Genomic DNA, 115,343 nt, shown 5'->3' with positions numbered 1-115,343 from the left:
TTTACAACAACAAACAACATACAGTATAACGAATGAAATTAATATTACTATTCTTATGGAGAACTTAAAGAAAAAGAATTATAAGTTATATCCTGCGTTTATTTTTATGGTTACAAAAATAGTTAATTCCCACAGAGAATTTAGAACTAGTTTTAACTCAGAAGGTAATTTAGGTTATTGGACAGAGATTTGCCCTTCTTATACAATTTTTGATAAGAAGACGCACACATTTTCTGGCATCTGGTCACCAAATTTAGCTAATTTTTCTGAGTTTCATTCTCAATATGAAAAGGATGTAGAAAAATACAATGGTACTGGTAGTTTATTTCCAAAAATACCTATACCAGATAATAATATTCCGATATCTATGATTCCTTGGAGTTCTTTTACAGCATTTAATTTAAATATTAATAATGGTGGAGATTTTCTCTTACCAATAATAACTGGAGGGAAATATTCACAAGTAAATAATGAATTATTCCTACCTGTCTCTTTACAAATTCATCATGCTGTTTGTGATGGTTATCATGCAAGTGTTTTTATGAATGACTTACAAAGACTCGCTGATGAAAGTGCAGACTGGGTTTAACTGGCCATTGGAGGATAATACCAAGGGAACTGTGTGCAACAGTTCCTTTTTTTATAGAAATACTAAAGTTTGTGAATAAATGCACTTATGTAGATTTGAAAGAAAGTTTAATTAAAACCTAGTTAAAAAATTTGATTTCATCATAAAAGAATCCCAATTATTTTGAAGAAAGATTAATCAAAATAATTGGGATTAGTTATTCTATACTACAAAATTTTATAAAAAAGTTTGATTGTTTCAATGATTCATATGTCTCTTAAGCACTCTTCAACGTTTGAGAATTATTCATAATCACAACCCGTGATTCAATTAGCCCAAGTTGTTTTCCTTTAGGAATTGTATAATTTGTCTTTTGTGGTGGTTATCGTGATCTGTAAATTCCTTAACAATATATATAAGTGAATAAGGTGTTCCAGTATTCGGACAATGAGTTACACCGTTTGCAGTTAATGGATTTTTTAACTTTTCGGTTGGTAATTCATTAAGCTCTTTTACAAGTAATTCCCTTGTACCTTTTGCTTCTTCAAGAATTTTTGATTGTGATATGCCTGATTTTGCGTAGTTCGATGCTTTTTTATTATATGTATCAAAATCTGGAAACTCCATTCCCTGTTCATTTTGAACAGATGGGAAGATTTCTGTTAATAGATAATCATCCCAATTCATAATATGAGCTATTATCTCACTTACAGACCATTTACTCTCGGCTATCGGTTTAGACCATAATGTTTCATTGATTTCTTCTAAAGTGCTTAACCAAGATGAATAATGCCTAAAATTACTAATAATGTTTTTTACCTCACTCAATTTTCTCCCTCTTTTCTAAGCCTAATCAATATAATTATAACAGAAAATCCCAAATAAACAAACGTATGTTCTCAGTGTTGTTTTTAGTTATAAAACAACAATCTTTAAACTCCCATTATAAATAATCAAACTATTTTCAAAATCAATATCAAATCCCGTTAGTGCAATAAGAAAAACCGAAATCTCATCTTTAATAAGATATTTCGGTTCATCTTTTTTATAAACGGTTAAACTTTCTTCAAAACGGTACGACTTTTTTATAAACAGTACAACTTTATTTCAAGTCTACAACTTAAACTAACGGGTGCGTTAGTTTAATAAGAAAGGACATAACATATTAGTCATATAAAATATGTTATGTCCTTTAATTTATCTAACTTTTTTCAATTTAGATCTTGATAAATCATATTGTAGCCAGGCTCTTATATTTTTAGATCAGAATTAAATAACTTTATTATCACTTTACATCAAACTAAATAGCAGATTATGAGATTAAAAATAAAATAAGGGCAGCCTGATCAGGCTGCCCTTATTTTATTTGTGATTTTGCATATATTTTTGCACATTTAGTATAGCAAATGTTATTCTTTTCTATCAAACTTCAATCTTATTTTTTCTCAATATGTTTCGTTTACTTTTATAGTATAATGTAGTTAATTCTTTTTATTTATGTATATTTCCTGGGGTGAATCCTTATTATAAGGATTCCTTTTTTATTTTTTTAATCAATTAATATTATTCAAATTAGACTTTTAGATGGTATATATTTATAAAGATACTGTGGAAATAGCATGTTTATAAATGAATTGTTGCTTTCCGTGACTGGAAACTAGCACTGAAAATTTATCAACAGCGATAATGATTCCAGGTACTCTTACGCCGTTTAGTAAAAATATCGTTACTAATCTTTTTTCCGTTATTAATTTTTTGTAAAAATCTTCTTGTGTATGCATGAATAGTTTCTCCCTCTCTTTAAATGTTCTAATCTTTTTGTGAATGCAAAAGTAATGCTATAATTATACTATTTTAGGATTATTTTATAAAAATAAAGCCCTTACAATGAAGTGAAGACCTTTGCTTATTTATGTATTAGTTTATATATTCTTGAGTGGATTTTTATTATAGGATACCTTTTAATTTTGCATTTAAATTATTAAATTTCACTAAATGGATTTATTAAGGAGAGTTTTACCTCCTAATTAACACAAAGTAAGTATATGTAACATACAAAGAAATACTCCCTACAATTAATAGTGTATTAGTTGTAGGGAGAGGAGTTCTGCAGTTATTACATTCCTTCACCATGGGTATTCGTATATTGTATAATTTCCTGCTTTTGTACTGCAATCATTGCCTCACCGTGAGTGTTACTTAAAGTGATTGGTGCTACTAGCATAAAACCTGAGAATAAAAGTCCTGCTGTACTAATTAGTATTTTTTTCATCATTTTAAAGCACTCCTTTTCTCCATTTCAATTTTAGCCTTGTATCCCACACGGAAGTATTGACTTACTTTCAAGTGGTTACCTTCATCATAATACTTGTTTGCTAATTCATCAGCATATATTTCGACAAAGTGCCATAAATTTTCTTCTTGGAGATAATGGATTCCTTCAACAATAATCTTTTCGTATTCATCTATAGGGGTATGCTGTAATTTTGCATTTAGAATTGATAAGTGATAATAATATTCTTTGTTATTTTGAGCATTACTAATTCGTAATCCTTTATCTATATAATTAGCGGCTTCATGTATATTGCCTAGTTTCTCATGTTCTTTAGCTAATAAATACATTGTTTTACAGCTACCTTCTAGTGCTTTAGAGAGATAATTGATTGCTAGTTGAGGCATATTTTGATCTGAATATAGCAACCCTATATTATGACGAATCATATGAATAAGTTGTGTTTGATCTTGTTTGGTTGCAATGTCTAAAGCGGAAAGAAAATATTCTTCAGCTAACTCATATTGCTTTAGAGAAGTACTTGCAAGCCCTAAAATATTATTGCATGATGCTATATTTATTTCATACCCAACTTCATTAGAATAGATTTCTTTCGCTTTATTACCGTATGTTATTGTATTTAGTGGTTGGAACTGATAATAGTTGAAGAGAGCATATTGATAATTAAATTCCGCTTGTTCTAATTCATCGGGTATAAGAGATAGAAGTGTTTCAGCTTTGTGATAGAAGTGCTTAGCGTCACTATATTGTCCAATCTTCATTGCATGTATAGCATTGAACAGATAGTAGTAGTAATTGAGCATGTCTGTGGTAGACTCTTCAATATGTTCTCCAGGTTTTATTAAACCTGATGTATTATTTATCAAAAGATTATACCTAAACTCTAGTAAAGAGTAGTAAATAAGAAGTGTTTGATCTTGTTCCATTTCATCGATAAGTTTTTCAACATCTGATTTTAGATTTTTTGCTTGTAATAACTTTTGAGAGCGCATAGCTTTATACCAATCGTTCATTAATCTAGTAATCTTTTCGTTTCCTTTTGCTACAATCACATAGCTTCCCCCTTTGTATATTTATATCTATATGTTTTTATCATAGCAGTTAAATCCATATTATTACAGATGATAGTAGTTTAAAAGAATATTTCTAAAAAAATATCTGAAAATTATGTATTGTTTTGTAGCCAATTTGGATTCCTCTTCATATTAGGCTAAAATATGTAATGAGTATAAAACTACCAAAGCGACGAGGGGAAGACCGTGAAAAACCATACAAAAGGACCTAAAGGGCAATTGTTACAAACAAATAAGAAATGGTCTCACCTAAAGCAAACACAGCGTGAAACCATATCAAATTGGCTGAGAGAGGCATATATAGAAAAGATTAAGGTTCGTAACCGTAGATTGAAACCGAGAGAACATGAGGATGTTTTAGATAGTGTTATGAGTAAAATCTATGATTGTGAAATTTGGATTCCGGATTACGAGGTCGAAAAGTATTACAAAGGAAAAATAAATAAATGGTATAACAAACATATTTCATTGGAAGAAAAAAATGAAAAGGAGGAGAACATATGAAACATAGTATCGGAAGTGTGAGTACTTCATATATAATCCGTCTAATTTTAAATGATTTAGACACATTTATTACAGCTGGAAAAAGGGAATTTGATTTCTGCTCAGAATCCGGAGTATCCTCTGTGGAGGAGTTACTTGCGGATTGGTTGGAGTGGTTTAATGATTACCCGCAAGGTATATCACCAGATGAATTAAAAGGAATTGAAAGGGAGATAGGTGAATTGATGGGGAGTATGTTTATATGGTCTCATCATATTGAAGAAAGAGAAGGATTTATAAAGCAATTCAGCGATTATTTCGGGGAATATATAGGTTTCTGTAAATTAGTTAAGGAAATATATCTTGGAGAGTTAAAAGATGAGTTATCATATTAACATCATTTATTCCTAATATTTTTATAAAGAGGAATTTATATTAATGTCCTTTAGATGATTAAAAAGTTAAAGGAGAAAAGAAAATGAAATTAGAGATTGAAAAGTTTATTAGTGAAATGGAATTTCCGGAAGCTGCTATGAGTTTTATTGAAGAGGGGATACTTTGTTATAAAGTAGGAGCCTACAGATCATCATATATCATGTCATACTTATTTTTCTTAAATGTAGTGAAATACAGAGTGCTAGAAAGCTCGCATACTCCTAATGGAATAACTGATAATGAATGGAGAGCAAAAAAAGGACAAATTTCAAACGAAGATACTTGGGAAAATAAGGTGTTTGATTTAATCAATGAAGGGGAAACATATAGTCGTTACTTTAAAATTAGCAAATCCAGAATTGCGCAAATGGAGTATTGGAGAGCATTAAGAAATGATTGTGTACATTCTAAAGATAATCTAATTGCAGGGGCACACGTTGAATCATTTTGGCTATTTGTACAGTCAATTCTTCCTAAGTTAGTAATTAACGGCAGTAGGGATTTCTTATTAAAAGAACTTGAAGAGTATTTTGATAACGTTTATTTCAATAATCCTGATAAGGTTCAAGAAATTGTTAGAAGTATTCCTCACTTAGCTGAAAATAATAACCTTCCCGAGTTGTTTATAGAAATACATAATAACTTTAAAGGGAATAGAAATTATCAGATTGGTACTGATCCTGCTTTAAAAGCTCATGCATTTTGGAAGGAAATTAATTCAAGTCATAATTTACTTATAAGTGAAAGCTTTAATAAATTTTTAACGAGTAGCAATGAAATTTTTGATACGTTCATATTGCTGTTCCCTGAAAGGCTTTTAAAATGTCACGCTGCAAATAGGTCTATAATAAGTCATTATATTAATAATGACCTACCAAATTGGCTATTTTTAGATTTGCCAAATGCAGTTAGCTTACTTTGTACATGTATAAAGAACAATTTCTTAGATTCCAATAAGTTAAAAGAACTCATTGCAAATGTAAATTGTGATTTAAAAAATCTGAATCGCGAAGAAATAATATTACTGAAAAACCACGGCTTTTTCGAAAACATAAAAGAAAATATGATGAAAAGTTTACATAATGGAAAATCATTTTCATATTCGAAAATCAATGGTAAGTCTGTGGAATTGGCCTATTTTGTGAAGTATTGTTTAATGACTGACGTTGATGGTGAGAGATTTGCTATTCTATTAAATAATACCCTTGTTGATTTGAAAAACCCTTCCGTATTTCGTGAGTTAGAAGAAGTATTAACTCAAAATCCGGATATACTTGAGTATATAAAAGACGTAATTCGTAATGAGGGGCAGGAATTATGTGAGTTCTTTACAAGATTATAATAGAAAATATGACGGTGCCAGTAGATGGTACCGTCTTTTGGTTTTAGGGTAATGGTAAATGCAGCTGCACATTGAACTTAACAATGAATCGTCTAAGAATTATATGGTTCAATCTGTGCTTAGAAATACAATGTTAATAGAAAAATAATTAGTATAACGAATGTCAATTAAGAAAGCTAGGAGGTTAATAGTCAAATTTGGTCAAAAATAGTTTAACTTTGACTATCTTTGACTTTATACTGATTTTAGAAAGAATTGGTAACTATAAAAGTCTGCTTCTTAAGACTTTCGGCCTGTTTGTTACATAAAATTCTATTCAATAAATGCATAGGAGCGTTAAACGATGAATGTAGAATTGAATGCAGTACAACAAGAGCAACGAGCTTTAATTGAAATGAACTTAGAATTAGTTAAGCAAGAAATTAACGGACAGGCACATGAAGATCATAATCAGTTATTCGAACAAATGGCTGTTGTAGCGCACGAGCTTCACATGTCGCTTGAACCACGTCCAAGACATCATCAGTACATGATAGAGAATAGTGGTATGCAGCCAGAAGAAGTAGATTTTTACCGCAGTATTCATGCAGTAGAGGATTTATTAGCGTATTTGGACAATACAGATGCTAATAATGACCCAGAAGACCAAACGATGGGCGATTCATTTGAGATGCGGATTTATACACGTAGGTGGGGGCATGATGATCGTTATACACTTATTCGTAATGAAGGTGGATGGCATGTTTCTCATCAAACATATGAGGGACAGTCTGGGAGAGATGCTCTTGGAGCTTTAGTTCCGAGTCTACGTCACGACAGCGTTAAATATCCGCATCAATTAGGTGATGTTATGGAGGATATTTGGAATCAAGCTGCTGAAGATGGTTTGTCTCATGACGAGGTACAGAATATGCTTAATGATGTAGCAGAGTGGATTAATGCCACAGAAAGAACTTATCCAACATTTGTACGATAAAACAATCGGGGTCCCCCTGATTGTTTTATCCCTATACATTTAGTTTATATAAAATGAAATGGAGTGGAAGAAGAATGAAAAAGAGTCTACTAGAAAAGTTTTTAAGTGCGTTTTCAAACAATATACCTGGTAAAGGGCTTTCGAATTACCTATATCAACAAATTCAACAGTTAACATCACAAAAGGATATTGAAGCTTTTGCAGCGGATTTAAAAGAACGTGTTGAGAATATTGGATCAGCATCTCAATTCGAGTTAGTGAATCTAGGTACAGCCCTATATGCGGCATTTTCAGCTGATAGAGAATATAAAAAAGGCTGGATCGTAGATGGATATTGGGAAGTATATAACAAATGTAATGAAGCCAATAAAGCTGTATTAACAGGTGTTTCTGGTTGGTAAGGATTTTTATACGGAAGTAATAAATTCAATAGTATAAAAACAGGATATTTCCGTTAATGGAAATATCCTGTTTTTTATTCGAATTGTCTTCTTTCCAAGCGATCAACAGCCTCACGTTTCTTCTCATTATTAATATTCGTATATATACTAGTAACTTCTACGGATGTATGACCAAGTTGATCTCGAAGTAATACAAGATCTTTGTTTTCCTTATAATGATTGGTAGCATATGTGTGTCGTAGTTTATGAGGGCTACGCTTCTCATCAAATGCACTTGAATATTTGTCACATAACTTCTGTATAGCTCTAACAGTTAGCTGCGTATATTTCCCTTTATAGTTTGTTACGAAAAGTAAGTCTTCATCTTGAGGGCAGTTATATTTACTTGGACGAACCTTAATGTACTCCTGAATATCATCTAAGCAAGAGCGAGTAGCTAATACGGAAGATCTCTTATTACCTTTACGCGTCACTTTTACTTTCCCCTGACGGAAGTTTATACTAGATATAGTAAGACTAGCTACCTCAGAAACCCGAAGCCCAGTGCCTAAAATGAGGCTTATAATGGCTATGTCTCTTTCTTTATCACGCTGAAAAAAACTATATTTTTTTGGTGATATATCTTTCAACATTTCACCATAATCATTTGCTAGAAATTGAAGAAAAGCAACATCATCTTTTTCATTAAATATCATGTTTGCAACGTCATCTGCTCTTGCTGCTGCATCTACTTTTTCTTTATGCAGTTCAATTTTCTCCATTACATTACGTGAGATGTAATTTTCCCCTTGTTCATTTTCTGTATTTTGAGCTAAGTATTTGAATAGGGATTTTAAAGCAGAGAAAGTTCTATTAATAGCTCTTGTCTCAATACCTTCTCCCTGTAGATATCTTTGAAAAGTTCTAGCTTCATTTAACGGTAGATTTTCTAGTGTTGTAATTGGTACATCACATATATTAGTGACCACCTTACCGTTTTCAACGGCTAATCGATTACTTATAAGCCATTTTAGAAACTTTTCAAATTCAGTAATGTAAGCATACAATGTAGCAGGGGAGAGGGCTGTTTTCATTTCTGCATATTCTATGATATACCAGGGCATTTTACTTTTATGTTTATCTATTAGTATTTTAAACTTTTCTTTTTCTTGGTTACTCATGTTGTACACCTCAAATCAAATAATGTAAATTAATTTTTAAACCAATGCTTAAACCGATATTTAAACTAACTATTCGAATTTTTGAGCTAGAATACGATTTTAATAAATAGCTTGATTACATATATGGATACCATACTAGTTTTTGAAGAAGAAGAGAGGTATCAATATATGATTGATACCTCTACTATACTCAATTCTATGAAATTCATCAAACTGTTCGTTAAATACAATTTTAACGAACAAATGTTCTTGTCGTTTTGAAATCATATTCTATTTACTAATTCGCTTGAAAATTTCATTATGGATGATTCATACGTCATTCATACTATAACATTTACAAACTATTATTTAGTGTTGGGAAAGTAGGACTCTGTACTATAAGGCACTCTTGTATTCATTACCTGATAAATGGTTAACTGATCAGCTAATATTTGTTTTTCACTGGCATGGTATTCTTTAAATACTTGTAGTAAATTGAAGTAGACGGGTGTTTCTTCATAATATAATTCATTGTATGCTTCAATAAGATCTTCGAAATTATACTTCAAACCTTTACTGAAACATACTTTTTCATGTTTAAAACGAGGTTCCTCAAAGTAATCTTTTATTTCATTCCAAGCTGTCTCAATGTCTTTTCCGTCTCGTATTCTAGGAATCATTAAACCACAGAATAGTTGTACAAATGTTTCTGCTTGCAAATATCTTTTTTCTACTTTTTTTGTTTTTTCTTTCATAAAAGGAATTTTCATATTAATTCTCCTCAACTTATAATAAATGACAATAACATCATAACATATAAATAAGACAATACCAACTGTTCGTTAAATCGGAATTTAACGAACAGTTGAGGAAATGTGAGTTAAACTCCCCTCCTATCTTAATGTACAAAGACAAGAAACTCTAAACTAATTAGACAAGAAAGTCTAAACTATCATTTAGGGAACTTAGTTAGGACAAGAAAGTCTAAACTAAAATTTTAGAGATTTTTATAGTATCCATTAAACCTAATGTTAAACCAAATTAATAAATTTGAAAGAATATAATGCTTTTAAAGAAAAATCCCCAAAAATATGAATTTTTAGGGATTAGATGTATTATACGTATAAACGGTTTAACACTTGTTTCATTTCTGGTTTGATATTAATGCTTGAACGGATTTCTTTTGCTTTTTGTTCAGCTTCTTCCACGTTAGATGCATGCCCTAATTCAACTAATAATCCAGTCGCAACTGTACCTGTACGATTACGTCCACCAGAACAATGGAAAAATACTTTTTTATCTTGTTCAACAGCTTCTTTGACCGCTGCAATTGCATTTCTTACTGATTCATCTTGCCCTTCAACACCTTCTACGATTGGATAAGCATGACGTTTAGTTCCAGCCGGAAACCCTTCTGGTTCTTCTCCACCAGCACGCAAATCAAACACCTCTGTGATCCCGTGCTTGTTTACTGCGTCTTGTATAGCTTCTACTCCACCAATATATACTTTTCCTTTTACTAGTTCGTGATAGTTAGTCATGTTTGTTAGTCTCCTTCAATTATTAGTTAGCAGCAGTTAGATCCGCCACTGATAACAAGTCCTGCGCCTTGTTGATCTTCTACATAGTCTAATGTTAAAGTATTAACGATTTCTGCTACCTTTGGATCCATTGCGACTTGAATACCGTTTACTGTTTCTGTGATATCACTTTCTTCTGCTTCGCCTAAATTAATACCGTAACTTGGACCACAGCATCCAGCACCATCAAATGTAAAACGTAATGTTGTAACACCATTTTCTTTCATAGCAGTTTCAATAAACTCTTTTGCTTTATCTGTAATATTCATTATTATTTCTCCCCTTCACAGTAACTAATTAGAATTTTTTATTTTACTAACTCTTTAAGCTTCTCATATCCTACAATATCTTCCGATTGCCAAGGGATGATAACACAGTTATTTTGTGATTCCTTTTGTACTTCTTGAATCCACTGTATTTCGGACTGTGCTCTTCCTCTTAACACGAAGTCACTTGTATGTGTTGCGTAAAAACTTTGATTGATAACCCACCATTTCGGATTAATGTCCGCACGTTTTAAGTCTTCTTGTAGACGGCTCGCTTCATGAACTGGTGTTGCTTCTGCAAGTGTTACAATTACAACGCTTGTTTCTTCTGGATTACGCAAACGTGGTAATAAGTTTTTCACAGACTGTGGTACTTCACCCGTAGAACGTGCAATTTCCTTATGATACGTTTGTGCTGCATCTAGTAACAATAAGGTATGACCTGTTGGTGCTGTATCAATTACTACAATTTCATCGTTAGCTCTTTCAACAATATCGGCCAAAGCACGAAAGACTGCAATCTCTTCCGTACAAGGAGAACGTAAGTCCTCTTCAAGATACGCTAAACCTTCTTCATCAACTGTATCTTTTGCTTGCTCTATGACTTCCTTACGATAGTTTTCAACTTCTACTTTTGGATCAATTCGACTTATCGTAATGTTTCCTTGTTCTCCATGCATGACATAATCAATATGTGCTGCGGGATCAGTTGTAGTTAGGTGTACATGGTGTCCTTTTTCCGCCAGACCTACTGCAATTGCTGAAGCTACCGTAGTCTTTCCGACACCACCTTTTCCCATTGTAAAAATTACTCGTTTTCCTGATTCTGAAAGATTAGTAATCAATGTCTGAAGTGAAGGAATAGAGACGGTATTTGTTTCTTCATCCGAAATCGAGAGATTTTCCATTGGTTGAACCAGTTTTCTCATATTCTCTATCCCAGTAACATTAAACGGTACTAATGGAATTTCATAAGTAGGAAGATCTTTTAATTCTTTTGCCATGTTTTCTAACGCGCGTGATTGTCTCTTAAACAGTGCATTTGAGACATTATCACTTTGCATATAGTCTTTCAAAATCCCATTTACAAGTAGAAATTGATTACTAACACCAATTTCTTTTAATTCATGCGCTGCTCGTTCTGCTTCTTGTAATGGAGAACTATCTGGTCGTGTAACAAGCAATAACATCGTTTGGTTCGGATTAGATAGTGCCTGGACCGTTTGACTATATAACTCTTTTTTATCACCAAGTCCTGCTAATGGTCCTAAACAAGAAGCTCCATGAGTACTTTCTTCTAGGAAACCACTCCAAGCCGTAGGAAGTTGAAGAAGACGTAGCGTATGACCTGTTGGTGCTGTATCAAATATAATGTGATCGAATTTTGCTGTTAATTCTTTATTTGTAAGTAACGTAGAGAATTCATCAAATGCGGCCATTTCTACTGTGCAAGCTCCAGATAATTGCTCTTCCATCGTTGCAATAACAGCATCAGGGAGCTTTCCACGGTATGGACTAACAACACGTTCTTTATATTCATGTGCTGCTGTTTCAGGATCTAAGTTTGCTACTTGTAGATTTGGAACACTTGGAATTTCTTTCGGTTTATTCGTAAGTTCTATTTCGAACACATCTTGTAAATTAGAAGCGGGGTCAGTACTTATTAATAAAACTTGTTTCCCCATATCAGCTAACGTAATAGCTGTTGCACATGCAGTAGATGTTTTTCCTACTCCACCTTTACCAGTAAAGAACAAAAATGGTGTGAATGCTATTGTGTTTGGGTTATATAAGTTTGTCATTGCCTTTCACTTCTTTCTCTATTTTTTCACGTTTAACTTTAAACGTACGACTGGCTTTTGACTCAACTCTTCTACTGTTATATCTGTTAATTGTGTAAGTTCTTCATTTGTCAGGTGACTTTTTTCTTTTACTACTTTTCCATCTACCAAGGTTACAGGCAACACGTCTGGTCCTTTATCTGTTAATAGTTGACTAATAACAACATTATTGGCAAATGCATCTGGTTCACTTGCCAAATTATAACGAGTCACATCAATTCCTTTATTCTTCAAGTTGTTAACAGCAACTGAAATACGAATTAACTCTGGATCAACACTTGGACCGCAAACTCCAGTAGAACAACACATTGCAGGATCAAAAATTTCGATCTTTTTCATCTCTGATTTCTCCCCTTCTTTATAAAAAAGCCGAGAAAGAATTCTCGGCCTATTTTGTTTTCAATTATTCTCCTGTTTCAGCATACTTTTTAATACGTGCGCCTATTTCATCACGAACTCTTTGGAATACAGACCATTCTTGACCCGCTGGATCATCAAATCCCCAATGAACTCGTTTTACATGAGGTGGTGTTGTCGGACATACATCATTTGCGTGACCACAAAGTGTTACAACTAAATCTGCTTTATCTAAAATATCACGGTCAATGATATCAGATGTTTGGTCCGTAATATCAATGTCTACTTCTTTCATCGCTTTAATTGCATTCGGATTTACTCCGTGTGCCTCAATGCCAGCAGAAAGTACATTCCATTTGTCACCTAAATGTTTTTTACCCCAAGCTTCTGCCATTTGGCTACGACATGAGTTACCTGTGCATAAAAAGTAAATTGTTTTCTTGTTTTTCATGATGATTCCACCTTTATTATGAATGTTTATTTTTATTGTGTTTGAAAGTATTTACGCTGGAACCAAAGTGCTACATTTACAAGTGCTATCATAACTGGAACTTCGACTAAAGGCCCGATAACTGCTGCAAACGCTGCACCTGACTGAATTCCAAATACACCTACAGCTACCGCAATCGCTAATTCAAAGTTATTACTTCCAGCTGTAAACGCTAATGTTGTTGATACCCCGTAACTTGCACCAATTTTTTTGCCCATAAAGAAAGAGACAAAGAACATGATTACAAAATAAATGAGTAATGGAATTGCAATACGTACAACATCAAATGGTACGCTAACAATCACTTCTCCTTTAAGAGAGAACATCACAATGATTGTAAATAGTAATGCGATTAAAGTAATTGGACTAATCTTTGGAATGAATACTTTTTCATACCATTCTCGTCCTTTCGTTTTTACAAAGATCAAGCGTGTTAGCATTCCTGCGATGAATGGAATTCCTAAATATATAAACACTGATTTCGCAACCTCAGCCATTGTTATATCTACAACAGCACCTTCAATTCCTAACCATTCTGGAATAACTGTTACAAATACATAAGCATATACTGAGAAAAATAACATTTGGAATACAGAGTTAAATGCTACTAATCCTGCCGCATATTCTGTATCTCCTTTTGCTAAGTCATTCCATACGATAACCATCGCAATACAACGAGCTAAACCAATCATGATTAAGCCCACCATATATTCCGGCTTATCTGGTAAGAATATAACAGCCAAAGCAAACATCAAAACAGGACCAATAATCCAGTTTTGTACCAGTGATAATACCAATACTTTTACATCTTTAAAAACGCGTCCCATCTCTTCGTAGCGAACTTTAGCAAGTGGTGGGTACATCATTAAAATTAAGCCAATCGCAAGTGGAATAGACGTTGTTCCTACCTGTAAATTATTCATTCCATCAACAAATCCAGGTGATAGATATCCAACTCCAATCCCTACTGCCATCGCAAGAAAAATCCATAGGGTTAGATATCGATCTAGGAAAGACAGACGTTTTTTCCCCGTGTTGCTCATCCCTCTCACTTCCCTTTCTAACTATTTATTAACAACCACACCGGAGTGTAGGATTGCTCTTCACAATTTGTTTAATTTTCTCTGTTTGGTCTGGTACATGTGCTAAAATATCTTCTAAAAGCGTGTATAAATCACTTGCTTGATTTAAAGAATAATAAATCCACTGACCTCTACGCTCTTCCTGCACTAAACCTAAATCCTTTAACTTTCGAAGATGCTGACTGATAGAAGGTTGACTCATATCAAATACTTCGAGAAGTTCACAGACACAGCATTCACGTTGCTTAAGGATTGATACAATTGTTAATCTTGTTTTATCTCCTAATAGTTTCAATAATTGAGATGCTCTCGTTACTTCTACAACTGTTTTTTCCATATCTACACCTACCTCGTTATAATTACATAAGCATATGCTTATATGTTGTGTAAAAACAAAATGTATTATTCCTTCAAGTTACTTTATTCTTACTTTCGAAATAAGTATATAACTATTTGCTTATATGTTCAACTGAAAACTCTCACCTTTACAGAATCTTTACATTCGATTGCCTTATTTAAAATTTGTACTCTTTTTCTTATCCCAAAAGATATACACGATAAATCCTATAGGTCCTGTTAAAAAGATAAATATCAACCATATCAGAAAATGTTGCTTACTAATTTTATTTTTCCGATATTCGAGCGTAACATATGAACACATGTAAATTATCAAAAGATATATACTTACAATGAGCAATTGATCTAACAATCCTATCCCCCCATTTTTTAATAGATAATTCTTAAGTATTTTTTAAAATCATACCATAAGTAAATAATTATATGTCTATATAAAAGGTGATAAACTTTATAAAACCCCTACTAATTTAAATAAGGATTTACTTATCTGAACTATGCTTAAGAATTCGAGGTATATTTAAATAATTACGTTATAAAGGTATTCACATACCCTGCAAATGTGTAAATACCTTTACCATTTATATTTCAGATACAACTTTATTTATTCTGCAGTTAACAATTTTTCCATGATCATCACATCTACATGCACGCCGTCCATTATTCCCTGCTTTTCAAACACTCCTACTTCACGATAACCCATTTTACGATATAGCCCTTGCCCTAGATTATTAAAAGAAAAGGTAAATAAAACAAATTTATAGAATTCATTTTGCTGTCCGGTCTTTTCTAAAGCTAAAAGTAACTTCTGTCCCAAACCTTTTCCACGATACTCTCTCTTTATGTATATAGATAGCTCCCCTACACCCCGATAAGCGCATCGATGACTATATGGATTAATAGAAGCCCAACCGACAATTTTAGAATTCTCTTCAATAACAATTACCGAATATCTATTTTGTCTTCGAAACAGCCATTCCATCACATATTTATCTGTTTTTATTTCTGTCTCTAAAGTTGCAATACGATCCTCGATACCCTCATTATAAATAGTCATAATTTCTTTTACATCTTGTTCGGCTGCTCTCCTAATCTCCATACATATCTCCCCCTAATATCTCTTATTTATCTCATAAATTTCTTATAAAATTTATTAATTTAATTAGGTTGTTTCAATTCTTGATAAGCTTCATGGAAACTCTGATAAGTTTTCTTTCCTAAACTGTTTTTTTCGAGTCTGAACATATTTTGAAAAACATAATCTTTTGCCTTTTCAACATTACATTGGTGGGCATTCATTATTAATCTTATATAAGATACAAAATAGTCTTTTTTTAAATTACCGGCATGATTAATAACCATTTCATTGTGTTCTCCTTTCAAACCTACCTATTCTGTAAGGAGGCGTAATTTATATAACGCCTCCTTACAGTTATTCTCCTTAACAACAAGGTTCTGTACCACAACATGAATCATCAACTTTATTAGAATTTAAATTCACACTACAAACACCAGTCTCTGGCAAATCAAGTTCTACTTTTTTAGCTGCCTCATAATCCCCAGTAAGGTAAGCAACTATAGATCTAACTTGTTCATAGCCTGTCGCCATAAGGAATGTAGGCGCTCTTCCATAACTTTTTGAACCTACAATATAAAAATCTTTCTCTGGGTGTCGAAGCTCTTTTTCACCATGGGGGCGAACAGTACCACAACTATGAAGGTTAGGATCAATTAGTGGCGCTAACGCCTCTACACTTTCGGTAGCAGTATCAATTGAAGTACGTATTTCACTTATCATAGATAAGTTAGGGCGATTCCCTGTATTTACAATCATCTCATGGATATCAGTAATTTTAATTTCTTGTTCATCTTGATGACCTACAATGTTCATTCCGTTTTTTGTTCTAGCTACGTATTGAATTTTATATGGTGTCATTACTTCTACGTTTCCCTCATCAACCAATTGATGAATGCGGCTACCTAAAGTCCCACGTGCTTCAAGTGCATCTTTTTCCTCTCCCCCGTACGCTTCTTCCACACGTTGCTTTCTCATAATCCATACAATCTTAGTTCCTGGATAGGATTCCTTTAGCTTTGCCAATTCCAACAAAGCATTAATTGCAGAATGACCACTTCCAACAACAGCTACATGCTTATCGGCATATCGCTTTTGTTCGTTTCCTAAGATATCTGGAATACCATAAAAAATATGCTTGTTAAGGGATTGCTCTTCTTTTAACCAAATACCATTAGAATTTGCCGGATTTGGATTTCCCCACGTACCTGAAGCATCTATCACTGCTCTAGCTTCATAAACTTGAAGTAGACCTTCTTTTTCTGCATAGATCATGAATGGCATTTTTTCACGATTCACTGTTTTCATTTTATCTGTATCTTTCCTACCTATTGATAGTACTTTGGTATTCAAATGAATAAACGGTTTAATTTTTGGCAGGTTCGCAAATGGCTGTAAGTATTGTTCTACAATTTCTCTTCCTGTTGGTAATGCGTTTATGTCAGGTGATTCCCAGCCATGTTGTTCAAGAAGAGCTAGAGCCGCTTTATCTATGTTATATTGCCAAGGTGAGAATAACCGCACATGGCCCCATGTAAGGATGTTTGAACCTATATTTTTCCCAGCTTCTAATAAGATAAATGATTCACCATTTCTAGCTAAATGTGCAGCTGCAGCTAAACCTACAGGACCTCCCCCAATAATGACAACTGGTAACTGTTTTAATCCCTGCATATCAGTATTGTTTTGTAATGTTTGATTTTCCGTTCCGCAGCACTCTTGTACTTTGAATGAAAGTTGAATAGGTTTCATGAAAACCCCCTCCTTATTTTCTCTAAATGTGTAAGTGTAATTCCTTAATCGAATTATTTAAATCAAAAAAAATTGATTTAAATACCAGAATGACTACCCAATTTAATCGCTTGTCGAAAATGTAGTATTAATCAAAAAAAATTGATTTAAGATATATTAAAATGCTATTTCGTCCCAACCAAAATTATGACATAGGACGAAATATACAGCATAATTGCTCAGATAATAGTGCATCTACTTCTTCTTTATTAATATTATAGTAACTCCATGTTCCTTTTGTTTCTTTTGTAATAAGATTTGCATCAAGTAAAAGTTTTAAATGATATGAAAGCTTTGATTGTGGTAAACCAAGAATACCTGTTAAATCACATACACAAGTTTCTCCACGTTGGCACAATTCATACAAGATGTGTAGCCTTCTATGATCTGCCAATGCCTTGAACTTCTTTTCGTACGTTTCAAATGATTGGTTAGTTAATTGATTATACAATGTTAGTTCTTCCATGTTTCTACTCCTTAAATCAATTTTTTTTGATGCTTTTATTATATGCCGATGTTTATGATTTTACAATTATTAAATCAAAAAAAATCGATTTAATAATTGTAAAATAAAACTTATTATACGAGTGACAAGCATTAATTTTATGAAAATAGAGTGGTATTTCTATATAAAAAGCACATTACTATTGAGTAATAATGTGCTTTTATTAACATAAATAGTGACATCTTATTAATATTAAAATTTATGTGAGCCTGGTATGTTTATAATATTCTTACCGATTTGTGCTAATCATATTCTTTTGTTATTAAAGCCTGTAACCTTGGTTCATGTGGAACAGGATAATTTATTGTCTATATCCTTTACAAGATATTTCATATAACTGAACCGACCGCTGGGAAAATAAAAGCTGATGCTTTCGTTTTTCTCTAAAGGGATTTTAGTAAGGTACATTGGTATATCTCCATTTGGATAAAGGAATTTAAACTCCTTTGGATGATGCATAACTTCTAACCAGCTAATATAACGTTCAATTAAGAGATATGATGTAATTCTGTTAACAACATAGTTTATAGCACTAAGATTATATTTCAATAAATTAAATCCCCATTCTCCATTACTAGCAGGGTCTTGCTGGAAAGAGTTTAATATTTCTTTTAAATGAATCATAAAAGGACCTTTTGGATAAATACTAAATTGATCATTAGAAAATCTAAAATCATACAAGCTTGGGACTTGAGCTTGGTTTAAAATTCTTGGATATATTCTTCTCCCTTCACATTCAGATTTCCATAATATAAATGCGGAAGCATGTAGGCAGGTAGAGTCATCTTGATACATATCATCAAAATTTCTTACACACTTTTTATGTATGTTAATTATTTTATTTTGGATATATCTACTGATTGATTTATATATAACTCTAGTTTGTTTGTAGATTTCAAAAAAGATGCTTTCAGTATGACATTTTTCTTTTAATTTTAAGTTACGTGTACGATAAGGAAAAATTTGATTATAACTTTCGCTTAAACGATGATAGTTATCTTTGATTTGAAAAATATTTTCATTAGAGTAGATATTCATTACTGGAGAATTATCTATTTTGTTTTCTGTAAAAGCACTGATTAGCAGTTGGGGAATCTCTTTTAAATGCTGAGTCGTATTTTTCTTATCAAATATAGAATTATTTTTGTGGTTATAAAAAGGGTAACTTAAATGATACTTATTCATTATATGTTTAGGTAACGCCTGCAATGTATTAACCAAATTACTTTGAACGATTAATTCTTTTTTCCATGCAGAAAAAATGCCCCTTATATTCTTTGAACTTAAAAAATGGTGACCGCAAATACAATTGTATGCATCTATATTTCCTTTGTTTATAGAGTATTCCGGCATTGATCGTTTACATTTTGGGCATGTACTAATTAAATTTTGAAGAGGATGAAATAAACAATGATCGAAAAACTTTATTTGATGAAATATACTATGATACCCCGTATTTAGACAGGTTGGACAATAATTTAAATGCCGATGAAAATTGTAATCCAAGTTACTCCTATTGATAGAAAACGGGTAAAGTGATTGGACTAATAAGTAATCATGATATTGTTTTAAATTAACCCCTAGAATTTTTCTACTTAATTCGCAATCAACACCGTGGAAATAAATTAAATCCCGGTGACGCCTACCAGCATTTGAAATCTCTTTGAAGTTCCTCACATTTTCATTTCCTATTAACTTTAATACGGTATTACCGTTAATTGCATTAGCATACTTGAATTTTTCTATTATCCCCCATGGAGACTCGTATTTTTGAATCCATTCAGCAGACCATGCGAATTGAAAGTTCATATCTTATCCTCCATATTAAATTAACGCTACAGTATGTCTTAATATGATGTTTTAATATGATGTCTGATATAGTTCGGATTGAATATAACCAGAATTCTTAATAGACTCTTCCCAATGAGTTTTTTCTATTGTTGCTAAATCAAGACTATCACTCCCAAAATTTTTCAATGCATATTCTACCGTTAAAGTTATATACTGCATTGGAATTTCTACTTTTTGAGATAATCCATGTTCCCTTCTTAAATCAACAAAGACTTGAAACAATTCTTCTGCAGAATTTTGTAATCTAAGCCCTCTTATGAAAGAATCGGCAAAAAAGTATTTAGTAAAGGACCAATTACTATTAATAGGATATTCACAATATTCATCGTACCCTGTTAAACAAATTTTTAAATCTCTAGGAGTTTTTATTCCTTTAAATTGATATTCTTGACTCATAAAACGACCAACTATTTGAAGTTTCTCTCCACTTATAAATGCTGATCTTTGATGAACTAATTCTTTTTGACCCACTAAAATTGTTGTTAAAGTTATGCCATATTGTTCTAATTCATTGAACAAATCCATTAACCAGTCGTAATGTATTTCTACTAACCTTTGAGCATCATCAATGAAAAAAACAACTTTATTTGTACCAGAAAAATCAGATCGTTCTACAAGAAATTTCAAAAGCCTATTTCTCTTTACACTTGCTTTACCTTGTATAGCAAGTGAATGACCAACGGCAAATAATAAATCTTCAAAAAAGGAATTTTCATTAGGCCGTTTATACGTACGACAACGCACATGATAAATCGGCATATTGTTTCCAAAGTCCTGTGGCAAACAATTCATCAAGTAAGTAATAGCCCTTGTTTTACCTAATCTTGGGCGACCATATATAATAGCACCAGGTATCCTGTTTCCTATCCATTGAAGTACTGTTTGATACATTCTATCTATCTCATTTGTTGAAATTAAATATTTACCTGTTTCAACTGGATGTGTACCTTTAGGAATATAGGGGCGTATGCTATTACTAGTAAGTTGCTCTAACTCTAATTCTTCCGTCATGTTGAGGCCTCCAAATTAAAGAATGATAGTATTTTTTAAAATTCTTTGATCTACTTGTTGGTTGTCATTAGCCTTTTTCTTCGGTTGTTCCATTTTGTTTTGTTGTAAATTCCCGCTATTTTTAATAGTATTTTCTTCAATGTGGGTCTCTCTAGGGTATCGGCTTTCTCTATTTTTTTTACTTTGATTGAGGCTGGCTAGTTTATTCCTACTAGATTTATTTTTTATGGATTCTTTTTCGAGGTAATTTTGATAAACATTAATGGGATCTTCATATTGATTGAAATGTATCATTTTATTATTTTTAAGTTTATTTATAGCCTTCCTAGTCCTTAAATTATGCGGATTTACACCCCATTTTCCAATAGCAGTTAAATTCCCTAATTCGCTGCCATCTGTTAAAAATGCTTTTATAACCCTTAAATCATCTGTATTGATAAGTAATTCAAGTGATTTATTAATTAGTTGGGGTGAACGAAGTAATACTTCATTGGAATATTTTACACCTTCGTAATAAACATAAGGTCTTCTTCCTTCTTTGTTATGACCTTTAACTTTCCTTGTTACCTTTAAAGAAAAAAAGTTCATTTCATTTCTCCTTTCTTGAGATAATTGAGTTATTGTCATGCCTCGGTTTATTCTTTGTTGAAAAACTTCTAAAGGACTTAGATTATTATTTCCTTCATGGGGTGTTCCGTTATATTCAGCAATTAATACATCTGTTAATTCTTCTAGATGCTCCGCTGATATACGGTATTTAACAGCATTTTCTTCTGGTTTCTTCCTCTTAGTATCTTTTGGATGACTTCCAGTGGTCGAAGGTAGTCGATGAAAACCGTTCTGTTCCAAAGTGCGGAAAAAACGTTCAATTATTGGTCTACGAATAGGTACTGCAACAGGTCCAGTGTTAATAGAACAACCTATTAAATTTACAAGTTTATTTTGAACAATTTTTGCTAGATTTGCTTTTGCATTGTCATAACAAAATTCATCCCATATACCATAGCTTGCTTCTGGGATAGCATTAGATATGAAGTTTGCTGATGAAGAGTATTTTAATCCATTAATAGTTAATTTCCTTTGTTTCCAAGGTATGATTGCATTGCGAATACACATTAGAACATCATCCGAGGAATATTCTTTATTTAGACAAAGATGGTATCCCAATACAGCTCTCGTGGCGACATCGATAACAGAAAGAATCCAAATACGATTCATTACTTCTACTATCTCATCCCCTTCCGGTGTTTTAAAAATTATAGCAATAGATGTATCAATTCTATGACCATCAAATTCAACACGTTCAAGGGGTCTTATGATCATAGGGTTGTTTTTATTGCCCTTTCCTGTATTTTTTGCAATCATAAATGCTTGATCACCATTTCGTTTTGCAACATCAACAAAATGAGATTTAGATAAAGATCTAACAAAGCGTTCGATTGATTTTTTGGCTAAAGTTTTTGTGTTAAATGGATACTCAGTTATTTTTATTCCCAAATGCCGACACTCATCTATAAACTTTTTATGAAGATTTTTGATGTTAATAATAGGATCAGTAACTTGAAGCTCCTTTGTTTTCTTGCTGAAATATGAATTAATAATTAATTCTTTTAGAGTTGGATAAGTATCAAGTAGTAAGTTGAAAGCACCTGAAAAATTTTTAGAGTCTGCTTTAGTCATTGGAAAATCATTCCGATTGTAATCTTTTAGTCTTTTGTAGGGGACTAGTCCTCTATAACCCATTATTTGCTCAAATTCGTCCTTTTCTAAACATCTTCTAATAAGCCTATATATTTCACTTCTATGTATCCCTACTTGCTGTTCTATCTCATATATTTTTGTATTAGTTGTCATAAACAAATCAATTGCTTTCTTTCTAGCTAAAAATTTATTCAATTCCTCTTCGGTGAGATTTTCAATTAATACTTGGGGCCAATTTGCCATAACTAAATCACTATCTTCAATTTTTAAACCTTCTAAGACTCGTTTAGACATTAACCCATACCTCCGTATTTGTTCCAAAATACTCTTTAGATATGTTTGAGCATATTTCACCTGTTAAAATCATTTGTCCAATGGATATTAATAATCTATTTGAGGGGATTTGAGTTGCTGTAATTATTGAATTAAGTGTGGTTTTTTGTGTTTTATTATGTTTTAGCATCTTCATAACTTGATATCTATCTGTTTCGATTTGTTGTGTTTGTTGTTTATTTCCCTTAACAAGCACCTTTAAATTAGAGAGTAAAATTCGATTTACACATATATCTCCTTCTGTTCTTACACGATGCTGGAACCCATTTTCTGCACACCAATATTTTTGTGTGAAAATCTGATTTATTACTCTTTGTTTGATTAAATCTGTGGAATATTTAATTTCTATAAATTCTTCATTTCCATCTTCATATTTTACCCACATATCGACAATAGAAGTCACTGATTTTCCATTGATACATGCAGTCATAACTAGAGGTTGTTCACAAAAATTTATAACTTTAGGGTTCGATTCTACCATTAACCAATGTTCGTATTCTAAATCACTAAATAAAAAAACTTCTCTTTTTAATTTAAAGCTATACGTTACCCATCTGTTATTCCCGTACTTTTTACTAAAATTAGTAACTAGTGGTTTATACATTAACTGCCCCCTTCTTTTGTTAATTCATCTACCAGTATATTTTTGGGAATTTTATACTTTCATGTCTATAGTTTAAAAATTATAGGCATTCTTGTCCACTACAAAAGACAAAAAAGTAGCTATAAAACATGTTATAAGTACGGAAAAATCAATATTTTATACTATAAATTTATAGGACTACATCCATTCAATACTGTGTAAGAATATTGAATTCTTATAGAAAAAATATGTTTATATTTTGGATTAATTAACTATATGAAAAGAAATTTCAGGATTATCTCTTAACATAATCCTGAAATACATCTGAAAATTCTTTGTTTTAACCATGTATTAAAAATTGGAAACCTTTTCAATAATTCATGAAAAGGTTTCCTACAATGTATATTAATGACTTTTTTTATTTTATCCCATATACTAATTATTAATCTTATTAAGAAGGGAGAAAGAGATGTACGATCAGAAATTGTATTATAGATACTTAATTAGTTTAGGGATTATTATATTTGTTATTATCTTTTATATTAAGGGTGGTAAATTCGATCCATCTATTCTGTTAACTGCTTCTTCTGCTGCAGGTGTAACTATTATTTTAGATAAATTTATTGTTAAAACAATACTTTGGAAGTTATGTCCGGATTTGTTCTATACCTGTAAGCTAACTAATATTCCATTTCTAGGTGGGTGTTGGGAAGGAACTCTTGAATCAAATTATAAGCCTCCTGGAACAGACGCTAAACTACCACCAATACCAGCACGTATTGAGATACGTCATGAATTTGATAGTATACATATTAAAATGGAAACGAATCAATCATATAGTAGTAGTTACGTAAGTGGGGTCATTGAAGATGAAGGTAAGCAGAAATTCTTATGCTATTTATATGGCAATGATGCTGATAAAGACCGTGAAGTCAACCCGAAGCATGATGGTGCAACACGTCTAAGAATTAAACATGACGGTACTGTTGTTTTAGAGGGACATTATTGGACCGGGCGTGAAACAACAGGATCTATGTATTTTACTAGAAAATCAAAAAAAAACCTCCCTATATAAGGGAGGTTAATTAAATAGATATGCTTTTGCATGTTTTAAAAAATCATGAACCTGATTGAGGGTGTATTTTCTACCAGAATGAAAAAGATATAAAAGTTCCGACACTTCCCCCCATTCCCCACATAAATCACGATTACTTGTGTTATAAATTAAATATTCCAAGGACCCTTCCACATCATCGGATAATTTAACATGACCAAAGTAATTATTAGGCACATTCCATACCAAACATTCTATTAGAAATGAAGAGATTGTTTCATGTTCATAACCATCTTCTTTCATTTTATATCTAAGCCTTTTTAGAATACGGACTACTCTTTTGTATCGACGATTTGTTATATTATTTTTCCGTATTCCGTTTTCATAATGTTGCACGGGATAGTTGTTAACACGCTCATTAGTATAACGAGCGTCAAAAGCTGTCCCCGTGATGAACGTTCCGTCTTCACGATACCTTCTATGCTCTAAACAAGGAACTACATCTGCATCCACTCTATACGAATTCGAATGCAAATCAAATGCTTTATTTCCCCTATTAACATTTTCTGAACCAAATTTTGCATGTAAGGCCCTTTCGATTGCATCTCGGTAGTCACTAAATTTATAAGAACTAGACATATTTCCAAAATCACTTTTACTTTTTTCTTTTGGATAATCGGCGTAAAAAGTATCTTTTAAAACGACAGCTATGTCCACATCGCTGTTTAAACGAACATTAGTATTATTGTGATAAGATCCTTTAGGAATTATATGAATGTTCATTTCTCTCAATTCATCAGATTCACGTATAGCATCTTTAATCATTCTCAAAGCATTTTCACATTTTTGAGTTTCAGTTTCGCTTGCTGGTTTACACCAATTTTTACACGTATCTTCTATGCTAGATTTTAATTCAAACATTGTTTCCTCCTTGTTTTATAGGTTAAATATGGAAAACTTCTATATACAAGTATATAATATTTTTCGAATTTATACATATATTAAAGAAATGTTCTTCTTTCTTATCTAATATAGGGCACCATACATGACCACCAAGAAGAGGATTGCATAACATTATACAACCCTCTCTTTGTTCAATTTTTATATGAGTAGAAACGGTATTGCATATTTCTTATAAACATCATAACTCTACTTCAATCCACATCTAAATTAAATGCATCTACTTTTGAATCTTGTGTAAGAAGGTTTACATTTTCTTCTCTAACTACTTATATTTATATTTTCACTAATATATTATTATATGGATATTAATTAAAATTATTTAGGGGAAATGATATATCATTTCTTTTTCTTAATTCACAAAATTTCAAAAATACAAATCTATGGATGCTAATTTTTGTTATATAATGAAATTGTCAAATCAATCTCTAAGTTTTTTTGTTGTACCTGTTAAAATACGCTGTTTTACTCTTACTTTTATTATTACAAAAAGAACTTGTAGTGATCCCTACAAGTTCTTTTTGTTTTATAATTGTATATATGAGATAAATTTAAACACCCAATAATATAGTAGAATATGCATCCATTTTATGTTTAAATGATTCTTCCCCACCCTCCAGATATTGAACAATGTACTTCATGACTATCTTATCACTTGGATATCCTCTATTCTCAATCCATCCATGCTTGTTATCTGATTTTAGTACAATTACTTGTTCCGCATCAGCATTAGTTACAATTGTTGAGCTATGAGTGACTACAATAACTTGTCTTTCATTTTTTACTTGTCGCAAACTAGATACTAAATTCTTATATATATATTGATTATCTAAATTATCTTCAGGCTGATCAATAATTAAGGGACTATTATCACCACAATATGTACCATAATTCAATATAAATGTTAGTATTGCAACCACCTTTTGCCCCAAGGACAGGTATTCTATGTTTTTCATAAATACTTTTTCAGCATGGATTGACTCTTTTGAGTTAATGTTAAAGAAAAGCGTGTAATCGTCAATGATTGCAAAATATTTATTTAGTGCAGATAATAAGAGGTCCTTATCCTTAAGTAATTCATTTTTAATTTCCCTATAAACTGTCGGTAAATTACGTTCGGTAATTGTTTCAAAACCTTTATCAACATCAGTTATAGAACTACTAGCGTTTTTTGTAAAGTTCAAGATTGAAACTATTTTTTCTAGTTCCTTATACTTATCGGTTACTAATAAATTGAAAAACTCTAAGAATCCTATACGATCTACAATTTCATATAAATATCTTTCCACTTCTCCCCATGTTAAAAAGGTTTTAGCTATATGTTTATTTTGATTGATACGAAGCAACAAATCTCCAAGAAAGTAATCTAACCGTCCTTGTTTAGGGGAAAGTTCAATTTTTATTAAATCTTTATTTTCTTTATTAAATCCATCAATAACAGTTCTAACTTGTGCTTTTTGTGAATCCAGACTTCTAATCAAATTGTTCAAATTTTCTCTAAAATATTTTTTGTATTTATTTTTGTTTTCCTTTTTTAGTTGATTTAAAAACTCTTTAAATTCAAGTTTTATTCCATTGAAAACTGTCTCTCGTACAAAATCACCAATTTCCCCTTGATCTATTCGATGAATGATATTATTAATCGAATACCCTTTTCTGTAAACTTTTTTTAAAATTTCACGACGGTTTTGAATAGTAACTAAGGATACAACAAATGTATCTTCTCTCTTCTTCTCGATTTCAAATAACTCCATCCAGTGGTTAGCAAGTTTTATTTTATCATCTTGAAGCATATCACCTATAAAAGCATTCTTATGAAAAACATGTTTACCAGTGTAACTTTTGCCGCTATCTCGTTGCGGAAGGAAACGAATTATATATTCCTTTCCTTTTAAAGAAAATACAATATAAATTCTCTTGTGCTGAGAAAGAAATTCTAACTGATCTCTATTTGTAGTTTCCATGGTAAAAACCGTTTCGATAATATTCAATAAGGTGCTTTTTCCAGTACCTCTTCCGCCTATGATACAGTTTAAATCCCTAGAAAAATCTAAGTTGAACATATTCTTATCAAACTTATCTTGTTTTCCTTGAGCTCCACATAAATAACCATCATCTCCAGGATCGATACATATTCCTTTTATATATTTATCTGTAAAATTGGGCTTGGTAGTAAAAACACAGAAACTATAATTACTAATCGCTTGCCTTAACGCTCCAAAAGTAAAACTATTGAATTTTATCCAAGTATTGTTTATCCCGATACTGTCTAAATCATGAGCATCACTTTCATGAAGAAAACAAAATTCTTTCTTTTTTACATAATTTCTAACTGAGTTTAATACTTTCCCTTTAACACTTATGTTAGTCAAACCTAACACTTTTAGAATATCTGATGAAAATAAACTTTTTTTATAGATATTTGTTCCAATATAATCTGAACTGTTTATGTGTGCTATATAAGGTAATCCACCAATATCTGCTATAGCTCGAATTATTGTTAGACTATGATCACAAGTTCCATCCTTTTCTGTAATTACAAAGCGTTCTAAAAAATTCATTACATTTTTATAATTTGCTTCATCAAATATACCAACTACATGATTTTTATCAGCACAGGATATTTCTACACCTAAGAATAAATGTATGCTTTTTTGATTTAATACTTTTCCTTTTAGCCGCTCTATAAAGTATTTATTAAGAGCATACTGGAGTTTATAATAACCACTAATGGTATTATGATCCGATATTACTACAACCTCAATTTTGTGTGAGTATAGTTGGTGGGCAATCAACATATAAGCTATGTATTCTTTTAAGCTATCATAAGGTACTTTTTGATGAGATAAAGCATCAAGATACTCCTGTCCTTTATATTCACCTTCATTAACGAGAGAAAGCATTTTCTGTTGCTGAATCTCAGTAAAATAACCATAATCTTTTGCTATATTGATTACCTCTTTTTCTGTTAGTTGTTTAAACGACTTATCAGGAACTAGACGGTAATCATACGAAGCTGGGGTATGCAAATGGATTTCACACTTTTTCAAGTCTCCATATCTTTTCTGCGCTTTTTCAATTTTCTTATATATCTCTAATAGGTCATCTGTAATTACATTCATTCTACCCATCCTATCACTTTGATTTACTAAAGCAGTTAGAGGTAAGCCATTAGCATAATTATATCATCTATGATATATAATAAAAAAATGTAATTGCATTTACACTAGAGTACGTGAAAATAATAGAAATATAATTGTGCATTACATATACAGTAAAAAGGAACACATATTATATAGCTGATATGTGTTCCTTTTTATTAACATGGGGAAATATTAAAAATAACTATACAACTTCTCAGATTACCTTAATGTAATACCAATAATATTTGATGTACAATGTAGGGCTTTCTTAATTGTATCTTCACCTAATACTTTTTCTTCTTCACTATAATAGTCAGCAATTTCTTTTATGGTCCATCCCTGAATTTGAAAACGTACAAGCCATTCAAAATGTTCTTTATTTCTTTTTTCTTTTCCTTCTATATATCCTAAATTTTTTATATAAGACTCAGTACGGTTCTTATATAAGTCTTTATACTGTCTAAAAGCGATATCTAATTTTTTTTCAAATTCACTCCATGGTTCATCTCTAGGATCCCATGCATACCCTAATGTATATCCTTGTATATTTTCTTTTCTTCCATTAAAGGCCTCAAATAAATCAAATTCATAGTTGGTATAAATGTTTTCATAGCTATGTGCTTCAATGGGAAGCCCTGTAATGTTATACTGATTCATATTTTCTGAGTTTGGAGTAAAAACAAAAGGAAATTCATCTCCAGTGAAAACTTTGTCTTTAATTTTTTTTTCGTCTAACTCTTCTTCATCCTCTATATAAATTGAATCAGTTATAGACCAATTTATAATATATTGTGGTAGCTCTCTACCAATTTGGGTATAAAATTTCTTTTTTTTCTCTATTTCTGCAGGGTGATTTCGTTTGCTAGGTATAGCCCAAAGTCCAATTTCTAAAAACGTTTTCTTATTTAATGAATTATCCACTAAATTATATTTTTGAGCCCAATCAATAATTGCATCTCTTAATTCTAGAAGGTGGGAATTACATTGAGTATTTGCTTTTTCAAGCACTGCCCAATCACTCATATCTACAATACTACCATTAGAATTATCTAATGCTTTGTGTAATCGCTCAGCTGTCGTATAAATTGGTACAATCTTATTTAAATCTTCCACAAATTGAGGATCAAGTGCTTCTATAACACGTAAAAAATAACTAATTGCCTGATACTGGTAATGATTTGTGAATACAGGGATATTATCTATTTTATCTCTTTCCGGATGAAAATATATTTTCTTCATGAAATCACCTCAACTTTTATTTAATGCTATTGTCTCACCTTTATTTTTACTTTAATAGGAAATACAAAAAAAATTTCCAATTCTTTTTTACACAGTATCCTTCATTAGGATCAAATGCCATTATTGGGCTTATAAAGTACATTACAAGAGAATTTCCTATACCCTACTATTCAAAAGAAAATATATCAAAATTTACATATTCTCTAATTTTTTCATCTGTTTTTTAAACACTTCACATTTTTAATTTCACAAAGATATATATTTACTGTATTCCCTATATCTATTGCATTATATAGGTCCAATTATTTTCTCTCCTTAAAATAAATTGCAATAATTCCCTATACTTTATTTAATAAATTCAATGTAATTATTGTAAAATTCTTTGACTACTAAAATGCTCCTATAGTTATATAAAAAAGATCCTGTAAAACAGGAACTAAACAAAATTTAGAACATAGCAACATTACTTTTATTTATAAAGAAAAGACATCCTAAGATGCCTTTCTACTCTGTAACATATTTAAATACATAGTACATAAAAAATAGACAAGATAGAGATGCTAGTCTGCCAGCAATCGATTCTCTCATAAATTTCATAAGTATGACTTTGACAAGCAATGCTAAGAATAACGGTATAAACAGTACCATAGCAAGTTTGATCGCTAGGTCATTTATTGTTGGATTAAATGGTTCAAAATTAATTATAGTATTCACTTACCTTTCTTAAATTATTTTATTCATATAATATAATTATATGAATAAAATCACTAAAAAGATACAATAAGGTTCCTTTCTCCAACTGAACCATCTTAATTTTAACCTGTTCTGGTGCAAATATAGGACACATTACAAGAAACAATCAGGAATTCCTACCGAAATTGTTCTTTTTTATCATATGCATGACTTCTACTCCTATATGATATTACCCAATATAACAAAAAAGCACCGCTACGGATGCTTTAGCCTACATATTCATCTATTTTACTAAAGATACGATTAATAGCAGGTACTACGCATGCAGATGCTACAATTGCAGAAATAAGTTTAACAAAAAACAAGCTTACAGTCATATTAACACCCCCTGCTCTAATAATAAGCAGGAAACATTACATAAATTTTAAAATCATATTATTTTAATATTAATTTTTGTTTATCTTTGTTACAAAGATAAACAAAAATTAAAGAGCTTGTTTTAATACAGAAACTAATTCATTTATACTTTTCATTTCTTCAATGAAGTCTTCATGTCATGAATATAGCCAAGATGTGTTCTTATCTTCTTCTGAAATAACTTCTTTAAGTTCGCGTTCTAATCTTTCGTACTTTGCAAAAAAAGTCCTCGAACATTACTGGCTAAGTAGTTTAGAGTTTCTTGTCCTATGTTCAAAAAGTTTAGACTTTCATGTCCCGTTATTGAGACATGAAAGTACCTACAAAATTTATGATAATGGCTATTTATCAGCGATTGCTCATGAGATTTTAGTTTAGACTTTTATGTCTTTCTACACTTAATGTACTGTACAAAGGCATGAAACTCTAAACTCTCATTTTTGGGACTAGCTTGGGCCAAGAAAATCCAAACTAAAGTTTTATAGATTTACAGAACTAAATACATGTGATCTTGTGTGAACGTATATGTTTAAATACTACGTTACTTTTATTTATAAAAAAGGCATCCTAAGATGCCTATCTATTCTGTAACAAATTTAAATACATAGTACATAAAAAATAGACAAGATAGATAGGCTAGCCTGCCAGCAACGGATTCTCTCATAAATTTCATAAGTATGACTTTGACAAGCAATGCTAAGAATAACGGTATAAATAGTACCATAGCAAGTTTGATCGCTATGTCATTCATTATTGGATTAAATGGTTCGAAATTAATTATAATATTCACTTACCTTTCTCTTATCGTTCTATTTAAAGAATAAAATTATACAAATAAACTCGCTAAAAAGATACCATAAGGTTCCTTCCTCCAACTGAACAATCTTAATTTTAACCGGTTCTTTTGCAAATATAAGACGCATTTCAGGGAACAATCAGGATTCCTACCGAAATTGTTCTTTTTTGTCATATGCATGGCTTCTACTCCTATATAATATTATCCTTTATAACAAAAAAGCACTGCTATGATTTCTAGGAGTATTGAAAATGTTCTATCGTACTAAATTCACTTTATAAATAGAACATATAATAAAAGACCTTGCTACACAAAATAGCAAGGTCTAGATATAGTAAAATAAGCACCTTAGAGATTTATAGGTGCTTTTATTTAAATTCATTTCCACAAAATAAAATGTAAAAAACTAAAAAAGCAAAAAGGACACTTTTTTAGTTTTTTAGCTTCCCAGCACAAATTTGAAAAAAGATTTCAAGCTATCCTTCACTATCTTTAAATTTTCCTCTTAAATTCTTCTCAAAGATAACCCTATTATCTTCCATCTTATTATAAGTTTGAAATAAAGCTTCTCTTTTCTTTTTTCTTACCCTTGGTTCTGGAGGATAACATGACGGACATTTTGCAGCCCCTTCATGTCTAGCTTTGACCATTGCTTTATATTCATGTCCACACTTACCACAAATCCACCATGCTCTTTCGTTACATCTGGTAGATGTCTCCTCTGGTGTTGTTACACCATATACTTCTTTATTCTTTGTAGGATGCCATTCTTTTGCTATTTCTGGGTTATGAAGAGCAATTGACTGTTGATACTTTTCACAAGTTCTACATCCCTTACCATTTTTCACTCTTAAATTTATTTTTTCTCTCCACATATGACCTTCTTTACAAACCCACATTACTTCTTCATTTGAAGTATAAATTGCCTCATATGGATTTCGGAATTTCTGCCGATAACATGTGTCAAAGATACAAAACTCCTTTGCTATCTCTGGATACATTGTTGCTAATGAGTTGTCTTTGCAAACTTTCTTATTTGAACAGTATGGACACACAGTTTTATCATGAAGTCTACTTCTAACAGACTCCTTCCACTCATGACCCTTACCACATATCCACCATCTAACATTCCAATTCTCTTCATCAATCATCTCATTATCAGGTGTTACATCTGCATTTCTTTTGAAATTCCATTGCTTAGATAAATCTGGATCAATACATCTAAGTGATTTAGCTTCTATTTTATTAACATTGTTTAATTTATCTAGCTGCTGCTTTTTCTTCATACACTTTGGACAAAGCTCATCTTCAACTTTCAGCCTATCATTAGGAGTTGATCCCCAAACATGTCCCTCAGAGCACTCCCACCAAATATATTCGTAACTTCCATATGTAATATCTTCAGGATTCAAGTGACCATTCTTGATAGGATGCCATTCACTTAACAGCTTTTTAGAAAGACCTGTATTTATAAGTAAATTAATCATAGTATTCTCACCTCTATTTTTCTGATTCAATCCACCATTTGTCTGCGTTCAATTCTTCTGTAGTCATCTCATACTCATCTAATTTAACAATTTCATTTTCCCTATTAAAAAAGCAAGGCTTTACAAATATAGAAGCATTTCTATAACTATAACTTTCACCTTTATACGCTTCAATTTTAGAAATTTCTAGCTTATAAACATATAATGGATGTGAATATATTTGTCCAACTTTAAAAGTTTTATCACTATTGTTTTCCGAAGAAATCTCTTCAACTATCACTTTACTTGGAGTACCATGGAAATGACTATCCCACATTACGTTTCACCCTAACTTTAAATTTATTTAATTCTATTGTATCAGAATATTCACACGTGCAATTAGGAAAAAGGTATAATTTTATCATTATTTTCATCTATTATAATAAAATAAGTTAAAGATATTACTGGCTAAGTAGTTAAGAGTTTTTTGTCCTATGTTCAAAAGGTTTAGACTTTCATGTCCTGTTATTAAGACATGAAAGTACCTACAAAATTTATAATAATGGCTATTTATCAAAGATTCTTTATAAGTTTTTAGTTTAGAGTTTTTTGGAACTTGATTGGATAAGAAAATCAAGTTCCAAAACTTTATTGATATACAGAACTAAATACATGTAATCTTGTGTGAACGTATAGGCTTAAATACTACATTACTGTTATTTATAAAGAAAAGACATCCTAAGATGTCTTTCTACTCTGTAACAAATTTAAATACATAGTACATAAAAAATAGACAAGATAGATATGCTAGTCTGCCAGCAATCGATTCTCTCATAAATTTCATAAGTATGACTTTGATAAGCAAGGCTAAGAATAACGGTATAAAAAGTACCATAGTAAGTTTGATCGCTATGTCATTTATTGTTGGATTAAATGGTTCAAAATCAATTATAATATTTACTTACCTTTATGCAACTTCTTATTTATATAGTTTAATATAAATAAACTCGCTAAAATGATACCATAAAGTTCCTTTCTCTAACTGAACCACCTTAATTTTAACCGGTTCTGGTGCAAATATGCATGGCCTCTACTCCTATATGATATTACCCTTATATAACCAAAAAAAGCAACGCTATGGACGCTTTAGCCTACATATTCTTCAACTTTACTAAAGATACCATTAATAGATGGAGGGGTATAATTATAATCGTTATCAGTGAACATTAAAAAAGATGATTCCGATTGAATATCGGAACCATCTTTTCCGGGCTTGATTTTTCAGTTTTTTTTTATTAAACTGTCCATTTTAAAGGGTACATTTCAGTTGACTCCGCACCTTTTTAAAAATAATTTATATGAATGTAAATCGCCTTTAACACCACAGTAAAATCTATAATATCAATGTTACATCTTACTACTTTGTATCCCATTTTTCTAAATGGAAGTAGAACAATACCCCATCTTTTGTATTAGTTACACCGTACTTTACATTATGTAAATCTAATATATTTTTTACAATTGAAAGTCCAAGACCCGTTCCACCATATACTCTTTTTCTTGATTTATCCACTCTATAGAATTGATCCCATATTTTATCTATGTTTTCTTCTGCTATATGTGCCCCTTTATTTTCAAACCCTATATATACGTCATGTTGTTTCTCGTTTACATCTATCACAATGGTTCGATTCGCATCTGTATAGCGAATCGCGTTGGTAAACAAGTTTGTTATGACCTGTTCTAACAGATGTGTTTTACCTTTAACACAAACATTATCTATATTTAATTTGATGTGTAGTGATTTTTCTTTAATTTGAACTTGTAAATCTTTTGCTGCCTTTTGAATTAAATTCCCTATATTAACCTGCTCCATCTGTATTTGGTACGTTCCGGATTCATATTTAGCCAAATTCAACATTTCATCTATTAACACATTCATTTTCTCTATTTCTTTTTCTAATGCTTCCCAATAATATTGATTCATTTCAGGCGCGATTCCATCTTGCAGCATAGATGCAGATATTTGCATGACACTGAGTGGCGTTTTTAATTCATGCGAAACGCCTGCAATGAAATCTTTTCGTGTCTGTTCTAATTTTTTCTCTTTTTCTAAGTCTGTTTTTAACTGATTGATATATCCTTCCATTCTTTCTGAGAGTTGATTAATATTAGAGGAAAGCTCACCAATTTCATTTTTTGATTTGATAGAAAGCTTATCTTGAAATTGAAATTGCATTATTTTTTTCGTTGCTTCATTAATTTTTAGTAATGGTTTGGTAATAATTCTTGAATAATATAAACATACAACCAGCGATAGAATCAGCACAAATGCTATAATATATATAATAATCACTCATTACATCTGTCACTTTTGTAATCGGTTGTAACGAAGACAATGTATAAATGAATTCATTTACTTGTCCATTTTGCATGAGTGGTTTTATCGTTTCTAGATACTTGATTCCATCTATACTGATTTCATTCTGAACCCATTCGTCTCCTTGTAATTTCACTTTATCGCTGATCCATTCCGATTGAAATTGCAAAATACGATTTGCAAACACCTCATTACTATACAATGTATTATTCATTTTTGAATTGAAGTAAACTGGGAAATTTATCTCTGTTACAATTCCCTCTAAGAAATAATATTTCTCACTTTCTTCTTTTGAAAAAACCTTCATACCATTTTTAGCACCAGACATCATATATTTATCAATCTGATAATAAGTAGGTGCAACAAAATTTCCATCATAACCTTTTATTCTCAATGTTGTAGGAATCACTATGTCTTTATTCGATCTTTTACTTACTGTATCCATGATAGCTAGTTTAGTCGTTTTATTGAGTAAACTTGTAATTAATATACTGAAATTAGGATCCATATCTTTCTTTGCATTGATTAAATTATTAAACACAACCTTAGAGGATCGACTCGAATCATTTTTATCAACTGTTTTTATATAATGATCTCCTGATGGTAATTTCTTGATATTGGCTTCTTTATCGAGCCTAGCAATCATAATACCCTGCTGATTAGCATACGAGAGTTCCTTCCTCTGGAGTGTATTTTCATCCTGTTTATGAGCTTCATAAAATGTATAGTACCGTTGTAATTGCTTCTGAACATTTTCTTTTTCTTTATCTATATATAAGTATTTCATCACATACATTTGTCCGAAAAAGATAGCTGCGATAATCATGCAACATAGTAAAAAGGTAAGAGAAAATAACTGAAACACAATCTTCTTTCTCATCATTTTTCTACCTCAAATTTATAACCCGTACGAACAACTGTAATAATGTGTTTTGCTTTCTCACCAAGTTTTAATCGTACATTACGCATATGTGCAGTTAGTGTTTTATCATCTCCATCATAATCGTATCCCCAAATATTTGTGATTAACTGCTCTCTTGATAGTACTTGTTCCTTGTGTTGCATTAAAGAGTGTAAAATTTCATATTCTGTATGTGTAAAATCTATTTTTTGTCCATCTATTGAAACAGAACGTGCTGATTTATCTAAGCGAATACCACATAAATTAATACAGTCCTGATATTGTACTTGTTGATTTGTATCTTTGAACAAACGTTTTGCTCTCGCTAATAAAATAGACGGTTTAAATGGTTTTGTTACATAATCGTCTGCCCCAAGTTCAAATCCAAGTAACGTATCATCTTCATCACTTCGTGCCGTTAATAGGATAATAGGAACATTAGAATTCTTTCGAATACGTCTACACACTGACCATCCATCCATTAATGGGAGCATAATATCCAAAATAACTAAACTGATATTATGCTCTTGTTCAGCAAACAAATCTAGCCCAATTTGACCATCTTCCGCTGTAATTACTTCATATCCATCATGCGAGAAATAATGGGCTACAGTCTCTCGGATAATCTGTTCATCTTCAACTATTAAAACTTTTTTCATCTCTATTCTCATCCAATCTACGTTCGTTTTACATTGAAACTGTCATCGCTTGTCTTCCCATTTGAATCCAGGCTTGTTCAAAACTATTCCGATCAATTGCTCTGTGTTTGTCCTTCTTTAGTGGATCGTTAATATATACATATTGTTCATCATAATCGGTCACAACGACACTATGCTGGTGATATGTCACTTTCATTTCTCCTGCATCTGTACGCCATGTATAAAATTCATCATCAGGTAACCGTTTAAAACGGGCATTTGTTAATACCCATACAGGTTGCCCTCTGTCTATCGCCTCATATATTTGCTGAGGTTCTTTGTGACTTAGATCCTTCACTTTCTCTTCTGAAACATACTCCTTTGCCAATTCTAAAATCGGCTCTACATAAACACCTAGTCCAGGTTTATCAAATGTAGCTATATCCCCAATAAACCCTTTGTGCATATTCCCCTTTATACCCTTTCCCTGAAATGGTACAGACTTTATCTTTGCAGCGAGTTCCATCTTATCGACTTGTACACCTGAAAATTGCAACACCATAGCAAGGCTCGTTACTTCACAACCTCTCATCAATTCTGGTTTTTGTAGAATCAGCGGCACATCCAATGGCCTTACTATCACTTTTTCTTGCTCTATGGGCCTATTTTCTTTTTCAAGTACCTTTTCTGATTCTACTGATTCATTTCTCATATATTCTACTTCTGATTTTGCATTCTCCTCTTGTGGTATTGCAGGTTGTATTTTAGTAAATATAGGAATATCACCATGTGACATACCAATGTTTGTATTTAATACTGATAGTGTAAATACAAACAGGGTTGTTTTTCTAAATGGATTCATCATTATCTCTCCTCGATGCTTTATAAGGAGAGTGTAATTTGTTTATATTTAGATAAAATCATATTTATAGAAAGACAAAGTAAAATTCATATCAAGATTATATAAAGATAATTGCTTTACGTATTAATCTTATGTGCTACAAATATTGCTTTCAACAAGCAATATTTAACTTCTTTAAGTTCACGTTCTAATTTTTCGTACTTTGCAAAAAGTCCTCGAATTCTTTTCATTAAAGTATAATCTTCGAGATTTTAGGTATGTGGTTTGATTATTATTTACAAATCCTATTGCTATATGGTAATTACTATTTATCAACAATTATTTGTGAGATTTTAGTTTAGACTTTTATGTCTTTCTACACTTGTACATGGACATAAAATAGATACTTTTTAGAAGAGAAAGTATCCATTTTCATGAATATCTTTTGTTACTTATGTAGAATTAAATTTTAGTTGAATTTCACATTTAATTAGGTTTTACTATTTAGTTTTGTTTCAAATGCAGTTAAATTAGTTGAAGCCTTACTAAAATTTGGTTCAGAAAGTTGTTTAGGTCTTCGTACTTCTGTCTTCTATTGGAGCTACACCTTGTATCTCTTGTAATATAGAATTTGCTACATTTTCTCTATAAAATTCTTCAACTATATTTTTCAAATAAATACAATTTCTTTATTCCTTGAATAAAATCAATAACTCGGCATACAATACCTCTGCATCGAGCAGTTAGACTGGGCTAACTGCTCTTTTATTGAATAAATTTTTAGGGCATGTTAACAATATAGGTAATCCAAGTTTGAATACGAATAAACATTGTATTCATAGTATTTACTAGAGCAGTTAGTTTTTTCTAGCTGCCTTTTTGAGTTTTTCCGAATAAAATTCTAAATTATGTGTTCACGAGTAATAATGGTAGATAAAGAAATAGGAATTCATCATTTATTTAGTTGAGTGGATATGCAGGGGAATTTACTCCGTTATTGGATAAGGACGGAAAGTCAATGTTAAAACTATATATTCGAATAAAACAATTTATATTATTCAACTATATGGTAGCTTTAGTTTCACAAGGAAATAAACAACTTTATTATCTGTTTTGATTTCAGAAGTAAAGCTGAACTTAACTTTTTTAAAAGGAGATACTACAATTTAAGCAGTGCCTCCTTTACGTTTTTATAAGTGAGTTTTAATGACCTTATTGTTTCTATTCATTATGTCCAATGCTATAGATGGGCTGATGCAGCTTGAATTCACAGTGACTTCTTTAATTTTGTTTTTCCTTTTCTTCTAGGAATGAGCAGTTAGTTTTCTGCTGAATGCTCTTTTATATTAACTTGTTTGTCATCATATATTACGGATATGTAGCTATTAACTCATAGGGTCTTCTTTTAAAGAGCACTTGTACCTAGTGCTCTTTTTAGTTTCCTTATTTAGCTCACTTTTAATTTTACATAATATTTTTAATTCCGTTTATACTATAGTTGTAACTTTAAGTTACAACGTATTGTGGGTATCGTTATTGTTGGACAATAAAGCAGTTAGTTCATTGAGCTAGCTGCTTTATTATTTAAATAATAACAACATTAAACCTCTCCCTATAAATTGTTATTCATAACATCATTAGTTACTATATTTTAGTTTTATTTCCCACTTTTCCAGCATATTCTTTAAGAAGGGTGTTTAGCTAAAAAAGTTACCTCCTTATCGATGAGCACTCACTTATGTAGTGCTCCTTTTCATGCTGTACAATTCTGTTTTACTTGTATAATTATATATAGTTTCTTTTTTGAACCTCCCACATTCTTTTTTACAAGTTGCAATGAAACAGTTAGCTTTTTTCTAACTATCCTGTTTTTATTTTTCACTTTTTAGTTAAACGTACATATATTAACTTTGAACAATGGCCAATAGGATACTTAACCTACCTCTCTAAGAGCACATTTATATCTGTGCTCTTTTTTGAGTCACTTTAAAATAACGATTTTGTTTAGTTATCATTTGATTAATCATATTTAAAATTTTTTAACATATCTTAATTTTAATCAGGAATTACACTACCCCCCAGTAGATCTGTAGTTCCTGTAATTGAGCCTATAACTCTGATTAGAACCTGTTATAAACAACAGGTTCTATTTATGGTCATTCTTCATCCCCATCGTTGCGATAGGTAAGACTTTGAAGTTATCTCCATCTTTTGCGCCACTTAACACTGTACGTGCGAAATTCACTACATTCAAACACCTCTAGGCTACATTAAGCAATACAAACTTTATTAATGTATTCATTTCTAGCTTGAAGATAAAAAAATTCATGATTCCACATATTTATATTCTCTATCCATTTTGGATACTTTAAAAATGGATACTTATTTTATACATATTTTACTTGTATGATTTTAATCAAAATGTGAGGTGGTCGTTTATGATAAAAGGCTATGCAGCATTGCTTATTATAGATGTACAAGTGGGTTCATTTAAAGAAGAAAGAATGCTATATAAAGGAATTGAATTATTAAAAAACATTCAATTGTTAATCCATAAAGCTCGTACTGTCCAAGCGCCTATTTTTTACATGAAGTTTAATGGGAAAACAGGATCTTTATTAGAGCATGGAAATCCGGAATGGGCAATTCATGAATCTGTAGCTCCACTATCTGAAGATATCGTTCTTGAAAAAAACCACCCTGATTCATTTCATGAAACAAGTCTTCAACAAGAATTGAATAAAAGGGACATCGAACACATTGTGATTACAGGCGTTCAGTCTGAAATATGTATAGATGCGACGTGTCGACGTGCATATAGCTTAGGGTATGATGTTACTCTTGTTGAAGATGGGCATAGTACATATGACACTACATTATTATCGGCATCCCAAATTATTAAGCATCATAACGATATAATAGGTGAATGGTTTGCTGATTTGAAAAAAGCTCAGATAATTGAATTTTAATTAATCTTGAATAGGTTTTTCTTGATAGATATAGTACGAATCATTTAAATTTAGCTAAGGTATTAATCCTGTTTCCTATTATTAAATATATGTTTTACTGTATGCGATAATGTAATAATTATATTCTAATAATTAAATGCCCCTTTTAGGGCTACAGACACACCGTTATTAAGTAACAAAAAGCTTATTTTTTTCATTTTGGGGTAATTCTAAATTCTTAAGTTGATGGGCATGTGGTGCTATCCAAAAGTCAAAATAAACAAAATAGAGGAACAAATGCAGTTTTATAAATCAATGTTTGTGTCCCTGGAGTTTCCTTTAATGTTAATATTAACTGATTTAAAAATAGCCCTTGTTACTATTAAATTCCTTCCAATGATTAAGGAAGGAATTTATAGTTCAATTATACATGTTCCTTTTGATTGTTTATATGCATATCGTATTTTGACCAAAACTATATGCAAATGAGGTGAAAAAATGCCCATTACGAATCGATTTTCTACCACTACTAACGGGGCACTTGCGATTACAGGGAACACACTAGGTTTAAGTAAAATTAGTAACCAAAACCGTGCTGGTACAATCGGGGCAATTGGTGCATTCGTAACTACGAATACCGCTTTACAAGTACCTACTTTTCCTGCTGGTACAACGTTAAACTATACACAAAATAGTTCTACCGCTGTATTAAATATCCCTGCTGGTAGTACGATTCTTTACGCAGAACTCGTTTGGGGTGGAAACTATTTATCTCGTGATCAAAACATTACGAGTGTTTTAGGAAACCCTGTTTCTTTTACTACACCTGTTTCAACATACCCAATTACCCCTTCGGCTGTTACAGCTTCAAATCAAACTTTCGTTTCTGGATCTGTCACATTTGGATTCTATACACGTTCTGCAGATGTAACATCTCTCGTTCAAGCTGCTGGATCTGGCTCTTATACAACTGGCTCTGTCCCTGGACTTGTTGATCCTTTAGATGCTTCTAATGGGGCTATCAATTCTTCTGGATGGACGCTCATTGTCGCTTATCAAAATGGGACATTGCCAGCAAGAAACTTAACCATTTATGTAGCGGGTAACCGTGTTTCTGCTGATACCGGTAGTGCAGATGTAGCTGTTTCAGGATTTTTAACACCTTCCGGAGGACCTGTAAGCGGACGATTATTTTTGAGTTCTACCGAAGGGGATGCTGATTTAATTGGGGATCAGGCTCTATTCGGACCAAATTTCAGTTCATTAAACGCTTTATCCGGACCAAATAATGCCATAAATAATTTCTTCGGTTCCCAAATTAATAATGCTGCAGGAAACTTAGATACAACAGGGACATTTGGAACGCGAAATCAAAGTGCTTCTTCAGGTACAAACATCTCTGCAGGAAGACAAGGCTGGGACATTACTTCCATTGATATTTCTCCCTATTTAACAAATTCTCAAGTATCTGCCGCAATCCGTTTAACAACTAACGGAGATGCATACATGTTAAATACAGTCGGTTTACAAATTAATATAAACTCACCTAATATACAAGCAACGAAAAGCGTGAATAAAAGTGTAGCTACAATTGGAGACATTCTCACTTATACAGTTACTATCCCTAATACCGGACTTCTTCCCGCCAATAACGTTATTTTGACAGACATTCTCCCTAATGGGACTTCCTTTATACCTGGCACTGTAATGGTAGATAACATACCACAAACAAATGCAAATCCTGCCGCTGGTATATCTCTTGGAACAATCAATAATGGTGCTTCTCGTACAGTAACTTTCCAAGCGACTGTCGTTTCTCTGCCAAATCCAAATCCGATTTCTAACACTGCTAATATTACATTTCAATATACACCAATCGCCGGTGGAACGACCTTTAACGGTCTTGCAACAAGCAACTCTGCTGGAACACAAGTTAACCTCGCAGATATTAATGGCACAAAATCAGTTAATAAACTTTTTACCGATATTGGTGAAACGCTAACTTACAGTATTGCCTTAGCTAATATAGGAAATATCGCTGCAACAAATGTTATATATACGGACCCGATTCCTAGCGGGACTACTTTCATTCCAGGGAGCGTAACTGTGAACGGAGTTACCCAAGCTGGCGCAAATCCCGCTACTGGTATATCAATTGGATCTATTGCTGCTAATTCTACGACTACGGTTTCATTTCAAGTATTCGTTCCTTCTATCCCGCAAACAAATCCCATATTAAATAGTGGTACAACAACTTATCAATACATTCCTGTGCCAAATCAACCGGCAGTAAGCGGGACTGATACGACGAATATTGTCTCCACTCAAGTGAATAATGCTACTGTAACAATGACGAAAGCAGTAGATAAAAATTTTGCAGATATTGGTGATATACTAACGTACACCGTTTCCTTTACAGGTACAGGTAATACGAATGCAAACAATGTTATTTTTACAGATGTCATTCCTACTGGAACAACTTTTGTTGTAAACAGTGTAACAATTGATGGCACGACACAAGTGGGCGCAAATCCCGCTAACGGTGTGAACATTGGATCCATCCCAACTGGTACAACAAAAAATGTTTCATTTCAAGTAGTAGTAAATACAATACCCGCGTCAAACGTCGTATTTAATGGATCAAGCGCTTCTTATCAATATACCGTCAACCCTAGCCAATCACCAGTTACAAAAAACATTTCTTCTAATCTCGTTTCCACTCAAATTAATAATGCGAATGTAACATTAACAAAATCAACTAACAAACAATTTGCCACAATTGGCGAAACGATAAGTTATACAATCCTTATTACAAACAGTGGAAATACAGCTGCAACTAACGTACAGCTAACAGATTCACTTCCAAATGGAACGATATTAACACCAGGTTCGGTAACACTCAACGGTGTTTTACAAAATGTAGATTCACTCGTTTTCGTACCTATTGGTACAATACCAGGAGGAGCTACTTTCACCTTATCCTTTCAAGTAACAGTCATCAATATTACGACCCAAAATCCTATCATTAATAACGCCTTCGCTTCTTATCTATATACTGTAAATCCAAGTTTGCCACCGACTTCAAAAACAGCAAATTCTAATTCTGTTACATCAACAATTAGACTAGCAAATCTCCATGCTAATAAATCTGTAGATAAAACGTTTGCGGAAGTTGGTGATGTATTAACTTACACCTTTGCTCTTACTAACGATGGAAATGTTGCAGCGAACAATGTATTACTATCTGATTCAATTGCGAATGGAACCGCTTTTGTCCCAAACAGCGTTATAGTTAACAGTGTTACTCAGCCAGGCGTTACACCAGCTAGCATCAATATTGGTAGCATCAATGCTAATACTACAATTACAGCTTCATTCCAAGTAGTAATCACTAGCATTCCAAATCCAAACCCTATTTCAAATAGCGCTTCCATCTCCTATAACTTTATCGTTGATCCAAACACTTCACCTGTAAGTAAGAACACTACTTCAACCACTACATTTACTCAAGTAAACGATGCAAATGTCATTTCAGCCAAAACAGTGGATCGAGCGTTCGCTACCGTAGGGGATATATTAACTTATACTGTTACTTTGACGAATGCAGGAAGTGTTTCTGCTGATAGCCCTACTTTCGTAGATACGAATCCAGACGGTACTACCTTTATTCCAAATACTTTTCTTATTAATGGTGTACTTCAAAATAACGCAGATCCAAATATAGGTGTTCCACTACCTTCCATTGCTGCTAATGGCTCACTTACTGTCTCTTATCAAGTAACCGTCACCTCTTTACCAACACAAAATCCAACATTAAATTCATCTAGTACACAGTATAGCTTTATTCTAAATCCGGGCGATCCACCAACTATAGAAACATCTGTAAGTAACACTGTAAGTACACAAATTAATTTAGCAAATGTAGTGATTGTCAAAGAAGTAGATTTAACTATCGCCGATGTCGGGCAACCAATCACATATACAATTTCTTTAGCTAATCTTGGCAATACTACAGCAAATAATGTTATTGTTACCGATATAATCCCTAATGGCTCCACTATCGTACCAAATAGTATTTTTATAGGTGGTACTTTACAACAAGGTGCAGACCCTAGTACCGGTCTTCAAGTCGGCTCCATTCCTTCAGGTGGTTTTACAACGATTGTTTTTCAAATAAGTGCAAATAGTTTACCTTCACCAAATCCAGTTCAAAATAGCGCTGCACTTCAATATAGCTTTATCGCAGATCCAAGTTTACCTGCCGTTGTCAGAAACGCTACTAGCAATATAGTAACGACGCAAATTAATACTGCTAATATTGTTGCCACAAAACTAACAAGTACAAATTTCGCTGATGTTGGCGCTGTCATAACGTATGCAACAATTTTAACAAATAACGGCAATATCCCTGCTTCTAACGTAACGTTTACAGATATCATTCCAGCTGGTACCATCTTCCTTCCTAATACTGTAACGATTAACGGTGTCCCTATAGCAAATGCAAACCCTGCTAATGGCATTTTAATTGGGACGATAGGAGCGAATTCATCACGTACTGTTGCATTCCAAGTTTCTGTACCAACTATTCCTAGTCCAAATCCGATTACGAATCAATCGAGCACTACATTCCAATACACATACGACGCATCCAAATCAGTTGTAACGCAGATGGTGGCCTCTAACACCGTACAGACAACTATTAATAACGCTACGATTGCCGCTGTAAAATCGGCAGATAAACACTTTGCTAACGTAAATGATATTATTACGTATACAACTACTTTAACGAATAACGGGAACACACTTGCATCAAATGTAATTTTTACAGATGTAATTCCAAACGGAACATCATTTATTCCTAATAGTGTAACAGTAAATGGCAATACACTTCCTAATACAAACCCAGCAAGTGGAATTGCAATTGATCCAATAAACCCTAATACAAGTGCAACAATCTCATTTCAAGTAATAGTAAATTCCATTCCTAGTCCAAATCCAATCCCGAACCAAAGCAATACAGCGTACCAATATGTCATAGATCCTAACTTACCTCCAGCGTCCGCCAATGCGTTAAGTAACGTAATAACAACTCAAATTAATAACGCTACAATCGTCGCTACGAAGTCAGTGAATACACCGACAGCTGCAATTGGGGATATCGTTACTTATACGATTGCAGTTACGAACACAGGGAATATCCCTGCTAGCGCTACAGTTTTAACAGATGGACTCGGTGCAGGCGCCTCATTTGTGCCAAACTCTGTAACTATCGATAATATTCCGCAGCCAGGGTTAGATCCATCACTTGGTATTCACTTAGCAGATATTCCCCCAGGAGATACTGTATTCATTACTTTTCAAGCACAAATTTTAGCGATACCACCTAGTGGCACATTAACAAATAATGCTCTTGTAAATTATGAATATACCGTAAATCCAAACCAATCACCCGCTGTTGGTAGTACAGTTACGAATACGACGGTTACGCCAATTATTGATGCAACTCTTTCTATAAATAAAACTGTCAATTCAAGATTTGCTACTATTGGAGATACACTGACTTTCACTGCTATCATTACTAATTCCGGTAATACTACCGCAAACAATGTTATTTTTACAGATGTAATTCCAAATGGTACATCATTTATTCCAAACAGTTTTACGGTAAATGGAACAACTATTCCTAATGCAAATCCACAAAATGGTATCAATATTGGCAACTTGAATTCAAATGCATCTGCTACACTCAGTTTTCAAGTAAACATTACATCACTCCCAAATCCGAATCCAATCCCAAACCAATCATCGCTTCAATATAGCTTTATTGTAGGTATAAATGAACCGCCAGTTTCACGAACAGTTCAATCTAATAAAACTTTTACACAAGTAAATACTGCTTCCGTTATCGCAACAAAAACTGCAAGCAGTGCATTTGCTGCTGTTGGAGATACAATTACGTATACAACTACCCTCACCAATAGCGGAAATACTACCGCAAACACACCTGTTTTTATCGATATATTACCACCTGAACTTTCATTCGTTCCTGATAGCGTACAAATTAATACCATCCCACAACTTGGATTTAGACCAGATAGCGGGATTTCTTTAGACTCAATTCCAGTTGGAGGAACGACAACCATTAGCTTTCAAGCTATCGTTGGCTCAATACCAGTTACAAATCCAACTTTGAACCAGTCTAGCACGACATACTCGATCATTGTTGATCCTACCCAGCCGCCGGTGACAGAAACAGCTACAAGTAATCCAACTTTAGTTCAAATTAACGAAGCGATTATTCAAGCAACGAAAAGTGTGGATCGACTATTTTCTGACGTAGCACCTGGAAATTCATTTTTAACGTATACTGTTTTATTGGAGAATATAGGAAACACAACTGCTACGAATATCATTTTTACAGATCCGATTCCAAATAATACAGTGTTTATAGCGGATAGCGTTCGAGTAGGCGGGGTTTTATTACCTGGGGTAAATCCAGCGAATGGGGTACCAATTGGGGATATTATTGCAGGAGATTTTACAAACATTACCTTCCGCGTGCAAGTAGTTAGCATTCCAAATCCAATTTTCACAATTGGACCTGGGGGGCCAAACTCACCAGTTGTAAATGGCGCTTCTATTGATTATCAATTTATGACAGGACCTAATTTACCACTCGTTTCAAGAAGTACGACATCCAATCCGGTTTCGACACAAATAAATTCCGGAGAAATTACACTTGTTAAATCTGTAGATAAAACTTTCGCAACAATTGGCGATACAATTTCTTATACGATTACATTAAGTAACCCTGGAAATGTTACTTCACAAAATATAATTTTCACAGATATTTTACCTGACGGAACGACATTCATATCTGGCACTCTTACAAACGATTCTGGTACACAGCAGATCGGAAATCCAGCTAACGGGATTCAGATTGGAAATATAAATCCAAACGGAACGGCTGTGATTACTCTCAACGTACTTGTTACAAATATTCCAAGTATAAATCCAATTTCTAATTCTAGTTCTGTACAATTTTCACATGTGGTCGACCCTAGCCAACCTTCCGTATCACAAATGAATGTATCTAATGCTGTTTCGACAACTATTAATAGTGCAATTTTAACAACCCAAAAAAGTGCTGATAAATCTATCGTTTCAGTTGGAGATACGATTACGTATACAACTACTATTACAAATACAGGAAATACAGCCGCTACGAATATTACTTTCACAAGCGCTATTCCAGCTAGCATTACCTTTATACCAAATTCATTCACGATAAATGGCGTTCAGCAGTCTGGTGCACAACCAGCACTGGGAGTAACTATACCAAATATCGCACCGGGTGAAACAGTAACTGTTACTTTCCAAGTAAATGTTATTTCTGTTCCCCCTTCAAATTCGATTATGGGTAATGACACAATTTTATATTCTTATACTGTCGATCCAAACGGAACTCCTATTACAACTTCTATTTCAACAAATATCGTTACAAACCCGGTACTAGATGCTATGATAACGATGGTGAAATCTGTAGATCAAACACTTGTAACACTAGGTGATACCATTACCTATACGACAATTTTAACGAATAGCGGTAATACAAACGCTACGAATATTACTTTCACTGACCTCATACCAGATGGTACGACGTTTATAACTGATAGCGTTACAATAGATGGCATCACACAAATCGGGCTCAACCCTAATACAGGTATTACAATTGGATTAATTGCTCCTAACAGCTCAATATCTATAGCATTTCAAGTTACCGCTACTTCTACACCAGCCCAAAATCCTATTGCCAATTCCGCTACTGCTTCTTACACATTTATCGCTGATCCTAATGCCCCTATTGTTTCAAGGACCGTTACTTCAAACACAGTGTTCACTACGATTAATACAGCTACCATTCTTTCATTAAAACAAGTCGATAAATCCTTTAGTCGTATTGGAGACACACTCACTTATACTGTCGCTTTAACAAACAATGGAAACTCATCTGCGCAAAATGTTATATTCACAGATACCGTACCGAGCGGAACAGCATTTATTGCAGACACATTTTCTATTAATGGAATTCTTCAAAGTGGTGCAAATCCAGTGAACGGTGTAAATATCGGAACTATAACAGCTGGGACTACAGTAACAATTTCGTTCCAAGTTACTGTAACGTCATTACCAACTGAAAACCCCATTGTAAATTTCTCATCAACATCGTACCAATTAGTCTCACCGCCTGATGCAGAAACTTCAATTAGCAATCCTGTTTCAACGCAAATTAAAGAAGCACTATTATCCATGACGAAAAATGAAAGTGTATCCTTTGCAGATATCGGGCAAACTGCTTTTTACACTACTTCTATTTCGAATATAGGAAATACAGATGCAACTAATATTGTATTCACAGATGTATTACCAAATGGAGTCACATTTGTTCCTAACACATTAACTGTCGATGGTGTTTTACAACCTGACGCGAATCCAAATACAGGTGTATTACTTGCAACACTTCCGCCTAATGAAATATATAGTATCGTCTTTCAAGTTACAGTGAACAGCATTCCCCCTATTAATCCAGCACCAAATACAGCATCAACAACATATGAGTTTACTGTTGATCCTGTTAATCCTCCAGTATTAAGTGCGGCTACTTCCAACACTACGCTTCTTCAAATAAACAACGCGAATATTATAAGTACAAAAACAACAGATCTTACTTTTGCGGATGTTGGTAATACAATAACATTTACACTTAACCTCCCGAATACAGGGAATGTGACTGCAACTGATGTTACCGTTATCGATACGCTTGATAGCAATTTAACTTTTGTTCCAAACAGTTTCACAGTTAATGGGCAAACCATTCCAAATGCTGATTTATCTACTGGTGTAAATATCGGTTCAATTAACGGTGGTACTGCAGCAATTATCACATTCCAAGCTACCGTTACAACCCTACCAATCAACAACCCTATTTCTAATTCAGCTCTTACCACTTATCGTTATATTGTTGATCCAGACCAGTCACCTATTACAACTTCCAATCAATCTAATACAACGACAACACAAATTAATAGTGCTATTCTTACTGCACAAAAAAATTCAAATGTGTCAACAGTAGATATTGGGCAAGATATCATCTACTCCGTTACAATTACAAATAGCGGAAATGTTAATGCAACGAATGTTATTTTTACCGACGTTATTCCAGACGGAACTTCCTTTGAACCAAATAGTTTTACACTTAATGGAACTATTATCGAAAATGCAAACACCATTACAGGTGTCCCAATTGGTGATATCGCGCCAAACGAATCTGCCATTGTAGAATTTCATATTACTTCAAATGAAATCCCGGCTATTAATCCAATTACGAATCAAGCTAGCGTTAGCTTTCAGCATATCGTTAATCCAGATAATCCTCCTGTTTCAAAAAACATTACTTCAAATAGTGTTATCACAACAATTGAAAGTGCTATTTTAACTACTACTAAAATCGGTGATAAAGCTTTTGCAACGATTGGTGATACAATTACGTATACAACTACAATTACGAATACTGGAAATATCCCTGCCAATAACGTTATTTTCTCAGACCCGATACCATCGTGGACACAATTTGTTGCCGGATCCGTTATTGTTGATGGCACTCCATTACCATCCACTTCTATTACCAGCGGTATTGGCATAAATACGATCATTCCAAATCAAACTGTAACAATCATATTCCAAGTTCAAATCGTAAGCAATCCATCAACATTCACACCTGAACTCCAAAACTTAGCATTTGTTAACTTCCAATATAACGTAGGCAATGCATTACAGGCTCAGCCTGGCAATGTGGAAACGAACGTCTTCGTTACTTCTATTCATTCAGCAATACTTTCAGCTGTAAAAACTGCTAGTACAGCCTTTGCGAATATTGGAGACACGATCACTTATACAGTTTTAATACAAAATAGCGGCAGTACAAACGCTACGAATGTAAATTTCTCAGACCTCATTCCAGCTGGAACGACCTTTATTGAAAATAGTTTTGCCGTAAATGGAAGTACCATTCCAGGTGCAAATCCAAATAACGGAGTTAATATCGGAACCGTTAGTACGAACAGTTCCTTAACCGTTACTTTCCAAGTCATAGTTACATCTACTCCGCCTTCAAACCCAATTACAAACGTTGCATCCGTTCAATACGAATTTCTTGTTGATCCGACTTCTCCTCCTGTTACAGGCACAATTACTTCTAATAGTGCTTCTACACAAATTAATAATGCTACTGTTACAACGGTTTTAGAAGCAAATCGAACAATTGTATCTATCGGAGATATAATTACGTATACAGCAACATTAACAAACACTGGAAACTTCCCTGCAAACTCGGTATTACTCATTAACGGTGTTCCTGAAGGGGCATTATTTGTTCCCAATAGTGTTACGCTTAACGGAATTTCACTTCCAGATGCAAGTCCAACTCTCGGTATTCCAGTTGGCATTATCGCACCAGGTGATTCTGCTACAATTACGTTCCAATTTCTTGCAAACTCTATTCCGCCACAAGGAGCAATTATAAATCAAGCACTTACAAGTTACACATATATTGTCGATCCAAGTCAACCTCCAGTTACAGCAACATCTTCATCTAATACGGTTAATACAGCTGTCGTTGATGCATCACTATCTGTAATTAAAAATACAGATTCCCTCGTACAGTCTACTGACGGTACAATCACTTACACTGTAGTCGTTCAAAATAACGGGAATACAACTGCAAATACAGTTACTTTAACAGATTTGGTCCCAGAGGGAACTGCATTTATTCCGGATAGTGTGACCATTAATGGTGTTTCAGCTCCAGGTACTGATCCAAACGTAGGGATCTCATTAAACTCCATTGCACCTTCGGAAATCGTCACCGTCACATTCCAAGTTATCGTTCAATCCATTCCAAGCGTGAATCCAATTTCTAATATAGCTCGTATTGACTATACTTTTATCGCTGATCCAACTGCTCCTATCATCTCTCGAACAATTACGTCTAATCCAGCTTTCACACAAATTTCGGATGCGAATGTTCTTTCTTTAAAAGCAGTCAATGCACAACAAGCAACAACAGGTGATATTTTGACCTATACGATAACGCTAGAAAATACCGGAAATATTCCAGCTACGAATCTCATATTTTCAGATACGCTTCCAGAAGGGACTACATTCGTAGACAATAGTTTTACACTTAACGGAACAACTATACTTGGTGCCAATCCAAATGTAGGTGTTACTTTGCCTAACCTAGCAGCAAACGCTACTCACCTTATTGCTTTCCAAGTTCTTATTAACGATCCATTCTCGCAACAATCGATTACAAATCAATCTAATACAACATATACAATTCAACCAGATCCAGGGCAACCGCCTATTACTGAAACATCTACAAGTAATATTGTCATTACAAATTTCGTGCAAGCACAATTAACAATTACAAAAACGTCCAATCCAATAACTGTAGATATTGGCGGAACTATACTTTATATTTCTGAAGTGAAAAATAGCGGCAATGTTGACGCAATAAATATTATTTTTACAGATTCGATTCCAGTTGGGACTACATTCGTTCTCGACAGTGTCACAATTAACGGTGTACTTCAGCCTGATGCAAATCCCGAAAACGGAATACCAATTGGAAAGATTCCACCAAACAGTTCCAAAACAATACTATTTCAAGTACAAACAAATAATCCACCTACTGAAACCGAAATTGTAAATCAATCTTCAGTAACTTACCAATATATAAGTATTCCTACAGCTCCACCAGTGAATCGCTCTGCAAATTCTAACATTGTTACAACATCACTTCAAAATGCGAATATTATTTCCGTTAAAAGCGCAGATGTAACTTTCGTCTCCATCGGGCAATTTATTACCTACACAAATACACTACAAAATATCGGAACGGTTCCAGCTAACAATACGGTGTTCATTGACAACATTCCAGAAGGGACAATATTCATTGAAGATAGCTTATCAATAAATAATGTCATTCAGCCTGGTACGAATCCTGAAAATGGAGTAACTCTCGGCACGATACAACCAGATGAAACAGTCACTATTTCATTCCAAGTACAACTTACAAATATACCTGAAGACAATACAGTCATTAACATCTCAGACACTTCATATGAATACCAAATTGACCCTAGTTCTCCAATTATTCAGCGTAGATCATTATCAAATACAGTAAACACGGAAGTCCGTACAGCAAATGTTAGTGCAATTAAATCTGCTAACAGATCCATTACACGCATCGGTCAAATTATCACATATACCATCGCAGTTACAAATGCTGGTACAGTACCTATTACAAATACTCTCCTAATTGACGCAATCGCTGCTGGCACCACATTCGTTCCAGATAGCATTCTTGTAGATGGCATACCAAGACCTAACGAAAATCCAAGTACCGGAATCTCACTTAATATTATCCTTCCAAACAATACAATTATCGTTACATTCCAAGTAAATGTAGACTCGATACCTTCTCAAAATAACATGAATAATATCGCCGTCATCCACTATGAGTATCAGCCAGACCAAAGCTTACCACCAATTTCAGAAACGACATCTTCCAATACTACAAATATACAATTTATTGATGCCATTCTTATCGCTACAAAATCCGCTAATACAGTATTAGCTAATATTGATGAAACTATTGAATATACAGTACTCATTCAAAATAACGGATCCACTACAACTAACTCCATCTTTTTTACTGATATTATAGAAGATGGAACAGTATTTATTTCGGGGAGTGTAACAGTTAACAACACTGTACTTCCTGCAGCAGATCCGAATATCGGCTTTTCCATCCCGAATATCACATCAGGTCAAGTAGCTACAATAACATTCCAAGTTTCGGTTACGAATTTACCTGCTGCAAACCCAACACCTAATACTGCAAACATCGTCTACGACTTTATTTTCAACCCTGACTTTGCACCAATTCAAAAATCGACTACTTCCAACACTACTTTCGTTCAAATTAATGATGCTGATATCGTTTCACTTAAAACTGTTGATTTGACTTCTGTAACAATTGGTGATGTTTTAACTTATACAACAACTTTAACAAATACAGGGAATACGGATGCTACTGCTCTTGTATTTACAGACAATATTCCTGGTGGAACAACCTTTATAGACGGTAGCGTTTTAGTAAATAACATTCCGCAGCTTAATGCCAATCCAAGTACCGGTATATTGTTAGGAACGATTGCTCCTAACATTTCTATCCCAGTCACATTTTCTGTTACTGTCGTAGCGCTTCCAGCTAGTGGTCGTATTCAAAATCAATCCACTTCTCGTTATACAATTAATAGCGAAGAACAAATATCAACTAGTAATATTACCTTCACTGAAGTTATTTCTGCTAATATAATTGCAACAAAAACAACGCCTATCCAATACGCTGACCTACAAACGATTATCCCTTACACTATTTCCATCACAAACAATGGGAATATACAAGTGGAAAATATTATCGTTACAGATATCATCCCAGCAAATACGAGCTTTATAGAGAATAGTGTTATTGTGAATGGAAGCGCTCGTCCAAATGATAATCCACTTAGCGGGATACAACTTGATAACATTCCGCCTAATACGACAGCAACTATTCTATTCCAAGTACGGGTTACTTCAATTCCGCAAACAAATCCAATCTCTAATACGAGTACAATTGAATACCAATACACGTTACCAAACCAGCCGCCTATTACCGAAACTATTATTTCATCAGCTGCCGTAACAACAATTAATCATGCGACTTTGAATAGTAATAAAACTGTTGACCTTGCATTTGCAACGGTTGGTGATGCGTTAACGTATACGATTACACTAAATCAAACCGGTAATGTTGCAGTAAATGATGTAATCATTCAAGATATTATTCCTCAAGGTACTACGTTTATAGAAAATAGCGTCATTGTAAACGGAGAAACTCTTCCAGGAGTGAATCCAGTAAGCGGCATACCAATTGGTACTATAATTGTAGATGGAGATGCTATCGTTTCATTCCAAGTAACTGTGACTACTATTCCAACACCAAATGAACTAAACAACAACGCAATTACTACTTTTAACTATATAGTCAACCCAAATAACGTACCCGTTACAAATACGACTACAACAAATACCGTCACAACTACTGTCCAAAATGATAATGTCATTGCCATAAAATCTGTTGATGTAACGAATGCCTTACCTGCTCAAACTTTAACGTATACAATTACGATTATGAATAGCGGTAATGTAACGATTGAAGACCTTCTTGTTATAGACACCATACCAATAGATACGACTTTTGTTGCTGGTAGTGTTACGATTAACGGAATCAATCAGCCTAATGAGAATCCGGAAAATGGTATTACGTTAGGAAATCTTGCTCATAATGACTCTGTCATTATTACGTTCCAAGTGACAATATCTTCTTCTACTCTTCAACCTACAATTAATAACGATGCTACTGTTTCCTATACCGTTATCATTGATCCAGATGAACCACCTATTACAATTACAAAGCAAACAAATACCGTTACAACAACATTAATCGAGCCAATAATTAACATTGAGAAAACAGCAGACAAATCTATCGTCGTTATAGGAGATGTTATTACATTCACATTAGAGGTATTTAATGATTCCACAATTCCGACAATTAGTACTTCTGTTATAGACACAATTCCAGCTGGTACAACATTTATAGAAAACAGCGTAACTATTAACGGTACTTCGGTTCCAAATGTTCGTCCAGACACTGGTATTAATATTGGTTCTTTATCTGCAGGTACAGTAGCAACTATAACATTTCAAGTCCTCGTAACTTCTATTCCTTCAAACAGTACAATTATAAATTCTGCAACAGTTACCGCTGCTTTTCAATTGACACCACAGGATCCAATTATTACTTTCATTGTTAATTCAAATATTGTTCGTATACCAGTTCAATTTATAACTACAACAGTCACGAAAAATGCTTCCGTCAGCTCAGCTTATTTAAATCAATATTTTGATTACACGGTACGCATTACAAATACTTCCAAAATTTCACTCTCAAATATTTCGTTACAAGATACTATTCCAGCAGGTTTACAATTTATAAACGGCACTGTCTTTATTAACGGTGAACGCTCTCCACTAGCGAATCCGAATATCGGTTTCCTAGTTGCCACTAATTTAGAGCCAAACGAAACAATTATCGTGTTATTCACAGTACAAGTAATAAGTCCACCTGTTAATAATGAGTTTAAAAATACGGCCAATATTTCGTTACAACTTCAAGTCTCGCCTACCGATCCACCAATTACAGTAACCGTTACAAGTAACGAGAACATCGTCACCTTTGTTCCAGAAAATCCAGATGAAACACTTCCAAATTTAAATTGCTTCTTTGACGGTGAACGCTTCATTCGCATTACTCCTCGAAATATAAGAAATTACCTTTGGGCTTGGATTTGGTGGCAGTAATTAAATAAAAAATAAAAAGCTTGTAATTTGGATGTTATCCAAATTACAAGCTTTTTTGACATGGTACCTCTAGTTACTTAATCTATTTCAAACCTCTGATAAAAAATTATTCAGTCAATTTTTTAGTTGAAAAGAAAATATTAAGAAAAGTAAAAGGTGAAATTGAAAGAAAAGTGTAAAAGCTTGTTCACTTATATAATTTATGTAAGAAATACAGGTAATGTATATGAAGCAATCGAAGTTATGAAAATAAAATATATAATACGGGGTATAGCTAGTATTGATATTTGGCAGCTAATATCTAATTCGGTAACCAATCAAATTAACTCATTTTACTTTCTTGGGTAAAGCTGAACCTGAATGTTCAATTATTGAATGAACATGAACATTAATTTGGGCATCACTAAAATAATTTTCGCCTTGATCCCAATTCTTACGTATTTTCTTCCATTTTTTATAATTATGCCGCTTATATACTTCTCCTAACGCTAATACATCTACCTTATATTTTTTTTGAACAAGCTTTATTGATTTTTGAATCCTTTGTTCCACCTCTTTTGAAATATCCTTCGTTAAGCGTTTTTCATTCATGAATTTTTTATGATCACTAAAATGCAACTCCGCTAAAGCACCTTCGAGAAATAGATGAATATCAAACTTCGGTTTTGTAGTATTTTCAGTAAATACCTGTATTTTTCGGTGTAGCTTATGAATTTCATATGTAATAAGCTGGTCCTTTTTACGTATGGTAAAATAACCTCCTAATTTTTCACCGATTATAAAGTTTATTCCCACTGTCTGTTCGCCGTTTAACATTCCAACACACTTGTTATCCTTCCCACGAAACAACGCAGCCCCATCCATTTCTATCCCCTGTTTTGTAGGTTTTAAGACAGGTAGTACAAAACTTCGGTTTGAAATTATCTTTTCCTGCACGTCACCAATTCTTGCTGCCTCAACCATCTGAGCATTTTTAGGAGGGTGTTCAGCTAGCATATCAATATACTGTGCCGGTAAATTTTCTGGTTTTGCATTTTGTTTCAAGATTGCTTCTGCATTTTTCTCAGAAACAAATAGACGAATATTTCTTCTCATTTCATGATCTCGAATGTATACATCTAACGTATTTTGTAAAACATTTGGATTCGATAGTAATTCTTCAGAAAAAATGATTACTTGTATATGTGGAAAAAATAAAGTACGACTAATCTTTTTAGCGATTATTCGTATTTGTTCAAACACACTATCTCCTTTTGCACTCACATCAATATAATTATTCCCTGCGCCTTTTCCACCTTCTTGCGTTAACTTACTGGGAAGTACCATTTGATACGTCCCTTTCATAATTGGATTAGATTTCTTTTCCTTAACAATATCGTAAGCGGCACCTACTACAAAGCCTCTTTCTTCTATCTCCGCTAACTCAGAGCAACCGCTGATAGCCCCAGCTATAAGCGCAATTGTTATAACTTTAAAAAGACATTTCATTTCCACCATTCCTTCATTTTATCTTATATACAATAAAAATTAGTAAAGGCGCTAACACAATAAATCTCATATCAAATCACTTAAAATCCAAATAAGCCCACTGTGTGAAAAGAAAGTTTGGATAGCGATATCTCGAGGCATAGAAGATGCACCTATACATCACTGGTTGAAGATGCCACAAAAAACAAGTTCCCAACATCTAAGTTTTTCATCTCTATACTCAAATGATTTCAATTATTTTTGCTTCTCAAGATTCATTATAGAACCTTTATTTTTTTGATTAACTTAACAATTAATCTTCATGTAATTAAAAAGATAGATTATTGATTTTTATGAAAGGAAAAGATGTTTATGACACTACATGGACGTTCAGAATATTTACTGAAAGAATGAATGAAAAAATTACACTGTAAGAATAAATTTAATTTTGTGTTTTTTGAAGACAGCAGATGCAACGGACCTGAAGGTAGCTGTTTTAAGATGGGTGGTGAATTCGAACTTTTATTACAAAGAGCAGCTAAATTAGATCCCTTGTTTATTATTCATGGAGGAGACAAGGTTTATACAGTAGAAAAGAAATATGTATAACACTAAACAAAATCATTATCCCTAAAAACAAAATATACGGATTAAATAATTATAAAGTAGACTATTTAGAAAAATAATTATATCTTACCCGGCTTAATCCTATTTTAGCAATGCATGCGCAACCTAATATAGGGGTAGCGTCAGGAAAATGCGGATTTACAACGTTAAGGAATTCAATATAAAAAAGCCTAATTTCTCGGTGTTGCAAGAGCTTAGGCCTTTTTAAAAAACTATAAATACCGTTTGAATTAATATTAGGATCCATCTTGGTACTTCAACTTTCCGGAGTTAACTAAATTAACTTTAACTTTTAAATTCTTTATACTGTGTTCATTTAAGTAAAACGAGTCTGTTTTTACTTCTTCTTTCCATTTTCTTGGATTCTGACGGTATAATGATTCACCTAATTTGTAGATATCTGCATTTATTTCTATTCCTTTTTCAAAGGATTTTAGAATTTCTAATTTGATAATATCTTCAGTTTTTGTAATCAACTCTTTATCACTAATTTCCTTGATCTTCTCATTTATTCCAGCTTGAACTTCAACTCGAATATTAAAAAGTATGGGCTTACTACTCATAATAGGGGAAATTGTAATCTTAGGTTTCTCTATCACTACGGAAACAACAGCGCTATCATTCTCAATAATCCACACAGGAGATCGAACGTTTTTTTCATCCATCCATCTTAGACCGTTTAAATCAGTCTCAGAAAGCCATCCTTCTAGGCGATTATTCCTTACAAAGAACGCTCCATCATTTCTTAATAATGGTGCTTTTTTGGATTCTTCTTTCCAATTTTCTGTTGAAATTTTAAGTGATGGGATATAAGCAGTTTGCCCCATCGGATCACTATCTCTAATAAATTGATAAAATTGTTTAGGTTGTATGTAAGACCGTTGTTTATACCTTTCCTTTGGTTCATGGAGAATGGTAGACAACCCCGATAATGTAAAAAAGGCTTTTGTTTTAAGTATATCATCAATGGGTTCCTTTGTAGCGTATAAGAGAATATTATAGCGTATTTCTCGGTACCGATTAATAAAATCAATAGAGTCTTTAATATCTTGTCTGAGCAGTCTTTCGCTTAATATTATTGTAGATACATGTCCCCAAAAAAGTCTTTGTTGAGCATCCTTATATAATTGATTTAATGCTTCCGTAATGGTAAAACCTTCACCTCTTCCTATCCACACTGGTGGTTGTTTATCAGGTCTAGCCCCCTCTAACTTAGCAACGTTAGAAAAGTCAAGTAACTGAGCATAAGCTATATATTTTCCTTCTTTAAAATCTATACCAAGAGCTGCAACATAATAAATATCTTGAACTTCTTTAATATTCCAACATCCAGATAACATTGCACTAGTGATAAGCATCATAATTATTAGTTTTATTTTGTGCAGCTTCACTGTTTTCCTTCTCCTTCGTCCGTTTTAGAACTATCATTGGTTCGGAGATAATCAACTCTATGTCTATAACTTCTCCACGGTAAACGAAACAATCCCTTGAAAAAATCTGAACTAGATTTTGGGAAAACTAAAGCTAAGTAAGGGATTCCAAAGGAACGTAATCTTGAGATATAAAGAACGATTACGAATCCGGCAAGCATAAATCCATATAACCCCATCAAAATTGAACATAATAGTACAAACCCTCTGAGTATGGATACTGCTCCTGCTAATATTTGGTTTACTAAGGTATATCCCGCAATAGCAGATAAAGCAGTAATAACAATGACAGAAGGGGAGATAAAACCCGAACGGATTGCAGCATCCCCAATGATTAGTCCGCCTACCACTGAAAGGGTTTGACCAAGGGGGGAGGGTAATCTTTGACCGGCTTCACGGAACATCTCAAAAAGGAACAAAACAATTATAAGCTCAAGTGGTGCTGGAAATGGTAGACCTGATCTTGCAACAGTCACAGTCGCAAGAAGAGGGAAAGGAATTTGATCTTGGTGATAAGCAAGTAATGCCATCCAAAATCCGGGTAGGAAGACAGCTAAAAGAAATCCTATCCACCGATAAAAGCGTGCAAATGATACAGTTAGAAAATTAAAGTGGGAATCTTCTGCAGCTTTTATTAGGGGTACCGCCACATGCCCATCAACTTAAGAATTTTCACTACCCCCAAGTGACAAAAAACGTTATTCTTTCTAAAAAGCTAGCTAGAAAGGGTGACATTTTTTATGAATCTTTCGATTCAAGATGAATTACAACTATTTTCTGAAGAACTGTATCGTCATTTAACCCCTTCTCTTTTGGAAGAACTCGCAAAAGAATTAGGTTTTGTAAAAAGAAAACGAAAGTTTTCTGGAAATGAATTAGCTACCATATGTATTTGGGTAAGTCAACGTACAGCGAGTGACTCGCTTGTTCGACTATGCAGTCAATTACATGCGGCCACAGGCACTCTTATGAGTCCAGAAGGACTCAATAAACGCTTTGATAAAAAAGCGGTTGAATTTTTGAAATATATTTTTTCGGCATTATGGAAAAGTAAAATCTGTGAAACATCGGCCATTTCAAGCGCGGCGCTCACGTATTTTCAACGAATTCGTATTTTAGATGCGACGATTTTCCAAGTACCAAAACATTTAGCCCATGTATATCCTGGATCAGGTGGTTGTGCACAAACAGCGGGTATCAAGATTCAATTAGAATATGACTTACATAGCGGACAGTTTCTAAACTTTCAGATAGGTCCAGGAAAAAATAATGATAAGACCTTTGGAACAGAATGCTTAGACACATTACGTCCAAGCGATTTATGTATCCGTGATTTAGGTTATTTTTCATTAGAAGACTTAGATCAAATGGATCAACGAGGTGCTTATTATATATCCAGATTAAAATTAAACCATACCGTGTATGTAAAAAATCCGTTTCCAGAATACTTTCGAAACGGAACCGTAAAAAAGCAATCACAGTATATCCAAGTTGATTTAGAACATATTATGAACAATTTAAAACCCGGTCAAACATACGAAATAAAAGAAGCTTACATTGGAAAGAATCAAAAACTATTCACACGTGTAATTATCTATCGTTTAACAGACAAACAGATACAGGAACGTAGAAAAAAACAAAGTTACACTGAAAGTAAAAAGGGTATTACATTTTCAGAAAAGAGTAAACGATTAACGGGTATCAACATATATGTCTCAAATACGCCTGAAGGAGTTGTTCCGATGGAACAAATACATGACTTTTACTCCCTTCGCTGGCAAATAGAAATTATTTTTAAAACGTGGAAATCCTTATTTCAAATTCATCATTGGCAAACTATCAAAAAAGAGCGATTAGAATGTCATGTGTATGGAAGACTTATTGCCATCTTTATCTGTTCTTCTACGATGTTTAAGATGCGTAAACTTCTTTTGCAAAAGAACAAAAGAGAATTAAGTGAATATAAAGCCATTGGGATGATTCAAGATCATGTATCGCTGTTATATCAAGCGATACAGAGAAACACCCAAAATCTAACAAAGATTTTAATCCGTTTGTTCGACCTCCTACAGAAGAATGGACGGAAATCTCATCGATATGAGAAGAAAACTATCTTTGATATTATGGGTGTTGTCTATGAGTATAATGGGTTTGGAAAACAAAAGAAAGCTGCATAATTTTTAAAATGAAACTCGTTAGAGTTTATTTGGTGTGTGTACTTTTCAATACCAAAAGTACATTACGTGTTTTTTAGTTTGTTTGAACGAAAGTTCATTTTGTTTTCGTTCTTAAGTTGATGGGCATGGGGTACCGCCAGCATTTCGGAAAAAAACCACGCTAAGAGAATATATATAAGAAAAGAGCCAGAATTTACCCCGCTAAGAGTAAATCGGCTCTTTAATATATAAAGGATGCACAGAAAAACCTAGAGGGGTTCAGCCGAGATACTTGTAGAAATGGGTCATAATCATACATTATTTTACAAATACATCTTATCTTGAAGGTATATGGATTATATAAAGTTAAAAATATAGTGTTAAACCCAAAAAAACACCATAACAGTGTTCACGGTGTTTTCCATATTAAAAATAAGACTATTATTTAAGTACTCTGAAACTGATTCATATTGTAGAAATATCCATTTTAAGATAATGATACGCTTCAAAATCTTCATTAAATATATCTGTAACTAATTTTATAGCCTCCGTATCATAAAAGCTCTGATATGTCGGCAGCCGAGGGAAAGATGGATCTGTAATGTCAGCTTCAGCGTAGTTTCCCTTATGAATCATCTTAGGCGCCTGATGATGCCATGATCTCGTTAATGTGTCTAGTGGGATAGTCTGTAAGTTATATTTGTTTTCTATTTTTGAGATTTCATTAGAGAAATTCTCTAAATATATATAATTGGTTACAAACTCTTCTTCTCCTTGAATATATTGTTGTGAATAGTGTGGATTAAGATAGTCAGAATCTGCCCCATTCGCGTGAAGATAATGTAAAAAATGTTTAAATGATTTTTTCTTTTTGCATGTACTGTCGTTATAAATAAACTTTCTAATAGGTTCCCACTCTGGATTTTCTATACCTGGTGGAGCAATAAGGGGGCACCATACCCAAAAAAGAAAATTGTACATTTAGACAAAATTTAGACACATTTAAACTGATTCCTGTACGTTAAGGAACCGATTACTTAGTTTACTACTTTTTTTAAAGAATCAAATAGTGAAAATTTCGTGGAAATTTGCTTAACGTAAGTTTTATATCAACTATTACGTTGGAGTACAGCCAAGGTACGTGTATTATCTACTATGAAAATCAGGAATATTTAAAGTATTCTAAGAAGAAGAATTGAGTGATAAGCTACGTTAACTACTTGATATCTTAACTAAGTAAATTATGTATTTAATGTATTCAAGGTAGTGCAATGAGAAGGTATCGAATAACCTTGCTTGGATAAACCGTGTCTCTTAAGAGCTCCTTAAGGCGCGTCCGTTACCTTGAGGGCAACGAACGGTTGTAGACTTCGATGTTGCAAGGATCGTTGTCAAACAAATTGTTTACATGTATTCAATGTAAAACTCTTATTAAATTAAGGTTTTTACTCCTAAGTATAGATAACATGTATATCTCGTCTGTATCCCTTTTTGACTTGCTCTTGATTGACCAAATAAGTCAAAATACCTTTCTAAATTTCCCTCTGATATTCCCCTATTTTATCTTATTCAAACTTGCATTCCAATAACCCATTTCTCATACGCCTGTTTCTAAAATAATAATTTAAATTGGGACCTCTGAGAGATCCCAATTAATTAAAAAGTAATGTCTCCTCTTGTTACATCATTTACAATTTTTATACTAATCCCTCTAACATCTCGAAGACTTCTAAATTATTTTTTTGGTAGTTCAGGGAATAAATAATGTAATATACAGATGGTCAAACGTCTGGATTTGCCTTTATACGGATATATATGCATATACATCGATGGATTAAAGTTTGCCTCAATAATTCCATAAGCATTTTTATTAGCTGCAGGAACTTCTGTATTTTCAATAATCAAATCAATACCACTAATATTTGCTCCAAGTGCCGACACAGCATCTACGGCAATTTTCTTATAATCATCGGGAATTTGATCTGTCATATCAATTGAGTCTCCACCTGTACTGACATTAGAATTTTCTCGCAGAAAAACAATTTCATCACTTGTTGGAATAGAATCTTTTCGATACCCTTGAGCTTTAAGCATTAGGACCTCTAATTCACCTAATTGTATATTTTCTAAAGGTGTTCTATGGTCCATTCCTCTTAATGAATTCAGGTTCTTTTGAGCGACTAACTCTTCAATCGTATGTGAACCGTCTCCTATAACATTGGCTGGAATTCGTAATAAAACGGCAGAAACTTTGCCATCTAGCACAAAAAATCGATATTCTGTTCCATTAATAAATTCTTCTATTAATACTGATGAGTCCTCTTTAAATGCTATTGTGAGTGCTTTTTGATAGTCTTCGTAACTTGCTCCGTTTTCTTTAAAGATAGATATTCCTAAACCATAATTTGTTGTTTTTGGTTTAACGACAAAAGGCTTTCCTGCAAATATATCATAGGAACGTAAGGCTTTTTCTATATCACTAAATTCCTCACCTATTGGTACACGAAATCCATGCTGTTGAAGAATTTTCTTTGTTACTGTTTTATTTTCCATAATTAATGGTGATATATAACTATCTTTACTTGTCATATTCCCATTTTTCACATATTCAACATGATTTCCTAACTGTAGTTTTAAAAATTGATCTTGTCGATCTAAAACGTCTACTTGTAATCCTTGTTGAATAGCATCAAACATTAAAATTTGTGTAGACAACTCCATGTCAGTAAATCCTGATAGTTGATATGGTTTATCCCATGCTTTTTTATAATTTTCTTTAGCAATACGGGAAGCTACCTGACTTTGACTACTTTTTATAATCTCTTTATAAAGTCTTCCAGCTAAAGTCTTACTTGGATCTGTTAGCATTTCTCTCAAGTTAACAAATAAGGTATTCGAAACAGTTATGTCTAACAGCCCTGTTAAATGTTCCATCTCATCAATAATACGCTCAGCATCTGTTTTAAATTGCGTATGTTCTAACGGATGTTCAAGAGCCACTAAATTATTTTGAAAATCACCGATTTTTACCCATTCATCATTATTATCGTCTTGATCAATCCAGAGTAAATAGATGAGGAAAAGATGTAGAAATTCTGCTTGTTCATGGCTAATTCCATATGTTTCAAAAGGATTTAAATCTAGGTTTCTTAATTCAATATAACGAATCCCATGATTTTTTAAATCTGAAACTTGAGGACCGCCCCTTAAACGGACAGATGCATAAAATTCTTTTTCTTCTAATAAAACCCCTTTACTTACCAGCGAAGAAAGATCAGATATATAGTTCTGTAAACTACTATAGGATACTTGAACATCATTTTCATTACTATAACCATATTTACTATTTCTAATGCTTCTTACGGCGTCATTTAAAGGATTTATTTCAAAGAAATTCTTTTCACTACTAGGAGAAGCACCGAAGAAATAAGTTATTAACCATCGATAGTGTAAATAATTCCTTGTGACTTTCAGATAAATTTCTGTTTTAAATTGATGATAATCTTTTATTTCTGATTGTAATTCAAATAATGCCTGAATCAAATTATCGCTAAATTCAAAATTGTAATGAATACCACTAATCATTTGTTTTCGTCGACCATAAGAATTAGATAAATATCGACGATATAAAACATTTTCATGATTATTAAGTTTCGCAATAACAATATCTTCTTCTTTTTCGGGCAACTGTGGTGGCATGCTTAATGGCCAAAGCATTTCGTTATTTCCCATAGAACGATAGGCAACATCATGGATAGCTGCTAAATAATTAAATAAATCTCCTAGTGTCTCAGTAACTGGTGTGATTAATTCCATTTGTGTTTCAGAGAAATCTCGCTGAATATAAGGATGTTCATCTCTTACTGAAATACTTTTGGGATGTTCCGTTTTAGCTAAACTTCCTGATAGGTCAACTCGTTGACTTTCTTTTTCAACTCCAAAACGTGCTTTTAATAAATATGGTTTAATACGGTCATTGTTTAACATTTTTTTCATTTCCATACAAACTGTACCTCCCATCAACTCAAATATTTGATATAGAAATAGCTAAAATTATAACCATTATTTTTTTGAATTTAGCATTTGGATATTAATGGCCAAAGCATTTTATTCTTATCCACGGAAAGAGAAGGGATTTCACGAATAGCTGCTAAGTAATTAATCATGTCTTCTAATGTTTTAGTATTAGGCTGAATATATGATCTTGTATCTCTTATCGAAAACGGTTTAGACGTTTCAGTTGAACTTTCAAATAAGTCAACTTGTCGATTTTCCTTTTCAATCTCATAACGAGATTTTAATAAGGATGGTTTAACACGGTAATTAAATAACATTTTTTTAATCCACATGAACTCTTCCTCCCAATTTATTTGTTTTTACAAACTATATAATATGACAAAATATAACAATCAAAAGCACCCACATCTCTACATGCGGATACTTTTGTTACTATATTTTGCTGTAAACTTAAATACTTCATATGCCATTGGAAGTGGGTATTGTTGTAAATAAGAATCATCTTAAATACTTCATATGGAAAGAGAAATGCTCATTTAAGAAAGTGGAAATAAAGAAGTAGCTATGATCATAGCCCTCCATTTTTTTATAAGTTACCATTTGACTATTTTTTTGAGCGTTCTCTAAGAAAATATGTTCTTCCAATTGTTTCGGATAAAACTCGTCTTGACTACCTTGCATAATAAGAATTGGTGGAATAGTAGCTTCTTTAATTAATTCTGAAGCATCCCATTCTTTCCAAGAATCTTTGTCTTCACCTAAATAAGAGGTGAAAGCATTTATTCCCCATGGTACTTGACTAGGAGTTAAGATTGGAGAAAAAGCAGAAACCGCTTTGAATCTCTTAGCATTTTTCAAACCGATCACTAAAGCCCCATGTCCTCCCATTGAATGCCCCATTATGCTTTCTTCACCTGAAAAATTAGGTACTATAGTCGAAGCAATGGATGTTAATTCATCTACGATATACGAATACATTTTATAATGCTGTGCCCAAGGATCCTGGGTAGCATTTAAATAAAAACCTGCCCCTTGTCCAAGATCCCATGCTGCAACATCAGAAACGTATTCTCCACGTGGTGAAGTATCTGGCATAATCACTGCAACTTGATGTTTTTCAGCCAAACGTTGAAATCCACTTTTTTGACTAAAATTATCATCTGTACAAGTTAAACCAGATAACCACCATATAAGTGGAATTTTTTTCTTTTCTTTATTTGATGGTAAGTAGATACTAAATTTCATATCACATTGCAAGACTTCGGAATAATGGCTATACTTACGTTGCTCTCCTTCGAAAGAACGATGTTGTTCAATACATTTAAGACTCATTATCTCACTCTCCGTAAGTTAAAATCGTACGAATGGATTCACCTTTGTGTAATAAGTCAAATGCCGCATTGATGTCTTTAAATTCTAAATGATGAGTAATAAATGAATCTAAATCAATATCACCATGCATATAATCTTCGACCATTTCTGGAAGTTCAGATCTTCCTTTAACTCCACCAAAGGCTGATCCACGCCATACTCGGCCCGTTACTAATTGGAATGGACGAGTATGGATTTCTTTACCAGCACCAGCTACTCCGATAATAATACTTTCGCCCCAACCTTTATGACATGCTTCAAGAGCGGATTTCATTACTTCAACATTACCAATACATTCGAAGCTATAATCCACGCCACCATCTGTCATTTCGACTATAACTTCTTGAATTGGGCGATCATAATCTGCAGGATTCACAAAATCAGTCGCTCCCATTTTTTTAGCGAGTTCCCATTTTTGGGGATTCAGGTCAACTGCAATAATTCGGCTTGCTTTTGCTTGAACCAATCCTTGAATAGCTGCTAATCCAATCGCTCCTAAACCAAATACAGCTGTTACAGCTCCTTCTTCAACTTTTGCAGTGTTGTGTACAGCACCAATACCTGTAGTCACACCACATCCTAATAAAGCAACTTTATCTAACGGAGCGTTTTCATCGATTTTCGCTAAGTTAATCTCATTAACAACTGTATATTCACTGAATGTACTAGTTCCCATGTAATGATAAAGGGGCTCTCCATTATAAGAGAAGCGAGTTGTTCCATCAGGCATTAAACCTTTACCTTGTGTTTCTCGTACAGCACTACATAGGTTTGTTTTACCAGAACGACAGAATTTACATTCTCCACATTCAGGTGTATATAGTGGAATAACATGATCCCCAGGTTTTACTGAAGTAACTTCATCACCTACTGAAACGACAACACCAGCACCTTCATGGCCTAATACAGCAGGAAATACTCCTTCTGGGTCGTCACCTGATAATGTAAAAGCATCTGTATGACAGACAGAAGTATATAGTATTTTTACTAATACCTCTTTTGCTTTTGGCTCTTCTACATCGATTTCTACGATTTGAAGTGGCTCCCCTGGCTTAAATGCAACAGCAGCTCTACTTTTCAATTGAATCCCTACTTTCTTTTTTTATTGTTTACACCACTAAGATTACACTTTATAATTTTAATTACAATACTGACAAATTTGTCACTATAAACATTTTTTTCGCGAGAGGAAGGTCAAAAATTATGGTTATTCATTATAAGGACAAGGAATTTTTCACTGGAAAAGATTTAGCTTTATCTGTGATAGGAGGGCGTTGGAAAATAGCAATTATATGGTGTTTGTTACAACGTTCGCCATTAAGATTAAGTGAAATACAAAAAAAGCTGCCTGAAGTTAATCAACGTATGTTGATTAGACAATTAAGAGAATTAGAAGACGATAAAATAATTACTCGATGTGTATACCCCGTAGTGCCTCCTAAGGTTGAGTATGAACTTAGTGAAATTGGTCATCAACTAGAGAATGTTGTAACAGCCATCTGTGATTGGGGAGATGACTTTAGTGATTTTGTAGAAAAAGATTCGGACGAACTTAGTTGAAGAAACAAGTAAATATCGATTCATTAAAAATAGTGCGTAATTGTATGACTTAATCCATAAATTTGCATACAAAAAACCGATAACTTTGCATCGAATGCTGTAAAGTCATACGTAACGACTAGTTAAGATAATTAACGAAAATATACGCTAAGTAAATTTCGACATAAAATGAGCCGAATTTCCTACTCTAAGGGGTCCCGCCACATGCCCATCAACTTAAGAACGAAAACAAAATGAACTTTCGTTCAAACAAACTAAAAAACACGTAATGTACTTTTGGTATTGAAAAGTACACACACCAAATAAACTCTAACGAGTTTCATTTTAAAAATTATGCAGCTTTCTTTTGTTTTCCAAACCCATTATACTCATAGACAACACCCATAATATCAAAGATAGTTTTCTTCTCATATCGATGAGATTTCCGTCCATTCTTCTGTAGGAGGTCGAACAAACGGATTAAAATCTTTGTTAGATTTTGGGTGTTTCTCTGTATCGCTTGATATAACAGCGATACATGATCTTGAATCATCCCAATGGCTTTATATTCACTTAATTCTCTTTTGTTCTTTTGCAAAAGAAGTTTACGCATCTTAAACATCGTAGAAGAACAGATAAAGATGGCAATAAGTCTTCCATACACATGACATTCTAATCGCTCTTTTTTGATAGTTTGCCAATGATGAATTTGAAATAAGGATTTCCACGTTTTAAAAATAATTTCTATTTGCCAGCGAAGGGAGTAAAAGTCATGTATTTGTTCCATCGGAACAACTCCTTCAGGCGTATTTGAGACATATATGTTGATACCCGTTAATCGTTTACTCTTTTCTGAAAATGTAATACCCTTTTTACTTTCAGTGTAACTTTGTTTTTTTCTACGTTCCTGTATCTGTTTGTCTGTTAAACGATAGATAATTACACGTGTGAATAGTTTTTGATTCTTTCCAATGTAAGCTTCTTTTATTTCGTATGTTTGACCGGGTTTTAAATTGTTCATAATATGTTCTAAATCAACTTGGATATACTGTGATTGCTTTTTTACGGTTCCGTTTCGAAAGTATTCTGGAAACGGATTTTTTACATACACGGTATGGTTTAATTTTAATCTGGATATATAATAAGCACCTCGTTGATCCATTTGATCTAAGTCTTCTAATGAAAAATAACCTAAATCACGGATACATAAATCGCTTGGACGTAATGTGTCTAAGCATTCTGTTCCAAAGGTCTTATCATTATTTTTTCCTGGACCTATCTGAAAGTTTAGAAACTGTCCGCTATGTAAGTCATATTCTAATTGAATCTTGATACCCGCTGTTTGTGCACAACCACCTGATCCAGGATATACATGGGCTAAATGTTTTGGTACTTGGAAAATCGTCGCATCTAAAATACGAATTCGTTGAAAATACGTGAGCGCCGCGCTTGAAATGGCCGATGTTTCACAGATTTTACTTTTCCATAATGCCGAAAAAATATATTTCAAAAATTCAACCGCTTTTTTATCAAAGCGTTTATTGAGTCCTTCTGGACTCATAAGAGTGCCTGTGGCCGCATGTAATTGACTGCATAGTCGAACAAGCGAGTCACTCGCTGTACGTTGACTTACCCAAATACATATGGTAGCTAATTCATTTCCAGAAAACTTTCGTTTTCTTTTTACAAAACCTAATTCTTTTGCGAGTTCTTCCAAAAGAGAAGGGGTTAAATGACGATACAGTTCTTCAGAAAATAGTTGTAATTCATCTTGAATCGAAAGATTCATAAAAAATGTCACCCTTTCTAGCTAGCTTTTTAGAAAGAATAACGTTTTTTGTCACTTGGGGGTAGTGAAAATTCTTAAGTTGATGGGCATGGGGTCCCGCCAACCAAATGACATAAAACCCACGTTAATAAATTTTATGGAAAATAAAAATCCGGTTTTCCTGTATTAAAAAATATTTTACAAAGAAAAAGCTGATTTCCTTATCTTAAAGAAAATCAGCTTTTGGCGTAGTTATTAATTTAGAGGTTGATGGGGTTCAGCCGAGATACGTGTAAAAACGGGGCATGAGCTGTAATATATTTCCATTGTTGGGTTTTTAGATAAAAATATCTACCTCATGATTAACAAAAAGCTGATTACCTATGCGCTATAAATGAACTGCCCCAATTGTTAAACAAAACCTAGCAATTGGGGCAGTTCATAGTTATCATTTGACTCTTCTAGTGACCTTCTCAAGTAAAGCACCCTTTGGTTGAATAAGATTTATTTATTCATTCCCATCAATCGCTTAATTGTTCTTATTTGGGGTACAGTCAGGAAAATGCGGATTTACAACGCTAAGCCCATTTCCCCGACTATTCCCCCAGTTTTAACAACGTTAAGAAAGTTTCAAGGGTCTTAAAGAATCTAACGAGACCATTTTCTCCGAATTAAAATGGTATTCTCCAAGTAAATTAATATGTTCCCAACCTAGAGGTGACATATGGTGCAATAATTCTTCATTAAAACTACCTGACCGTTTTTGATATTCAACTGCCTTTGTTAGATGTAAAGTATTCCAGATACTGATGGCATTGATAATGATGTTTAAAGCACTGGCTCTTTGCAATTGATGTTGTATAGTCCGTTCCCTAAGCTCACCTTGTTTTCCGAAGAAAATAGCTCTTGCTAATCCGTTCATGGCTTCTCCTTTATTTAATCCCCTTTGTATTTTTCTTCTTAATGATTCATCCGATATATAATTCAAAATAAAAATTGTTTTTTCTATTCGACCCATCTCACGTAAGGCTATAGCCAAGCTGTTTTGTCTTGAATAAGATCCTAGTTTCCCCATAATAAGGGATGCTGAAACTGTTCCTTCTCTTATTGAGTGAGCTAATCGCAAAACATCCTCATAATTTTCTTTAATGACCTTTGTATTTATTTGTCCACGTAAAATGGCTTCTAATTTTGGATACTCACTTGCTTTATCTATTGTAAATAATTTTGAGTCTGCTAAATCTCTTATTCTTGGGGCAAATTTAAATCCTAATAAATGAGTCAGTCCGAATATTTGATCTGTGTAACCAGCTGTGTCTGTATAATGCTCTTCTATGTTTAAATCCGTTTCATGGTGCAACAAACCATCTAAAACATGAATCGCATCCCTTGAATTAGTATGAATAATCTTTGTGTAGTAAGAAGAGAATTGATCACTAGTAAAACGGTAGATGGTGGCTCCTTTTCCAGTTCCATAATGTGGGTTTGCATCTGCATGTAGTGATGAACACCTAACTGCATTCTCATACCGTCTGATGAGGATGTTGTACCGTCTCCCCAATAGGAAGACAATTGTAATTTGTGATGAAAATTTACTAATACGGCTTGGGCTTTATTCATTGCATCTTCATACATGCGCCATTGAGATACATTGGCTAATTGCTTATATGTAAGTCCGGGTGTTGCTTCAGCCATCTTGCTTACACCTATATTCATTCCCATTCCTAAAAGGGCAGCCATAATAATAATCGTTTCTTCTTTATCCGGTTTTCGATTATTGGAAGCATGAGTAAATTGCTCATGAAATCCTGTTATATAAGCAATATCCATCAGTAAATCGGTTAATTTTATTCTTGGTAGCATCTGATAAAGGCTTGCACTAAACTTTTTTGCTTCTTCTGGTACATCTTTTTCTAAGCGTGCAAGTGACAGCTTTCCTTTATCAAGAGAAACTCCATCTAACTTGTTGGAATTGGCAGTTAACCACTTTAACCTTTCATTAAGGCTGCTGGTTCTCTCCGTTATATAATCTTCGAATGATAAACTAACTGATAATCTCGTATTCTCTTTCGTTTGATTCCATGTAAATTCGGAAAACAAATATTCCTCAAAATCTCTATATTGTCTGCTGCCAACAATGGAAACATCTCCTGCCCGAACATGCTCCCGAAGTTCTGTTAAAACAGCCATTTCATAGTAATGACGATTGATTGTTGTACCATCATTCTCGTATAAATGCTTTTTCCAACGTTTTGAAATAAAATCCACAGGTGAGTCATCAGGTACTTTTCGTTTTCCGGATTCGTTCATTCCTCGGATAATCTCTACAGCTTGTAAAAGTGGCTCATTTGCCTTTGTAGAATGAAATTCCAACACCCTTAATAGCGTTGGCGTATATTTTCTTAGTGAATAAAATCGTTTTTGCAGTAAGTCTAAATAATCATAGTCAGCAGGACGTGCAAGCTCCTGGGCTTCTTCGACCGAAGAGACAAAAGAATTCCATTCAATAACGGATTCTAAAACCTCAAAAACGTCTAATTTTTCCTGTTTTGCTTTGATCAAAGCTTGTCCGATGTTCGTAAAATGTATAACTTTCTCATTCAGCTTTTTACCGTTCAGTTTCTGAATTTCCTCTTGAGCCTTACGACCTTTTGATAAGAGACTAAGTATTTGTCTGTCATGAATTTCAAAAGCTTTATCCGTCAAATCTTGATTAAGATGTAATAAATAGACGGTTAGTATTGAATATCGTTTATTTTCCTGAAAATCACGGAATGCATAAGGTTCATATCTTGAACCCAAGCGAGACAGCTGTAACAGGCGATTGCGGTGCAAATGATTAATTTGCACCGTTTCTAATTCCATTCCTCGTATGTATTCGAGTCGTTCTATTACTTTTAAAAAGGTTTCGGGTGAAGGATGTCCCGGTGGTTCTTTTAACCAACCCAATATCGTTTTATTGGATTCTGACGAATGCTGCAAGGTAATAATATCTTCAAGTTTTTCTTTTTGTTCATTTGTTAGGGATTGACTAACCGTGTTAAATAGCTTCTTTTCAGCCATTGCCCTTGCTTCCCACACTATTCTTTCAAGTGTAGTGATAGCAGGCAGTATGATTTTGTTTTTTCTTAGAAAATCTATGCATTCATGTAGTAGATGAATGGCATCACCATTTTCCAAAGCCAATTGATGTAGGTGCTTAAATGTCATTCTATATTCTTTCAGGCTTAATCACAGGGTTACTGCTCTAGTCCGTCAGATATATTACAATAAAAGGAAAATGGTTTAGCTTTGCTGCTTTTCTTAGTTATCTTGATGGTCTCTATGTTTGAAATTATACTATTAAAAAAACATGTAGATCAGAGGGAGAACCAGTGAAGAAAAATTGGAATGAAGAAGAGCTTTTAGCAAACTTTATGTTAATGCCAAATGAACTACATCTATCTATGGGGAATAAAACAGAAACGAACCGTTTGGGCTTTGCCGTGTTACTAAAGTATTTCCAACAGAAAGCTAGATTCCCTAGCCAAAAGCAAGACATCCCAAAAGTAGTGATCGAGTACATAGCGAAACAGCTTGATGTTTCGCATGATCAATTTGATGAATATAGTTGGGGTGGAAAAGAAAAGACTTATACCCGACATCGAAAAAATATAAGGGATTTTTTTGGATTTCAGGAGCTTACACGTACAGATAATGATCGTTTGGGACAATGGTTAGAAGAACAAGTTCAGTCTACACATGATACAGACTATTTAAAAAACCAAGCATACAGTCTCTTTCGTAAATGGAAAGTTGAACCTCCTTCTATTGGGAGCTTAAAGCGTATGATTGACTCTGCCATTGATACTTTTGAAAAGAGCTTATATAAAATGACATATCAGCAATTATCTGCTAAGACGTGCACTCGGTTAGATGCTTTACCTGAGTCCCATGCTGATGAGGATTCTGATGGAGAGGAAACCGACATTTTAACTTTTCGTCAACTATTATCTTCTCCTCGTAAACCAAGTGTAAATGCGATGGAGATGGAGGTTAAAAAACTGTTAGCTATACGACATCTCCAAATTCCTAATGGTTTGTTTCATCATATGACTCCAAAATTACTAAAGAAATATCGACTTCGTGCAGCTACTGAGACTGTAACGGAATTGCGAGCACATCCAGCACCCATTCGCTACACCTTACTTGCCATCTTATTTTGGCATCGTCATGCTAAAGTTATCGACTATTTAGCTGATCTGTTGGATGAAATCACTCTCAAGTTCGGAAATAAGGCCAAGAATACTACCCGTAAAGAAGCAGTAGAAGAGTTGGAAAGGGTTCAAGGGAAAAATAAACATATTATCAACTTATTAAAAGCGACGGTTAATCATCCAGATGGAATTATTCAAGATACTCTATATCCGATTGTAGGCGCTTCAACAATTCGGGATATTATTAAAGACATGACAAGAAATCACCGAGAATACAAAGAAAAAATCTATATAAAGATGCATTCTTCCTATCGGGGGCATTATCGGATTGCTTTCTGTAATATCTTAAAAAATCTTACGTTCAGATCTAATAATCAATCTCATCAACCTGTCATTGAAGCTCTTCAACTAATTCGAGAATATGGTGATAGTGGTCAACGTTTTTTTGCAGCTAATGACGAAATTCCTATTGAAGGAGTGATCCAGCCCAAATGGAAGGATATCATTATTGAGACGGATAGTAAGGGAATGGAGAGGGTTAACCGAATCAATTATGAGATTGCTGTTTTACAAACACTTCGAACGCGCCTCCGGTGTTTTACCGTTAATATCAATAACATGTGTTGTATTATCGATTTTACGAGTACTGATGTTAGAATTTACTTTATCAAAAGATAATGTAGAACTGCCCCACATTTCATTAAATTCAACCTCATATATACCAGCTAGTTCTGGCCAATTGATTTCTACAACATGTTGTTGGTTACCATCTAAAATTCCTTGTTCCATATTCGTTTCAGAACCATAGGTCCTAAAATTACTCTCAATCCTTACTTCTTTATTAAAACAAGTATAAAATGATTCCTACTTCAAATACTAAAAAAAAACTATTGAAGGATATGATTCAAATGACACTCCATCTAAATAAAAATAACTGCCCTAATTATGAAAAAATTAAATACATCCTCAACGAATCACCAGACTTAATGTGTAGAACACTTGAAGTTGGTGGAGATTGTCTCGAAGTTATTTTCATGAAAAATTTAATTAAACAAGAGTTTCTAAATGAGTATGTAATTAAATACATTCAACAACTTCCGATAGAATACATAACTTACTCTTATTTATTGAAAAACATACCAATGAACGAAGTAAAGAAAAACCTTAAGGAACAAGAGATTATCTCTTCCCTCTTAAATGGATTCGCTTATATTTACTTATCAGACGAAAGTAAAGCATTTATGGTAAATTGCGCCAACCCTATTGAAAGATCTATTGAGAAAGCAGAAACAGAATCATTGGTATACGGTCCTAAAATATCGTTTACAGAATCATTATCTTCTAACATTAAAATTATAAGACAAAATCTAAATGATTCTAATTTGTGTACAGATGAATTAAAAATAGGAGAACGTGTTAAGAAGCAAGTAAGAATTATATATCTTAAAGATATAGCGGATGATGACACACTTAAAACACTTAAGGAGAAGTTTGAAAATATAAAAACTGATAATATAAGTGACAGTTCAGTATTGGCACAATGTCTTGAAGATAATCATTACTCATTTTTTCCACAGTTTATATTAACAGAGTTGCCCGATAGATTCCTCTACTCTATTTTAAACGGACGGATTGGTGTTCTTATAGATGAAAGTCCAATTGCTATTATTGGACCTGCTAATTTTTTTTCGTTTTTTGAATCAACAGAAGACATATATTTGAGATGGTCCTTAAGTACTTTTATAAGATTTATACGATTATTTGCTATGGCAGGGTCACTATTTCTTACAGCATTTTATGTTGCAACCATGACATTTCACTCTGAACTAATTCCATCTAAATTGTTACTTATAATTGGGCAATCACGTTCACAAGTTCCTTTTCCACCTTTGCTAGAAGCACTTTTACTCGAATTATTAATTGAATTACTTAGAGAGGCTGGGGCACGCCTTCCGTCAAAAGTAGGGCAAACAATGGGGATTGTTGGAGGTATTGTTATTGGCCAAGCAACTGTTGAGGCAGGTTTAACTAGCAACATTTTAATTATTATTGTGGCATTTAGTGCATTAGGGGCATTTACGGCTCCTATTTATGAAATGGGCACTGCTATAAGAATTGCTAGATTTCCTTTCATTATTCTAGCAGGTGTTTGGGGATTAAATGGGATTATTATCGGTGTCTGTGTAATGATGGTCCACTTGTTAAAATTGACATCATTAAACAAACCTTATCTTGCACCTCTATACCCTTTTAGGATTAAGGATATAAAATACTTCTTAATACGTCTACCCCACCATTTTTATATGAGACGTCCTGTTGTCAATCGCCCAAAAGATTCATTCCGCACAAGGTGGAGATTTAAAAAAACAGAAAAAGATTTAGATGAATTTTGAGGTGGATAATGAAATCAAATATTAGTTTTGTAAATGCCTATATGGCTTTCTTTATCATACACACTTTGCAAATTGGTATGGGCATACTTGGAGTTCCGAAAATTATTTATCTTGAATCTAAGAAAGATGCTTGGATCTCAGTTTTACTATCCGGTCTATTCATTAGTATTATCACTTGGATTATTATTAGCATACTTAAAAAACATGGAAACTGTAATCTTTATGAAATACACGAAAATTTATTTGGTCGCTTTATAGGAAGTATCATCAATACCTTAATTGTCATTTACTTTATTGCTGTACATTACTCTATCATCATCGGTTATGTTGAATTGTCCCTAACATGGGGATATGAAGGAGTTTATGAATGGGTAGGCACCTTAGCGCTATTATTAATAACAATTTATGCAGTATCAGGTGGATTCAGAGTAGTTGCAGGGATATGCTTCTTATCCTTTTTAATGACTATATGGCTGCTATTTGTGATGTATCAACCACTTGATTCCATAAACTTAACTAGAATTTTACCCATCATGTCGACAACTCCGTCAGAAATGATGAAAGGAGTTTTTAAAAGCAGTTATACAATGTTGGGTTTTGAGACTTTATTTTTTATTTTTCCTTTTATAAAGGAGAAAAAAAAACTACTTCTATTCAGTCAATTAGCAATCTGGTTTACCACACTTCTTGTTTTAATTGCAACTGTTATTTCCATATTATTTTTTAGCCCTAAAGAATTAGAAAAACAGATCTGGCCTATTGTCAGTATGATAAGCGCTGTCCATTTTCCATTTATTGAGCGCTTTGAATCTATAGCAGTTTCATTATGGATATTAGTTATTTTTCCAAATTTATGTATAATCCTATTCATTTCTTCCAAAGGAGTTAAACAAATATTTCATTTAAAACTAAAACATGGAATATGGGTAATCTCAATAATCATTTTTATCACGAGTTTTTTTATCACAAAAAGAGTCGACAATAACCTTTTGATTGATAAAGTTGGTCAAGTAGGCTTTTACCTATGGTTTATCTATCCAATATTCTTATATTTCATTTCAATCATTAAATCTAAAATCTTTTCACGTTCAAAACGGAGTTGAAAAAATGAAAATACGGCTTATTCTACTACTTTGTTTCTTTCTCTGTACGGCATGTATGCCACCTGAAAAAATATTAGAAAGGCAAGGAATTTTAACTATTATTGGTTTTGACTTACTTGATGAGAATACATACAAAGGCACTATTAGCTTGTTACAATTCGACCGTAAAGAAGAAAAGACGAGTGTAACCCTTTCTGCCGTCGGAACTACAAGCAAACAAATAAGACAAAATTTAGAACAACAGACAAGCCACGACCTTACTTCTGGTCAATTAAGGACAATTTTATTTGATAAATATATGACAGAAATGATAGGGATTTCATCTTTTCTAGATACAATGCAACGAGATAGTAGCATCGGATCTTTAATTTTTTTGGCAATTACAAACAATGCTGAGAGTACAATTAATAATAAAAACTATGAAGAATACCCTGAAATGGGGTCATATATTTATCAATTATTAGATAAGCACGAAAAGAAGGAAATGTTAATAAACTCCAACTTGCATGATTTTATTTCCACACTATATGAAATTGGTATCGATCCTACCTTACCTATTCTATCGAATGAGAATGGTGTAGCACCCTATTTAGATGGGGTTGCATTATTTAGGGATGATAAAATGGTTGGTTCTATTTCCATGAAAAAAACCCTGTATATAAAATTATTCACCGATCATAATGCTTTTTTGGGGGATATAACTTTAAATATTCCTGCAGAGGTATTAGAAGAAAAGGGAATAAAACTAGTCGAAAAGCAAAAAGGAGATAAATTTAATATTACAATTCACCCAATAAAGTACCGCGGAAATGTTGAATTATCTCAGAAAGAGTCGGTTAATTTAAATGCATCTATTTTAGTTTCAACTATAGAATTACAGCCTTCTGTTACTCTTAAAAATAAGGAATCAATAAAAAAAATGGAGCTAATAATTGAAGAAGAACTAAACAAAGAATTCGGGGATATTCTTGAGAAGTTTAGAAAATTAAATACTGATCCAATTGGCATTGGAAGAAAAATAAAAAGTATAAGAAAATATTCCAATTTAAATGAAAAAGATTTGAGAGGAAAGTATTCCACATTAAATTTAAAACCAAATATTAAGGTAGAAATAAAACGAACTGGGGCAGTTGATTAGTTCACGAATTACTTGTGAAGAACCTCATTTACTTATGAAAAGCTCACCGAGGTTGATATTAAACTTATCTTCCAATAGTTCAATAATTGTATGTAAAACCATAATTAACTACAATCCTTATTCAACAATCTGGCCCTATTGCGGAACAAAAATAAAAGAGCTCTCTTCAGTCATACTGCGGCTGGTTAGTTTAATAAAATTAGCCCCATAAACGGACATTTATGGGGCTGGTCCTTATTGGAGCAAAACACACTCTATTTACCCTGATCTTTGGTACCAAAACTCATTCCCAAAATCAAAGTAACATTTTTAATAACAAACACCGTTTTTGGTGCTAATATATTCATATAAATAGTTTTTAGTAGGTGATTAATTATGATTTTTGGTTACGCGCGAGTGAGTACGGAGGAACAAAACCTAGATATGCAAGTTGATGCATTAACACAATTCGGGGTTGAGAAGATTTATAAAGAAAAATTAACTGGCACACGAAGAGATAGGCCTCAATTAGAAGACCTTTTAAAAGTTTTACGAAGTGGCGATAAAATTGTTGTATATAAACTTGACCGTATTTCACGTTCCACAAAACATTTGATAGAACTGAGCGAATTATTTAACGATATGGGTGTACATTTTGTATCAATTACTGACAGTATTGACACTTCAACCGCAATGGGAAAGTTTTTCTTTCGTACAATGGCAAGCATCGCTGAACTAGAAAGAGATATTATTAGTGAACGAACAAAGTCTGGTCTTCAAGCAGCAAGATCAAGAGGAAAGAAAGGTGGGAGACCTACTAAGAAAGAAGATAAAGTGGAAATGGCTGTTAAGATGTATAAGAGTAAAGACTATACAATTAAGCAAATTACAGTGGCAACTGGTATCAGTAAGACCACGCTGTATAGGTATTTAGACAAGGCGCTATAGGGTTGCCTCAGTAATTTAGTTATTAACGATTTGTAAAGATCTTATCGATTAAACCGTATTCTAAAGCTTTTTCTGCTGTCATGAAGTTGTCGCGGTCTGTGTCGCGTTGTAGTACTTCAAGTGGTTGACCTGTGCGGTCAGCAAGAATTTGGTTTAGTTTTTCACGTAAGAATAGAATACGTTTAGTAGCGATTTCGATTTCGGTCGCTTGACCTTGTGCACCACCAAGTGGTTGGTGAATCATTACTTCACTGTTTGGAAGTGCATAACGTTTTCCTTTTTCACCTGCTGCAAGTAAGAATGCACCCATAGATGCAGCCATACCGATACAGATTGTTGATACTTGCGGTTTAATAAACTGCATTGTATCGTAAATTGCCATACCTGCTGTGATAGAACCACCAGGGCTGTTGATGTAGATGTGAATATCTTTTTCTGGATCTTGAGATTCCAAGAATAAAAGCTGGGAAACGATTGAGTTAGCTACGTTGTCATCAATTGCGCTACCAAGCATAATGATGCGGTCTTTTAATAGTCGAGAGTAAATATCGTAAGCGCGTTCTCCACGATTTGTTTGTTCAATTACTGTAGGAATTAAATTCATCTGTTATTTCCTCCTTCAAAAGCTTTCTTAGTCTTATAATACAATTATGGTCAATAAAGGTCAAACGAAACCACTTTAAATCAAAAAAATATGTAGTTGTACCATGAAATATTCGCTATGTTTTTGAAATTCCCTGCTTATGTATCTTCAACATCATAACCGAATTACATAAATTTAAACGTTATAAAAACTGTAGAAAAAAAGAAAAGAACGCCTTTTTTACTGAAGCGTTCTTTCGATATCTATTCTTTTAAAAGATAGGTCACTTTATTTAAAATCTTTTCGATTTGTTTCGCGTTTTTACTATACATTTCGCTTGCTGATTTCGACTTTGTTTCTAAAGAAAATAGTTCAAGATCAGCATGACATTTTTTTAAAGATGCCAATAATAAAGGTTTGTTTTGAGGAGAAGGCATTTGTAGTTTGTCATTATAAATGTCGATAGTAAGTTGTCCATATGAATCCACTTGACCGAGAAAGACGTTTTCAATGACAACACCGAGTTTTTCGAGCTCAGAATGTAACCAAGCTCGGTTATGTCCGCTTGCTGAAAGAGGTTCATCTAGTACATTGCCATCCATAATAACAGTTTGTGGTTCTTTTTCGTTTGCTACTTTTAAACCGATGTCTTTTGCTGTGAGTGGTTGGCGATCTTTCTTTAATAATACATTTAATTCTCCGCTCGGTTCTAGTACAGCAAATTCAACATCAGCTACGCTGAAGGCATCTTTTCCACGAAGAAGTTCCAGTAATTCGTCACTTGTATATTTTTCTTTCTTTAAGTTGTCTTCGAGTATCTTTCCATCTTTTATTAATACGGTAGATTTCCCTTCAAAGAAGTCCCGAGCTGTTTTGTTCTTTAAAGAAAGGATTCCTGTTAAAAAAGGTACCACAGCGAAAATGAGTATCGCAAAGACGCCGTGAAAAAATTTTGAATCGAGCCCTGTAGATACTTGGGCAGCGATGTCACCGATTGTCATTCCGGCTATGTATTCAATAAAGGAGAGCTGAGAGATTTGTCTTTTCCCTAACCATTTCGTAATAGCGAATAAAATAATTAATATGAATACAGAGCGAAGAATGACAAGTGTCCATTCCGGCAGGTGAGACATAGTCATTTCCTCCAGTCTACTTAAAACCCTTTATATTGAGGTTCTTCACGTTCTAATACTGAAACTCTATTTTGTAAATCAGCGATGATGCTCTCCATTTCTAACATACATTCATGAAATACACGTTTTGATTCTGCGTCCTGTGAATGTAGTGAAAGGGAGCTCAAACTTGCTTGAGCGCCCCTTACACTAGCAAGGCAGGTTTTGACGCTAGCGATAACTGTCATACGAACACCTTATCCTTTCGGTTTGAATAGCAATGCTCCGATGAAGCCGAAAATAATAGCTGCGGATACACCGGCGCTTGTTACTTTAAACATGCCGGTAATAACGCCAACGATGCCATGTTTTGCAGCTTCTTCCATTGCACCGTGAACGAGGGCATTACCAAAGCTTGTAATAGGTACAGTTGCCCCAGCTCCAGCGAAATCAATTAATGGTTCATACAAATTGAATCCATCTAATATAGCTCCAGCAACAACGAGTGTTGCCATTGTATGAGCTGGTGTTAGCTTTCCAACATCAAACATAAGTTGGCCGATTACACATATAAGTCCGCCAATGACGAAAGCCCAGAAAAAAATCATTGCGTTGCACCTCCAAATTCAATCGAAACGGCATGAGCGATACACGGAATCGTTTCTTCTTGTTGGAATGTAAGTGGAGATAGTAAAGCGCCTGTCGCAACGACAAGTATTTTATTAAACTCTCCTCTTTTCATTCGGTTTAATAAGTGACCGTATACGACCGTTGCGGAACACCCTGGTCCACTAGCGCCAGCGATGACAGGTTGCCCTTCTCTATAAATGAGCAGCCCGCAATCTTGAAACTGTTCGCTCGTTACTTTCGTTCCGTGTTTATGTAATAAGTCATAAGCAATTTCGCGTCCTACATGTCCGAGGTCACCCGTTACGATTAAATCGTAGTAAGAGGCATCAATTTGTCGTTCGCGTAAATGGGCTTCAATTGTATCAACGGCAGCTGGAGCCATTGCACCTCCCATATTAAATGGATCTGTTAATCCCATATCAACCACTCGTCCGATTGTGGCAGATGTTACCCTAGGACCGTGTCCAGTATCGCTTAAAATAGCAGCTCCTGCTCCGGTTACTGTCCACTGCGCGGTAGGTGGTTTTTGCCCACCATATTCGGTAGGATAGCGGAACTGTTTTTCTACAGCTGTATTATGACTGGATGCACCAGTTAATAAATATTTTGCGCCTTTTGCATTTACGATACTTGCTCCAAGTGCTAAACCTTCCATAGAAGTAGAACAAGCGCCGAATAGTCCGAGATAAGGAGTGCCCAGTGTACGGCAAGCAAAGCTTGTAGGGGTAATTTGATTAATTAAATCGCCTGCGAGTACAAATTGAATATCGTCTTTACGAAGTTTTGCCTTTTCAGTAGCGCGGCTACAAGCTTCTTCGAACAAAATTTTATGTGCTTTTTCATAGGAATCTTGTCCGAGCCATAAATCTTCATGGAGGGTATCGAAGTCTTCTGGAATTTTGCCTTTAGCTTCAAACGGCCCGCCAACGACTCCCGTCGAAATAATAACTGGTTTGTTTTCAAATACCCACGTTCGGTGTCCTTGTAACATTTATAGCCCTCCCCATTGAACGAGAATCGTTTTAATAAGTGCGATGACGAAAGCGGAAAATACACCAAATAAAATAACAGAACCAGCTAATTTAAACATGTTACCACCAACGCCGAGTACAAAACCTTCTGTGCGGTGTTCGATACATGCGGCAATAACGGAGTTACCAAATCCAGTGACAGGTACAGCTGTGCCTGCTCCGGCAAATTGACCAAACCGATCGTATATACCAAATCCAGTTAATAACATGGAGATGAAAATAAGAGTTGCGACTGTTGGATTCCCTGCTGAGCGTTCAGTGAAATCGAAATACGTAATATAAAAAGTAGAAATGAGTTGCCCAATTAGGCAAATGAAACCACCAACGAAAAAGGCTTTTATACAGTTTTTTAAGACAGGACGCTTCGGTTCGCGTTCTTGCTCGAATTTTTTATATTCCTGTTGCACAGGGGTTAAGTTTTTATCTTTACTAGACATTGCAAACCTTCCTTTTCTTTTAAAAAGCGTTAAGTGTTAGACTCCATTTTTTTACCAATGAATTTTAATTGTTTATTAATTTCATCTTTAGATATTTTCTTTTCCTTAATTTTTCTTTCAAGCTTTTCAAGTAACATAAAGATTTTTTTATCTGTACTTACACGAACATCGAAAGTGGGGTGCTCATCACTTAGCTGCTTTTGGAGCTTCTTACGGAGAGGTTTTAATCCAAATCTTTCGTGATGCTCAGGTGTAACTGCTATGTAGAGATCTAAATTTGAATTTACTGCTGTACTTTTTATAATTTCATCCATAGTGAGAGCTCTTTTCTTGGCTCCTTGTGATATAGATTGATTAAAGGATTCCATACTCGTTTTTGTTAACTTTGGACCTTTCTCTTTCTCCGTTCGTTTTGCTTCTTCTTTCACTTTTTTATCTAAAGGACTATTATCACATCCGGTAAAAGAGCTAAATAGAAGGGCAAATAATACGGTTATGAGTCCGAGTTTTTGCATATTTATCATTCCATTTCTATTGCAATATGTAATGTGATAGAAAAAGGATGACTGCATATCATCCTTTTTCTATTTCACAGCAAGACTGATTCGTTATTGCTGTGAGTATTGTGGTTCTTCTTGTTTTACTTCTTCAACGCGTGGGTTTAAAGAATCGATAATCGTTTGTGTTTGCTGTGCAGCTGTTTGGAAAAGTTGCTTAGCTTGTTGGTTATCCGTATCAAGAGCGAATCCCTCTAAGCTAGCTTGTGCACTTTTTAATCCAGAAACAGTTTGTTTTAATTTCGTAATTACAGTCATTGAATGAAGCCTCCTTTGGAATATCAATTCAAAGATTATAATTTGTGAGTTGGGGTGAATTTATGATTGGAAAATTTAGGGGGGTGCTTTGTTAATATACTCATAACTAAGCGTCATAAAGGATTACGGGGATATTTTTATTGATTTAGATGGATTTTATTGCTATTATTATGAGAAGAAAATGAAGTGTTTTCTATTATCATGCGCCCATAGCTCAGTCGGATAGAGCGGTGGTTTCCGGTACCACGTCTTATATATGACAAAGGAAACCAAATGTGCTTTAGGGTGCGGTATAAAGCTGTTTGTCGGAGTTTTTAACGCTTAACTTGAGCGGGAACAAACCGCAAACGTCCTACGTAGGCATTAGCGAATTATTGTCGCATAGTAAAAAGGTGCTACGTGTAACCAAATGAAGATAATGATAGTACATATGCGGAGAGCTTCCGTCTGAAATTCGTTTCAGATAGGGGGCTCTTTTTTTATTATGTCTAAAAGTATACGAGTAGTAAAAAGACGAAGAGAAGTAGTTGATTTTATTGGTACTGCGGAAGCACTAGACACAGAAGCGGCGATAGCGATTGCTGCGCAGGCATTTCGGGCAGAGGGATTTAGAAAGCGTACTATAGATGATTACAGCAAGCTCTTTCGTTATTTCATGCGAGAATTGAACATTGAGAAAGTCGAGATCATTACGGCGGCACATGTACAAATGTATATTAATAAGCTGCTTAATCGAGAATTAGCACCTGCCACTGTAAATATTCGCATATCGGCGTTGAAGTCGGTCTTTAAGCGATTGAATGAGCAGGGCTACATTAAAAGCAATCCCGCTGTAGACTTTGTAAAGTTACGTACCGATGAAGCGCCGATTTTTACGCTAAATCATAATCAGATAAAGCGCATTTTTCGTGTGGTAGATAAGACGACCTATGCAGGCTATAGAGATTACTGCGCCATGCTGCTTATGTTGCACTGCGGGTTGCGTGTAAACGAAGTAAATCAGCTAGAGGCTAACGATATAGATTTTGATAACCTTACGATTATGTTAGCAGGCGCTAAGAATAAGAACCGTAAAACTAGAGCTGTACCTATGACGAAGAAGGTAGCGGAAGAGCTACGAATGCTTATAGGGGTCCTACCACACATCCATCAACTTAAGGATTTAGACTATTCTTAAACTTAAAAGCACGTTACTATTCTCTTATGTTAATGAGAAAGGGTGACGTGCTTTTTATGAATATGCATCAAAAACAAGAGCTGTCTTTATTTGCCGAAGAGTTATATCGATATATGTCTCCCGCTACACTTAATCAATTAGCTATAGAAGCAGGTGGAATGAAACGAAAACGTAAGTGCCATGGGCACCATTTTTTATCTTTGTGTGTATGGTTAAATCAACAAATCGCTACAACCTCTCTTACTCAACTTTGTAGTCAATTAGAAACTTCAACAGGAATTTTATTAAGTCCTGAGGGACTGAATCGACGATTTAACTCGGCTTCTGTAGCCTTCTTTCGAAATGTATTTACTACACTTCTACAAGCTAAAATTGGAGGATCATCTACAATTTCTCATTCTCTTTCTGCTTACTTTAAGCGGATTCGCATCCTTGATTCTACAACCTTTCAAGTTCCAGATCGATTCGCAGCTACTTATCCTGGTGCCGGAGGCTGTAGTCATACAGCTGGTGTGAAAATTCAATTAGAGTATGACTTGTTGAGCGGAGAGTTTTCTGATGTGAAAATTGAACCAGGAAAACGAAGTGATCAGGCATATGGGGCGACTCGAATGGACATGACACAAAAGAATGAACTATATATTCGTGACTTAGGGTATTTTCGTTTACAAGACTTTAAATCGATCCAAGATAAGGAAGGGTATTATTTATCGCGTCTTAAATTACCAACTAAAATATATAGAAAAGAATTCGAAACAGTGGTATTTAAAACAAAACCTGCTCAATTGAGACCGGTATATATACAAATTCATTTGGAAGACATCATGAACCAATTACAACCTGGCCAAGTGTATGAATTACATGATGTATATGTAGGGAGCAAAGACAAACTACCCACTCGCATTGTGGTTTATAGATGTACAGAGGAGCAAAAACAGAAACGTCTACATGATCGAGCTATTCGTGAAAAGAAAAAAGGGATTACATATACAGAGCGTACGAAACTTTTACAAGGAATTACGGTATATATGACAAACATTCCTACGGAATGGGTACCGAAAGAGAAAATCTATGATTTATATTCACTGCGTTGGCAAATTGAGCTGTTATTTAAAATATGGAAATCTTGGTTTCGAATTCATCGTTGTAAATCTATTAAACAAGAGCGATTAGAATGCCACCTTTATGGACAACTCATTAGTATCCTATTATGTTCTTCTACTATGTTTAAAATGAGAGAACTCCTGTTACGTAAGAAACAGAAAGAACTAAGTGAATATAAAGCGATGTACATAATTAAAGATTATTTCTTACTTTTTCATCAAGCACTACATAAAAACACCCAAGAATTATCAAAGATTCTCCTTCGTCTGTTTAACCTCCTACAGCGAAACGGACGAAAATCTCACAGATATGAGAAAAAAACAGTCTTTGATATTTTAGGTGTTGTGTATGAGTATACCACTTCTGCCCATCAGGTAGCATAGCGAAAAATTTGAAACCCGTCAGGGTTTATTTGATGTGCCTACTTTTATAACATCTATAAAAGATAATAAAAAACTACGTGGAAAGACCGCATTTTATATAAAAATATACGTTAAGTTGATGGATGTGGGGTCCTACCACATGCCCATCAACTTAAGAACGAAAACAAAATGAACTTTCGTTCAAACAAACTAAAAAACACGTAATGTACTTTTGGTATTGAAAAGTACACACACCAAATAAACTCTAACGAGTTTCATTTTAAAAATTATGCAGCTTTCTTTTGTTTTCCAAACCCATTATACTCATAGACAACACCCATAATATCAAAGATAGTTTTCTTCTCATATCGATGAGATTTCCGTCCATTCTTCTGTAGGAGGTCGAACAAACGGATTAAAATCTTTGTTAGATTTTGGGTGTTTCTCTGTATCGCTTGATATAACAGCGATACATGATCTTGAATCATCCCAATGGCTTTATATTCACTTAATTCTCTTTTGTTCTTTTGCAAAAGAAGTTTACGCATCTTAAACATCGTAGAAGAACAGATAAAGATGGCAATAAGTCTTCCATACACATGACATTCTAATCGCTCTTTTTTGATAGTTTGCCAATGATGAATTTGAAATAAGGATTTCCACGTTTTAAAAATAATTTCTATTTGCCAGCGAAGGGAGTAAAAGTCATGTATTTGTTCCATCGGAACAACTCCTTCAGGCGTATTTGAGACATATATGTTGATACCCGTTAATCGTTTACTCTTTTCTGAAAATGTAATACCCTTTTTACTTTCAGTGTAACTTTGTTTTTTTCTACGTTCCTGTATCTGTTTGTCTGTTAAACGATAGATAATTACACGTGTGAATAGTTTTTGATTCTTTCCAATGTAAGCTTCTTTTATTTCGTATGTTTGACCGGGTTTTAAATTGTTCATAATATGTTCTAAATCAACTTGGATATACTGTGATTGCTTTTTTACGGTTCCGTTTCGAAAGTATTCTGGAAACGGATTTTTTACATACACGGTATGGTTTAATTTTAATCTGGATATATAATAAGCACCTCGTTGATCCATTTGATCTAAGTCTTCTAATGAAAAATAACCTAAATCACGGATACATAAATCGCTTGGACGTAATGTGTCTAAGCATTCTGTTCCAAAGGTCTTATCATTATTTTTTCCTGGACCTATCTGAAAGTTTAGAAACTGTCCGCTATGTAAGTCATATTCTAATTGAATCTTGATACCCGCTGTTTGTGCACAACCACCTGATCCAGGATATACATGGGCTAAATGTTTTGGTACTTGGAAAATCGTCGCATCTAAAATACGAATTCATTGAAAATACGTGAGCGCCGCGCTTGAAATGGCCGATGTTTCACAGATTTTACTTTTCCATAATGCCGAAAAAATATATTTCAAAAATTCAACCGCTTTTTTATCAAAGCGTTTATTGAGTCCTTCTGGACTCATAAGAGTGCCTGTGGCCGCATGTAATTGACTGCATAGTCGAACAAGCGAGTCACTCGCTGTACGTTGACTTACCCAAATACATATGGTAGCTAATTCATTTCCAGAAAACTTTCGTTTTCTTTTTACAAAACCTAATTCTTTTGCGAGTTCTTCCAAAAGAGAAGGGGTTAAATGACGATACAGTTCTTCAGAAAATAGTTGTAATTCATCTTGAATCGAAAGATTCATAAAAAATGTCACCCTTTCTAGCTAGCTTTTTAGAAAGAATAACGTTTTTTGTCACTTGGGGGTAGTGAAAATTCTTAAGTTGATGGGCATGGGGTCCTACCAACAAAAAGCGCAAAACATACGCTAGGCAAAATTTAACATGACGAAACTGTTGAGTGACAATAAAGTTCTTTCCTTACCAATAAAGTTGTTTACTAATCGGTTTGTTTTATTACAATAAAGTCGTTTGCTTTTACCATAAGGTTGATAAATCAACTGTTTGAACGCATAAAAGTAAACAACTATTTTTATGCATTTGGCGAAAATCTAAAAAATGGGGTTGCCAGCAAGATTTCTTCAGGAGGCTCTCTTGTGCTAAACAGCCAGGCCAAGTACCTTATTTCACGATAACGGTTGATCAATTCCAGCACTTCTCCGACTTTGTTTTCCTTCATCAATCTCTCGCTGAACAAAATGGCAGAGATTTGTCCCAAGTTTAAGCGTTGTTGTGATGTACTGTACAAATCATTTGCCGCCTCCGTAAACGAGGAACCTTCGCCTTTGCCCACCCAAACCGGGGGCTGCTCCGCTTTTTGCTGTCCCTCCAGCTTGGCCACTGTCGAGAAATCAAGCAATTGCACATACAAGGTGTATTGGCCATCGACATAGTCTATTCCAACAGCCGTAGCATAGTTCATGTTTTGCACTTCATATCTGCTCCAGCAACCGGTAAGGGTGAGAAGAAGGAAAAGTGCAACCATACTTTTATATCTCCTCATTTATGCCTGTCCCCTTGCCTTGTAGAATCTCGTGTCTTCAACATGTCCGGTCGAGTGTTTCGCTATGGCCAAGGTAATCGAAACAAAGCGTTGGCCAAGTCTTTAAATGGAGGTGATATTGGGGCCAAGTAAGGCAAGCCGCATGAACGCAATGAGGCTAAATGGCTGAGCACAATAAATAATCCAAGAAAGAAGCCATAAATGCCAAGCGTGGCAGACAGAATGAAAAGAAAAAAGCGTAAGGTACTAATCGTTCCAGCCAATGATAGGCTCGATAAAGTTGAACCAAAGATTTGTGTAATTGCTCCGATGACAACGATACCTGGGGATAAGGATCCAGCACGAATGGCCGCATCCCCCAGGATAAGTCCTCCTACAACCGTTACCGTGGAGCCGACCGCAGAAGGCAATCGGATACCAGCTTCCCGCAGGATTTCTAAGAAGAGAAGTGCAATAAACATTTCAACTGCCACATCAAAAGGGATTCCCAACCGGTTAATCCCCAAAGTGGCAAGTAGATAATAGGGCAGCTGATCTTGATGATAGGAAAGAATGGCAACAAAAAATGCAGGAAGCAGTAGCGATACGGACAAGCCAAGTAAACGAAGCGTTTGACCAAATGTAGCTGCCAAAGCAGTAAAGTGGATATCTTCGGGTGCTTTCACAAGCAAAAATAAATTGGCAGGCGCAATCAACGCAGCCGGTGTACCATCCACAATCAACGCTACACGCCCATTGAGCATACAGTTCACGGTAAAGTCTGCTCTGCCTGTATACCCCATCAAAGGAAACAATGCTTTTGTCGGTTCCATTAATTCTTCTAGCTGAGTGGCGCTAAACGCTCCGTCAATGTGAAGATCATCTAATTTATTCTTTACATCTTGAACAATCTTAGGATCAACAATGTCACGCATGTAAAGAATTGCAACGGTTGTTTTCGTGCGAACGCCTACTTTTTTCGTTTCATAAACCATGCTGGTTGATTTGATTCGTTTCCGAATTAACGCCACATTGACTCCCACTTCTTCCACAAATCCATCCTTTGGCCCCCGTACCGAAAGCATTCGCATCATCTGTACGTTCTTTCAAGCTGCGCGTAATATCTGCTGTTCTACTCATTTTAATTTGCAGGCCTTCATAATGGTTTTCCAAGAGATTTCGGATGCTACGGGAAATATTTAAGGTAATTTCTTTTTCCTGCATCCCATTGCCAATAGCTCCTGGGTCCATTCTCCCGTGACCAGGATCTAAATATAATTTAAACATTTTACACCACCTCGTACAAATAAAATATGATCGAAGAGTAACGGAGGTATAGGAATTCGTCTGAGATACATATAAAAATAGGTGATGATAGGCATTACATTTCATTGAATCAGATGATTTATTTTAAAGCTAAGAAATTTTCCAAATACGAGACCATATGTATGAGCAGCAATTAATGTTCCATATTTTTCGTGGGTCAGGCAAACTCTTGTTCATCTAGACAGTAGGCTGATTGATTATTGATGCTTCTTTCTTAACAAAACACCTAAGTGATTCTCTGTGCATATACTGTATCATTACTACAGGATTATGATTAAATACAACTCAATCTATACATAAAATAATCAAGGAGAGGTTAATTTTGAAAATTCCAAAGACAGCCAAAGTTAGTATCCCCTTTCCATCCGTATGGGGGATTGATGCTTCTATTGCGGGGAGATCCATTATTAGAGGTATACTTACCATTGATTCCATTGTAGACAACAAAGTAGTAGGTACAGTTAATTTTCGTGGTATACCTATTCCGATTAATGGGTATTGGGACGAAAGCGCTAAACAAATAAGTTTCGATTCACCATATGCCTCCTTTTTTGGCAACTTGACAATAATTGATGAGACCGCTATAAGCATTCGGCATTTCATTTTAAGTGGACGGTTTATAATGAAACCTCCCTCTTTGCTGGCTGGTGAATACGGAAATTGGATTGCTACAACCTTTACAACCCGTTTGGGACCTCCCATATATACTAATGTTTTACCACCTGCTGGTGCCTTTTCAGTCTCAAGTATGCTCTTGGGACAGCAATTGTTTTAATTAGACCATGACTTTATAAAAACAACCTTCGTTTGTGATTGACTAAGGTTGTTTTTTATAAAGTGTTCTCGGAAAATACAGCCTTGCTTTAAATCTGAGTTTAGCGTATATCTCCGTTAAAATGTACTCGGAACCCTTTGATGATCGTGCCTAGTTAGATAAACAAATATTGATACTTCCTTATAGAAATAGCCTGCTTGGTTAGGTACGTTGTTTCACAATCCCCGGAAATTTTTAATATAAGTAATGAATGCTTATTTTTTTCCTTCCGATAGCTTTCTATATAAAGAAGCTCTAGATACATTTGTAATTTCACAAATTTGATTTACAGTCATATTTCCTTCTTTATATAGCTTTACTGCATAATTCATTCCTGCGTGATTTTTATGATATTTCTTTAACCGTCCTTTAAACTTCCCTTCTTTCTTTGCGAGCTCAATTCCTTCACGCTGACGCATACGAATAAGGTCTCGCTCTAATTGGTTAACACCAGCCATTACCGTAATTAAGAATTGGCTATATGGATTATCTTCTGATAAATCTAGCCATGTATCCTTAAGTGATTTTAAGCTTCCCTTTTTATTTCGTATTAAATCAATCAATTCAAATAAATCTTGCGTACTTCGAGTGATCCGAGTTAAATCTGTAACATAAATAATGTCACCTTCCTGTAAATCCTCTAACATTTTTTGAAGTTGTTCACGATCTTTTGTGGCTCCTGAAGTTTTTTCTTCATAAATAATATCCATTCCAATTTCGTTCAATTGCCGAAATTGTCTTGAAGGATTTTGGCTAGTCGAACTGACGCGTACATAACGGGGTGGCGTCAGGAAAATGCGGATTTACAACGATAAGGAATTTCCAATATAAAAAGCCTGATTTCCCATCACCTAAATTGAGAAATTAGGCTCTTTTTTCGTTACTCCATAAACAGCATTCTATTACTGAATATGTAATTTACTTCGGGATAACAGGGACCCAGAGTTCGTGTCTTGGTTTATGCTTCGGACCGTAATAACATTCTATACACGGTAAATTTGCAAGTTCATACTCGGAGGTAGGGACCCACTCGGAATATAAACGTTTCCATGCATCCACTATGTTCGGAAAAACTGCCCATGTACTTGCGGGAATAATAAGCGTCTCCATATTTTCTGGGGATTCCCCATCGTATCTTACGCCCATGAAATAGGAAAATTGTTCATCTGTGATGGCAGCTTCTTTTCCGCAAACCCCCAGAAGGCTTTCAAGCGTGCATTTTGGATTTTCCCATGACATATCTACTAGTTCTTGCATAAATCCATCTTTTTTCGCAGTGTTCCAAAGCGTAGGGATTGTTTTAAATGCTCTGCTTGTTTTTACTGGCTTGCTTTTTCCGACAATTCTTAATTCAAAATCAAGGTTTTCAATTCTGTAGTCCATCTCGGTATCTCCTTTAATAGAAATTTGAAAGGAAATTTTGGGAAAGGCTTTTAACTGTACCCCTCTATTACGAGCATTGGAAGGGGTTACCCCATGCATTTTTTGAAAAGCACGTGAGAAAGTATCAGAAGAAATATAACCATATTTAATTGCCACATCGATGATCCGAATATCACTTTTTTGAATTTCAAATGCTGCAAGTGTTAACCGTCTTCGTCTAATATATTCTGATAGCGATACACCTGAGATTGAAGAGAACATTCTTGAAAAATGAAACTCAGAACAGTTAGCTGCTTTTGCAATCTCTTTGTAGTCTATTTCTTCATCCAGGCTATTTTCAATGTAGTTTAACGCATTGTTCATTCTTTCTAGCCAATCCATAAGTTTACTCCCTTTCAATATTTACTTTAAAACAAAATAGATAATAATTACCGACATTTCATGCCTAAAAATGTTGGTGAAAAAATACACCTTTTGATAGAATCAGGACAAACTATTTGTTTCTTTCCGATAGATTTCTATATAATGAAGCCCTAGATACATTAGTAATTTCACAAATTTGATTTACAGTCATGCCGCCTTCTTTATATAGTTTTACTGCATAATTCATCCCTGCGTGATTTTTATGATACTTCTTTAAACGCCCCTTAAACTTTCCTTCTTTCTTTGCTAACTCAATCCCTTCACGTTGACGCATACGGATAAGGTCGCGCTCTAATTGGTTCACACCAGCCATTACTGTAATTAAGAATTGGCTGTATGGATTATCCTCTGATAAATTTAGCCATGTATCCTTGAGTGATTTTAAGCTTGCCTTTTTCCTTCGTATTAAATCAATCAATTCAAATAAATCCTGCGTACTCCGAGTGATCCGAGTTAAGTCTGTAACATAAATAATGTCGCCTTCCTGTAAATCCTGCAACATTTTTTGAAGTTGCTCGCGATTCTTTGTTGCACCAGAAACTTTTTCTTCAAAAATAATATCCATCCCGATTTCGTTTAATTGCTGAAATTGCCTTGAAGGATTTTGGTTAGTCGAACTGACACGTATATAACCAATTTTCCGCAAAATATCACCTCATTTTTGAGATAAGTCTTATGAGACACTCTTAACTATGATTTTATCAGTCTACTATAATTGTATCAATAGAGTACACTCTATTGATTTATAATTGAACTAATTAACTGAACAATTACAGAAATGAGATGATACTGTATGAAAGTTGCGAGAGGTAGAGAATTGCTTACATCGGAACAGCGACAGGTCCTTATGCAAATTCCTGAAGACGAGTGGGTGCTAGGAACCTACTACACTTTTTCCAAACGGGATTTAGAAATTATCAATAAGCGAAGGAGAGAAGAAAACCGTTTAGGGTTCACCGTTCAATTAGCTGTTCTTCGATATCCCGGTTGGCCATACACTCATATCAAAAACATCCCGGATTCAGTCATACATTATATATCAAAACAAATCGGTGCTAGTCCATCCTCGCTAAAGCTTTATCCTCAAAGAGACAATACACTTTGGGTGTTTTTGCCCATCCCCCCGAAAAGGTGGAATAAGGAGTACCTCACTGAAAGATTAGGGAAGTACTCCTTAAACATCGCTTACTCTGTTTCCGATATTACGTTTAATTGGGCTAATTCTTGAATAATTGCATCCAAATCAACAGACTCTTGTTGTATATTAAACTCGTATCTTCCATAGAAGTTAATATGTTGCCATGCAACTGGGGATATTTTTTTCATAACATCCGAATCTAGAGCCTTTGTTTCTCTGTAAGCCAACATATTAGATAAAATACTGGCATTGTAATAAATAATGCAATTGGAGAGTAAGCGACTGCATTCGCCCCAAATATGTTGATCATTTTCATTTTTGAAACGTAATTTTCCAAAATTGGCAAAGGATACTGCTTTGCGTAATTTATGATAACTTTCCCCTCGATTTAATGCCTTTTGAACATTCCGGCGTAAAGGGGGAGAATCAATATAATCCAAAAAATATAGACTTCTTATGATGTTATCGTACTCCCATAAAGCACGTTTGGTTTTGTTCTTCCGTGCATAAGCGCTTAGCTTACCAATAATAATGCTTTGTGTGGTTGTTTTAACTGCAAGGGATAACATAATTCGTTGAATATTTTCCCATTCCTCTATAATAAGATTCGTATTAATCTTTCGAACTGGCTTGATCAGGTTATCTCCATATTGGCTTGGATGTTTGAATCCGTAAAGAGATTTGTTGACCTTATCGTGAATATCCTTGTAGCGAGGCGCAAACTGATAACCAAAAAAGTTCAGGATAGCAAAATTCACTTCATTGGTTCCATGTGTATCCGTGGAATGCACATCAGGCTGAATATCAGTTGTGTTGTTAAATAAAATATCAAATACATAATGACTTTCATGCTCATTGGCCCCAATAATTCGAGCATTAACAGGGATATGGTTGGCTACCATTGTGTAGGAAACAATCCCTTTACCAAGACCAAAGTATTTAGGTGAATGACGGGAATTAATGGTATTGATTCGAGTCTCAACTTTCTGCCCGTCACTACTAGAATGAATCGTCTCCCCAATGTCATAATGTTTAAAGATTGGGAGTTTGGCTATTGCATTACTGATACAATCATTCGCTTCTTTTAAAGTCTCCAGACGAATAAAGTTATCAGATGTGGCAGCCAGTAACGGATAGCTAATATCAGAAATTTCCCCCATTCTCCCTAACCCCATGTTGGTTCCCCAAGCAATCAGACAGGCGACAAGAATTCGATTGTCTTTATTCTGTTTGGCATAACGTCCCAAGATGTGCTCAAATGAGTCAAGGAATTGACAGTGCTGTTGAACAAAATGCAAGACACTCCTAATGTCTATTTGCTTTAATGTATCGTAGAATGAGTGATTAATAGATTCTGTGTCACGAGTATAAGGTAATGTCCATCGGGTATGTGAACCCCGTTTTTTGATTTGAAGATGCTCATTTTTCCCAGATGAAATACTCTGGTTAACTTTAGTAATGCGATCTTCTAATCGCTTCTCAAGCTCCACTAAATGACTATGAATGGGTTGGTTGAAAATCGTCAGACCAGTGTCAGCGATCAACATTTCTTTCTGTTCCCATTGACGATCATTGATCAGGTCATCCTCAAAACTGCGAAATCGGATACTATCACGACAAAAAATATCTCCTGCTTCCAAACGGTTGCGTAGGAGGCGATAGACTAAAAATTCATATCGATCTGCTAAAATTGTTTTTTGTTCATAGATATAACGCTTCACACCATCGGATATGAAACCATTTGGCAAATCATCTGAGTGATATTGTCCTAACGCTTTATTCTTATTAAAAGCAGTTTTCATAAAATTCACTGCTTTAATTAATGGATCATTTGGTGAAGGAGCTACGAAATCAACCTGCAAAAATATAGGTCTTAAATAACGTTTAAATCGTCGTGCCTGCTGACCAATATGTTCCCATTGGAAGGCAGTTTCATCATATTTTATATTTGTAGTAATCTGTTTGGCTACGGATTCCAGTTTCTGACGTTCCAAAATAGTAAATGCACGGTCTTGAATATCCCTAAAGGGAGTATTGGCAGGAATATGATCATCAGTGAATATTTTAAGCAGTTCCCCTGCTTTTTTGATGTCTTGATTACTCTCTGTATAGCACTCGTAAACTCGTTCTTTTGCTGCTAATTTAGCTTCATCTGCATACCCCCTTACACTATATATGAGGGTATTGATCAGGTTGTCATGCATCCGTTGATAACGATGGGATACAAAACATAACAAATAGACATAAACAATCCATACATTCAGCCGTTTGAGCTTGTAGACAGAGTAGTAACTTACTAATGAAGCATAGTACTTGATGCTTTCGTTGGAAATACCTAACTTTGGTAACAGTTCTTGAGCAAGGTAATATAAATGCTGTATTTGTTTACCACGATTCATTTCAAGCTTTATTTCAGTGGCGCTAAAGTCTTTCGGTTCGTGTTTCAGTAGTGTTATTTCATACAGCCCTGAAGAATCTTCAAGTAATCGATCTAAGGATTCCATATCATTCTGTTTTAGATGATCCTGCATCAATGAAATTAATCGGTTTTGCTCATGGGTTATTGCCTGTCCTGTCATATCTTGCATAAAACTATAGCCAGGAACAACAATGCAGTTTTCAGACAAATAATTCATGATTTCTCGAAAGATGTAAATCGGCTTACCACAAAACGCCGCAGACTTTTGAACTTTTTCCTCCATCTTACGCCGTTCTTCGGCACCGCAACTGTGGTAGTTAAATAATTTAAGAATCAATTGTTGTTGTTTTAACCTAGTGGACTTATCAATTGAACTCAAGTCATCAATTTGACTGTTGTTGAAATGTTCCTTCAGAATATATTGAAGATCCTCTTCTACCTCATGGAGGTCAAATGTAAAAAATAGTTGTCTGGCTTTGAAATAACCCAGTTGTAAAACGAAATAAGCCTTAGATTTGACAGAACGCAATGTGTGTAGCAGCTCTTTCTCTGGCTGTGAAAGAGAAAAATAAGAACAGCGATCTTCGTATGAGAAACCTGGTCTGTCATAAATGATCTTTACTTCATCTTCGCTAAGAATCCTCAACCGTTTTTGGGTAGTTGTATTATTCTCCATATTCATATTCCAATCTCAAATTCCCTGACTACTTTATAAAATGAGTTCTTTTTCAACCCAAGTAAACACATGAACTCAACGCCCGTGATCTCTTTATTTTTCCACTTCGGATAGTGAGAATCTAATAATTGGCGCTGTTCATGGGAAAGGGTCCGTAAATTAAGCTTTGGTCGTCCCAAATGTCTACCTTGAGATTTGGCGAGCGCTATGCCTTCGGCTTGGCGCTGTTTGATTTTTTTTCGTTCTTGTTCGGCCACATAAGAGAGAAGGTTTAGAAACTGATCTTCCATTAACTTTCCGATATCTCCCATCTCTCTATATTTACGACTATCAAATAACGTTTCGTTTTCCAACACGACAATATCTGCTTGAATGTTCCTTGTAATGTGTTTCCATTCATAGATAATCCCTTCGTAATCCCTCCCCAATCGATCTAGGGCATCCAGATAAAGGAGATCCCCTTTCCGCAGGATACGCTTCATCGTCTGGTAGCTGGGGCGATTAAAGTCTTTTCCACTTTGTTTATCAACAAAGATCATTCGCTCTTCGATGCCTAAAGCTAACATTTTTTTGATTTGACGTTCTTCATTCTGATCTGTAGATGAAACGCGAACATAACCGATCTTCACAATGAACTTCCTCCAGAAGATATATTTTCTTCTACTATTTTACTATATTTAGTTTCTAAAGGTATGACGATTTTAGTAAACGTTTATAAAAATATTTTCATAGATTTATAAACGCAAGAACCACCCTTTATTAGACAGGTTTTAAAAGTGTAACCTTTTGAAACACTTAAAAAGCATTAAGGATTCCAATTTAAAAATCAAGAATTATTAGTATAAGTTGGTATCATAAATTTCTATAAAATATCGCATTATAAATAATGTGGAAATTAACCTTGTGTTTCTTTTTACGATTTTTTATAGGGGGGGACAAAATTGAATATACTTAACTTTTTGATGTCATCATTGAATTATAGGGAAATAATCCAAAGAATACTTGAGTTATTCGGAAATAAAAAGAAGAACAATAAAGGATGGATTTGGGCTTCTTTACTAGGATTAGGAACAGTTTTAGGGTTATTGGCAACACGTAATTCAAGTATGATGAAACCTATAAAACATACGTTCCAAGGTTTTCAAAATAAAACAAGTTCATTTATTCCATCCAAAGTAAATTTAGCAAATATGGAATTTGCTGATGAAATTACGCCTAACAACCAAGAGAGACATGGTAACCAAACTAATAATCACCACCATTACAAGACACAAATCCCATCAAAACAACAGTAAATAGATAGCCGGTTCTTTATCTTACAGGGAACCGGTTCATTTATGTCTAAATGTACAATCTTCTTTTTAGAAATAGTAATCCCTAATAAACCCTTAAAGTAATCATTAATTCATACAAAAAAACTACAAATTATCATTATATATTTTTATATCTTTAATAAAAATGAGGATACTACATTATGAAGAAATTTTTAAAGTTTAGCTTGGTAGGAATATTAAATACACTTATCACAATGATTAGCTACATAGCTTTAGTTAATATTGGTATAAATTACCTTATCGCTAACTGCTTTGCATATTTAATTGGTGTTATTAACAGTTATTATTGGAATAAAAATTGGGTTTTTGAATTTAAAAATAAAAAGGTATCATTATTTTTAAAATTTCTAACCGTAAATTTAATTGTATTAATTTTTAACACAATTATCTTATTCATATTAGTTGATAAACTTTTTATCAATAAGTTTATCTCACAACTTTTTTCTATCAGTGTTGGCATGATAATGAATTTTTCTCTTCATAAACTTTGGACATTCAACAAACAAAATCATTTGCAATAATTCAACCAATCCCTACTACAAGGAGGATAAAAGCTTGGAGAAACTTATTTCAATTATCGTTCCTATGTATTTTGAAGAAGAAGTAGCACAAGAATGCTATAATTGTTTAAAATCTGTTATGCTACAAAATAATATTAATTATGAATTTATCTTTGTAAATGATGGTAGTACCGATCGAACGATTGAAATTTTAAAAGGTATTTCAGCCGAAGATTCTCGTGCTAAAATCATAAACTTTGCTCGTAATTTTGGACATCAAATAGCTGTAACAGCAGGAATTGATGTTGCTAAAGGTGATGCTATGGTCATCATTGATGCTGATTTACAGGATCCACCTGAAGTCATCCCAGAACTTATCGCGAAATGGGAAGAAGGTTATGAGGTTGTTTACGCAAAAAGAAAACGGCGTGAGGGTGAAACTTGGTTTAAACTTGTAACAGCTAAATATTTCTACCGCTTCTTAAATGTCATGTCTGATATTAATATTCCTAAAGACGCAGGTGACTTCCGTCTTATTGATTGTAAAGTAGCAGATGTATTCAAACAAATGACAGAACGAAATCGTTTCGTACGTGGAATGATGTCTTGGATTGGATTCCGCCAAACATATATCGAATACGTAAGAAATGAACGTTTTGCGGGTGAAACAAAATATCCCTTAAAGAAAATGATGAGATTTGCCTCAGATGGTATTATTGCATTTTCTACAAAGCCATTAAGAATGGTTATGACTTTAGGTTTAATTTCTGTATTAATTTCTATTGCAGTTTTAATATACTCAGTTATTGTTAAATTTATTGGACAAGACATTCAAACTGGATGGGCTTCTCTTATGGTTGCTATCACATTCTTCAGTGGCGTGCAACTTCTTGGTCTTGGTATTGTCAGTCAATATATCGCTCGTATTTATGACGAAAGTAAGAATCGACCAATCTATGTTGTAAAAGAGACTGTCAATATAGAAGAGGATATAGCTGTAGACGATAAAGACAAATTGAAAAAATCTTAAATATACTAAAAAGAATTGTAGCACGTGGTTTTCACTGCCATAATTCTTTTCTTTATTTAGATTAAATAATGTCTACAATCTAGTCTTTGAGCGACTTAACTGTTAAGAATTTTCTTTTTTATAAAACTAATCAAAATCAAGAAATAGATTCATTTTCCTCTGGTATTCTTCCCTCTTCTACGCTTAAGTGTATACAAGAATTTTCTTATTTACAAAAAAATCATAACATCTTATTAACCAGGGATAATTTCTTTCGTTTAGGAAATTTTATAAATAAACTTTTTGAAATTTTTTTGAGGTGCCTTCAATGTTTTTAAACCAGAATAACAAAGAAATAAAGTTACTTGTTTTTGCAGCAATCATACTCATTCTTTATTTGTCTCCTTTATTTATTCTTGGAGAAAATGCGCATATTCGCGTTCATGATAATCTTGATTCCAATTTGTCCTGGTATAAGGTTTTGGCAAGGAGCGGAGAGATAATAGGTCCAATTGATGCTACCATTCCACAGGTGATAAACAATCAATTGTCAAGAAACGCATTTAGTACGGAATTTAGTGGTATCGTTTGGTTGTATGCTTTTTTTCCAAATATGGTTGCGTATGCATTAAGTCAAACGATTACAAGAGTGGTTGCGTTTATAGGGATGTATGTTCTTTTAAAACAACATTTTTTACCTAGAGAGGAATGGAGGATCATTGCAGTAGGAGTTTCATTAGCTTTTGCACTTACTCCTTTCTGGCCTTCAGGAATGCTTAGTACTCTCGGAATGCCTCTTGCACTTTGGGCATTTTTAAATATTCGAAAAGGAGAAAGGTCGTGGAAGAACTATTTCGTACTCACTCTTATTCCTCTATATTCGAGTATTGTTTTAGGTTTTTTCTTTTTTTTAAGTGGAATGGGAGTCCTTTGGTTAGTGGACTTAGTAATAAAAAAAGAATGGAACTTTCGTTTTCTTTTTTCAATTATTTATATGACGCTCATTTACATGATTGTAGAATATCGCATAGTATCTTCCTTCTTTTTATCTACTGCACCTAACAGTAGAGATGAATATTTTCATGCAAGATTATCGTTATGGCGGTCTCTCCGCCTCACATTGAAAAATTTCCTTTTCGGACATACTCATGTCATGACAGTCCATACATTTGTTATTTTACCTGTCATACTTATTGCGATGTATTTTATCATTACTAAGAAACAATGGAAGCAAGAAAAAGTCTTTGTTTTTTTGTTTTGGTTTAACATAGCGTTGTCAATTTGGTATGCTTTTTGGTTTTATAAAGGTTGGCTTCCATTAACAAAACGTTTTCACATTTTAGATACATTTAATTTTGCACGTTATCATTTTTTACGCCCGTTAGTTATCTATGTTTTATTCGCTCTTGGATTAAAAGTTTTATGGTTACAAGGGAAAATATGGAGACACGCTGTAACAGGCTTTGTGGTAGCTCAAATTATTTTGTTAAGCTTTTTTAATGAAGAACTTATTTTTCAAAATAAACCTTCAGTAAAGGAATTTTTTGCAGAAGAACAATTCCAGGAGATAAAAGAGTATATCGATTTACCTTTGGAACAGTACCGTGTCGCTAGTATTGGTTTACATCCTGCTATCGCTCAGTACAATGGATTCTACACACTTGATACATATAATAATTTTTATCCTCTATCATATAAATATGAATTTCGAAAAATAATCGAGAAGGAACTAGCGAAGAATAAAACGATTCGTACGTATTTTGACGAATGGGGTGGCCGCTGTTATATTTTCACCGATGAACTTGGAAAACACTATATGTTTACAAAAAAATCAAACAAACGCTTAAGAAATGCAGAACTAAATATAGAACACTTCAAAAAAATGGATGGTCGTTACATACTTTCTGCTGTTCCAATTGAAAATGCAGCAGAAAACAATTTATCTCTTGAAAAAATATTTACATCAAACACATCCGCTTGGAAAATTCATTTATATAAAGCAATATAGATAATTGAAATAGATTGCCTCTCTCGATGTAAAATAATAAATTGAACTACTCACCATAAAAATTGCGCCTAGATATATCTAGGCGCAATTTTTATGAAACATTATTTTTGATTTGCTTATGAACCACTTTATTATAGCAACCATGTTTTACTACTTGCCTAAAATCATCTACTTCACTTCCCATTATCTCTGTAATATCAACAACAATTGTATTCTGTAGAACACTCACTACATATCCGGTTAATTGTAAATTAGGATTTTTACGAGATAAAAATTGAACATAATCCCCAATTGTTACTTTTGTTTTATGCTCCATTTGGTACCCCCTGAATCATCATAAATTATATGTTAGGTTTCCCTTTTTTTACTTCTTCATACTGTTTGGCAAGTTTATAAAATGAAAGATACTTAATATCATGTTTCTTCATAGCTTCTACTCCATTAATTGCATCACAAAATTTTAGTTAGTAAATTAGAGATATATACTTTATTTATGTTTCTGCTATATTTAAAGGGCTTTTTTCTAATACAATAAGAAAAGCAAAAAGAACTTGTAGGAATCCCTACAAGTTCTTTTTTAGATAATGTAAAAAATTTAACACAAACTATCTCATAATTTGAATCGGAGCAAACACTATAACCACGGGTTGATTTTATTATATACCAAATCTTAACGTATGCACTTTTAATGTTTGAAAATTTTGTGAATTCATCATAGGAGAATAAATAACGATCTTAACCCCTGAAAATCCTAATTTATTATTTCGAACAAAATGTTTTAAATCAATATTTATATCGTAATAATTTATAAAAATATAAGTATAGGTAAATAGAGAAGAATGGTGCATTCTTACAGAAAAATATATAATGACATTCAGGATTAATTAACTATAAGGGGTCCCGCCAACCAAATGACATAAAACCCACGCTAAGACATTTTTTGGAAGGTAAAAAGCCGATTTTCCCACGTTAAGGAATTTCGGCTTTTGTGTTTTATTTTCGGAGTGGTCGTAATGTTTCTAATGTAGTTGATTGCTTAAATTTGAATTTATATTCACCAAGGAAGTTGATATGTTCCCAGCCAAGCGGTGAAATATGATGTAGCAATTCTTCATGCAAGACACCGTTCTCTTTTTTATATTCTATTGCCTTGGTTAAATATACCGTATTCCATATACTAATGGCATTAATAATAATATTTAATGCACTAGCTCTTTGAAGTTGATCCTGAAGCGCACGTTCACGCAATTCGCCACGTTTTCCGAAAAAAATAGATCTAGCCAAAGAATTCATACCTTCACCTTTATTTAATCCACGATGAATTTTTCTTCTTAATGTTTCACTTGAGATATAATCTAAAATGAAAATTGTTTTTTCAATTCTTCCCATCTCACGAAGTGCTGTAGCCAAGCTATTTTGCCGAGCGTAAGAACCAAGCTTTCCCATAATAAGAGAAGCAGATACAGTACCCTTCCGAATAGAATGAGCTAATCGTAATACATCATCGTAATTTTTTTGAATAACATTTATATTGATTTGACCGCGCAATAATTTTTCTATTTGTGGAAAATCACTAGATTTTCCTATCGTGTAAAGCTTTGAGTCAGCTAGATCTCGTAAACGCGGTGCAAAACGAAAACCAAGTAAATGGGCTAAACCAAAAACTTGATCAGTATAACCGGCTGTATCTGTATAATGTTCTTCAATCGCTAAATCTGTCTCATGATGAAGGAGTCCATCAATGACATGTACAGCATCTCTAGCGTTTGTATTAATAACCTTTGTATAAAAACTTGAAAATTGGTCACTGACAAAACGATAAATTGTAGCACCTTTTCCAGTACCATAATGAGGATTAGCATCTGCATGAAGTGCAGAAACACCAATTTGCACACGCATGCCGTCTGATGAAGATGTTGTTCCATCTCCCCAATAGGAGGAAAGAGATAATTTATGATGGAAATTAACGAGTACAGATTGTGCTTTACTCATTGCATCCTCATATAACCTCCATTGTGTTGCATTTGCCATTTGTCTATAGGAAATATCAGGTGTAGCTTCACCCATTTTTGTCATACCTATGTTTGTTCCCAATGCCATAAGCGCAGCCATTAGAATAGTGGTTTCTTCTTCATTTGGAATACGATTGGTTGAAGCATGAACAAACTGTTCATGGAAACCGGTCCAATGAGCTACTTCCATTAATAAGTCAGTGAGCTTCACACGTGGAAGTAAGTCATAAAGAGATGAGCTAAATTCTTTTGCTTCTTGTGGTGTATCTTTTTCCAAACGGCTTAAATGCAGTCTACCATTCTCTAAACTTACCCCATTTAATTCGCCTATATGATTTGACACCCATTTTAAGCGTTTTAATAATGAAGATGTTCGTTCTTCTAAATATTCATGAGCAGATAGACTAACAGCTAACTCGGATGTTCCAGGCTGAATCTCGTTCCACTCTTCTTTTGAAATAAGGTACTCATCAAAATCCTTATGTTGTCTACTACCACTAATAGATATATTGCCTGACCGAATAGAATTTCGTAGTTCAGTTAAAACAGCCATTTCATAATAATGCCTGTTAATGGTTCCATCTTCATCATATACGTGCTTTTGCCATCTATTTGATACAAAATCAAGAGGGGCACCTTCCGGTACTTTCCGTTTACCTGTTTCGTTCATTTCTCTAACCGTGTGAATTGCACGAATTAAGGGCTCTGCTGATTTCGTAGAATGAAACTCAAATGATTTTAACAAGAGGGGTGTATACTTTCTCAATGTGTAGAATTTCTTCTCTAATAAGTCTAGATAATCATAGTCGATTGGACGTGCTAATTGCTTTGCTTCTTCTACAGATTGAACTAGCTTTTCCCAAGGCATTATCATTTCTAATACTATATAAGGATCTGTACCCTCATCTCTAGCTTTAATGAGCGCTTCTCCGAGGTTAGCAAAGTGAACCACTTTTTCATTAATTGATTTCCCATTTTGTTTTTGTCGTTCTTCTTGCGCTTTTCTTCCTTTGGATAATAAAGACATAATCTGACGATCATGTATCTCAAATGCTTGGTCCGTCAAATCTTGAATTAATTCTAGAAGATAAACAACCAAAATAGCATATTTTTTAGAATCATCAAACCTTCGAAAAGAGTGGGGTTCATATCTTGAACCAATTTTAGATAATTGTCGTAATCTGTTTGGATGTAAGGTCTTTGTGTCAATTTGCAATTGTAAATTTCGAATATATTCAAGTTTTTCAACTACTTTGAGAAAAGAATCGGGGGAATGAGAGCTTGGTATTTCTCGCAACCATGCCAAATATGTTTTGGTACTGTCTTCCATCGGAAGTAGAAGACAGTTTAATTTTTGAATATGTTCCATAGCTAGAGAAGAATTAAGTAATCGAAAAATCTTTACTTCTGCACGTCTTCGAACTTCCCATACCATTCGTTCTATTGTTGTCATAGCTGGTAAAATAATTTTTCTCTTTTTTAATTCTTCAATGGTTATCTGAATTAAATGTAGAGCATTCCCATTCTCTAATGCATATTGTAATAAGACTTGAGACACAACACGATATTCACGAATGGTGAAGTTCCGAAATCCATATTCTCTTCTAATTTCTTCGAGATGCTCATGTTTCGTTTGCTCACGTTCTGCATATATATGTATTTCTTTCGCATTAATTTGGAGTTGTTTGGCTATATAATTCACAACACAATCGGGTATATGTTGAATATCTGATAAGGTCCAACCAGGAAATCTCAATACACAAAGCTGTAAAGCAAATCCTAACTTATTATGATCTCGACGATGACGCTTGATAATTTCTATATCATGAGGGGACAAGGTGTAGTAACTTCCTAATTCATACTCACTAATTTGTTCTGGAATAGATGCAAACTCTAAACGCTGTTCTGACGTCAATAATTCTCTTGCACGTTTTGAAGACATAGTTTTCTCCTTTCTAAAATACAAGAAAATACCTTGTCTATAGGATGCCGTAGCTCAATGGATGTTAGGTTGAAGTATTTTCTTGTCATGCTAACATCTTTGTAAACTATTTAATTTAACTACTCAGTTTCTTCATTAGATTATCAGTTGGCCATAGTATCTTGTTGCATCTTGCGATACAAAGTCATTCTAGAGATACCGGCTTTCTCTGCAGCATCTGTACGACTCATACCTTGATTAATAAGATATAAAGCATAATCAATCTTTTCCTCATCCATTTTTGGTCTTCCAGGATGTTTCCCTCGCTTCCTTGCAGCCTGAATCCCTTCCTTGGTCCGCTCAGAAGTTAAATCTCGTTCAAATTGAGCAATACCAGCGAAAATAGTAAATAACATTTTTCCATGTGCTGTTGCTGTATCGAGCCATGATTCCTTTAAACTTTTCAAGTGAGCACCTTTTTGAGAAATATGTTCCGTGATTTCAATGAGATCTTTTGTAGAACGTGATAATCGAGTTAAATCTGTTACAACAATTGTATCTTCTGGACGAAGAAATTCTAGCATACTATTTAACTCTGGACGGTTTCGTTTTGTACCGGTTATTTTTTCGAAGAAAATACGATCGCATCCAAACTCTTCAAGTTGTTTCTTTTGGCGATCCAAATTTTGGTCTAATGTAGAAACACGCATATAACCAAACTTCATGTTTATCATCTCCCTTACTAAAAATTGTATCAAAAACGATTCAATGAGGATATTGTTACAAATAATATTGTTACATATTTTTGTTACGCTCGTTATGCAAGTTAATTAGACTAAAAGTTTATTACTAATTATTGTAACAATAATGGTCGTTTTTGTTACGGTGATATCATAAAAAATACTACTCTATAAAAAAGTAGTAAAGTTAAAAACTAACTCTAGATTATGAAGTACTACATAGGCTAACATAAAATGAAGGAGACCATGCGGGTTATTTAGACGGTCTCCTTTTGTTTTTCTTAAGCTTCTACTTCACTCAGCAATGCATGAGTATTGTCTTCAGTATCCTGAAAAAATACCATCCATGTTTCTGTTTGTCCCATTTTAGCTACAACATGTGGTTCGTCGATAAAAGTAACTTCTTTACCTAATAAGTGTTCATAAGTATCTTTAATATTATTTACTTCAAAATAAATTACTGAACTTGAAAGAGCGAATTCCTCTTTTTCTGGAAGTGTTAACATGAGACGCAATCCGTTGCATTCAAAGAATGCCATACTATTAGTGTTAAACAAAAGTGAGAGACCTAATTTTTCTTTATAAAAATCTAGTGCTCTATTTAAATCTTTTACAGGTACTCCAATTTGTCCAATTTTTTGGATTATATTAGTTTCCATAAAAATTTGCTCCCTTCAAAATATCTTATTATTAAAAGGATAAATTATTTTACCTAATTTTTCTTATCCAATATCACCTTTTTTCGATATTCTTTAGGAGATATGCCAACATGTTGCTTAAACATTTTGCTAAAGGATACAGGATTTTGAAATCCAAGTTTAAAGGTTATATCGGTCATATTATTACTTAATTCTGATAATAGTTGTTTTGCTTTTGTTACTCTAAACTCTGAAATATGCTGATGAGGAGTTTTACCATATATTTGTGTGTATGTTCTTAATAAATGATTTGGAGATAGACAAGAAATTCGTGCAATGTCATTTAATTTAATAGTTTTGTCATAATAAGCTCTTATGTAATCATGGGCTATACATATCCTTCTATATAATTCTTCACGTGTAGAGGTCCTTATTGCACTTAAAGATTCAACTTCCTTGTATGTATTAAAATGTTCATTCAAAATATATTGCATTAACTTATGAAATTGTTCCTCATAACCAACAGAATTAATTTCGAGACTAGGTAAAATATGTTTGAAAGTTTCAAGTTGAAAAGATAAAGTATTATTTTTATGATAGGTTTTATCAAAAAAAACAATAGAACTCGTATCCATAAATGGATCGTTTAGAAGATTATCGTTTGTTTCTTTTAATGAATTAAAGACCTCGGCTTCAAACCCATCTTTAAAGAAAATACAAAAAGATTCCACATCCTTCGTTTCATCAATTGAAATTGTGTATGAACCTTTATTAAGGAGTAGGTATCTACTTTCTTCAACAGCAAACATGCCTTTATTAGTCTTATAATGGGCTTTACCATTTGAAAATGTTTTTATGGACAGTTGGCCAATTCCTTCCCAGTAAAATTGGTCACTTTTTGCATGTAAAACGAAATTGGTAGAATCATTTTTTGACATAATACACTCTCCATAAGTGGCGTCATTATTTTTTTAACTTTATTATACATAATAATGGAATCTAAGTATGAAAATATATATTATCAATCTAAAACAGTACGGTGGATATGCGTATTGTAAGTGTTAAACTTAAACAACTTATTGTAATCTTAACGTATCCTTATTGCAAATGGTGACAGCTTCGCTGGTACTCACCCTAATATTGCCGTCTATAGCAAAAATATTCATTTTAGTTACAACCCTTAGCGTACCTAAATCAAGGATTTGAATTCCAAAAAATGTCTTAACGTGGGTTTTATGTCATTTGGTTGGCGGGACCCCATGCCCATCAACTTAAGAATTTTCACTACCCCCAAGTGACAAAAAACGTTATTCTTTCTAAAAAGCTAGCTAGAAAGGGTGACATTTTTTATGAATCTTTCGATTCAAGATGAATTACAACTATTTTCTGAAGAACTGTATCGTCATTTAACCCCTTCTCTTTTGGAAGAACTCGCAAAAGAATTAGGTTTTGTAAAAAGAAAACGAAAGTTTTCTGGAAATGAATTAGCTACCATATGTATTTGGGTAAGTCAACGTACAGCGAGTGACTCGCTTGTTCGACTATGCAGTCAATTACATGCGGCCACAGGCACTCTTATGAGTCCAGAAGGACTCAATAAACGCTTTGATAAAAAAGCGGTTGAATTTTTGAAATATATTTTTTCGGCATTATGGAAAAGTAAAATCTGTGAAACATCGGCCATTTCAAGCGCGGCGCTCACGTATTTTCAACGAATTCGTATTTTAGATGCGACGATTTTCCAAGTACCAAAACATTTAGCCCATGTATATCCTGGATCAGGTGGTTGTGCACAAACAGCGGGTATCAAGATTCAATTAGAATATGACTTACATAGCGGACAGTTTCTAAACTTTCAGATAGGTCCAGGAAAAAATAATGATAAGACCTTTGGAACAGAATGCTTAGACACATTACGTCCAAGCGATTTATGTATCCGTGATTTAGGTTATTTTTCATTAGAAGACTTAGATCAAATGGATCAACGAGGTGCTTATTATATATCCAGATTAAAATTAAACCATACCGTGTATGTAAAAAATCCGTTTCCAGAATACTTTCGAAACGGAACCGTAAAAAAGCAATCACAGTATATCCAAGTTGATTTAGAACATATTATGAACAATTTAAAACCCGGTCAAACATACGAAATAAAAGAAGCTTACATTGGAAAGAATCAAAAACTATTCACACGTGTAATTATCTATCGTTTAACAGACAAACAGATACAGGAACGTAGAAAAAAACAAAGTTACACTGAAAGTAAAAAGGGTATTACATTTTCAGAAAAGAGTAAACGATTAACGGGTATCAACATATATGTCTCAAATACGCCTGAAGGAGTTGTTCCGATGGAACAAATACATGACTTTTACTCCCTTCGCTGGCAAATAGAAATTATTTTTAAAACGTGGAAATCCTTATTTCAAATTCATCATTGGCAAACTATCAAAAAAGAGCGATTAGAATGTCATGTGTATGGAAGACTTATTGCCATCTTTATCTGTTCTTCTACGATGTTTAAGATGCGTAAACTTCTTTTGCAAAAGAACAAAAGAGAATTAAGTGAATATAAAGCCATTGGGATGATTCAAGATCATGTATCGCTGTTATATCAAGCGATACAGAGAAACACCCAAAATCTAACAAAGATTTTAATCCGTTTGTTCGACCTCCTACAGAAGAATGGACGGAAATCTCATCGATATGAGAAGAAAACTATCTTTGATATTATGGGTGTTGTCTATGAGTATAATGGGTTTGGAAAACAAAAGAAAGCTGCATAATTTTTAAAATGAAACTCGTTAGAGTTTATTTGGTGTGTGTACTTTTCAATACCAAAAGTACATTACGTGTTTTTTAGTTTGTTTGAACGAAAGTTCATTTTGTTTTCGTTCTTAAGTTGATGGGCATGGGGTAGCGTCAGGAAAATGCGGATTTACAACGTTAAGGAAACCAAAATATAAAAAGTCTAATTTCTCGGTGTTATAAGTGAAAAATTAGGCTTTAGTTACTTCATTAAAGCGCCTGATTGTTGAAGACTAAAGTTTATATTCACCAAGAAAATTGATGTGCTCTTATCCTAACAAATTTTATTTAGGACTTACATGTATGCCTTCACGCTCTCGCCAATCTGCGTAAAGTATACGCTTTACATTATCATATCCATTGGTAGTTAATTGGTTATCTAACCACTGTTGATCAAATCCGAGTTCATGTAAATTATCCCATAAAATTTCCCCATCTATAATTAACGATGTTGGGAGGTCTACTGGACTTTCTGGAAGATTGAGATCTGGTTTTTGATACTTGGATTTTAATAATAAACTTATTTGCCCATTAGCTTCCAATATACCGTATTTGACTTCGCGAACTGAAAAGACATTATTTTGACGGAGTATACTCAATACTTGATTTACATCCAATTTGTTCTTTGTAAGTAACTTTCTGTCCATAACACCATCTCGAATGATGATGTTAGGATTGCCTAATAAGAGAGAACGTGTCGATTTATTTTTTAGAGTCATAAACTCTATTCCCAACATAAGAAACGTCCACAATCCGATGGCATATAAAAAATGAAAAATCCCTACCTTATCTTCATAAATGTTATTTCCTAAAAAATCTCCAAGTACTAACACAAAAACTAAGTGAAACGGGGTTTAACTGATAGATGGATGTTCTGCCTGTTATGATAATGATAAAAAATAAAGTTGCAAAACCTACTATGACTTTGATTGCCAGTAAACCCCAAAAAACTTCACCCAAAATTTATTCCTCCATTTTATATTTCACTCGATTTCAAAAATCCTCATGTTTTAAAATATTTATATTACAACATGTAAGCTAATTAAAATCAGAAAGATAAATAATACCGGTTTTTTCAACTTATAATAATGGAGAAAGCACGCGAGCACCCTGTTCAACAATGCGCTCGGTCAGGGATCGTTGCACCAAGTCTTCAATTCTTAATGGTACAGAATCAGTAAGATCCCTCTCGAACTGCTCTGTGAGTTCCCTTGTCACATCAGCACTGTACACGACTTGACACACCTCATAATTCAGGCGAAAACTTCTCATATCATAGTTTGCTGAGCCTACGGCAGCAATCTCCTCATCGATGGTCAACACCTTCGCATGTATCATTCCTTTGTCGTACTGGTAGATTTGAACTCCAGCTTCTATAAGTTCTCCGTAATAAGTACGGCTTGCAAGACCCACGATTTTTTGATTATTGTGGCGAGGAACCAGCAATCTTACACGGACACCACGAGTTACTGCTGTCTTTAATGCCATGATAATATCCGTTTCTGGTACAAAATAGGGTGTTGTTAAATCAATAGTCTTGGTCGCCTGTGTTATACATATAAAGTAAGCTTGCCGAATGACTGGGGTAGGAATTCCAGGGTTTCCTTCCAACGTATGGATATACGCTTTATGCAATGTCCTAGTTTTTCCGGATATGTCCATTTTTTTATCATCAAGGGTGCTCAACTCTGATCCCAATTCGGCTGACCATTTGGAATGATCTGCTCTGCCGATTGAATTGATTTTCGTTACCTCTGATTTTGTTTTCAAATTTGTTTTTGATTTTATCCTTTCCGGCACAGCGATTTCCCAATGAACATCAAAAACAGTCTGCAAGTCGCCTGTTGCTTCCCCTATAATTTGCAAATGAGTGTCCCTCCAAAATCCTACGTCTGGCTTTAATCCTGTATATTCATACCCAACGTTCATACCGCCAGTAAAGGATTCCTTTCTGTCAATCGTCACAATCTTACAATGATCCCGATAATTCCAATTGGACAAAATCCAGGGAAATCGCAGAGGAAATATTGTCCTACATTCTATCCCTGCTTCAACCATCTGCCGGATTTTTTCACGCGGGAATTTATAACTCCCCAAGCTATCTCTCATAAAACGAACCTGCACTCCATTTAATGCTTTTTCGATTAGCAGTTCTGTGATTCGATTACCAATTTGGTCGTTCCGATAGATGAAATATTCCAGATCAATGGTTTCTTGGGCTTTTTGCAGGGATACAAGGAGTTGATCATATTTTGCTATCCCATTGTTAAACACTTGGACTTGGCCCATTCGAAGCCCATTCACAGTGAAATGCCGTAAAGCATTGGCAATTACCGATGCTGAAGCACCGAATGTCTCAGGTAATTTGTTAGATTCATTTTTAGAACAGGTCAATCTTTTTCGATGAATAAACTTAGGGTTTGATATGCTAAGATATAGCCAGAAACCAATGACAGGTAAAAAAAGGACGATTATTATCCAATTCAAAGCCTTGGCAGGCCGACGAACTTCCCAAATTGCTATGAATAAGATAAAGAACGTATTTAACAGGTATAGATAAAAAATCCACTCCAACTGGAATCCCTCCTTCTGTTACTCTTAATATGTACAAACTATGTAACCAGTATACGTATGGAATATGAAGGGATTGTCTGTTATATATTATGGACTACCTTTATAAGAACTTGTATAAGATATTAAGAACGAAAAAAAGAGAATTAAGGTTGGGAAAGTTCTGACATCAAGAAAGGCGTAATGATCTGGGCACTGTCCTAACTAGAGACTTAGTGATTTTGAAAATTACCATCTGGTAAATTCCTAAATATAGGTATAATTTTTTATAAATTTGGAAAATGAAAGTGGTAAATGCAATAAGAAGTAAATAAGAGAAAACATTAATTTATATTGGGAGGAAATCGTCTTAAAATTAGTCGTTAACATCTTTTTTGTTAATGGTTAATGAATGATCGGTATCTCTAACAGCAGCATAAAAAAAATCTTTGATTTGAAGATATCCCTTTGCCTTTAGTTCTTCCTTTAACCACTTTTCATTTTTGTTGATAAATTTTAATTTACGCTTTTGCACTTTCCCTTCAATGACAACGGCTATGGGTAATCCGCGGTATTCCACTTTCATATGTAAATCTTTTGGAGTAATAGGAACTAATTCTTTTCTTGGAAAAATGCTAATTTCACCTGTTGCTTCCAAAATCGCATATTCATTATCGTGAATATCCGGATATCCTGTTGTTCTTAAATTAGACAACAGCTCAGGTAAAGGATATCTACTTTCCTTTAACTTTCGATTAAGATAAAAAAAGAATCGCTCCAAAATCATGAGGGGTAAGTTGGGCTAGAGCTGATTTCCCTAAAATATTTACTGCTACAATAAACACAATATAGATAAAAATAACTTTAACTAAAAAAATAGACACTTCTAACACCTCGTAAAAAAATTCACCTAGTCCGAAATTGGACTAAGGTTTTTAAACTTATTTCAATTAAAAATGGTATCTTTTTTTCGTCATGTATGAATCTAAGCTAAATCCTTATCCTTTTAAAATAGGGGTCACTTTATCAATGGCTTCTTGTAATTTTTCACTGTTTAACCTATACATTTGTTTGGCGTCTTTTGATTCCGTTCCAAGAGCAAATAGTTCTAAGTCTGCTTGACATTTTTTCAAGGTTGAAAGAATTAAGGGTCTTTCTTGTGGGGGTGCGACTTGTAATTTATCGTCAAACAGATCAATCGTTAACTCTCCGTAAGAATTAACCTGTCCCAGAAATACATTTTCAATCGTTACCCCTAGTTTT

Annotated in this window: 84 protein-coding genes and 8 pseudogenes (2 of these 92 cut by a window edge); 25 read left to right on the top strand and 67 right to left on the bottom strand. The window is 33.9% G+C overall.

Annotated features, from left to right (window positions below; genetic code table 11):
* Positions 1-589 carry the 3' portion of a type A chloramphenicol O-acetyltransferase gene (gene catA, locus QCI73_RS28870; RefSeq protein ID WP_144533782.1) on the top strand. 59 nt of this gene lie to the left of the window's left edge, so only the last 589 of its 648 coding nucleotides appear in the window; its start codon lies off the left edge, out of view; its stop codon occupies positions 587-589.
* 309 nt (positions 590-898) lie between these two features.
* On the opposite strand, the gene QCI73_RS28865 is transcribed toward catA, so the two are convergent.
* The 4 genes from QCI73_RS28865 to QCI73_RS28850 form a co-directional block, all read right to left on the bottom strand.
* On the bottom strand, positions 899-1,396 hold the full coding sequence (locus tag QCI73_RS28865; protein ID WP_144533784.1) for a DinB family protein: 498 nt from the start codon (positions 1,394-1,396) through the stop codon (positions 899-901).
* Between the two features lie 767 nt (positions 1,397-2,163).
* Positions 2,164-2,349 (bottom strand): RNA chaperone Hfq, encoded by a 186-nt coding sequence (gene hfq / locus QCI73_RS28860; RefSeq protein WP_087952082.1) that lies wholly within the window; start codon positions 2,347-2,349, stop codon positions 2,164-2,166.
* A 335-nt stretch (positions 2,350-2,684) separates the two neighbouring features.
* Positions 2,685-2,843, bottom strand: a complete 159-nt coding sequence (locus QCI73_RS28855; protein WP_173602309.1) for a hypothetical protein — start codon at positions 2,841-2,843, stop codon at positions 2,685-2,687.
* Positions 2,840-3,913: a Rap family tetratricopeptide repeat protein gene (locus tag QCI73_RS28850; protein ID WP_144533786.1), complete on the bottom strand. Its 1,074-nt coding sequence runs from the start codon at positions 3,911-3,913 to the stop codon at positions 2,840-2,842. The genes QCI73_RS28855 and QCI73_RS28850 overlap by 4 nt, the downstream gene beginning before the upstream one ends.
* Before the next feature lie 207 nt (positions 3,914-4,120).
* On the opposite strand from QCI73_RS28850, the gene QCI73_RS28845 reads away from it, so the two are divergent.
* The 5 genes from QCI73_RS28845 to QCI73_RS28825 all read left to right on the top strand — a co-directional run bounded on the left by QCI73_RS28845 (position 4,121) and on the right by QCI73_RS28825 (position 7,571).
* A complete protein-coding gene (locus QCI73_RS28845; RefSeq protein WP_144533788.1) occupies positions 4,121-4,438 on the top strand; it encodes a transposase in 318 nt (105 codons plus the stop codon).
* Positions 4,435-4,812: a hypothetical protein gene (locus tag QCI73_RS28840; protein ID WP_144533790.1), complete on the top strand. Its 378-nt coding sequence runs from the start codon at positions 4,435-4,437 to the stop codon at positions 4,810-4,812. Before QCI73_RS28845 ends, QCI73_RS28840 begins: the two co-directional genes overlap by 4 nt.
* An 83-nt stretch (positions 4,813-4,895) precedes the next feature.
* A complete protein-coding gene (locus QCI73_RS28835; RefSeq protein ID WP_261375407.1) occupies positions 4,896-6,194 on the top strand; it encodes a hypothetical protein in 1,299 nt (432 codons plus the stop codon).
* A 343-nt stretch (positions 6,195-6,537) separates the two neighbouring features.
* Positions 6,538-7,170, top strand: coding sequence for a hypothetical protein (locus QCI73_RS28830; RefSeq protein WP_144533792.1), 633 nt, complete (start codon positions 6,538-6,540; stop codon positions 7,168-7,170).
* Positions 7,171-7,244: 74 nt separating this feature from the next.
* A complete protein-coding gene (locus QCI73_RS28825; RefSeq protein ID WP_144533794.1) occupies positions 7,245-7,571 on the top strand; it encodes a hypothetical protein in 327 nt (108 codons plus the stop codon).
* A 74-nt stretch (positions 7,572-7,645) separates the two neighbouring features.
* On the opposite strand, the gene xerS is transcribed toward QCI73_RS28825, so the two are convergent.
* The 17 genes from xerS to QCI73_RS28740 all read right to left on the bottom strand — a co-directional run bounded on the left by xerS (position 7,646) and on the right by QCI73_RS28740 (position 23,551).
* On the bottom strand, positions 7,646-8,731 hold the full coding sequence (xerS, locus tag QCI73_RS28820) for a tyrosine recombinase XerS (protein ID WP_144533796.1): 1,086 nt from the start codon (positions 8,729-8,731) through the stop codon (positions 7,646-7,648).
* Between the two features lie 344 nt (positions 8,732-9,075).
* Entirely contained in the window at positions 9,076-9,480 is a 405-nt protein-coding gene (locus QCI73_RS28815) for a hypothetical protein (protein WP_000701128.1), read from the bottom strand.
* A 345-nt stretch (positions 9,481-9,825) separates the two neighbouring features.
* Entirely contained in the window at positions 9,826-10,251 is a 426-nt protein-coding gene (locus tag QCI73_RS28810) for a protein-tyrosine phosphatase family protein (RefSeq protein WP_000186251.1), read from the bottom strand.
* 26 nt (positions 10,252-10,277) lie between these two features.
* Positions 10,278-10,559 carry a HesB/IscA family protein gene (locus tag QCI73_RS28805; protein ID WP_001027745.1) on the bottom strand — a complete coding sequence of 94 codons (282 nt, stop codon included), beginning with the start codon at positions 10,557-10,559 and terminating at the stop codon, positions 10,278-10,280.
* 38 nt (positions 10,560-10,597) lie between these two features.
* Positions 10,598-12,358: an arsenical pump-driving ATPase gene (gene arsA / locus QCI73_RS28800; protein ID WP_000183544.1), complete on the bottom strand. Its 1,761-nt coding sequence runs from the start codon at positions 12,356-12,358 to the stop codon at positions 10,598-10,600.
* 18 nt (positions 12,359-12,376) lie between these two features.
* Positions 12,377-12,736, bottom strand: coding sequence for an arsenite efflux transporter metallochaperone ArsD (gene arsD / locus QCI73_RS28795; RefSeq protein WP_000717836.1), 360 nt, complete (start codon positions 12,734-12,736; stop codon positions 12,377-12,379).
* Between the two features lie 64 nt (positions 12,737-12,800).
* Positions 12,801-13,205, bottom strand: a complete 405-nt coding sequence (arsC, locus tag QCI73_RS28790; protein ID WP_000791426.1) for an arsenate reductase (thioredoxin) — start codon at positions 13,203-13,205, stop codon at positions 12,801-12,803.
* A 32-nt stretch (positions 13,206-13,237) separates the two neighbouring features.
* A complete protein-coding gene (gene arsB, locus QCI73_RS28785; protein WP_000072355.1) occupies positions 13,238-14,287 on the bottom strand; it encodes an ACR3 family arsenite efflux transporter in 1,050 nt (349 codons plus the stop codon).
* A gap of 28 nt (positions 14,288-14,315) precedes the next feature.
* A complete protein-coding gene (locus QCI73_RS28780; RefSeq protein ID WP_000416313.1) occupies positions 14,316-14,663 on the bottom strand; it encodes an ArsR/SmtB family transcription factor in 348 nt (115 codons plus the stop codon).
* A gap of 621 nt (positions 14,664-15,284) precedes the next feature.
* A complete protein-coding gene (locus QCI73_RS28775; protein WP_000405933.1) occupies positions 15,285-15,779 on the bottom strand; it encodes an arsinothricin resistance N-acetyltransferase ArsN1 family A in 495 nt (164 codons plus the stop codon).
* Positions 15,780-15,838: 59 nt separating this feature from the next.
* Entirely contained in the window at positions 15,839-16,042 is a 204-nt protein-coding gene (locus QCI73_RS28770) for a hypothetical protein (RefSeq protein ID WP_000236374.1), read from the bottom strand.
* Between the two features lie 79 nt (positions 16,043-16,121).
* Entirely contained in the window at positions 16,122-17,507 is a 1,386-nt protein-coding gene (locus QCI73_RS28765; protein ID WP_000802656.1) for an FAD-dependent oxidoreductase, read from the bottom strand.
* A gap of 184 nt (positions 17,508-17,691) precedes the next feature.
* Positions 17,692-18,012, bottom strand: a complete 321-nt coding sequence (locus tag QCI73_RS28760; RefSeq protein ID WP_000391989.1) for an ArsR/SmtB family transcription factor — start codon at positions 18,010-18,012, stop codon at positions 17,692-17,694.
* A gap of 321 nt (positions 18,013-18,333) precedes the next feature.
* On the bottom strand, positions 18,334-19,860 hold the full coding sequence (locus QCI73_RS28755; RefSeq protein WP_001010917.1) for a hypothetical protein: 1,527 nt from the start codon (positions 19,858-19,860) through the stop codon (positions 18,334-18,336).
* Between the two features lie 51 nt (positions 19,861-19,911).
* Positions 19,912-20,913, bottom strand: coding sequence for an ATP-binding protein (locus QCI73_RS28750; RefSeq protein WP_000134101.1), 1,002 nt, complete (start codon positions 20,911-20,913; stop codon positions 19,912-19,914).
* Between the two features lie 15 nt (positions 20,914-20,928).
* The gene (locus tag QCI73_RS28745; RefSeq protein WP_000044816.1) at positions 20,929-22,908 is read right to left on the bottom strand and encodes a hypothetical protein; all 1,980 of its coding nucleotides are present in this window, start codon (positions 22,906-22,908) and stop codon (positions 20,929-20,931) included.
* Positions 22,901-23,551 carry a TnsA endonuclease N-terminal domain-containing protein gene (locus QCI73_RS28740; RefSeq protein ID WP_000277807.1) on the bottom strand — a complete coding sequence of 217 codons (651 nt, stop codon included), beginning with the start codon at positions 23,549-23,551 and terminating at the stop codon, positions 22,901-22,903. Before QCI73_RS28740 ends, QCI73_RS28745 begins: the two co-directional genes overlap by 8 nt.
* 448 nt (positions 23,552-23,999) lie before the next feature.
* On the opposite strand from QCI73_RS28740, the gene QCI73_RS28735 reads away from it, so the two are divergent.
* Positions 24,000-24,605 (top strand): Cap15 family cyclic dinucleotide receptor domain-containing protein, encoded by a 606-nt coding sequence (locus QCI73_RS28735; protein WP_000272250.1) that lies wholly within the window; start codon positions 24,000-24,002, stop codon positions 24,603-24,605.
* Positions 24,606-24,611: 6 nt separating this feature from the next.
* Here the strand turns inward: QCI73_RS28735 and QCI73_RS28730 are convergent, their stop codons facing one another.
* The 10 genes and pseudogenes from QCI73_RS28730 to QCI73_RS28685 all read right to left on the bottom strand — a co-directional run bounded on the left by QCI73_RS28730 (position 24,612) and on the right by QCI73_RS28685 (position 38,082).
* On the bottom strand, positions 24,612-25,505 hold the full coding sequence (locus tag QCI73_RS28730; RefSeq protein WP_000462438.1) for a nucleotidyltransferase domain-containing protein: 894 nt from the start codon (positions 25,503-25,505) through the stop codon (positions 24,612-24,614).
* A 590-nt stretch (positions 25,506-26,095) separates the two neighbouring features.
* The gene (locus tag QCI73_RS28725; RefSeq protein WP_001100989.1) at positions 26,096-28,666 is read right to left on the bottom strand and encodes a Spaf_1101 family AAA-like ATPase; all 2,571 of its coding nucleotides are present in this window, start codon (positions 28,664-28,666) and stop codon (positions 26,096-26,098) included.
* Positions 28,667-28,906: 240 nt separating this feature from the next.
* On the bottom strand, positions 28,907-29,926 hold the full coding sequence (locus tag QCI73_RS28720) for a hypothetical protein (protein ID WP_000725498.1): 1,020 nt from the start codon (positions 29,924-29,926) through the stop codon (positions 28,907-28,909).
* Positions 29,927-30,430: 504 nt separating this feature from the next.
* Positions 30,431-30,640: a hypothetical protein gene (locus tag QCI73_RS28715; protein ID WP_080015052.1), complete on the bottom strand. Its 210-nt coding sequence runs from the start codon at positions 30,638-30,640 to the stop codon at positions 30,431-30,433.
* Between the two features lie 976 nt (positions 30,641-31,616).
* The gene (locus tag QCI73_RS28710; RefSeq protein ID WP_001021329.1) at positions 31,617-31,826 is read right to left on the bottom strand and encodes a hypothetical protein; all 210 of its coding nucleotides are present in this window, start codon (positions 31,824-31,826) and stop codon (positions 31,617-31,619) included.
* Between the two features lie 482 nt (positions 31,827-32,308).
* Positions 32,309-33,319: a zinc-ribbon domain-containing protein gene (locus QCI73_RS28705; RefSeq protein ID WP_000609152.1), complete on the bottom strand. Its 1,011-nt coding sequence runs from the start codon at positions 33,317-33,319 to the stop codon at positions 32,309-32,311.
* Positions 33,320-33,332: 13 nt separating this feature from the next.
* On the bottom strand, positions 33,333-33,635 hold the full coding sequence (locus QCI73_RS28700; protein ID WP_000263523.1) for a hypothetical protein: 303 nt from the start codon (positions 33,633-33,635) through the stop codon (positions 33,333-33,335).
* A gap of 1,080 nt (positions 33,636-34,715) precedes the next feature.
* Positions 34,716-36,558, bottom strand: a pseudogene (locus tag QCI73_RS28695) (sensor histidine kinase).
* Positions 36,558-37,238 (bottom strand): response regulator transcription factor, encoded by a 681-nt coding sequence (locus QCI73_RS28690; protein WP_000756749.1) that lies wholly within the window; start codon positions 37,236-37,238, stop codon positions 36,558-36,560. The pseudogene QCI73_RS28695 and the gene QCI73_RS28690 overlap by 1 nt, the downstream one beginning before the upstream one ends.
* A 28-nt stretch (positions 37,239-37,266) precedes the next feature.
* The gene (locus QCI73_RS28685) at positions 37,267-38,082 is read right to left on the bottom strand and encodes a C39 family peptidase (protein WP_001997354.1); all 816 of its coding nucleotides are present in this window, start codon (positions 38,080-38,082) and stop codon (positions 37,267-37,269) included.
* Positions 38,083-40,496: 2,414 nt separating this feature from the next.
* Between QCI73_RS28685 and QCI73_RS28680 the strand changes: the two genes are divergently transcribed.
* Entirely contained in the window at positions 40,497-41,027 is a 531-nt protein-coding gene (locus tag QCI73_RS28680; protein ID WP_000589748.1) for a cysteine hydrolase family protein, read from the top strand.
* A 477-nt stretch (positions 41,028-41,504) separates the two neighbouring features.
* Positions 41,505-56,537, top strand: a complete 15,033-nt coding sequence (locus QCI73_RS28675; protein ID WP_001123145.1) for a beta strand repeat-containing protein — start codon at positions 41,505-41,507, stop codon at positions 56,535-56,537.
* Positions 56,538-56,864: 327 nt separating this feature from the next.
* On the opposite strand, the gene QCI73_RS28670 is transcribed toward QCI73_RS28675, so the two are convergent.
* From QCI73_RS28670 to QCI73_RS28660, 3 genes are all read right to left on the bottom strand, one after another.
* Positions 56,865-58,025 carry a Ger(x)C family spore germination protein gene (locus QCI73_RS28670; protein WP_000649885.1) on the bottom strand — a complete coding sequence of 387 codons (1,161 nt, stop codon included), beginning with the start codon at positions 58,023-58,025 and terminating at the stop codon, positions 56,865-56,867.
* Between the two features lie 842 nt (positions 58,026-58,867).
* A complete protein-coding gene (locus QCI73_RS28665; RefSeq protein WP_000766211.1) occupies positions 58,868-60,022 on the bottom strand; it encodes a Ger(x)C family spore germination protein in 1,155 nt (384 codons plus the stop codon).
* Positions 60,019-60,711, bottom strand: coding sequence for a spore germination protein (locus tag QCI73_RS28660; protein WP_000290474.1), 693 nt, complete (start codon positions 60,709-60,711; stop codon positions 60,019-60,021). Before QCI73_RS28660 ends, QCI73_RS28665 begins: the two co-directional genes overlap by 4 nt.
* Positions 60,712-60,801: 90 nt before the next feature.
* Here QCI73_RS28660 and QCI73_RS28655 point away from each other — a divergent pair, with 90 nt between their 5' ends.
* A complete protein-coding gene (locus QCI73_RS28655) occupies positions 60,802-62,238 on the top strand; it encodes an IS4 family transposase (RefSeq protein ID WP_001053964.1) in 1,437 nt (478 codons plus the stop codon).
* A 444-nt stretch (positions 62,239-62,682) separates the two neighbouring features.
* Here QCI73_RS28655 and QCI73_RS28650 read toward each other — a convergent pair.
* From QCI73_RS28650 to QCI73_RS28630, 5 genes and pseudogenes are all read right to left on the bottom strand, one after another.
* Positions 62,683-63,165: pseudogene (locus QCI73_RS28650) on the bottom strand (sulfotransferase family 2 domain-containing protein); the annotation flags it as partial.
* Positions 63,166-63,951: 786 nt separating this feature from the next.
* Entirely contained in the window at positions 63,952-66,219 is a 2,268-nt protein-coding gene (gshAB, locus tag QCI73_RS28645) for a bifunctional glutamate--cysteine ligase GshA/glutathione synthetase GshB (protein ID WP_000425291.1), read from the bottom strand.
* Positions 66,220-66,293: 74 nt separating this feature from the next.
* A complete protein-coding gene (locus tag QCI73_RS28640) occupies positions 66,294-66,566 on the bottom strand; it encodes a hypothetical protein (RefSeq protein ID WP_000264853.1) in 273 nt (90 codons plus the stop codon).
* Positions 66,567-66,732: 166 nt separating this feature from the next.
* Positions 66,733-67,566: an S-formylglutathione hydrolase gene (gene fghA / locus QCI73_RS28635; RefSeq protein WP_000053341.1), complete on the bottom strand. Its 834-nt coding sequence runs from the start codon at positions 67,564-67,566 to the stop codon at positions 66,733-66,735.
* Positions 67,567-67,570: 4 nt separating this feature from the next.
* Complete coding sequence (locus QCI73_RS28630) at positions 67,571-68,686, bottom strand: S-(hydroxymethyl)glutathione dehydrogenase/class III alcohol dehydrogenase (RefSeq protein ID WP_000842153.1); 1,116 nt, start codon at positions 68,684-68,686, stop codon at positions 67,571-67,573.
* A 122-nt stretch (positions 68,687-68,808) separates the two neighbouring features.
* On the opposite strand from QCI73_RS28630, the gene QCI73_RS28625 reads away from it, so the two are divergent.
* Positions 68,809-69,165 (top strand): winged helix-turn-helix transcriptional regulator, encoded by a 357-nt coding sequence (locus QCI73_RS28625; RefSeq protein WP_000234699.1) that lies wholly within the window; start codon positions 68,809-68,811, stop codon positions 69,163-69,165.
* Positions 69,166-69,496: 331 nt separating this feature from the next.
* Here the strand turns inward: QCI73_RS28625 and QCI73_RS28620 are convergent, their stop codons facing one another.
* Both QCI73_RS28620 and QCI73_RS28615 read right to left on the bottom strand, forming a co-directional pair.
* Positions 69,497-70,933 carry an IS4 family transposase gene (locus tag QCI73_RS28620; RefSeq protein ID WP_001053964.1) on the bottom strand — a complete coding sequence of 479 codons (1,437 nt, stop codon included), beginning with the start codon at positions 70,931-70,933 and terminating at the stop codon, positions 69,497-69,499.
* Between the two features lie 598 nt (positions 70,934-71,531).
* Positions 71,532-74,140: pseudogene (locus tag QCI73_RS28615) on the bottom strand (Tn3 family transposase); the annotation flags it as partial.
* A gap of 146 nt (positions 74,141-74,286) precedes the next feature.
* On the opposite strand from QCI73_RS28615, the pseudogene QCI73_RS28610 reads away from it, so the two are divergent.
* From QCI73_RS28610 to QCI73_RS28590, 5 genes and pseudogenes are all read left to right on the top strand, one after another.
* A pseudogene (locus tag QCI73_RS28610) lies at positions 74,287-75,705 on the top strand (DUF4158 domain-containing protein); the annotation flags it as partial.
* Positions 75,706-76,016: 311 nt separating this feature from the next.
* Positions 76,017-77,501: a spore germination protein gene (locus QCI73_RS28605; RefSeq protein WP_048557826.1), complete on the top strand. Its 1,485-nt coding sequence runs from the start codon at positions 76,017-76,019 to the stop codon at positions 77,499-77,501.
* Positions 77,502-77,509: 8 nt separating this feature from the next.
* Positions 77,510-78,604, top strand: a complete 1,095-nt coding sequence (locus tag QCI73_RS28600; RefSeq protein WP_200730636.1) for a GerAB/ArcD/ProY family transporter — start codon at positions 77,510-77,512, stop codon at positions 78,602-78,604.
* Between the two features lie 4 nt (positions 78,605-78,608).
* Complete coding sequence (locus QCI73_RS28595; RefSeq protein WP_000702270.1) at positions 78,609-79,742, top strand: Ger(x)C family spore germination protein; 1,134 nt, start codon at positions 78,609-78,611, stop codon at positions 79,740-79,742.
* A gap of 375 nt (positions 79,743-80,117) precedes the next feature.
* Positions 80,118-80,669: a recombinase family protein gene (locus QCI73_RS28590; RefSeq protein ID WP_000576162.1), complete on the top strand. Its 552-nt coding sequence runs from the start codon at positions 80,118-80,120 to the stop codon at positions 80,667-80,669.
* Positions 80,670-80,691: 22 nt separating this feature from the next.
* Here QCI73_RS28590 and clpP read toward each other — a convergent pair whose 3' ends face one another.
* From clpP to QCI73_RS28550, 8 genes are all read right to left on the bottom strand, one after another.
* Positions 80,692-81,273, bottom strand: coding sequence for an ATP-dependent Clp endopeptidase proteolytic subunit ClpP (gene clpP, locus QCI73_RS28585; protein ID WP_252650617.1), 582 nt, complete (start codon positions 81,271-81,273; stop codon positions 80,692-80,694).
* A gap of 242 nt (positions 81,274-81,515) precedes the next feature.
* Positions 81,516-82,385 (bottom strand): DUF421 domain-containing protein, encoded by an 870-nt coding sequence (locus QCI73_RS28580; protein WP_048548355.1) that lies wholly within the window; start codon positions 82,383-82,385, stop codon positions 81,516-81,518.
* A 20-nt stretch (positions 82,386-82,405) separates the two neighbouring features.
* Positions 82,406-82,612, bottom strand: a complete 207-nt coding sequence (locus tag QCI73_RS28575) for a DUF1657 domain-containing protein (protein ID WP_000215901.1) — start codon at positions 82,610-82,612, stop codon at positions 82,406-82,408.
* A gap of 9 nt (positions 82,613-82,621) precedes the next feature.
* Complete coding sequence (gene spoVAE / locus QCI73_RS28570) at positions 82,622-82,972, bottom strand: stage V sporulation protein AE (protein WP_000575919.1); 351 nt, start codon at positions 82,970-82,972, stop codon at positions 82,622-82,624.
* Entirely contained in the window at positions 82,969-83,985 is a 1,017-nt protein-coding gene (gene spoVAD, locus QCI73_RS28565; protein WP_000938965.1) for a stage V sporulation protein AD, read from the bottom strand. Before spoVAD ends, spoVAE begins: the two co-directional genes overlap by 4 nt.
* Positions 83,986-84,462: a stage V sporulation protein AC gene (spoVAC, locus tag QCI73_RS28560; protein WP_000095403.1), complete on the bottom strand. Its 477-nt coding sequence runs from the start codon at positions 84,460-84,462 to the stop codon at positions 83,986-83,988.
* A 29-nt stretch (positions 84,463-84,491) separates the two neighbouring features.
* Positions 84,492-84,977 (bottom strand): YhcN/YlaJ family sporulation lipoprotein, encoded by a 486-nt coding sequence (locus QCI73_RS28555; RefSeq protein WP_001170597.1) that lies wholly within the window; start codon positions 84,975-84,977, stop codon positions 84,492-84,494.
* Between the two features lie 93 nt (positions 84,978-85,070).
* Entirely contained in the window at positions 85,071-85,277 is a 207-nt protein-coding gene (locus QCI73_RS28550; RefSeq protein WP_000216164.1) for a DUF1657 domain-containing protein, read from the bottom strand.
* 484 nt (positions 85,278-85,761) lie between these two features.
* Here QCI73_RS28550 and QCI73_RS28545 point away from each other — a divergent pair, with 484 nt between their 5' ends.
* On the top strand, positions 85,762-86,454 hold the full coding sequence (locus QCI73_RS28545) for a tyrosine-type recombinase/integrase (RefSeq protein WP_202295940.1): 693 nt from the start codon (positions 85,762-85,764) through the stop codon (positions 86,452-86,454).
* Between the two features lie 56 nt (positions 86,455-86,510).
* The gene (locus tag QCI73_RS28540) at positions 86,511-87,941 is read left to right on the top strand and encodes an IS4-like element ISBce2 family transposase (RefSeq protein ID WP_001055915.1); all 1,431 of its coding nucleotides are present in this window, start codon (positions 86,511-86,513) and stop codon (positions 87,939-87,941) included.
* A 266-nt stretch (positions 87,942-88,207) separates the two neighbouring features.
* Here QCI73_RS28540 and QCI73_RS28535 read toward each other — a convergent pair.
* From QCI73_RS28535 to QCI73_RS28520, 4 genes and pseudogenes are all read right to left on the bottom strand, one after another.
* Positions 88,208-89,644: pseudogene (locus QCI73_RS28535) on the bottom strand (IS4 family transposase).
* Positions 89,645-89,931: 287 nt separating this feature from the next.
* Positions 89,932-90,384: a Ger(x)C family spore germination protein gene (locus QCI73_RS28530; RefSeq protein WP_000226102.1), complete on the bottom strand. Its 453-nt coding sequence runs from the start codon at positions 90,382-90,384 to the stop codon at positions 89,932-89,934.
* A gap of 80 nt (positions 90,385-90,464) precedes the next feature.
* Complete coding sequence (locus QCI73_RS28525) at positions 90,465-91,433, bottom strand: spore germination protein (protein WP_228271847.1); 969 nt, start codon at positions 91,431-91,433, stop codon at positions 90,465-90,467.
* On the bottom strand, positions 91,366-91,668 hold the full coding sequence (locus tag QCI73_RS28520) for an N-acetylmuramoyl-L-alanine amidase family protein (protein WP_002073809.1): 303 nt from the start codon (positions 91,666-91,668) through the stop codon (positions 91,366-91,368). Before QCI73_RS28520 ends, QCI73_RS28525 begins: the two co-directional genes overlap by 68 nt.
* Positions 91,669-92,029: 361 nt before the next feature.
* Between QCI73_RS28520 and QCI73_RS28515 the strand changes: the two genes are divergently transcribed.
* The gene (locus tag QCI73_RS28515) at positions 92,030-92,482 is read left to right on the top strand and encodes a hypothetical protein (RefSeq protein ID WP_000701228.1); all 453 of its coding nucleotides are present in this window, start codon (positions 92,030-92,032) and stop codon (positions 92,480-92,482) included.
* A 254-nt stretch (positions 92,483-92,736) separates the two neighbouring features.
* Here the strand turns inward: QCI73_RS28515 and QCI73_RS28510 are convergent, their stop codons facing one another.
* The 3 genes from QCI73_RS28510 to QCI73_RS28500 all read right to left on the bottom strand — a co-directional run bounded on the left by QCI73_RS28510 (position 92,737) and on the right by QCI73_RS28500 (position 94,973).
* Entirely contained in the window at positions 92,737-93,312 is a 576-nt protein-coding gene (locus QCI73_RS28510) for a recombinase family protein (RefSeq protein ID WP_033656251.1), read from the bottom strand.
* A gap of 127 nt (positions 93,313-93,439) precedes the next feature.
* Positions 93,440-94,285, bottom strand: coding sequence for an AraC family transcriptional regulator (locus QCI73_RS28505; protein ID WP_000383881.1), 846 nt, complete (start codon positions 94,283-94,285; stop codon positions 93,440-93,442).
* A 112-nt stretch (positions 94,286-94,397) separates the two neighbouring features.
* A complete protein-coding gene (locus QCI73_RS28500; protein WP_001226074.1) occupies positions 94,398-94,973 on the bottom strand; it encodes a recombinase family protein in 576 nt (191 codons plus the stop codon).
* A gap of 147 nt (positions 94,974-95,120) precedes the next feature.
* On the opposite strand from QCI73_RS28500, the pseudogene QCI73_RS28495 reads away from it, so the two are divergent.
* Positions 95,121-95,441: pseudogene (locus tag QCI73_RS28495) on the top strand (DUF4158 domain-containing protein); the annotation flags it as partial.
* Between the two features lie 71 nt (positions 95,442-95,512).
* Here QCI73_RS28495 and QCI73_RS28490 read toward each other — a convergent pair.
* Entirely contained in the window at positions 95,513-98,560 is a 3,048-nt protein-coding gene (locus tag QCI73_RS28490) for a Tn3 family transposase (RefSeq protein WP_061130348.1), read from the bottom strand.
* A 2-nt stretch (positions 98,561-98,562) separates the two neighbouring features.
* A complete protein-coding gene (locus QCI73_RS28485) occupies positions 98,563-99,189 on the bottom strand; it encodes a recombinase family protein (protein ID WP_000690663.1) in 627 nt (208 codons plus the stop codon).
* Positions 99,190-99,501: 312 nt separating this feature from the next.
* On the opposite strand from QCI73_RS28485, the gene QCI73_RS28480 reads away from it, so the two are divergent.
* The 4 genes from QCI73_RS28480 to QCI73_RS28465 all read left to right on the top strand — a co-directional run bounded on the left by QCI73_RS28480 (position 99,502) and on the right by QCI73_RS28465 (position 103,411).
* A complete protein-coding gene (locus QCI73_RS28480) occupies positions 99,502-99,855 on the top strand; it encodes a hypothetical protein (RefSeq protein WP_001023789.1) in 354 nt (117 codons plus the stop codon).
* 179 nt (positions 99,856-100,034) lie between these two features.
* Positions 100,035-100,415: a GtrA family protein gene (locus QCI73_RS28475; RefSeq protein ID WP_000714042.1), complete on the top strand. Its 381-nt coding sequence runs from the start codon at positions 100,035-100,037 to the stop codon at positions 100,413-100,415.
* Between the two features lie 34 nt (positions 100,416-100,449).
* The gene (locus QCI73_RS28470) at positions 100,450-101,424 is read left to right on the top strand and encodes a glycosyltransferase family 2 protein (RefSeq protein WP_000413109.1); all 975 of its coding nucleotides are present in this window, start codon (positions 100,450-100,452) and stop codon (positions 101,422-101,424) included.
* 307 nt (positions 101,425-101,731) lie between these two features.
* Positions 101,732-103,411: a DUF6044 family protein gene (locus QCI73_RS28465; protein WP_000479589.1), complete on the top strand. Its 1,680-nt coding sequence runs from the start codon at positions 101,732-101,734 to the stop codon at positions 103,409-103,411.
* Between the two features lie 91 nt (positions 103,412-103,502).
* Here QCI73_RS28465 and QCI73_RS28460 read toward each other — a convergent pair whose 3' ends face one another.
* From QCI73_RS28460 to QCI73_RS28440, 5 genes are all read right to left on the bottom strand, one after another.
* Entirely contained in the window at positions 103,503-103,727 is a 225-nt protein-coding gene (locus QCI73_RS28460) for a DUF2187 family protein (RefSeq protein WP_000400418.1), read from the bottom strand.
* Positions 103,728-104,404: 677 nt separating this feature from the next.
* Positions 104,405-107,365: a Tn3 family transposase gene (locus QCI73_RS28455; protein ID WP_200730593.1), complete on the bottom strand. Its 2,961-nt coding sequence runs from the start codon at positions 107,363-107,365 to the stop codon at positions 104,405-104,407.
* Positions 107,366-107,508: 143 nt separating this feature from the next.
* A complete protein-coding gene (locus QCI73_RS28450) occupies positions 107,509-108,069 on the bottom strand; it encodes a recombinase family protein (RefSeq protein WP_000668449.1) in 561 nt (186 codons plus the stop codon).
* A gap of 296 nt (positions 108,070-108,365) precedes the next feature.
* Positions 108,366-108,743, bottom strand: a complete 378-nt coding sequence (locus tag QCI73_RS28445; protein WP_353824146.1) for a VOC family protein — start codon at positions 108,741-108,743, stop codon at positions 108,366-108,368.
* 53 nt (positions 108,744-108,796) lie between these two features.
* Entirely contained in the window at positions 108,797-109,660 is an 864-nt protein-coding gene (locus tag QCI73_RS28440; protein WP_000041618.1) for a helix-turn-helix domain-containing protein, read from the bottom strand.
* 411 nt (positions 109,661-110,071) lie between these two features.
* Here QCI73_RS28440 and QCI73_RS28435 point away from each other — a divergent pair, with 411 nt between their 5' ends.
* Positions 110,072-111,508: an IS4 family transposase gene (locus QCI73_RS28435; RefSeq protein WP_001053964.1), complete on the top strand. Its 1,437-nt coding sequence runs from the start codon at positions 110,072-110,074 to the stop codon at positions 111,506-111,508.
* Positions 111,509-111,814: 306 nt separating this feature from the next.
* Here the strand turns inward: QCI73_RS28435 and QCI73_RS28430 are convergent, their stop codons facing one another.
* The 4 genes and pseudogenes from QCI73_RS28430 to QCI73_RS28415 all read right to left on the bottom strand — a co-directional run.
* Positions 111,815-112,363 (bottom strand): DUF421 domain-containing protein, encoded by a 549-nt coding sequence (locus QCI73_RS28430; RefSeq protein ID WP_002029079.1) that lies wholly within the window; start codon positions 112,361-112,363, stop codon positions 111,815-111,817.
* Positions 112,364-112,610: 247 nt separating this feature from the next.
* Entirely contained in the window at positions 112,611-114,104 is a 1,494-nt protein-coding gene (locus QCI73_RS28425) for a phospholipase D-like domain-containing protein (RefSeq protein ID WP_000454745.1), read from the bottom strand.
* Between the two features lie 352 nt (positions 114,105-114,456).
* Positions 114,457-114,964 (bottom strand): annotated as a pseudogene (locus tag QCI73_RS28420) (DUF421 domain-containing protein).
* Positions 114,965-115,078: 114 nt separating this feature from the next.
* Positions 115,079-115,343, bottom strand: a pseudogene (locus QCI73_RS28415) (DUF421 domain-containing protein); it runs 598 nt beyond the window's last position.

The organism is Bacillus cereus group sp. MG16, from assembly GCF_040459875.1.
In the GTDB taxonomy this organism is placed as follows: domain Bacteria; phylum Bacillota; class Bacilli; order Bacillales; family Bacillaceae_G; genus Bacillus_A; species Bacillus_A paranthracis.
This window is presented reverse-complemented; position numbering and strand designations above follow the sequence as displayed.

Coding starts and splice junctions, on each gene's coding strand:
- hfq (WP_087952082.1), bottom strand. CDS start 2,349: ATGCATACACAAGAAGATTTTTACAAAAAATTAATAACGGAAAAAAGA.
- QCI73_RS28855 (WP_173602309.1), bottom strand. CDS start 2,843: ATGATGAAAAAAATACTAATTAGTACAGCAGGACTTTTATTCTCAGGT.
- QCI73_RS28840 (WP_144533790.1), top strand. CDS start 4,435: ATGAAACATAGTATCGGAAGTGTGAGTACTTCATATATAATCCGTCTA.
- QCI73_RS28835 (WP_261375407.1), top strand. CDS start 4,896: ATGAAATTAGAGATTGAAAAGTTTATTAGTGAAATGGAATTTCCGGAA.
- QCI73_RS28830 (WP_144533792.1), top strand. CDS start 6,538: ATGAATGTAGAATTGAATGCAGTACAACAAGAGCAACGAGCTTTAATT.
- QCI73_RS28825 (WP_144533794.1), top strand. CDS start 7,245: ATGAAAAAGAGTCTACTAGAAAAGTTTTTAAGTGCGTTTTCAAACAAT.
- xerS (WP_144533796.1), bottom strand. CDS start 8,731: ATGAGTAACCAAGAAAAAGAAAAGTTTAAAATACTAATAGATAAACAT.
- QCI73_RS28815 (WP_000701128.1), bottom strand. CDS start 9,480: ATGAAAATTCCTTTTATGAAAGAAAAAACAAAAAAAGTAGAAAAAAGA.
- QCI73_RS28810 (WP_000186251.1), bottom strand. CDS start 10,251: ATGACTAACTATCACGAACTAGTAAAAGGAAAAGTATATATTGGTGGA.
- QCI73_RS28805 (WP_001027745.1), bottom strand. CDS start 10,559: ATGAATATTACAGATAAAGCAAAAGAGTTTATTGAAACTGCTATGAAA.
- arsA (WP_000183544.1), bottom strand. CDS start 12,358: ATGACAAACTTATATAACCCAAACACAATAGCATTCACACCATTTTTG.
- arsD (WP_000717836.1), bottom strand. CDS start 12,736: ATGAAAAAGATCGAAATTTTTGATCCTGCAATGTGTTGTTCTACTGGA.
- arsC (WP_000791426.1), bottom strand. CDS start 13,205: ATGAAAAACAAGAAAACAATTTACTTTTTATGCACAGGTAACTCATGT.
- arsB (WP_000072355.1), bottom strand. CDS start 14,287: ATGAGCAACACGGGGAAAAAACGTCTGTCTTTCCTAGATCGATATCTA.
- QCI73_RS28780 (WP_000416313.1), bottom strand. CDS start 14,663: ATGGAAAAAACAGTTGTAGAAGTAACGAGAGCATCTCAATTATTGAAA.
- QCI73_RS28775 (WP_000405933.1), bottom strand. CDS start 15,779: ATGGAGATTAGGAGAGCAGCCGAACAAGATGTAAAAGAAATTATGACT.
- QCI73_RS28770 (WP_000236374.1), bottom strand. CDS start 16,042: ATGGTTATTAATCATGCCGGTAATTTAAAAAAAGACTATTTTGTATCT.
- QCI73_RS28765 (WP_000802656.1), bottom strand. CDS start 17,507: ATGAAACCTATTCAACTTTCATTCAAAGTACAAGAGTGCTGCGGAACG.
- QCI73_RS28760 (WP_000391989.1), bottom strand. CDS start 18,012: ATGGAAGAACTAACATTGTATAATCAATTAACTAACCAATCATTTGAA.
- QCI73_RS28755 (WP_001010917.1), bottom strand. CDS start 19,860: ATGAACTTTCAATTCGCATGGTCTGCTGAATGGATTCAAAAATACGAG.
- QCI73_RS28750 (WP_000134101.1), bottom strand. CDS start 20,913: ATGACGGAAGAATTAGAGTTAGAGCAACTTACTAGTAATAGCATACGC.
- QCI73_RS28745 (WP_000044816.1), bottom strand. CDS start 22,908: ATGTCTAAACGAGTCTTAGAAGGTTTAAAAATTGAAGATAGTGATTTA.
- QCI73_RS28740 (WP_000277807.1), bottom strand. CDS start 23,551: ATGTATAAACCACTAGTTACTAATTTTAGTAAAAAGTACGGGAATAAC.
- QCI73_RS28735 (WP_000272250.1), top strand. CDS start 24,000: ATGTACGATCAGAAATTGTATTATAGATACTTAATTAGTTTAGGGATT.
- QCI73_RS28730 (WP_000462438.1), bottom strand. CDS start 25,505: ATGTTTGAATTAAAATCTAGCATAGAAGATACGTGTAAAAATTGGTGT.
- QCI73_RS28725 (WP_001100989.1), bottom strand. CDS start 28,666: ATGAATGTAATTACAGATGACCTATTAGAGATATATAAGAAAATTGAA.
- QCI73_RS28720 (WP_000725498.1), bottom strand. CDS start 29,926: ATGAAGAAAATATATTTTCATCCGGAAAGAGATAAAATAGATAATATC.
- QCI73_RS28705 (WP_000609152.1), bottom strand. CDS start 33,319: ATGATTAATTTACTTATAAATACAGGTCTTTCTAAAAAGCTGTTAAGT.
- QCI73_RS28700 (WP_000263523.1), bottom strand. CDS start 33,635: ATGTGGGATAGTCATTTCCATGGTACTCCAAGTAAAGTGATAGTTGAA.
- QCI73_RS28690 (WP_000756749.1), bottom strand. CDS start 37,238: ATGAAAAAAGTTTTAATAGTTGAAGATGAACAGATTATCCGAGAGACT.
- QCI73_RS28685 (WP_001997354.1), bottom strand. CDS start 38,082: ATGATGAATCCATTTAGAAAAACAACCCTGTTTGTATTTACACTATCA.
- QCI73_RS28680 (WP_000589748.1), top strand. CDS start 40,497: ATGATAAAAGGCTATGCAGCATTGCTTATTATAGATGTACAAGTGGGT.
- QCI73_RS28675 (WP_001123145.1), top strand. CDS start 41,505: ATGCCCATTACGAATCGATTTTCTACCACTACTAACGGGGCACTTGCG.
- QCI73_RS28670 (WP_000649885.1), bottom strand. CDS start 58,025: ATGAAATGTCTTTTTAAAGTTATAACAATTGCGCTTATAGCTGGGGCT.
- QCI73_RS28655 (WP_001053964.1), top strand. CDS start 60,802: ATGAATCTTTCGATTCAAGATGAATTACAACTATTTTCTGAAGAACTG.
- gshAB (WP_000425291.1), bottom strand. CDS start 66,219: ATGGAAATGAAAAAAATGTTAAACAATGACCGTATTAAACCATATTTA.
- QCI73_RS28640 (WP_000264853.1), bottom strand. CDS start 66,566: ATGTGGATTAAAAAAATGTTATTTAATTACCGTGTTAAACCATCCTTA.
- fghA (WP_000053341.1), bottom strand. CDS start 67,566: ATGAGTCTTAAATGTATTGAACAACATCGTTCTTTCGAAGGAGAGCAA.
- QCI73_RS28625 (WP_000234699.1), top strand. CDS start 68,809: ATGGTTATTCATTATAAGGACAAGGAATTTTTCACTGGAAAAGATTTA.
- QCI73_RS28620 (WP_001053964.1), bottom strand. CDS start 70,933: ATGAATCTTTCGATTCAAGATGAATTACAACTATTTTCTGAAGAACTG.
- QCI73_RS28605 (WP_048557826.1), top strand. CDS start 76,017: ATGACACTCCATCTAAATAAAAATAACTGCCCTAATTATGAAAAAATT.
- QCI73_RS28600 (WP_200730636.1), top strand. CDS start 77,510: ATGAAATCAAATATTAGTTTTGTAAATGCCTATATGGCTTTCTTTATC.
- QCI73_RS28595 (WP_000702270.1), top strand. CDS start 78,609: ATGAAAATACGGCTTATTCTACTACTTTGTTTCTTTCTCTGTACGGCA.
- QCI73_RS28590 (WP_000576162.1), top strand. CDS start 80,118: ATGATTTTTGGTTACGCGCGAGTGAGTACGGAGGAACAAAACCTAGAT.
- clpP (WP_252650617.1), bottom strand. CDS start 81,273: ATGAATTTAATTCCTACAGTAATTGAACAAACAAATCGTGGAGAACGC.
- QCI73_RS28580 (WP_048548355.1), bottom strand. CDS start 82,385: ATGTCTCACCTGCCGGAATGGACACTTGTCATTCTTCGCTCTGTATTC.
- QCI73_RS28575 (WP_000215901.1), bottom strand. CDS start 82,612: ATGACAGTTATCGCTAGCGTCAAAACCTGCCTTGCTAGTGTAAGGGGC.
- spoVAE (WP_000575919.1), bottom strand. CDS start 82,972: ATGATTTTTTTCTGGGCTTTCGTCATTGGCGGACTTATATGTGTAATC.
- spoVAD (WP_000938965.1), bottom strand. CDS start 83,985: ATGTTACAAGGACACCGAACGTGGGTATTTGAAAACAAACCAGTTATT.
- spoVAC (WP_000095403.1), bottom strand. CDS start 84,462: ATGTCTAGTAAAGATAAAAACTTAACCCCTGTGCAACAGGAATATAAA.
- QCI73_RS28555 (WP_001170597.1), bottom strand. CDS start 84,977: ATGCAAAAACTCGGACTCATAACCGTATTATTTGCCCTTCTATTTAGC.
- QCI73_RS28550 (WP_000216164.1), bottom strand. CDS start 85,277: ATGACTGTAATTACGAAATTAAAACAAACTGTTTCTGGATTAAAAAGT.
- QCI73_RS28545 (WP_202295940.1), top strand. CDS start 85,762: ATGTCTAAAAGTATACGAGTAGTAAAAAGACGAAGAGAAGTAGTTGAT.
- QCI73_RS28540 (WP_001055915.1), top strand. CDS start 86,511: ATGAATATGCATCAAAAACAAGAGCTGTCTTTATTTGCCGAAGAGTTA.
- QCI73_RS28530 (WP_000226102.1), bottom strand. CDS start 90,384: ATGGTTGCACTTTTCCTTCTTCTCACCCTTACCGGTTGCTGGAGCAGA.
- QCI73_RS28520 (WP_002073809.1), bottom strand. CDS start 91,668: ATGTTTAAATTATATTTAGATCCTGGTCACGGGAGAATGGACCCAGGA.
- QCI73_RS28505 (WP_000383881.1), bottom strand. CDS start 94,285: ATGGATTGGCTAGAAAGAATGAACAATGCGTTAAACTACATTGAAAAT.
- QCI73_RS28490 (WP_061130348.1), bottom strand. CDS start 98,560: ATGGAGAATAATACAACTACCCAAAAACGGTTGAGGATTCTTAGCGAA.
- QCI73_RS28475 (WP_000714042.1), top strand. CDS start 100,035: ATGAAGAAATTTTTAAAGTTTAGCTTGGTAGGAATATTAAATACACTT.
- QCI73_RS28465 (WP_000479589.1), top strand. CDS start 101,732: ATGTTTTTAAACCAGAATAACAAAGAAATAAAGTTACTTGTTTTTGCA.
- QCI73_RS28460 (WP_000400418.1), bottom strand. CDS start 103,727: ATGGAGCATAAAACAAAAGTAACAATTGGGGATTATGTTCAATTTTTA.
- QCI73_RS28455 (WP_200730593.1), bottom strand. CDS start 107,365: ATGTCTTCAAAACGTGCAAGAGAATTATTGACGTCAGAACAGCGTTTA.
- QCI73_RS28450 (WP_000668449.1), bottom strand. CDS start 108,069: ATGAAGTTTGGTTATATGCGTGTTTCTACATTAGACCAAAATTTGGAT.
- QCI73_RS28445 (WP_353824146.1), bottom strand. CDS start 108,743: ATGGAAACTAATATAATCCAAAAAATTGGACAAATTGGAGTACCTGTA.
- QCI73_RS28440 (WP_000041618.1), bottom strand. CDS start 109,660: ATGTCAAAAAATGATTCTACCAATTTCGTTTTACATGCAAAAAGTGAC.
- QCI73_RS28435 (WP_001053964.1), top strand. CDS start 110,072: ATGAATCTTTCGATTCAAGATGAATTACAACTATTTTCTGAAGAACTG.